Origin of the sequence: Streptomyces sp. NPDC051976, assembly GCF_040680795.1 — a bacterium.
GTDB lineage: Bacteria > Actinomycetota > Actinomycetes > Streptomycetales > Streptomycetaceae > Actinacidiphila.
Genome location: NZ_JBFAXL010000008.1, coordinates 57,672 through 173,014, shown reverse-complemented (window position 1 = coordinate 173,014; position 115,343 = coordinate 57,672). Strand labels below are relative to the sequence as shown.

The following is a 115,343-nucleotide window of genomic DNA, read 5'->3' as shown; positions in this document are numbered from 1 at the left end:
GCACCATCGTCACGGGCACCCGCGGCGGCGGCGTACAGGCGTGGGACGCGGCGCGCGGGACGCTCCGCTGGGAGCGGGGCGGGGCGCAGACGGAGTTCGAGTCGCCGGACTCGGGGCCGTGCGTCGTCGGCCGCACCGTCTACTACCAGGGCGGCGGGCGGCTCTACGCGGTCGACGCGATGTCCGGCGCCGAGATGTGGTCGTACCCGGTGGGTGAGTCCGCCGCGGCGGGCTCGGTGCCGACCCGGCCGGTCGTCGCGGACGGTGTCGTCCACCTCACCGCGGGCACCCGGGTGGTGGCGCTGGACGCCCGCACCGGCGCCGAGCGGTGGCGGTTCGACGCGCCCGCCGTGATGTTCTCGCCGCCCGCGCACGTGCCGGGGCCCGGTACGGCGGGGGGCGGCATCTACGTCGCCGACCACCTCGGCACCGTCTACGCCCTCGACCCGGCCAACGGCCGTGACCGGTGGCGGGTCGCCACGGAGCCGCGGCAGTCGCTCGAACCGGTGATCGTCGCCGGCGGCGCGCTGCATCTCGGGGCGGGGAGCGCGCTGTACACGCTGGACGCGATCACCGGGACGCCGCGGTGGCGGTTCGCGGCGCAGGGGGAGATTGTCGGGTCCCCCGCGGTGGCTGCGGGGCGGGTGCACTTCGGGTCGAAGGACCACTGTCTTTACACCGTGGACGCGGTGGGGGGGCAGTTGAGGTGGCGGTTGGAGACGGGCGGAGAGATTACCGGGTCTCCGGTGGCGGCGGAGGGGGTGGTGTACGCGTGTTCGAAGGATCGGTGCGTGTACGCGTTGGACGCGACCAAGGGGACCGGGGCGACGTCGCGTCGGGCGTAGGGCTTCTTCTCCCGCCCGCCCGCCCTTTTGTCCTCAAGCGCCGGACGGGCTGAAAAGACGTCCTCAAGCGCCGGACGGGCTGGGAAATGCTTCTGGCGGGGCGTCCGCTCGGGCTTCGTCCTCAAACGCCGGACGGGCTGGATGTTGCCTCTGGTGAGGGAGCTGAGTGGGTGCCCCCCGCGGGGGTGGGCGTCGGGCCCGGGGTTGGAAGGGGGTCCGGGGGACGGCCGCCGGGGGAGGGGCGGGAGGAGTGGCCCGGGGATGTTTGCGGAGCATCTGGGGCCGACTCGCTTCGCTCACTCAGCGCCCTCGTGGCCGACGCTACGCCCGGAGGGCCCCTCAGCGCACCCGGAAGGCGGCTCCGCGGGCGCGGTCGGTGAAGAGGGCGGTCTGGCGGTCGGGGGGAAGGTTGCCCAGGGCGATGAGGTGGGCGGCGGAGGCCATCGCGTGGGCGCGGGCCGCCTCGCGGGCGGACCAGACGGCGCGGACGGTGCCCTGGACGGCCTCGGTGGGGTAGGAGGCGAGGACGGCGGCCGAGCGGAGGGCCGCGTCGAGGAGGCCGGGGCCGGGGACGACCTCGGAGACGAGACCGGTCTCGTAGGCGCGGCGGGCGCCGACCCGTTCCGCGGTGCCCATCAGGGACATCCGCATGACCTCGCCGTACGGCATGCGCTGCGCCATGAGGACCGACTCGTACGCGCTGACCATGCCGTAGCTGGTGTGCGGGTCGAAGAAGGTGGCGTGCTCGGCGGCGACCAGGAACTCGGCCTCGCCCAGGAGGTAGAAGGCGCCGCCGCAGGCCATGCCGTTGACGGCGGCGACGACCGGCTTCCACAGGTCGTTGGACTTCGGCCCGGCGGTGAGCAGCGGATCGTCCGCGGAGTACGGCGAGGACGGCTGCGGTACGTCCACGGACCGGTCGATGCCGGTGCAGAACGCCCGCTCGCCCGCGCCGGTCAGCACCACCGCGCGGACGGCGTCGTCGAAGCGGAACTCCCGCCACAGCGCGCGCAGTTCGTCGACCGTGCCGAGGTCGAGGGCATTGTGCCGCTCGGGCCGGTCGAGGGTGACGAGCGCGACCCCGTCCGCCACCGCCTCGCGCCGTACGCTCACGGTCGCTCCAGCAGCCAGCGCACCACGGTGATCTCCTCCGAGACGGGATGGAAGGCGGCCTTGACCGCCGCCCCTATCCGCAGCCGGGCGGGGTCCACCGAGTCCAGCCGGGCGTCGGCGCGGGCGACGAGGTTGCCGACCAGCCGGATCCGGCCGCCCTCGGGGCCCGCCTCCTCGGCCAGTTCGACCACGATCACGTTGTACGGCGCCTGCTCGGCGTAGTCCGGCAGCAGCGGCGGGTGCGGGAAGACGTAGGACCAGATCCGGCCGCGTCCCGACATCTGCCGCCAACTGCTCCTGAAGGAACGGCAGTACGGGCAGCAGGGACGGGGCGGGAAGCGCAGGCGCCCGCAGTCGTCGCAGGACTGGACGCGGAGTTCGCCACGGCGGGCGTACTCCCAGAAGGGCGCGCCGTCGGTGTCGGTGACGGGCAGCAGCATCGTCGGGTCAACTCCTCAGGAGCAGGGCCGAGGTGGGCACGCCCTCGCCCGCCGTGACCAGGCAGGTGGCGGCGTCGGGGACCTGGGCGGTGGAGGTGCCGCGCAGTTGCTTGACGCCTTCGGTGATGAGGTTGAAGCCGTGCACGTACGCCTCGGACAGGCCGCCGCCACCGGTGTTGAGCGGGAGCCTGCCGCCGATCTCCAGCGCGCCGCCCTCGGTGAAGGCGGCGCCCTCGCCGCGGCCGCAGAAGCCGTAGCCCTCCAGGGAGAGCGGTATGAGCGGGGTGAACGCGTCGTAGATCTGGGCGACGTCGACGTCCTGGGGGGAGAAGTCGGCCTGCTTCCACAGGTGCCGGGCGGCGGTCCAGGCCGGGCCGGTGAGCGGGTCGTCGGTCCAGTAGTTGACCATGCCGTGGTGCTGGGCGGGCAGGCCCTGCGCGGCGGAGTGGACGTAGACCGGGGTGCGGCGGCAGTCGCGGGCGCGTTCGGCGGAGACCACGACGCAGGCCAGCGCGCCGTCGGTCTCCAGGCAGTTGTCGAAGAGGCAGAGCGGTTCGCTGATCCAGCGCGAGGTCATGTACATCTCGCGGGTCAGCGGGCGTTCGTACATCATCGCGGCCGGGTTCTGGTTGGCACGGTTGCGGCAGGCGAGCGCCACGTTGAACAGATGGTCGCGGGTGGCGCCGTACTCGTGCATGTAGCGGCGGGCGAGCAGCCCGATCTCGTCGGCGGGGCGCAGCAGGCCGAACGGCCGGGTCCACTGTCCTGGGGTGGGGAGCTGGACGGAGGTGTTGGTCCAGGGGCGGGCGCCGGAGCCGCGCTTGCGCGACCGCCAGGCGACGCCCACGGTGGCCTGGCCGGTGGCGACGGCCGCCGCGAGATGGGCCACGGTCGCGCACGAACCGCCGCCGCCGTAGCCGACCTTGGAGAAGAAGGTGACGTCTCCGGCGCCGATGGCCTTCGCCAACTCGACCTCGTCGGTCTCCTCCATGGTGTACGAGGCGAAGGCGTCCACCTCGCCCGGCTCGATCCCGGCGTCGTCGAGCGCGGCGAGCACCGCCCGGCAGGCGAGCGTCTTCTCCGGCTCGGGAAGGTTCTTGGCGAAGGGCGTCTGGCCGATCCCCACGATGGCCGTCGCGTCTTTCAGGGCAGCGCCGCCCATGGGCCCACCTCCTGAGTGCTCGCTCGATTCCGCCAGTGCTGACAGCTCGTCAGGCTACCGTTAATCTGACGGGTAGTCAGCTACGCGGAAACGTGAACCCCGCCGGCCGCCTCGGCGGCCGTCGGCCACGGGGACGCGCGGGGCAACTCCGGGAGGGAAACACCATGGTGGACAACGGCCCGGCCGGTGGGCTCGACGACCGCGACGACCCGCGCGCCGACCTCCTGTGGGGCAGCGTCCCGCGGCTGGTGCGCGACGCGGCGGCCCGGTTCGGCGACCGCGAGGCGGTGGTGGAGGGGCGTACGCGGATCTCCTACGCCGAACTCGGGGCCCGTGTCGAGCGATCCGCCGCCGCTGCCGCCGCCGGGGGGCTGCGGGCGGGCGACCGGGTGGCCATCTGGGCGCCCAACACCCTGCAGTGGATCGTCGCCGCCCTCGGCGCGGTGAGCGCGGGCGGCGTCCTGGTCCCGCTCAACACCCGCTTCAAGGGCGCCGAGGCCGCCTACGTCCTGCAACGCACCCGCGCCAGGCTGCTGTTCGTGACCGGCACCTTCCTGGGCACCTCGTACGTGGCTGCGCTGCGCCGGGCGGCGGGGGAGGGGCCGGGCAGCGGGCCGCTGCCCGGGCTGCCGGACCTGCGCGACGTGGTGGTGCTCGGCGACGACGCGCCCGAGGGCTTCCGCTCCTGGCAGCAGTACCTGGCGGCGGGCGCGGACGTCCCGGCCGCCGCGGTCCGCACCCGCGCGGACTCCCTGGCGCCGGACGACCCCTCCGACATCATCTTCACCTCCGGTACGACCGGGCACCCCAAGGGCGCCGTCATCACTCACGCCCAGACGCTGCGCGTGTACGGCGTCTGGAGCGCGCTGGCCGGGCTCGCGGAGGGCGACCGCTATCTGGTGGTCAACCCGTTCTTCCACACCTTCGGCTACAAGGCGGGCATCATCGCCTGCCTGATGCGCGGCGCCACGATCGTGCCGCAGCCGGTCTTCGACGTGGACACCGTCCTCGCCAACATCGCCGCCGAGCGCATCTCCGTACTGCCGGGCCCGCCCACCCTCCACCAGTCGCTGCTCGACCACCCGGCCCGCGACAGCCACGACCTGTCGGCGCTGCGGCTGGTGGTCACCGGCGCCGCCGTCATCCCGCGCCGGCTCGTGGAACGCCTGCGGTCCGAGCTGAAGATCGCCACCGTGCTCACCGCGTACGGCCTGACCGAGGCGTCCGGCACCGTGACCATGTGCCGGCGCGGCGACGCGGCGGCGACGATCGCCGACACCTCGGGGCGGGCCATCCCGGGCACGGAGGTACGGGTGGACGCGGCGCCGGGCACGCCGGGGGAGGTGCTGGTGCGCGGATACCACGTCATGTCCGGCTACTTCGAGGACCCCGAGGAGACCGCGCGGGCCGTGGACGGCGACGGCTGGCTGCACACCGGCGACATCGGCGTCCTCGACGACCGGGGGAACCTGCGGATCACCGACCGGCTCAAGGACATGTACATCGTCGGCGGCTTCAAGGCCTACCCGGCCGAGATCGAGCAACTGCTGCTGCGGCACCCGGACATCAGGGACGCCGCGGTGGTCGGCGTCCCGCACCCCCGGCTCGGCGAGGTCGGCCGCGCCTATGTGGTGCGCCGCCCCGGCTCCGCGCTCACAGCGGACGACCTGATCGCCTGGTCCCGCCGCGAGATGGCCAACTACAAGGTGCCCAGGGCCGTGGACTTCGTCACCGAACTCCCGCGCAACGCCAGCGGGAAGGTGCGCAAGGGCGAGCTGCGCGCCCGCTGACCCGTCGCCCGCGCCGCGTCCGATGACCCGGTACGCCGTGCCCGCCCCACTCCGGCGTCGTACGACCGCGTCCGGACAGCGGAAAGCGACTGACCGCGGCGCCCCCTCCGCGCCGCGGCCAGTCTGTTGTGCGCCCCCCGGGTGCCAGCTCGGATCCCCCCGGATCCCCCCGCGATGCCCGGTCCCCCTGGGCGCGTCCCCCTGTTTCCCCCGTGGTCCCCCGGTCCCCCCTTGTTTCCCCCTGTTTCCCTGATTCCCCCGTGTCCCGCGCGGACCCGTCCTCCCCCGAGGCGGGCCGCGCGGAAGCTACTTGACGGTGCCGTCCGAGTGGAAGTTGTCCGGCTTCACGATGCCCGGCGTGCCGAGCAGGCCCTCGATGGGCGCCTCGGGGGTACCGTCGCTGTGGAAGTTGTCCGGGTCGACAGTGCCGTCGTCGATCTTTGGCGCCTTCGGCTTCGGGGTGTTCGGCAGTTCGGTCATGGCGATCTCCTGTGTTCATGGGGACGTACTGGCGTTGAGCCCGCCCGGCCGCGACCCCCGTACACCGCCGAGCGGGCAGCTCGTGCAGTGATGGAATCCTGGCACCCGCCGATAATCAACTGATAAACGGGTGTGTTGAGCGATTCGACGCCTTACACGGCGAGCGGCGGAGCGGACTCCTCGCCCAGCAGAACACGCACCTGCGCGGCCTCCGGTGAGCCCAGTGCGGTGAAGACGGACAGTGCCTCGCGCCAGCAGGCGTGGGCGCGTACCGACTGGCCCATGCCGTCGAGGGCGCGGCCGAGTACGGTCAGCGCGTTGGCCGTTCGCCACTCGCCGCCGACCTCGCGGACGATCACCAGCGCCTGCTCCACATGGGCGGCGGCCTGCCGCCAGGCCTGCGCCTCCAAGTGGACCTGGGCGAGCCGGAAGAGCGTCATGCCCTCCCAGAACTGCTGGCGGGCGTCACGGAAGATGCCGAGTGCCTCGTCGAGGCAGCTGAGCGCGTCGTCCAGGCGGCCGGTGACGGTGAGTGTGATGCCCATCGCGTAGAGGCCGTTGCCGAGGCGGAAGCCCGCGCCGAGCTCGCGGTAGATCGCCACCACGCGCTCGGTGGCGGCGGTCGCGCCCTCGACATCGCCCAACTCGATCTGGGCGCGCGAGAGATTGCTGAGCGCGGCCGCCTCGCCGTGCTTGTTGCCGTCCGCGCGGAACGCCTCCAGCGCGGTGGTGTGGTACTCGGCGCACTCGGTGAAGCGGTGGGCGAGAAGGGCGATGGTGCCGCGCAGGTTGGGCGCGTAGCTGGAGGTGACCGGGTCGTCGGCGGACAGCCCGAGGATGAGGGCGCGCTTGGCCTCCTCCTCGGCCTCCTCGAACCGGCCGGACAGCCGCAGCAGTTGACCAAGCCACACCCGGCCGCGGCCCTCCGCCAGGGTGTCGCCGCAGTCGTGCGCGGTGGTGATCAGCGCACGGGTGGCCTGCTCGTACTGGCGCGCGTAGACCCCGGACTCCATCAGGTCCTGCGCGCACAGCAGCAGGTCCGCCGCGCGCCGCATCGGCCCCTCGCAGCCGCCCTCGGCGGCCTGGGTCACGGCGGCCAGCAGTCCCTGGGCCTCGGAGAACAGCCACTCCAGGGCCTCTTCGCGGTCGACGAAGGTCAGACCGGGGTGGACGGTCGGCGCGAGGTGGTCCAGGACGCGGTCGCCGGGGTTCTCCAGCTCGTAGGTGCACGCGGCGGAGGAGAGGTAGAAGTCCAGCAGCCGGGAGAGCGCGGCGCAGCGGGCCTCGGGCGTCTCGTCGCGCTCGGCGCACTCGCGGGCGTAGAGCCGCAGCAGGTCGTGGAAGCGGTAGCGGGCCGGGGCGGCGGACTCGATGAGGCTGATGTCGACCAGCGCCTCCAGCAGCTCCTCGGTCGCGTACAGGTCGAGGTCGAGCACGGCGGCCGCGGCGTGCAGCGAGATGTCCGGGCCCTCGGGCAGCGACAGCAGCCGGAAGGCGCGGGCCTGGGCGGCGGACAGATGCCCGTAGCCGAGGGCGAAGGTGGCCTTCACCGCCAGGTCGCCCGCCCGCAGTTCGTCCAGGCGGCGGCGCTGGTCGGCGAGCTTGCGGGCCAGTACGGAGACCGTCCAGGTGCGGCGGGCGGCCAGCCTGGCGGCGGCGATACGGATGGCCAGCGGCAGGAAGCCGCAGGCGGCCACCACGTCGAGTGCGGCCTGCCGCTCGCTGGTGACGCGCTCCTCGCCGACGACGCGGGTGAAGAGCTCCAGCGCCTCCTCGGGCGACATCACATCGAGGTCGACCAGATGCGCGCCGGCCAGGTCGACCATCCGCACCCGGCTGGTGACCAGCGCGGCGCAGCCCGGCGTGCCGGGCAGCAACTGGCGGATCTGGGCGGCGTCGTAGGCGTTGTCGAGCAGCGCCAGTACCCGGCGGCCGTCGAGCGTGGAGCGGTACAGCGCGGCCCGCTCGGCCAGCGAGTCGGGGATGGCGCCGTTGGGGACGCCCAGGGCGCGCAGGAACGCGCCGAGCACCGCCTCCGGTTCGGCCGGGCGCGGCTCGGTGCCCTGCAGGTCGACGTAGAGCTGCCCGTCGGGGAACGCGTCGCGGGCCTCGTGCGCCACATGGACGGCGAGGGTGGTCTTGCCGACGCCGCCGATGCCCGCGACGGCGGAGACCGCCATCACCCCGCTGCCCTCGGACGCCTCGGCCAGCTGCTCGCCCAGCTCCTTGACCACCGAGACGCGCCCGGTGAAGTCGGAGACGGTGGCGGGCAGTTGCGCGGGCCTGACGATCTCGGGCGCGCCGGGCGCCGCGGGGGCGGCCAGGCTCGCGTCGGCCTCCAGGATGCGCTGGTGCAGGTCGCTCAGCTCGGCCGAGGGGTCGATGCCCAGTTCCTCGGCGAGCAGGCGGCGGGTGTCGGCGTAGACGCCCAGCGCCTCGGCCTGCCGCCCGCTGCGGTAGAGGGCGAGCATCAGCAGGCCGCGCAGCCGCTCCTTGAGCGGGTGCTCCGCGGACAGCGCCGTCAGCTCGGAGACCGCCTCGGTGTGCGCGGCGAGCTCCAGGTCGAGTTCCAACCGGGTTTCGAGCAGGCCCAGATGCCACTCGGCGAGCCTGCTGCGCTGGGTCTCGGCGTGCGGTCCCGGCAGCCCGGCCAGCGGCTCGCCGTACCACAACGCCAGGGCGTTGATGAGGAGTTCGCGGGCCTGCGCCGGGTCGGTGGGGCGCAGCCGGTCCGCCTCGGCGGCCAGCCGCTCGACGACGTAGTAGTCCAGGGCGTCCTCGGCCAGCTTGAGCGAATAGCCGCCCGAGTCGGTGACCAGGGAGTCGGAGCCGAGCGCCTTGCGCAGCCGGAAGGCGTACGAACGCAGGGCGGCCAGGGCCGTGTTGGGCGGTGACTCGCCCCAGACGGCGTCAACGAGTTCGGAGGCGGTGGCGGTCCGGCCGCCGCGCAGCAGGAGCGCGGCCAGCAGAGCCCGTTGCTGCGGCGCGCCGGTGCCGATCAGCTTGCCGTCGCGCCAGGCGCGTACCGGGCCGAGGACCGCGAACCGCAGGCCGCCCGGTTCCGTCCTGCCTACCATCTGTGCCCCTTCACTGAACCGATCACTGTGGTGATCACTGAAACGATCATCGAACGGACCTGTACCGGCCGGTGCTCCGGCCGTCGCACCGATCACTGAACGCTACCGCCGGACGACTGTCTCCGGGCCGCTGTCGCAGGACCGTTATCAGTGTCCGCTGAGGAGTCAGGCCAACCCTGACCCGGCCCTTCGCGCGTATATCTATCGTTCATCGCCCCAGGGAACAGTTGTCCGCACGGTCGATCGGAGCCGAGGGTTCGGCACCGTCCGTGCCAGTTTGCCGTGTCGGGCCGCCGGGGTCACCCCGTGCAGGGGCCCGATCCGGCCGTGCGGCAAAAGTTGGGCTGAATTTGAGGTTCCGTCTGTGGATGCCTGGAGGTTGTGCTGTGTGGGACTGGTTCGTACCGGTGTGTGCGCTGCGACAGGACAGGTGACGGGGCCGCCATGTGTGCTGACTGCGCGTCCCGCGAGACGATTCCGGTGCCCCGCACGATTCTGCCGTTCCGGCCGATCGGTGCCGACGGCACGGCCGTTGGGCCGTACGGCTCCGGCCACGGCCCGGCGGCGGACTCCCGCTCCGGCTCCGTTCTCGTGCGGCCCCCGGCGCGTCCGGTCGGAACGGTCCACCCGGTACGCCAGGTGCCCGCGGTGCCGCCCCCGGCGTCCCCGATGAGCGGCGGCCAGGACCGCCCGGCGTGGGGTGGCGGTGGCTCCGGCGGCGGCCGCGGCACCGGCGCCAGGACCCGCGCCGGGGACGCCGGACGGCTCCCGGGCACGCTGCTGCGCCGCCGGGCGGGCCGTTCGCCGCACACCGTGCCCGCGCTGCCGTACCCGAGCGCGGCCGTGACCGGCACCGCGGGGTGCAGCTTCGCCGAACTCGACCGGCGGGCCCGCGCGGTGGCCGCCAGGCTCGGCACCCTGCTGGCGCCGGGCGCCCGGGTGCTGCTGGCCTACCCGCAGGGCCCCGACCTCGCGGGCGCCTTCTTCGGCTGCCTGTACGCGGGGATGGCCGCGGTGCCGCTGGTGCTGCCGAGCCCCGGCGCCACCGACGCGGTCGGCCGGGCGGTACGCCGCTGCGAGCCCGACCTGGTGCTGACCGGCTCCGACGGCTGGACGGCGCTCGCGGTGGACCGCGCCCGCACCCAGGTGATGGAGGCCGACGGGATACGGGTGGCGGGCGACCCCGTCTGGCGGCTGGCGCAGAACTGGCGTCCGGTCGGCGTGCTGCGCAGCGCGCCCGCGTACCACCGCTACTACGACGACGGGATGGCCGGCGGCCGGATGGAGCCCGCGATGGGGCACGCCGATCTGGCCGATGTGATGGGCGAGTTGGCGCAGGCCATCCGGCTGGGCACGGACGAGGAGAACGTCGGCTGGATCGCCGCGGTGCACGGCGTCGAGGACGCGATCTGGCGGATCCTGCTGCCGGTGCGCATCACGCTCTGACGGAGCGGATACGAGGACGCCGAATGACGATCCCTTAGCTGACGGATCGTCAGATCGGCGCTACCGTGGTGCCCATGGAGACCTTCCCGAAGATCATCTCGGTGGACGACCACACCGTCGAGCCCGCGACCGTCTGGCGGGACCGGCTCCCGTCGAAGTACGCCGACACCGCGCCGCGCGTCGTGCGCGCGCCCTGCACGGAAATGAGCTTCCTGGGCGGCCGGTTCGCCCCCAAGATGGGGGCGCCGGGCGACGAGGGGCCGCTCGCCGACTGGTGGGTCTACGAGGGCCTGCGCCGCCCGCTCACCCGGCTGGACACCGCCGTCGGCTACTCGCGCGACGAGATCAGGCTCGAGGCGATCACCTACGAGCAGATGCGGCCCGGCTCGTACTCCGTACCCGAGCGGCTGGCCGACATGGACGTCAACCATGTGCAGTCCGCGCTCTGCTTCCCCACCTTCCCGCGCTTTTGCGGCCAGACCTTCACCGAGGCCAAGGACCGCGACCTCGCGCTGCTGTGCGTGCGCGCCTACAACGACTGGATGGTCGAGGACTGGTGCGGCCCGCAGGCGCGGGGGCGGCTGATACCGCTGACCCTGATCCCGCTGTGGGACGCCGAACTCGCCGCCCAGGAGGTGCGCAGGAACGCCGCCCGCGGGGTGCGGGCGGTCTGCTTCAGCGAGATACCGCCGCACCTCGGACTGCCGTCGGTGCACTCCGGCTCCTGGGACCCGTTCTTCCGCGCCTGCGACGAGACCGGCACCGTCATCGCCATGCACATCGGCTCCTCCAGCCGGATGCCGTCCACCTCGGCGGACGCGCCGCCCGCCGTCGGGTCCACCATCACCTTCGCCAACTGCTGCTACTCGATGGTCGACTGGCTGATGTCCGGTGCCCTCGAACGCTTCACCGACCTCAAGATCATGTACGCCGAGGGCCAGATCGGCTGGATCCCGTACATCCTGGAGCGCGCCGACGTGGTGTGGGAGGAGAACCGCGGCTGGGGCGGCGTCGCCGAGAAGGTGCTGCGGCCGCCCTCCGAGGTCTTCGCCGAGCACATCTACGGCTGCTTCTTCGACGACGCCTTCGGCCTGCGCAACCTGGACGCGATCGGCGTCGGCAACGTCCTGTACGAGACCGACTACCCGCACTCCGACTCCACCTGGCCCAAGTCCCGCGAGGTCGGCGAGGCCCAGATGGGGCACCTCGCCCAGGACGTCGTCGAGCGGATCGTCCGCGGCAACGCGATCGAACTGCTCGGCCTCACCCCGGACGGCCTGTGGCCGGGCCCGGGAGCGTGACGCGGATGGCGACCATGCGCCGCGTCCTCCCCGAGGGGCGGCTCTCCTACGGCATGCAGCTCCCCGTCCAGTCGCAGAGCACGATGTACGCCGAGGGCTGGGAGGCGGGTGCGGGACCGGCGGAACTGGCCGAGATCGCCCGCACCGCCGACCGGCTCGGCTTCGCCTACGTGGCGGTCTGCGACCACGTCGCCATCCCGCGCAGGCTCGCCGGCGCGATGTCGACCACCTGGTACGACCCGGTGGCCACCCTCGGCTTCCTGGCCGGAGTCACCACCCGGGTCCGGCTGCTCAGCCATGTCGCCGTCGTCGGACTGCGGCACCCGCTGGTCACCGCCAAGCAGTACGCCACCCTGGACGCGCTCAGCGGCGGCCGCCTCGTGCTGGGCGTGGGCGCCGGGCACGTGGCCGAGGAGTTCGAGGCGGTCGGCGCGGACTTCGCCGGGCGCGGTGCGGTGCTCGACGAGACGATCGACGCGCTCAAGGCCGCGCTCGGCCCCGAGGAGTTCCCCGAACACCACGGCGAGCGCTACGACTTCGCCGGGCTCGGCCAGCGGCCCCGGCCGGTGCAGCGCCCCCGGCCGCCGCTGTGGGTGGGCGGTTCGTCGCCCGCGGCGGTGCGGCGGGCGGCGGTACGGGGCGACGGCTGGCTGCCGCAGGGCGATCCGCGTGAGCGGCTGCCCGCACAGATCGCCCGGCTCCGACGGCTGCGGGAGGAGGTGGGCGTCACCGACCCGATCGAGATCGGCGCGATCGCCGAACCCCTTTACGTCGGCGAGCCGTCCTGGCACGTGGGCCGCCGCACCCTGCACGGCAAGCCGGACGCCCTCGCGGAGAGCCTGCGCGCCTACCGGGCGATGGGCGTCGACCAGATCCAGGTGCGCTTCCGCAGCAGGGAGGCGGCCGAACTCACCGACCAGATGACGGCGTTCGCCACGGACGTCGCCCCGCTCCTCGACCAGTAGACCGGCAATCGTCTGCGCCGCGCAGCGGACCGGGGCGCAGCGACTTCCCGCGCCCCGCGCCCCCGCGCGCCGCGCAACGGACAACCCCCACACCCCGACTTCACGGGAGGCCCGGATGGGCAAGCTCGACGGCCGTACCGTCCTCATCACCGGCGCCGCCCGCGGCCAGGGCGAGCAGGAGGCCAGGCTGTTCGCGGCCGAGGGCGCCCGCGTGCTGCTGGCCGACGTCCTGGACGACCAGGGGCAGGCGCTCGCCAAGGAGATCGGCGACGCGGCCCGCTACCTGCGGCTGGACGTCGGCCGCGAGGACGACTGGGCGGCGGCCACCGCATACGCGCAGGAGCAGTTCGGCGGTCTCGACGGCCTGGTGAACAACGCGGGCATCCTGCGGTTCAACGAACTGGCGAGCACCCCGCTGGAGGAGTACCTCCAGGTCGTGCGGGTGAACCAGGTCGGTGCCTTCCTCGGCATGCGGGCCTGCGTGCCCGCGCTGACCGCCGCGGGCGGCGGCACCATCGTCAACACCGCCTCGTACACGGCGCTCACCGGTATGGCGCTGCTGACCTCGTACGCGGCCACCAAGGCGGCGATCGTGGCCATGACGCGGGTGGCCGCCCTGGAGCTGGCACCCCACGGCATCCGGGTCAACGCGATGTGCCCCGGCGCGGTGGACACCCCGATGGCCAACCCCGCGGTGCTCGACCCGGCCGCCGACCAGGAGGCGATGGCCGCCGCCACCGCCCGCTTCTACCGCAAGCTGGTGCCGCTGGGCCGGATGGGCCGCGCGGAGGAGATCGCCAAGCTCGCCCTCTTCCTGACCAGCGAGGACTCCTCGTACGTCACCGGGCAGCCGTTCGTCATCGACGGCGGCTGGCTGGCCGGGGTGGCCCTCTGACCCTCATCTGACGATCCGTCAGGTAGTGCCCGCGCAAGCCTTGACGCTCCACGACCGCGGTGGAAGAGTCGGATCAGATCTGACGGAGTGTCAGAAACCGGAGGATGGTGACCCCTTGGAATTCGGGCTCTTTGTACAGGGATACGTGCCCGCCGCGCGGGCCAAGGTCGACCCCGAGGCCGAGCACCACGCGCTGATCGAGGAGACCGAGTACGTCATCCAGGCGGACAAGTCCGGCTTCAAGTACGCCTGGGCCTCCGAGCACCACTTCCTGGAGGAGTACTCGCACCTGTCGGCCAACGACGTCTATCTCGGCTACCTCGCCCACGCCACCGAGCGCATCCACCTCGGCTCCGGCATCTTCAACCCGCTGGCGCCCGTCAACCACCCGGTCAAGGTGGCGGAGAAGGTCGCCATGCTCGACCACCTCTCCGAGGGGCGCTTCGAGTTCGGCTCGGGACGCGGCGCGGGCAGCCACGAGATCCTCGGGTTCATGCCGGGCATCACCGACATGAACCACACGAAGGAGATCTGGGAGGAGACGATCGCCGAGTTCCCCAAGATGTGGCTCCAGGACGAGTACCAGGGCTTCGAGGGCAAGCACTGGTCGCTGCCGCCGCGCAAGATCCTCCCGAAGCCGTACGGCCGCTCGCACCCGGCGATGTGGTACGCCGCCGGGTCGCCGCCGTCGTACGCGATGGCCGCGAAGAAGGGCCTGGGTGTCCTCGGCTTCAGCGTGCAGAAGGTCTCCGACATGGAGTGGGTCGTCGAGTCGTACAAGACGGCCATCGGGCAGGCCGAGCCGGTCGGCGGCTTCGTCAACGACAACGTCATGGTCACCTCCACCGCCATCTGCGCGGAGACCACGCAGGAGGCCCGGCGGATCGCGGCCAACGGCGGCCTCAACTACCTCCAGTCGCTGCTCTTCCGCTACCACGACACCTTCCCGCGGCCCGACGGCATCCCGGTCTGGCCCGAACTGCTGCCGGAGTACACCGAGGAGCTGATCGAGCTGCTCATCGCCGAGGAGCTGATGATCTGCGGCAACCCCGACGAGGTGCTCGCGCAGTGCAAGCGCTGGGAGCAGGCGGGCGCCGACCAGCTCTCCTTCGGGCTGCCGATCGGGATCAGCTACGAGGACACCATGAACACCATCCGGCTGATCGGTGAGCACGTGATCCCGGTGATCGACACCGATCCGGTGCACCGCACGACCAGGTTCCGGCAGGCCGCCGCGTAGGCGGTCCCGCCGAACGGGGGGCGGCGTCGGTCCCGGACCGCCGTCCCCGAGTTGCGGTCCGGACCCGGGTGGCAGCGGCCTGACGGCCGGGCCCGGACCGCGTCGAGAGGAGGAGCGGGTCCATGTTCGACCATGTCATCAAGGGCGCCACCGTGGTGGACGGCACGGGCGCGCCCTCCCGTACCGCCGATGTCGCGCTGCGCGCCGGGCTGATCGCGGCCGTCGCCGACCCCGGCACCCTGGGCGAGGGCGGCCGCTCCGAGGAGGACGCCACCGGCCTCGTCCTCACCCCCGGCTTCGTCGACCCGCACACCCACTACGACGCCCAGCTCTTCTGGGACCCCTTCGCCACCCCGTCGATGAGCCACGGCGTGACCACCGTCGTGGGCGGCAACTGCGGGTTCACGCTCGCCCCGCTGCACCCCGGCCGCCCCGAGGACGCCGACTACACGCGCCGGATGATGTCCAAGGTCGAGGGCATGTCCCTCAAGGCCCTCGAGGAGGGCGTCGACTGGAGCTGGTCGAGCTTCGGCGACTACCTGGACGCCCTGGAGGGGCGGATCGCGGTCAACGCCGGGTTCATGGTGGGGCACTGCGCGCTGCGCCGCCATGTGATGGGCGCCGACGCGGTCGGCGGCCGGCCGACCCGCGCCCAACTGGACGCGATGCTGCGGCTGTTCCACGAGTCCATGGAGGCGGGCGGCTGGGGCCTGTCCACCACCCAGTCCAGCACCCACTCCGACGGCGAAGGGCAGCCCGTCGCCTCCCGGCACGCGCTGCCCGACGAACTCCTCGCCCTGTCACGGGCGGTCGGCGAACACGAGGGCACCCAGATCGAGGCGATCGTGGCGGGCTGCCTCGACCAGTTCGCGGACGCCGAGATCGACCTCCTGGTCGACATGAGCGCGGCCGCCGGCCGCCCGCTGAACTGGAACGTCCTCACCATCGACGCCGCCGTCCCCGAACGGGTGCCGCGGCAGCTCCTCGCCTCCGAGCGGGCCCGCAAGGCGGGCGGCCGGATCGTGGCGCTCACCATGCCGATCCTCACCCCCATGAACATGTCGCTGGGCACCTTCTGCGCCCTCAACCTCATCCCCGGCTGGGGCGAGATCCTCGCCCTGCCGATCCCGCAGCGGATCGCCCGGCTGCGCGACCCCGCCGTACGCGCCGAGATGCTGCGCCGCGCCACCAGCCCCGAGGCCGGGGTCTTCCGCCGCCTCGCCAACTTCGGCCGCTACGTCATCGGTGACACCTACAGCGACGCCAACGCCGGGGTGTCCGGCCGGGTCGTCCGCGACATCGCCGCCGAGCGCGGGCAGGAGCCGTTCGAGACGCTCGTGGAGATCTGCGCAAACGACGGGATGCGTACGGTGCTGTGGCCGATGCCCACCGACAACGACCCCGGCTCCTGGGAGCTGCGCCGCCGGACCTGGGACCACGAGGACGTCATGCTCGGCGGCTCCGACGCGGGCGCCCACCTCGACCGGATGTGCGGCGCCCCGTACACCACCCGCTTCCTGGGCGACTGCCTGCGCGGCCGCCGGCTGCTCCCGCTGGAGCGCGCCGTCCGGATGCTCACCGCCGACCCCGCCCGGCTGTTCGGCCTGCGCGGCCGCGGGGTGATCGCCCCCGGCAACGCCGCCGACCTCGTCCTCTTCGACCCCGACCGGATCGACGCGGGCACCGCCACCCTCGTCCACGACCTGCCCGGCGACAGCCCGCGCCTCGACTCCCGCGCCACCGGCATCACCAGCGTGCGGGTCAACGGCGTCGAGACCGTCCGCGACGACGCCGTGACCGGCGCGATCCCCGGCACGGTCCTCAGGTCCGGCCGGGACACCGCGACGGTACGCACCGGTTGAGCCGCGCCGCAGGGGCTCACGTGACCCGCGCGGAAACTCACTCGGAGCGCGGGCCCGCGCTCCCTACACTCGACCGGTGGACAACATACGGTGCACGCACTGCGACGCGGCCGACCTGGAACCGGGGTTCATCGAGGACTCCGGCGAGGGCTCCCGCGGCTACGCCCGCTGGATCGCGGGCCCGCTCGAACGCGGTATCTTCGGCGGCGCCAAGAGGATGGGCCGCCAGCGCTGGCAGATCGAGGCGTTCCACTGCCGCACCTGCGGCCACCTCGAACTCTTCACCTGGAAGCCGGTCTGAGCCGGCGTCCCCGGGCGCGTACGGATACGGGCCGGGCCCGGCCTTGTGCGAGGCCGGGCCCGGTGGACCGGGTGGATACGGGGGACGTGCTACGGGGTCAACGGCGGCCCAGCCAGATCGGGTTGGTGAGTGCGGCGACCGGACCCTGCAGACCCGAGGGGTCGTTGGCGGGGGCCACCCGGCGCACCTCGGCGCGGACGTAGGCGGAGTAGGACGCGGTAGTCGTCCACTCGACCACACCCGAAGCGGACAGCGGCGCCGTGAACAGCGGGCCCTCGTCGGTGATGAGCCGGACCAGCGCGCTGCCCGCCGGGAGACCGCCGACCTCCAGCCGTACGGTGACATCCGCCTCGGGGGCGACCGGCAGCCGCTCGCCGATGCCCGCGTGCTCGCCGTGCGGCCCGGAGGCGGTCATCGAGAGCTGGATGTCGGCGGACTCGGCGATCCAGGAACGTCCGGCGCGGATGCCCGCCAGCAGGGAGGCGCGGTCCAGGCCGTCCGCGAGGACGACCGTCTGCGGCAGACCGACCACATTGGGGTCGCGGTGCGCGTCGGAGTTGCCCATCGCGGGAATCCAGTGCCCGTCGCCACGCGCGGCGCCGGTCAGCAGGTTGTCCCAGGTCAGCAGGGACGCCTCGTCGTCCAGCGTCCAGGTGCCGTTCCACACCTCGATCGCGTCGACGTCGTCGTAGCCGAACTTCCACTGACTGGCCAGGCTCATCCCGTACGGGTGCGCGGGCACCACGATGCCGTTCGCCCGCCGGATCTGCCGGGTGAAGCGCTCGAAGGCGTCGTCGCGGGAGCGGTAGCGCCAGTCCACCCAGGTGCCCGGGTCGGTGCCGATCGCCAGGAAGTGGCCGTTGCGGGTGGTGACCTCCTCGCCGGTCAGGACCAGCAGGTCGTCCCCGGCGAGCGGGCCCAGATAGCCGTGCGCGGAACTGGTGTTGTGGTCACTGGAGTTGATGAAGTCCAGCTTCGCCGCACGCGCCAGCGCCACCAGCTGCTCCAGGGTGCGCGCCCCGTCCGAGTGCACGGTGTGCAGATGGCAGTCGCCGCGGTACCAGTCGCGGCCCCGCCCCTTCGCGCTCTCCGGCGGATACGACGGCCGCAGCGTCGGGCCGCGGTCGCCGAAGCTCAGCGTGACGGTGACCGTGTAGTCCAGCCCCTGCGGCGCGACCGTGTACGGCCCCAGGATCACATGCCAGGTGCCCGCCTCGACGGGCCCGGCCAGATACCCCGGCGTCGCCTCCTGCGCGCTGATCGCGAACTCGGTGCGCGCACCGCCCGACCAGCCGCGGAACCCGCGCCCGCCCAGGTCGACGCCGTGCTGGTCGAAGATTCCGATGTCACACGCGTTGCCCACGGTCCCGGCGGGCACGGACGGCCGGTCGTAGCTGTACGACACGGCGATCCGCCGCACCCCGCGCGGCACCTCGACCGGCAGGTAGACGAAGTCGGCCGCCCCGTTGGGCAGGTGGCCGCTGACGGTCCGGGTCCGGTCGCCACCGCTGGTGGTTCCGGCGTCGTCTGCTTCGGCGAAGTTCACAGATCCCAGCGTAAGGACGCTGGTGGCCCCCGCGAGAGCGGAGAGCTTCAGTACGTCGCGTCGGTCCATCCCCCCACGGTCGCCCTCCCGGGCGACGGGGAAGTGACCCCGACGCGTCTTCGTACGGTGGATCGGGTGTACGGGCGCGCGGGATGCGACAGGATCGGTGTGCCAGTCGCTGACTGCCCATCAGGAGTGCCCAGCAGGGGCCGAGACCGGAGGTGCCGGGTGCGGATCGCCGTCACGATCTTCCTCACCGATCAGACGATCGAGCCGGTCCGGCTCGCGCAGGAGCTGGAGCAGCGCGGGTTCGCCGGGCTGTATCTGCCGGAGCACACGCACATCCCGGTGTCGCGGGCGACGCCGTACCCGGCGGGGGAGCCGCTGCCGCCGGAGTACGGCAGGACGCTGGACCCCTTCGTGGCGCTGTCGGCGGCCGCGGCCGTCACCAGGCGGCTGGAGCTGGGTACGGCGATCACGCTGGTCGCCCAGCACGACCCGATCTGTCTCGCCAAGCAGATCGCCACGCTCGACCACCTCTCCCGCGGGCGCTTCACCCTGGGTGTCGGATTCGGCTGGAACGTGGAGGAGGCGGCCGACCACGGGGTGGACTGGCCGCGGCGGCGGGACCTGGTGCGGGAGCGGATGGGGCTGATGCGCGCGCTGTGGGCGGCGGAACCCGTCGCCTATGCGGGGGAATACGCGTCGGTGCAGGCCAGCCACGCGTACCCGAAGCCCGCGGGCGGCAAGGTCCGCATCCTGGTGGGCGGCGCCGACGGCCCGAAACTCCTCGGCCAGGTGACGGACTACGCGGACGGCTGGATGCCGATCGGCGGCCGCGGCCTGGCCGAGGCGGTGCCGCGGCTGCGCGCGGCGTGGGAGAAGGCGGGCCGCGGCCCCGAGGGGCCGGTGGTGGTGCCGACCGCGGTGCGGCCGACCCCGGGCAAGCTGGCGCACTACCGCGATCTCGGCATCGACGAGGTGATCGCGCAACTGCCGCCGGGCGACGAGGGAGAGGTGCTGCGCGCCCTGGACGACTACGCGCAGTATTTGTAGCGCGCCTATTCCTGGGGAGGCCGGGAAACCGCGTGATATTGCCGACAAGGGATCGGGCCGGATGCCGACCTGCGGGCACTCCCATTGTCGGCGGGGGCACCTATCCTCGGGGAATGACCTTGTCACCGCCCACCGCCAATGCCATGCGCCGCGCCCTGCACCGCGTCGACGCGGGCGTCGCCCTGGACACCGCCGAGGCCGCCGTGCTGCTCCAGGCGCGCGGCGACGACCTGGCCCGGCTCGCGGGCAGCGCCGCCCGGGTGCGGGACGCGGGGCTGGAAGCGGCGGGCCGGCCCGGGGTCATCACGTATTCGCGGAAGGTCTTCATTCCGCTCACCCGGCTGTGCCGTGACAAGTGCCATTACTGCACATTCGTGACGGTGCCCGGCAAGCTGCGCCGGGAAGGCCAGGGCATTTTCCTCTCGCCCGACGAGGTGCTGGACATCGCCCGGCGCGGTGCGGAAATGGGCTGCAAGGAAGCGCTGTTCACCCTCGGCGACCGCCCCGAGGACCGCTGGCCCGAGGCCCGAGAGTGGCTCGACGCGCACGGATACGACGACACGCTCGCCTATGTGCGCGCCATGTCGATCCGGGTGCTGGAGGAGACCGGCCTGCTGCCGCACCTCAACCCGGGCGTGCTCAGCTGGACCGACCTGCAGCGGCTCAAGCCCGTGGCGCCGTCCATGGGCATGATGCTGGAGACCACCGCGACCCGGCTGTGGTCGGAGCCCGGCGCCCCGCACTACGGCTCACCCGACAAGGAGCCCGCGGTCCGGCTGCGTGTCCTGGAGGACGCGGGCCGCTCCAACGTGCCGTTCACCACCGGCATCCTCATCGGGATCGGGGAGACGTACGAGGAGCGCGCCGAGTCGCTGTTCGCGATCCGCCGGACGGCCCGCCGCTACCACGGCGTCCAGGAAGTCATCATCCAGAACTTCCGCGCCAAACCGGACACCGCGATGCGCGGCATGCCCGACGCCGAGCTGGAGGAGCTGGCCGCGGCCATCGCCGTGGCCCGGATCGTGCTGGGCCCGGCCGCCCGCATCCAGGCGCCGCCGAACCTGGTCGACGGCGAGTACGCCCGCTTCATCGAGGCGGGCATCGACGACTGGGGCGGCGTGTCGCCGCTCACCCCCGACCACGTCAACCCCGAGCGCCCCTGGCCGCAGATCGACGAGCTGGCGGACCGTACCGCGCGGGCGGGCTTCACCCTTCGGGAACGCCTCACCATCTACCCGGAGTTCATCCAGCGCGGCGAGCCCTGGCTGGACCCGCGCCTGGTGCCGCACGTCCGGGCGCTGGCCGACCCCGACACCGGCCTCGCCGTGGAGGACGCGCCGGTCACCGGCCGCCCCTGGCAGGAGCCGGAGGAGGGCTTCTCCGCCGCGTCCCCCGGCACCGGCCGCACCGACCTGCACCGCACCATCGACACCGAGGGCCGCACCGCCGACCGGCGCGACGACTTCGACGAGGTGTACGGCGACTGGGAGGCGCTGCGGGAGCAGGCCGCGCCCGGCATGGTCCCCGACCGGGTGGACGCCGACGTGATGGCCGCGCTCAAGGTCGCCGCCGACGACCCGACCCGGCTGACCGACGCCGAGGCGCTGGCCCTGCTGCACGCCGACGGCCCGGCGCTGGACGCGCTGTGCCGGATCGCCGACGACCTGCGCCGGGCGACGGTCGGCGACGAGGTGACGTACATCGTCACCCGCAACATCAACTTCACCAACGTCTGCTACACCGGCTGCCGCTTCTGCGCCTTCGCGCAGCGCCGCACCGACGCCGACGCGTACACGCTCTCCCTCGACCAGGTCGCCGACCGGGCCGAGCAGGCGTGGGAGGTCGGCGCCACCGAGGTCTGCATGCAGGGCGGTATCCACCCCGATCTGCCCGGCACCGCGTACTTCGACATCGCGAAGGCGGTCAAGGCGCGGGTGCCGGGAATGCACATGCACGCCTTCTCGCCGATGGAGGTGGTCAACGGCGCGACGCGCACGGGCATGTCGGTGCGCGACTGGCTGGCCGCCGCCAAGGAGGCGGGCCTGGACTCCATCCCCGGCACCGCAGCCGAGATCCTCGACGACGAGGTGCGCTGGGTCCTCACCAAGGGCAAGCTGCCCACCGCCACCTGGATCGAGGTCGTCAAGGCCGCGCACTCCCTGGGCATCCGCTCCTCGTCCACGATGATGTACGGCCATGTGGACCAGCCCCACCACTGGCTCGGCCATCTGCGGCTGCTGGCCCGGATCCAGCAGGAGACGGGCGGCTTCACCGAGTTCGTGACGCTGCCCTTCATCCACACCAACGCGCCGGTCTACCTGGCGGGCATCGCCCGCCCCGGGCCCACCGTCCGCGACAACCGCGCGGTCACCGCGATGGCCCGGCTGCTGCTGCACCCGCACATCACCAACATCCAGACGAGCTGGGTGAAGCTGGGGGCCGACGGCGCCGCGGAGATGCTGCGCTCGGGCGCCAACGACCTCGGCGGCACCCTGATGGAGGAGACCATCTCGCGTATGGCGGGCTCCAGTTACGGCTCGTACCGCTCCATCCGCGACCTGGTCGCGATCGCCGAGGCCGCGGGCCGCCCCTCCCGGCAGCGCACCACGCTCTACGGCGAGGTGCCCGCCGAGCGGATCGCGGCCGGTCTCGCCTCGGACGGCCATCTGCCGGAGCTGCTGCCCGTACTGGACTGACCCGTACTCGTCTGAGCCGTACTGGACTGACCAGTCATCAGCCGACCCGTCGTCAGCCGACCCGTGCTCGGCTGACACCCGGCTGACGCCCACCCGCCGCGGCGGTGAATTCTCCGCACCGTCAGGAGCGGGTGCGCGCACGTCACTTGGCGCGCGCCCGCTGAGGTGGTGAAGTCCGTTGTGACGGTGGTGAGTCACGGCGGCCAGTGGGGGAGATGTGACGCGGAGCGGCGAAGGTCGGGTGGAGGCCGGGACCCGGGCCCGGGTACGAACGGCGGCCGTGGCCGCGGGGTTACTGGGCGCCCTGGTGGGCGGCCTCGCGGCGGCGCCCGGCGCCGCGGCGGACGACGGCATCCCGTACGACCACGTGGAGCGGATCGCGCACGGCGTCGAGTACGGCGAGTTCTCGGTGACCGCGTCCGCGGGGACCGTACGCGGCCATGTGCTGGCCGTGGACCTGCGGGACCCGCGGGTACGGCTCGACCTGCTGACGCCCGGGGCGGTGGCCGCCCGGGAGGCGGTCTCCGGGCTCGTCACCGACCGGCACGCGGTCGGCGGCGTCAACGGCGACTTCTTCGACATCACCGAGGACCAGCATCCCGGCGTCCCGCCGACCGGCTCGGCCGACGGCCCCGAGATCGCCTCCGGCAGAGCGCTGAAGGCGGCGGTGCCGAACGCCCAGCGGTTCGGGCCCGCGATGCCGCCCGGGGTGACCACCGAGGACGTGCTCGGCCTCGGCGTGGACCACCGGGCCCGGCTGGACCGGCTCGCCCTGCGCGGCGCGCTCACCACCGCCGCCGGCAGTGACGACCTCGGCGGGTTCAACCAGTACGCGCTGCCGGTCGGCGGCATCGGCGCGTACACCGCGGCCTGGGGGACGGTCTCGCGGCAGCGCGCGGTCTGCGGCTCCGACACCTCGCGCGGTGCGGGGTGCAGCGCCGACACCTACGAGGTGGCCGTGCGCCACGGCCGGGTCGTCTCGGTCGCGCCCACCCCCGGCACGGGCCCGATCCCCGCGGGCACCACGGTGCTGCTCGGCCGGGACGCGGGCGCCGACACCCTGCGCGGCCTCGCCGTCGGCGACCGCGCCCAGGTCCGCGAGCGGCTCGCGCCCACCCTCTCCCCGATCCCGTACGTCTTCGCCGTCGGCGGCTTCCCCGTCCTGCGCGACGGCGAGCCGCTGGCCGGGCTCGACACGAAGACCGCGGCGACCCGTACCGCCGCGGGCTTCGGCGACCACGGCCGCACCTTCTACCTCCTCGCCCTGGACGGCTCCGCCGAGTCCCACGCCGGCCTCACCATCGCCGAACTCGCCGACGTCATGCACCGCCTGGGCGCCGACTCCGCCGTCAACCTCGACGGCGGCGGCTCCACCACGATGGTCACCCGCACCCCGGACGCCCCCACCGCCACGGTCCGCAACCACCCCACGGGCGGGGCGGAACGGCCGGTCCCCAACGCGATCGGGGTCTTCGCGGGGGTGTGAGGAGCGCGGCGGACGCTCCTTGTGTGCCTTTTGTGTGCGCCGGGAGAATCGGGTGCGGACGGCCTGTTCGCGGCCAATCGGGACAAGCTTCTTCTGAGGCCACGGCGGCCTTCCGCTCTGCGGGAGGTCGGCTATCGTGCTGGCCCGGAACGGTTTGAAAAGCCGGTGATCCAGTTCGGGGGCTGATCGGAGGGGACCGCTTTGACCGCTGTCTGGGGACGGGCGCAACAGCAGGACTTCCGCAGCCGCGTCCGGGGCTGTCTGCTCGGCGGTGCGATCGGCGACGCCCTCGGCGCGGGGGTGGAGTTCGAGTCGCTGCAGGCGATCCAGCAGAACCACGGCGCCGACGGGGTCACCGACTACGTGACGGCGTACGGCAGGCGCGGCGCGGTCACCGACGACACACAGATGACGCTGTTCACCGTGGAGGGCCTGATCCGCGCCCAGGTGCGCCGGGACACCGGCGCGTGGCACCCGCCCACCGACATCCACCGGGCGTACCGCCGCTGGTCGGTGACGCAGAGCGAGTGGGGCCCCGACGAGCGCCGCAAGGACACCGGCTGGCTGGCCCGCGAGGAGTGGCTCTACGCGCGGCGAGCGCCCGGCAACGCCTGCCTCAGCGGGCTGTCGGACGACCGGATGGGCACCCTGGAGGAGCCGAAGAACCCCGGCTCCAAGGGGTGCGGCACGGTGATGCGCTCGGCGCCGTTCGGGCTGCTGGTCGGCTGGGAGCCGCAACTCGTCTTCCAGCTCGCGGTGGAGTGCGCCGCGCAGACCCACGGCCACCCCACCGGCCAGCTCGCCGCCGGCGCCTTCGCCGTCATCGTGCACGGCCTGGCGCGCGGCGAGGCGCTCGACGGCTCCGTCCAGCACGCGCTGGCCCTGCTCGGCGCCCGGCCCGGCCACCAGGAGACCACCGACGCCCTGCAGAGCGCGCTGGGCGCCGTACGGCAGGGCATGCCGTCACCGCAGCGCGTCGAGGCGCTGGGGGAGGGCTGGACGGCCGAGGAGGCGCTGGCGATCGGGGTCTACTGCGCCCTGGTCGCGGAGGACGTCCGCCACGGCCTGCTGCTCGCCGTCAACCACTCCGGTGACAGCGACTCCACCGGTTCCATCTGCGGCAACCTCCTCGGTGTCCAGCACGGCGAGACGGCGCTGCCGCCGGCCTGGATCGCCGAACTCGAGGGGCGCAGCACCATCCTCCAGCTCGCCGACGACTTCGCCATGGAGATGACGCAGGCTCCCGCCCTCCACGGCCCCTCCGGCGCCAGCCCCGCCTGGCTCGACCGCTACCCCGCCGCCTAGCCCGGTGTATCCGGTCCACCCGACCCCCGGCCGGTTCTTCGGCTGCCCCGCCGTCGTGGTTGCTCGCGCAGTTCCCCGCGCCCCTTCGGGGCACGATCCCCTTCGCCGGGGTCAGCCGGTCTTTAGGGGCGCGGGGAACTGCGCGACAAGCCCCCACCGGCGGGCGGTCCGGGAGCGGCATGAGCCACCCCGGACCGTCCGTCGTGACGGTTACTCCACGGCGGAAGCCGTGGGCGCGGACTCGGCCGCGGGCTCGGGGATGAGGGCCTCGGCGCCGGCCGAACCGTCGTCGTCGGAGTTGATCTTCGCGAGCAGAGCGTCCCGCTCAGGCGTGTCCTCCGGCTTGATCCAGCCGATGACGATGTAGAGGACGAGGGAGACGGCGAGCGGGACGGAGATCTGGTACTGGAGTTTGACGCCACCGGAGATGGCGTCGTTGATGGGGTAGTTGAGCAGGTAGAAGGCGAAGAGGCCGAGCGCCCAGCTCGTGAGGGCCGCGGTGGGCCCGGACTTACGGAACCGCGGCAGCAGACCGAGCATGAAGGGGATCGCGATCGGCCCCATGAGCCCGGCGACCCACTTGATCACGACGGTGATGATGTCCTTGAAGGTGGGCGAGTTGACCTGGGTCGCGACGGCCATGGACAGGCCGAGGAAGGTGAGCGTGGTCAGCCGGGCCGCGATCAGCCCGACCCGCGCGGTCCACTCGCGCGCCGTCCTGGAGAAGGCGGGCGCGATGTCCCGGGTGACGACGGCGGCGATCGCGTTGGCGTCCGAGGAGCACATGGCCATGGTGTGCGAGAAGAAGCCGACCACGACCAGCCCCAACAGGCCGTGCGGCAGCAGCTGTTCGACCATCAGACCGTACGAGTCCGACCCGTCGGGCTTCTTGGCGTGCACCAGGAGTGGCGAGACCCACATCGGGAAGAACAGCACCGCGGGCCAGACCAGCCACAGCACGGCGGACAGCCGGGCCGAGCGGGTGGCCTCACGGGCGTTGCGGGTGGCCATGTAGCGCTGGGCCTGGTTCCACATGCCGCCGTTGTACTCGAAGGTCTTGATGAAGAGGTACGCCAGCAGGAAGACGGTGGTGTACGGACCGGCCACCGGGTCGGTGTGGTGCTTGAGGGCGGGCTCGTCCCACACGTTCCACAGGGTGCTGACCCCGTCGAGCTTGTTCAGGGTGGCGATCAGCATCGCCAGACCGGCGATCAACTGGATGACGAACTGGCCCAGTTCGGTGAGGGCGTCCGCCCACAGGCCGCCGACCGTGCAGTACACGGCGGTGATCGCACCGGTGATGATGATGCCCTGGGTGATGGTGACCCCGGTGAACACCGACAACAAGGTGGCGATGGCCGCCCACTTGGCGCCCACGTCCACGATCTTCAGCAGCACGCCCGACCAGGCGAGCGCCTGCTGCGTCGGCAGGTTGTAGCGGTTCTTGAGGTATTCCAGCGGCGAGGCGACATGCAGCCGGGAGCGCAGCCGGTTCAGCCGGGGCGCGAACAGCTTGGCGCCGATGCCGATACCGATCGCGATCGGCAGCGACCAGGTGACGTACGAGGTGACGCCGTAGGTGTAGGCGATGCCCGCGTACCCGGTGAACATCACCGCGCTGTAGCCCGACATGTGGTGCGAGATACCGGACAGCCACCAGGGCATCTTGCCGCCGGCGGTGAAGTAGTCGCCGACGTCGTCGACGCGCTTGTGGGACCAGAGGCCGATCGCGAGCATCACGCCGAAGTACGCGATGAGTACGACCCAGTCGAGACTGTTCATGTCCCCTCCAAGGGGGTCCGCCTTGTGAACGTGAGCGCACTTCGCTGTGACGCTCGCAGGGGCGGGTGGTCCCGTACGGGAGTGGGGACTTCGGGGATTGAACCCCTGTCTCGGGGGGTCGGTCAAGAGCCCACGCGTTCAAGAGTCTGAACCGCAATCAGAAAGCCGAACGATTTTACTGTCTCTTTACTCGTTTTGGCATTGTCGTGACCGTCCTGGCGAACCCACCATGAGCAGGCACTTCGCTGGACGTCCGCACGACGCCGTCGCCCGGGAAACGGGATCCCGCGCGGCAGGAGAGGAGGGGCCGATCGACGACCGCTACCGCATCAGTTCACCGGCGTTTACCAGCAGGGACTGCCCGGTGATCGCCCGCGCCCGGTCGGAGGCCAGGAACACCGCGGCCTCCGCCACATCACCGTCCGTCGCCAGCTCGGGCAGCGCCATCCGCCGCGCGAGCCGCTCCAGCACCCGCTCCTCGGGTACGCCCTCGGTCTGCGCGGTGAAGGCCACGAACGCCTGCACCGGCGGGCCCCACATCCAGCCGGGCAGCACCGTGTTGACCCTGATCCGGTACGGGCCCAACTCCCGGGCGAGCGAGTACATCGCCGAGGTGAGCGCCCCCTTGGACGCCGCGTACGCCGCCTGCCGCACCTCGCTGGGCGCCGCGACCGCCGACTGCGTACCGATGAACACCACGGACCCGCCACGCTCCTTGAGGGCGGGCAGGCACGCCTTGGCCATTCGCAGCGAGCCCAGCAGGTTCACGTCCAGCACCGACTGCCAGGTGGCGAAGTCGGCGTCCTCCAGGCCCCCGAAGTGGCTGTCGAACGCGGCCACCTGCACCACCGCGTCGATCGCGCCGAACCGGTCGAGGGCGAGCGCGGCCAGCGCCTCGCACTGCCCGCCGTCGGCGATGTCCGTGGGCAGCCAGGCGGTCGACCCGCCGTCCGGATCGACCTCGGCGGCCACCTTCGCCAGCCGGTCCGCGGTCCTGGCGCCCAGCACCGCGTTCCCGCCGTCGCGTACGACGGCGGCCGCCACCCGCTGCCCGAGCCCGGCGCCGACACCGGTCACCACCACGGTCTTCCCGCTGAGCAGCATGACGCGCCTCCAGGGCCTTTTCTGACGGGCCGTCAGAATAGGGCGACGGTCCCACGGAAGGAAGGCCCGCGCGTCAGCCGAATCCCGCCACGTCGGCAGAACCCGTCAGGTCAGCAGAACCCGTCACATCAGCCGAACGCCCGCGCCAGCCGTACCAGCCCCTCGGCGATCTCGTCCGGGGTGTGCGTGGTGAACGACATCCGCAGCGCCGCCGGTTCGGCGTCCGCCGCGAAGAAGGGCAGGCCGGGCACGTAGGCCACGTCATGGGAGACGGCGGTACGCAGCAGGGCGGTGGCGTCGTACCCGTCGGGCAGCCGCACCCAGACGAACATGCCGCCTTCCGGCCGGTTCCAGGAGCTGCCCGTGGGAAGGGCGGCGGGCAGCCCGGCGAGCAGCGCGTCCCGGCGGTCGCGGTAGGCGGTACGGACCCGCTCCAGGTGCGCGTCCAGGTCGTTGTCGGCCAGATAGCGGGCCGCGGCGGCCTGGTCGACGGTGGACGTGTGCAGGTCGGCCGCCTGCTTGGCGATCACACAGGCCCGCAGCAGCGCGGCGGGCGCCCGCAGCCAGCCGAGCCGCATCCCCGGCGCCATGATCTTGGAGAAGCTGCCCAGCAGGATCGCCCGGTCGGCGGCCGCGTCCAGCCCCGCGATCCACGGCTGCCGCTCGCCCTCGAACCGCAGGTCCCCGTACGGGTCGTCCTCGGCTATCCACAGACCGTGCCGCGCGGCGGCCTCGGCGACCGCCCGGCGGCGCGCGAGCGGGAGCGTGCGCCCGGTGGGGTTCTGGAAGTTCGGCACAAGGTAGAGCAGTTTCGGCCGTTCCCGGCGGGCGATCTCCTCCAGTGCCTCGGGGACGACACCGTCCGCGTCCGTCGGCACCGGCACCACCCGCGCCCCGGTGAAGCCGAAGCACTGCAGCGCCGCCAGATAGGTCGGATTCTCGACCAGCACCACGTCGCCCGGCTCCAGCAGCGCGGTGGCGATCAGCGCGAGCCCCTGCTGCGAGCCGCCGGTCACCAGCAGCCCGTCCGGCTCGGTGGGCAGCCCGCGGCCGCTCAGCCGGGCCGCCACCGCCCCGCGCAGCGCCGGATCGCCCTCGGTGGTGGAGTACTGCAGCACCTTGCGCGGCTGCTCGGCCAGTACGCGGGCGTACGCCTCCCCGATCCCGGCCGCGTCGAACAGCTCGGGGGCGGGCAGTCCGCCGGCGAAGGAGATCACCTCGGGCCGCGCGGTCAGCGCCAGGATCTCCCGTACCGGCGACGCCCCGACGGAGACGGCGCGTGCGGCGAGGGCGGGGACGGCGGCTCGGGTGACGGTCATGAGCGCAGCCTACGAAAAATCGTTGGTATGTCCAGGTACTTTCCACGATCCGGTCAGCGGCCCCCGCCACCCCTTCCCGGCGGCCCTTAGCTGACGTAGCGTCAGATGATGCGCGAAGGCGACGGAGGGAGCACACCGTGAGCGAGGAGTCGGCCGTCGGCGAGGACGCGGCGGTGTACGGGCGGCTGGCCGCCGTCGGGCCGTACGGCGTCGAGGTGGGGCACGCGCTGATCACCATGGTGGAGCCGCATCCGGGGCACGAGTGGGCGTACAACCGGTGGTACGAGGACGACCACTTCATCGCCGGCGCGATGGCGATGCCCTGGTTGTACGCCGGGCGCCGCTGGGTGGCCACCAGGGACCTGCAGACGCTGCGGTACCCGGAGAAGTCCGCGGTCGCGCAGCCGGTGACAGCGGGCTGCTACCTGTCGCTGTACTGGCTCACCGCCGGACGCTACGACGCCCACATGCGGTGGACGGTGGGCATCAACCAGCGGCTCAACCGCGACGCCCGGGTCTACCGCGACCGCACCCACGTCTTCACCGCCTTCCAGGACCACGCCGCCACCGTCTACCGCGACGGCGCCGCCGGCCCGCGTGACTTCCACGCCCTCGACCACCCCTACCGCGGTCTGGTCCTGGAAGTCCTGGACGCCGAATCCCCCGCGGGCCGCGACGAATTGCTGGAATGGCTGCGCTCCCGCCATCTGCCGAAGAAGCTCGCGGGATCACCGGCCGCGATGGTGGTGATCTTCGCTCCCACCCCGCTGCCGCTGGACCGGATGTCGTATGTGAAACAGGTCGAGGGCGTCGACACCCGGCTGACCCTGCTCTGGTTCCTGCAGCGCGATCCCCGCGAGGTGTGGGAGGAGCATTTCGCCTCAAGGACGGCGGAGATTGCCGCGGGCGGTCCCGCGGCGCGCGTCGAATTGGTCGCCCCGTTCATGCCGACGATTCCCGGAACCGACACCTATGTGGACCAACTGCGCTGATCCGTACCGTCAGTGACGGCATGTCGGCCAGGTGGGCTCATGGCGGACAGCAGTGAGCCCCCTCGGCTAGGACGGCGGCCAGACGAGAGGGCTCTTCTGCGGTGGTGCGTGGTGCGTGGTGCTTGGTGCTTGGTGCAGTAGTGCTGTGGTGCGGGGAACTACGTGCGGTGCACCCCTAGTTGATGGTGAACGCGCCGCTCTCCACGCCGTCGACGAACGCCGACCACGCCTCGGGGGAAAAGGTGAGCACGGGGCCCTGCGGGTCCTTGGAGTCACGCACGACCACCGATTCGACGGCCGGTGACTTCACTTCGACACAGGCGCCATTTCCGGTGGACCGCGAGGACTTCATCCACGCGGGAGTGCTGCCCAGCTTGATTGCCATCTCTGCTCCGGTCTGTGCTGATGGCGGCGGCGAGGTACGCCATTGCCTGACGATGCGTTCGACGCTACTCGCCAGCATCACGGACCCGTGAGCGCCTTCACCCAATGGATGGCATATTCCTGGTAACTCTTCCATTGTGGGCAAGCGGAGGTGTACCGTATCGCCTTCCACTTTCCCAGGCCGCTTCAGCGCGCCCTCGGGCACCGCCAACAACCCTCAGCCCGTGTAGCGTTCGGCCGCCTCGGTGATGAACTGCCGGGTCTGCTCGGCGCTCAGCGCCTGGGCCCGCAGATGCTCGTACATGACGCTGTACGCCTGTACGTCGGTGTCCTTCTCCAGGTACAGATCGCTGTTGACGCCTTCGAGGTAGACCACGGTGGCGTCGGTCGCGTCGGTGAACTCCAGCACCGCGAACTGCCCGCTCAGCCCGGGGTGCGCGCCCGCCTCGAACGGCAGCACCTGGACGGTGACATGGGGTAGGTGGCTCAACTCCACCAGATGCGTGAGCTGTTCGCGCATGATCTGGTGGTCGCCGACCTTCCGGCACAGCGCCGCCTCGTCGATGACCGCCCACATCCGCAGCGGCCCGTCCGGGTCGGTGATCCGCTCCTGGCGGCGCATCCGGACGTTCACCCGCTTGTCGACCTGCTCGGGCGTGGCCTCCGGCAGGTTCCCCGCGATCATCGCCGCCGCGTACTCCGGGGTCTGCAGCAGCCCCGGCACCACCTGGGGCTCGAAGACCCGCAGACTGGCCGCCTCGGTCTCCAGGCCGATGTAGACGCTGTACGGGATGTCGCCGAACGCGTGCCACCAGCCCTGCTGGCGGGACTCCTTCGCCATCTGCATCAGCGAGTCGACGATCCGCACGTCCTCGACGCCGTATACCCCGCACAGGTCGCGCACATCGCGCTGGCTGATGCTGCGGCGGCCGTTCTCCAGACGGCTGATCTTCGACTGGGACACCAGCAGCCGGGCCGCGACCTCCTCGGCCGTCATCCCCTTCTGCTCCCGGAGCTTGCGCAGCTCCGAACCCAGCCGGCGGCGCCTGACGGTGGGGTTGACGTTGGCGACCACAGGAAGTGCACCTCCACGCTGACACGTACTGATGGTCAGCAGCCTGCCACTACCGGTCATCACCGCGCTGGCGAATGGTCGTAACCGGACCCGGGTCGCCGCCGGAAGTGGTAGACGGCGACGCGCGGGGCGACGGGCCGGAACGAGTCCGGCGCTCCCGTCGCCCCGCGCGTGACAGCGGCTCCCGGAACGGGTCGCTGGGGGACGCCGCGATGACCGCGGATTGTGGTGTCCGGTCCCTGCCGGCGGACACCACAGCCGTCCCGATTTCGGGGTGTTGAGCGCTGCGTACTGACGTGAGGACACAATGTGACGTATGCTGATCACGTTCCGACGCGGGTTGTGCGCGTTACGTGTTCACGTACGCTAAGTGTGCACGTACGTGCGGCGCGTTGCCTCGTGCGCGTACGCATACGGGGTCGCGTACGCGATCGGTTCCGGTCAATGAGCACCGGCTCGGGCCATGGTGCCGTGCCCTGCCGCGCGCGGTGCCGGAGCGGCCTGCTGGGCCCGCTTCGGCTGCGCTGCCGCGCCGTTCTGCACGTCCATGACGGCGTGCGCGACGAGGCCGCCCATCGGGTCGTACCGGATCAGGTCACGCAGGCGCGATCGCGAGGACCGGCCTTCGTTACCCGGGTACAGGTGCTTGCCGAGTCCCACGGCGTGGGCGAGCGCGGCGAGCGCGGCGGTCCGCGGGTCCGGCGGTACGCCGGTGCGGATCGCACTGTCCAGCCGGGCTCTGATCTCCCGGCTGACCGCGCTGTCGGACGCCTGGTACCGCGTCGTCGGCAGCACCCCGCACATCTGGCCGGGCACGGCGTGCACCATGCCGCACCGCTCCAGGTGAGCGAGATACGTCTGGCGGAGCCCCAGCCGGGGCCCGCCGATCCAGTGGACGGCCCGCACCGGGCTGCCACGACGTCGCAGCAGTTCCAGGGCGGAGTCCAGGGTCGGATCTCCAGTCGGCCGTGGGTGCACCACGGCTATACGATCCCCGTCAGGGGCTATCCGTCCGGCCAGAGCCAGCTCGACGAGCTGTGCTCCGGCGAGGCCGAGGTCGAGCGATTGCGGCTGCGCCGTGGTCCCGGTTGTCGGGTCCAGTGCGAGCAGCAACAGCTCTTCCGGAATTGTTCTGCGGCTCTTGCCCATCCATGCCTCCCCGCGTGGATGAATGACAGGGTGACGCCTCTCACACCGGCCTGTCGAGAGCGCCTTCGCCATATCGGCGGGAACCGGGTGGTATGTCGTTCTCGTCTACGGGGTGGGTGGTGGTGTCGCAGACGGGCTGCGGGCCTGTCGCGGGACACTGCCAGTGTGAGCTTTTACTCGTAGGGGCGCCATTCAGTGGTGCCCCGCACGATGTGTGGAGGAGGTCTGCGTGGCGGGCGAGTCCCCCGGCAGGGAGCAGCAGCAGGAGACGTCGGGGGAGGGGGCTGGACGTATGACCGCGGATCCGAGACTTGCGGTGTTCCGGGCGCCCCTTGAGGTCTGTGAGGCGCGAGTGGTGGCGGACACCCGGGAGGAGCACGCGGGCGCTTCGGGGGGATCCGTCCCCTCCGCGCCCCCCGAAACGACGGACTCCGCCTCTCCCGAAGCGCGCTCCCACCCTGCTCCGGCGTCCGCGCCCGCCCGCACTCCGAATACGCCCGATGCGGTACGCCCCGTCGACACCCCGCCACCCCCGCCTACGCCACCCGCCCCACCCACCCCTCCCCACCCCACCGCCCCCCCTCAAAAACCGGAACCCAATCGTGACCTTTCGCCCTCCGGCGAGGCTACGAAAGAGGGCGCCGCCGCCGCGGCGGGACCGACCGAGGGCGCGGCTGACGCCGCCGATGCGGAGGGCGCTCGCGCTGAGCCCCACGACAGCGGTGCGGCTGACGCCGACGGTGCCGCTGACGCGGCGGGTGCGGATTCGGCTGACGCCGAGGGTGCGGGGGGTGCGGCGCCCGGGGCCGACGACGGCGATGTGGCTGACGCCGGCGGTGCCGCTAGCGCGGCGGGTGCCGCTGGCGCCGAGGGCGCTGAGTCTGGCGCGGCTGGCGACGCCGCCGATGGCGTTGGTGTTCACGGGTCCGGTGCGGCTGGTGCCGATGGCGCGGCGCGCTCGGGTAACTCTCAGGCTGCTGGGACGGCGCGTGCGGCCGATGCTGCGGGCACGGCTGCCTCCGACGAGGCCGGTGCCGCGGATGTGGTGGACGCTGGGTCGGCCGAAGGCGACGACGCTGCCGGTGCGGCGGGCTCGGCTGGCTCCGGCGCCGGTGCTGCCAGTGCGGCGCGTGCCTCTCGCGCGGCTGGATCCGGTGGTGCCGCGGGCGCTGACGATTCCGGCTCGCGGGGTGCCGACGCGGGGCAGGCCGCTGGTGAGCGTGTTGACACCGATACGGCTGTCTTCAGTCGACGGGCCGTAGCGCCGCAGCCGCGGGAAGCCGCTGACGGTGGCGGCGCGAAGTCGGGCGCGGGGAAGGCTGAAGTGGAGGACGCGGCGGCTGAGGACGCGCGTCCTGCGAAGCCGTCCGCTGAGGACGCGCGGCCCGCGAAGCCCGCTGTTGAGGACGCGCGCCCTGCGAAGCCCGCTGTTGAGGACGCCCGGCCCGCCGAGCCGTCCGTTGAGGACGCGGCGCCCGCGAAGCCCGTTGTCCCCGCCAAGCCCGCTGCCAAGCTCGACGCTGCCCCCGTGAAGCCCTCCGCCAAGCCCGGCGCAGCCGAGGGGGAGCCGGCGGTGCGGCCGTTGGTTTCGGATTTGGTGGGGGAGCGGGCGAAGGGGGCTGGGGCGGGGCGTGGTGGGGGCCTGGGGGCCTCCGGGGGCGGGGGAGGCGGCGGGGCACCCTTGACGGGGAGCGCGGCCCGTACGGGGGCCGTGGCGCCCGCAGGCAAGGCCGAGGAGGAGTTCGGGCCGGACGGGACGCGGGCGATGCCCGTGCCGCTGCCGCCCGAGGCCGCCCCGCTGAAGCTCCTGGCGGAGCTGACGAACACGCCGCCGCCCCGCCAGACCCTGGTCCGTACGATCGCGCGCCGGTTCAAGATCTGGACCCCGCTGGTGGTCGTGCTGGCGATCGTGTTCGTGATCGTGCAGGCGGTCCGCCCGCTGCCTTCGCCGTCGCTGAAGCTGACCGCGGCCTCGTCGTTCACCTTCGGCGGCACGCCGCTGCCGCAGTCGATGCCCTGGCCCGCGGAGGGCCAGTCCGTCGCCGAGGTCGAGGGCCTCGGCTCGCTCGGCGTGCACGGCGCGCAGACCCCGGTCCCGATCGCGAGCGTCACCAAGGTGATGACCGCGTACGTGATCCTGCGCGACCACCCGCTGACCGGGGACGAGACCGGCCCCACCCTCACCGTGGACGCGCAGGCCGCCGCCGAGGCGGGCAACTCCGACCAGTCGACCGCCCACGTCCAGCAGGGCCAGAAGTACACCGAGCGTCAGATGCTGACGCTGCTCCTGGTGCCGTCGGGCAACAACATCGCCCGCCTGCTGGCCCGTTGGGACGCCGGCACCCAGGAGGCGTTCGTCGCCAAGATGCGGCAGGCCGCGGCGAGCCTGGGCATGACCAGCACCACCTACACCGGCGCGAGCGGCATCGAGTCCACCACCAAGAGCACCGCCGTGGACCAGCTCAAGCTGGCCCGCGTCGTCATGGAGAACTCCGTCTTCCGCTCGGTCGTGGCGCAGCCGAACGTGACGCTGCCCAGCGTCGGCCGGATCTTCAACAACAACAACGACCTCACCAACCCGGGCGTCATCGGCATCAAGACCGGTTCCAGCACCCCCGCGGGCGGCGCCCTGATGTGGGCGGCGCGCAAGCGCGTCGCGGGCAAGCAGCAGCTCATCATCGGCGTCGTCCTGCAGCAGCGTGGCGGCGGCGGGACGCCCGACGCGATGCTCAAGGTCGCGCTGAAGCGGGCCCAGGACCTGATCAACTCCGTGCAGGGCGGCCTGACCTCGGCGACGATAGTGAAGAAGGGCGAGGTGGTCGGGCTGGTCGACGACGGCCTCGGCGGCAAGACGCCGGTCGTCGCGGGCAAGGACCTCTCCGCGGTCGGCTGGCCGGGTATGCGCACCGGCCTGACGCTGACGGTCGGCAACGGCGGGCTGCCGCACAACGCGAAGGCGGGCACCCAGGTCGGCACCCTCAGCTTCGGTACGGGCTCGGCCCGCACCACGGTGCCGGTGGTCCTGCAGACCGACCTGAAGGAGCCGTCCTTCGGGAAGAAGCTCATCCGGCTCGGCTGAACCCGCCTCTGAGCCTGCGGTACGCGGCGGCCGGGTCGATCCGACCCGGCCGTCCGCGTGTCAGCGGGTAGCAGGCGAAGCCCAGCAGCACCGCGCTGAAGTGCCCGACATCGGTGAAGGTGCGGCTGTCGACGAGCGCGATCCCGTAGAAGACCAGCAGGCAGGCGGCGTAGCCGTACCGCCAGGGCCGGGTGAGGGCGTAGGCGAGTACCGCCTCGACCGAGGCCAGGCCGTAACTGACGCCCACGTCCAGGGTGTTGACGGCGGAGTGCGGGGCGTGGCCGTGGTCGATCGCCCACAGCAGGACGTCCTCGCTGAGGTAGGTGGCGCCGACGTGCCCGACGAGGACGACGGTCAGCCAGCGCCCGGTACCGAGCCAGCGCTCGGCGGTGGCGTGGAAGATCGTGTAGAGGACGAGATACGGCAGCCATCCGCCGCCGTCGATCCACAGGGCGCTGCGGACCAGGGCCCGCACCGGGTCGGTGGACAGGTTGTGGATGTTGGTCGAGCGCAGCCGCAGGAAGTCGTCGGCCTGGTCGGGCGCCATCCGGCGCATGACGATGGTGGTGACGAAGAGGGCGGCAAGCCACAGGTAGGTGCCGGGCGCGCTGCGCACATACGCCCGCACGGCGCGCAGGGTGCGGCGGACACGGGCGCGGCGGACACGGGAGCGGGAGGGATGGTCCACGCTCCGAGATCCTGCCCGAAGTCGGCCGGAATCCGTCCGCCAAACGGGGTTTGCCGGGCCGCGCCGCGCCAAAGGTCACGCACCGAGGTCACGCCGAGAGTTCGCGCTCCAAAGGAGTACGGAAACGGGGAGTGACCGTCACCCCGGTGAGCCGCTCGGCGAGGCTGCCCGCCGCGGCCTCGACCGCGGCCGCCGCTTCCGTGCCGCGGTCCGAGAGCAGCCGCCAGGCGACGGTGCCGTCGGCGCGGTGCGCCCAGCCGCCGATCACCTCGCCGCCCCACCACACCGTGGGGCCGACGTTGCCGGAACGGTCGAAGAGGTCGGCCCGGTGGGAGCGCGGCAGGAACCAGTCGCGGTCCTGCCACCCCATCGGCGTCGGGTCGAGCGCGGGCAGCAGCAGCGCCGCGGGCGGCGGCGGTTCGGCCGCGGGACCGGCGTCACCCGGCGCGACGAACCCCGGCCCGCCGTCGAGCTGTACGGCCTCGGCGCCGACGGCCGCCAGCGCCTTCCTGGTGTCGGTGAGGGTCCAGCCGCTCCACCACTTGAGGTCGGCCTCCGTGCCGGGCCCGTACGCGGCGAGCCAGGCCCCCGCCAGATCGGCGCGGGCCTGCGCGGCGGGCACCTCGGGCAGCGGTTCCGAGGCCGCCCAGCGGAACTGGCTGCTCGTCCACGACCCCGCGGGCCGCTGCCGCGCGATCCGGCCCTCGGCCGCCAGCACCCGGATGATCCTGCTCGCCACGTTCTGCCGCGCCTCGTACGGCTTTCCGCGCGCCACCACGACCTGCTCGCGCAGCCGCGGCACCAGCCGGGACAACTCCGCGCCCGTGCAGTCGCCGTGCTCCGCCAGCGCGGCGACGACCTCCGCCTCGACCTCCGTGAGCCACCGCTCGTCCCACCCGCCGCCCTCGGCGAGAAACGCCAGCAGCCCCTTGCGCTCCTTCACCGCGATCGCCCGCCCGGCCGCCGCGTACACCCCGGGCGCGGCCTCCCGCGGCAGCACGAACATGGTCCGCCGCATGGCCAGCATCCGTACCAGCGTCCGGTCCTCGTAGAGCGCGGTCTCCAGCGCGGGCACCGCCCGCCCGGGCGCGCCGCCCAGGCGGGCCGCCACCGACAGGAAAACGGTGGCCGGATCGGTGGCGTGCAGCGCCACCAACCCCGCCACGACGTCCTCCACCCGCCCCGCGCCCCCACCCAACTGCCGCCCCGCGAGCCGCCCCCGCCGCTCCTCGGCACCGATCCGCCGCATCTCACGACCACCTGTCATCCAGCCATGCTCACACGCGCCACCGACAACCCCCCACCCACCGCGGCGGGCTACCGCGCCAGCGGCTGGAAACCGCGCAGGCGGAGGCTGTTGGCGACGACGAAGACGGAGGAGAAGGCCATGGCGGCGCCCGCGATCATGGGGTTGAGCAGGCCCGCGGCGGCCAGCGGGAGCGCGGCGACGTTGTAGCCGAAGGCCCAGAAGAGGTTGGACTTGATCGTGTTGAGGGTGCGGCGGGAGAGCCGGATCGCGTCCGCGGCCACTCGCAGGTCGCCGCGGACCAGGGTGAGGTCGGCCGCCTCGATCGCGGCGTCCGTGCCCGTACCCATGGCGAGTCCGAGGTCGGCCCGGGCCAGCGCCGCCGCGTCGTTGACGCCGTCGCCGACCATCGCGACGCTGCGGCCCTCGGCCTGGAGCCGCCGCACCACGGCGACCTTGTCCTCGGGCAGCACCTCGGCGTGGACGTCGGCCGCGTCGATGCCGACCTCCGCGGCGACCGCGGCGGCCACCGCCGCGTTGTCACCGGTGAGCAGTACCGGCCGCAGCCCGAGCCCGCGCAGCCGCCGTACCGCCTCCGCACTGGTCGGCTTCACCGCGTCGGCGACGACCAGCACCGCCCGCGCCTCGCCGTCCCAGCCGACCGCCACCGCCGTGCCGCCGACCCGCTCGGCCTCGGCCTTCGCCGCGGCCAGTGCGGGCGGCAGCGCCATCCCCCGCTCGCTCAGCAGCCGCTCGCGTCCGGCGAGCACCGCGTGGCCGTCCACCACACCGCGTACACCGAGCCCCGGCACGTTCGCGAAGTCCGTCACCGGGGGCAGCTCCCCGGCCCGGTCCGCCCCGCCGGCGGCGATCGCCCGCGCGATCGGGTGCTCCGAGGCGTGCTCCAGCGCGCCCGCCAGCCGCAGGACGTCCTTCTCCGCCGTACCGTCCGCGACATGGACCTCGGTGAGCGTCATCGCGCCGGTCGTGACGGTCCCCGTCTTGTCCAGCACGATGGTGTCGACCGCGCGGGTCGACTCCAGCACCTCCGGCCCTCTGATGAGGATGCCGAGCTGTGCGCCGCGCCCGGTGCCGACCATCAGCGCGGTCGGCGTGGCCAGCCCCAGCGCGCAGGGGCAGGCGATGATCAGTACGGCGACGGCCGCCGTGAACGCCGCGGTCGCGCCCTGCCCGGCCAGCAGCCAGCCGCCGAGCGTGGCGAGCGCCAGCACGATCACCGCGGGCACGAAGACCGAGGAGATCCGGTCCGCCAGCCGCTGCGCCGCCGCCTTGCCGTTCTGGGCCTCGGCCACCAGCCGCGCCATCCGGGCGAGTTGGGTGTCCGCGCCGATCCGGACGGCCTCGACGACGATCCGGCCGCCCGCGTTCACGGTGGCGCCGGTGACCCGGGAGCCGGGTCCGACCTCGACCGGCACCGACTCCCCGGTGAGCATCGAGGCGTCGACGGCCGAACCGCCCTCCACCACAAGACCGTCGGTGGCGATCTTCTCGCCCGGCCGTACGACGAAGCGGTCACCGACCGCCAACTCGCCGATGGGCACGCGGACCTCGCGTCCGTCGCGGAGCACCGAGGCGTCCCTGGCGCCCAGTTCCATCAGGGCGCGCAGCGCGGCGCCCGCCCGCCGCTTGGCGCGGGCCTCGAAGTACCGTCCTGCCAGCAGGAACGCGGTGACCCCCGCCGCCGCCTCCAGATAGATGTTGCTGCTGCCCTCGCCGCGCGAGACGGTCAGTTCGAAGGGGTGCCGCATGCCGGTCATGCCCGCGTCGCCGAAGAACAGCGCCCACAACGACCAGCCGTACGCGGCCAGTGTGCCGACCGACACCAGGGTGTCCATGGTGGCGGCGCCGTGCCGCAGATTCGTCCACGCGGCGCGGTGGAAGGGCCAGCCCGCGTAGACCACGACGGGGGAGGCGAGGGTCAGCGACAGCCACTGCCAGTTGTCGAACTGCAGCGCCGGGACCATCGCCATCGCGATCACCGGTACGGCGAGCACGACGGCGGTGGTCAACCGCTGCCGCAGCGAGACCAGTTCGGGGTCGGCGGCCGCCGCGTCCCGTGACGTGCCGGAGGGGGCGGGAGCGAGCGGGGGCGGCGGGAGCGCGGCGGTGTAGCCGGTGGCCTCGACGGTCGCGATGAGGTCGTCGACCGCGACGCCCTCGCCGTAGGCCACCTTCGCCTTCTCCGTCGCGTAGTTGACGCTGGCGGTGACGCCGTCCATCCGGTTGAGCTTCTTCTCGATCCGGGCGGCACAGGACGCGCAGGTCATACCGCCGATCTCCAGCTCGACCGCCTGGCCGCCCGTCGCCTCGCCGCCGTTCCTCGTTGCCGTGGTCATCGCCACTCCCGTTCCCCCTCCAGTGTCCGGCCCCGCGCCGTGTACCCCGGCGCGGGCGGTTCCGGCCGCGGCCGAGCGGGCCGCGGCCGGTCTCACGCGCGGCCGACGAGCTCGTAACCGGCCTCGTCGACGGCCGCGCGGACGGCGTCGTCGTCCACCGGGCGCTCGAAGCCGATGGTCAGCAGGCCCGTGGCGGCGACGGCCTTCACGGAGGTGACACCGGGGATCGCGGTGACCTCCTTGGTGACGGCGGACTCGCAGTGCCCGCAGCTCATACCGGACACGGAGTAGACGGCCTCGCTCATGGTGCTTCTCCTCATCGCGTGCGACTTCCGACTTCAGATGACCCCAGCCTATACCCCCTAGGGGTATTTCGACGAACACCCCCCAGGGGTATCTCCCCGGTGTCTCTCAGTCCTCCTGTGCGAGCCGGTCCATCAGCACGGCGGCCAGCCGCAGCACCTCGCGCTCGGTGTCGTTCAGCACCGTCTCCATCCGCTCCCGCAGCCACTCGTCCCGGTAGCCGACATCCCTGGCCATCGCGTCGAACCCGTTCTGCGTCAGCTGGATCACCGACTGCCGCCCGTCCGCCGTGTCGCGTACCCGCGTCACCAGCCCGTCCGTTTCCAGCGCCGCCAGCGTCCGGGTCAGCGACTGCGGCTGTACGAGCAGCGCGGCGGCCATCGCGCCGGGCGTGCTCGGGCCCGAGCGGTAGAGCAGCGCGAGCGCCGCCAACTTGCCGCTGGGCAGCGCGTCGGGCAGCCGCTGCGCACGCATACGGCGGCTGAGCCGGTTCATCGCGCGGCGGACGGTGGCGGCGGGATCGAGGGGCGGAGGAGGAAACATGGCGGCCATTTTCTAAGGAAGGCGTACTATCTGAGGCGGAGTCTGGGTGAGTGGTGTGGGTAATCGCGAGCTCGGGCGTCCACTCACGGCAGGAAGTCCTACGCTGAGCTTAGGAATCACGGTGGGGGAAGGATGAGGATGTCGATCTGGCTGCTCCGGCTGCGGCTGCTCGACCCGGGACGGGTCCAGCTCGGGTTCGCGCTCCGCACACTCGTCGCCGCCGTCGCCGCGCTGCTGATCGCCGGAGCGGTCAGCAGGGCCGGGGGGCTCCCCGGCGGCATCGTGGTGATCGCGACCGTCGTCGCGGTCCTCGTCTCGCGCAGTCTGCACGGCACCAGCCTTACGCATCGGCTCTCCGCGCTGGTCTACGTCCCCGTCATCGGTGTCGCCGCGGCCTTCGTGGGCCGCTTCATGGTGGGGCACGCGGTGCTCGGCGCGGCCGTCTTCGTGGCGGCGGTCGGCGCGTCGCGCTACCTGATGCGGTTCGGCGGCAAGGTGCGGAGTTTTGGGCGGCTCGCCCTCACCCCGCTGATCTCCGTGCTCGTCGTGCCCGTACCGCCGAGCGCCGCCAAGGCGACCGGGCCGTTCTGGGGAGGCCTGGCGGGGCTGATCGCCGTCGCCTGCGTCATCGCCGTCCAGACGCTGGTCCCCGCCCGGCCCACCCGGACCGCGGCCGCCGCCGCCCTCGATCTGCTCGCCGCGATCCGCTCCCCCCGGACCCGCCCGCACACCCTCCACCGCACCGCCCTCGCCGTCGACGACCGCCTGGACGCCGCCGTCCTGCCCGCCACCGCCCCCGACCGCGCCCCGCTGGACGCCCTGTCGGCCGCGGTGCTCACGGCGGAAGTGCTGGCCATGGAACGGGCGTCGGACACGGACAGGGCGCCCGGCGCCGTGGGCGACCCGGCTCTCGACTCGGCCCTCGACGCCGCGCTCGCCGACCTACGGGTGCGTGCCGCCGCCGTACGGGGGCTGGCGTCGCGGGCTCGGCCCACGCCTGAGGCGCCTCCGGTGAAGCGGCAGGGCGGCGGGTGGCGGAATGTGCAGCCGCACACGCGGCTGGCCGCGCAGCTGACCGCCGCGATGGCGGTGGCCTTCGCCGTCGGGCACGTGGTGTTCCCGCACCGGTGGATGTGGCCGGTGATCACGGCGTTCGTGGTGTGCAGCGGGGCGCGGGGGCGCGGCGACGTCGTCCACAAGAGCGGGCTGCGGGTGGCGGGCGCCTTCGCGGGCGCCGTGACCGGGACGCTGGCGGCGCACCTCGTCACGGGCTCGCCGGCGGCCGCGATCACCGTGATCTTCGGCTATCTGCTGGCCGGGCTGTGGCTGCGGGAGCGCAACTACGCGGTGTGGGCGTTCTGTGTGACGAGCGTGCTCTCGGTGCTCTACTCGCTCAACGGCGAGCAGGGCGGCGCCCTGCTCGTCCAGCGCCCCGAGGGCATCCTCGTGGGATCGGCCTGCGGGATCGCGGCGGCGTACTTCGTCCTGCCGCTGCACACCGAACGCGTCATGCGGGCCCGGGCCTCCAGCGCGCTGCGGGCACTGCAGGATCTGCTGGGCGCCGTCCGCGAACCCGAGCCGCGGCCCGCCGCGATCCGGCACCTGGCCCGGCAGTTCGACCGCGCCGCACAGGACCTGGCCCAGGTCGCCGCGCCCGCCCGGGCCCACCGCGCCCTCTTCCGCGTACACGGCACCGTCCTCTTCCGCCGCCGCCACGCCGAGCCCCCCGCGCCCGCCCGCGCCGTCTTCCGGCGCCGCCGCGCCGAAGCCGCCGCGCACGCCGCCGACTGGGCGGACTCGCTGGCCGCCTGCGCGCACGCGGCCCGTGTGCTGGCCGCGACGGAACCGGCCGCCCTCGTCGCGTCCCGCAGGCTGCTGGGCCTGACCGCGCTCAACGTCGGGCAGGCACGGCGCCGGCTCGGCCACCGCCCGGACGCGGAGCCGCCCCGCCCGGCCCCCGGCGGCCCGCCGCACCTGCTGCGCCTCAACACCGCACTCGCCGCGCTGTACCACCAACTGCCCACCCCCGCCCCCGACTCCGTCACCGCCCCCGCGGCGGCCGCCGCGTCCGGCTGAGATCTTCCGCACTCCCGCCGACCCGCCGATGACCGCCCGGCCGCGGCTCGCCTACCCTGGGACGCGTCGGCGCGTACCCCGACGGGGACGCGACCAGCTCATTCACCAGGAGGGCGGCACAGTGCTGCGCACCATGTTCAAGTCCAAGATCCACCGGGCCACCGTGACCCAGGCCGATCTGCACTACGTGGGCTCCGTGACCGTCGACGCCGACCTGATGGACGCCGCCGATCTGCTGCCCGGCGAACTCGTCCACATCGTCGACATCACCAACGGCGCCCGCCTGGAGACCTATGTCATCGAGGGCGAGCGCGGATCGGGTGTGATCGGCATCAACGGCGCCGCCGCCCATCTCGTGCACCCCGGCGACCTGGTGATCCTGATCAGCTACGCCCAGGTCGACGACGCCGAGGCCCGCGCGCTGGTCCCGGCCGTGGTCCACGTGGACGCCGCCAACCGCGTCACCACCCTGGGCTCCGACCCCTCGGAACCGGCCCCCGGCACCACCACCGTCCGCCCGCCGCACGCGGTGGCGAAGGTCTGAACGGTCCCACTGGTCCGACGGGTCTGAACGGTCTGACGGTACTGAACGGTCCGACTACGCGGCGGTGACGACCGCCGCGCCCCTCACCGGCCCCGGCACCGGGCGTATCGCCATCCGTGTGCCGCGGGCCGCGGCGGTCCAACTGGCGCGCAGCAGCGCGAGCTCAGCGAGCTCCTCGGCCGTCCACGGCCGGTCGCCGTGCTCCTGCACATAGGCGCGCAGTGCGGCGTTCGCTTGATCGAGACTTCCCCCGTACATGCGACCAACAGTAGACGGACCCACTGACAATGCCCCAATCCTTATCGCGACCCTGCGTGACGACCGGGGTGCGGAACGGAGGGTTCCGCGGGTGTTCGGAGCCGTGACCTGCCCACGTAGCCGCGTGTCAGGGGCTGATGCCATGCTGTGTGTGAGAGAACACACAGCGTTTGTATCCGGTGTATACCCGGGACTACGGCATCTGGAGGTTCGACCCCCATGCTCACCACTGACTTTGTGCCTGGCGCGCCCAACTGGATCGATCTGGGGAGCCGTGACACCACGGCCGCCGCCGCTTTCTACTCCTCCCTCTTCGGCTGGGAGTTCACGCCCGCGGGCCCCGAGGCGGGCGGTTACGGAACGTTCGAGCGGGACGGGAAGACGGTCGCCGCGATGGGTCCGCTCGTGGACGACGGAGCCTCGCCCGCGTGGACGATCTACTTCCACACCGCCGACGCCGACGCCACCTCGGACGCCGTGGAGGAGGCGGGCGGCCTTGTGCGCTTCCCCGCGATGAAGATGTTCGACCAGGGCCGTATCGCGGGTTACACGGACCCCAGCGGCGCCGAGTTCGCGGTCTGGGAGCCCAACGCGAACAAGGGCCTGGACCACGTCGGCCTCTGGGGCCTGTACTGGACGGAGCTGTTCACGGCGGACGCCGAGCGCGCCAAGGAGTTCTACGGCGCGGTCTTCTCCTGGGACCACCAGGACACCCCGCTCCCGGAGAACGCGCCCGCGGACAAGCGGTCCCTGCTCTCCCCGTCCGGCGGCGGCCAGGACGGCGCGCACGGCGACATCATGCAGCTCCCGCCGCAGATCCTGGTCCACGGCAGCTACTGGCAGCCGTACTTCCAGGTCGACGATGTGGACGTGATCGTGGCCAAGGCCACCGCGGGCGGCGCCACCGTGGTCATGCCGCCCACCGACATGCAGGGCATCGGCCGGCTGTCGCTGATGCGGGACCCCGAGGGCGCCGCCTTCACCGTGGTCACCCCGCAGGCGTCCTGACGGGCGGCGGCACGGGCCACTGAGCCAGCTCGCGCGGGCTCTCGAAGCGTCTCGGCCGTCCCGTCACCGGGTCGGTGAACTCGAGCGCCCGCGCGAGCAGTTGCAGCGGCCGGGAGAAGTCGTCCGGCGTCTCCGGCAGCACCCGCGGATAGACGGGGTCGTGCAGCAGCGGCAGCCCGAGGGCGTTCATGTGCACGCGCAGCTGATGGGTGCGGCCGGTGGCGGGCAGCAGCCGGTAGCGGCCCAGACCGCCGTGGTGGCCGAGCAGTTCGATCCGGCTCTCCGCGTTCGGCGCGCCCGGCTCCTCCCGGGCCGCGATCACCCCGCGGTCCTTGACGATCCGGCTCCGTACGGTCCGCGGCAGCTCCACGCCCGGGTCGTACGGGGCGACCGCCTCGTACTCCTTGCGCACCCGCCGGTCCCGGAAGAGGGTCTGGTAGGCGCCGCGGTAGCGGGGGTCGACGACGAAGAGCACGAGCCCCGCGGTCAGCCGGTCGAGCCGGTGCGCGGGGGAGAGCAGCGGCAGCCCCAGATCGCGGCGCAGCCGGGCGAGCGCCGTCTCCGTGACGTGCCGGCCGCGCGGGGTGGTGGCCAGGAAGTGCGGCTTGTCCGCGACCACGATCCGCTCGTCGCGGTGGACCACCCCGACGGCGAAGGGCACCGGCGTCTCGGGCGCGAGATCGCGGTGGAACCACACCCAGACGCCCGCCTCGTACGGTGTCGCGGCGGTGACCGGCCCCCGCTCGATCACGAACCGCCCCTCGTCCACCATCGCGGCCACCCGCGCGGCGCCGTAGCGCTCGCCGAGATAGCCGCCGACGGTCGTGTGCCCGCTCCCGGACGGCAGCCGCACGCGCACCGGATCGACGCCCGACCGCTGCCCCAGCGGTGCGAGCGGCGCCTTCCGCCCGCCTCTGTGTGCCATCCGGTTCCCTTTGTCGCTCTTTCCGCCAGTAAATCACCGGTCGGGAGACCGGTGGCCGCAGGTGTGACCGGTCCCTCGACCGCGGGGCTCAACCGGCGACGGGGTAGCCGATCCGCCGCAGCTCCGCCGTGACCGCCTCGAAGGGGGCGTCCGGGTTGAGCGCGCGTACGGTCTCGCGGGTCAGCGGCCGTAACGCGTACGCCTCCCGCACCGCGTCCTGCGGCGGGCCGGCGTCCGGCGCCTTCGGGTCGTGGCGGGCGCGGACGTACGCGGCCGGGTCCGGGTCGAGGAGCAACGCGAACAGCCGGGCGGCGCCGTCGGGTTCGTGGTGCGCGCCGGGGAAGGTGATCCCGTCGCCGGTCCGCCACCGTACGTCGTCGGCGGTCCGCCACGCGCAGGCGGTGACCAGCGGCACCTCGGCGGCCAGGAAGTCCGGCGGCTCCGCGAGATAGGGCGCGAACACCGCGGGGACCTGGTCGAGCACCCCTGGCCAGGGTCTCGGGGGAGTGTGCGCGTACGGGCTCATCGGGGAGCCGCGGTCGAAGCCCAGCGCGAGCGCGCCGTAGCAGGTGAAAACGATCAGGTATCCGTCGCCGTCGTCGGTGCGCAGGGTGGCCGCGCAGACCCGGGTACGCCACTCGGGCAGGAACATCCGCTCACGCCGGCCGTGCGGTGCCGGGTGCGGCGACCGCACGATGTCCAGGGCGGCCAGCGCCTGGCAGCGCTCCCGCAGCGTGCTGATCGACGGCAGCCGCTCGGCGATCTCATGGATCGTCACACGATCAGTCATACCTGCATATCTATCAAGGTCCACTGACAAAAGAGTGGTTCCCCGGGGTCCGCACCCCGGGGAAGGGGAACTCGGCCGGACTCAGCCGGAGACGCTGGCGGAACCCGTCTCCAGGTGGCCGGTGAAGCGCTGCGACCAGGCACTGTCGGAGCTGACGGTGACGGTGAAGTCGTACCAGCCGTCGTCGTACGCGACGGCGTTGAAGAAGTCGCTGGTGTTGGCGCCGGGCGCGACCTGGTAGGTCCAGGGGCCGTCCGAGCGGTAGTGGTTGGAGGTGATGGTGAAGGTCACGGAGGAGGTGCCGTTGTTGGTGAGCTTGAACCAGATGGCCAGCTTCCCGGTGCCGGACTCGACCGCGTAGTACGAGCTGACGGCCACGTCCTTGCCCGGCTTGGTGGCGTCGCCCTGGAAGCGGCGCAGGAAGCGGTTGGGTCCGGTGACGCTCAGGTCGTACTTGCCGTTGCCGAAGCCCGTCCCGCAGTTGAAGTAGTCGCTGGTGGTGCCGCCGTTGTCGACCGTGTACTGCCAGGGGCCGTCCGTACGGTAGGCGTTGGCGTACGCCGCGAAGTGCGCCGCACGCGTCGCCGCCGCGCCGGTGTTGTTCATGGTCAGCCAGACCTTCTGCACGCCCGCGGCGCCGAACTCCAGGTGGTCGAGGTAGGCGTTCGGCTGGTACGGCAGCGCGCGGGCGGGCCGGGTGCCGCTCTCCTGGCTGGGCAGCGCGTTGTTCACCGGCGCCGGGTTGGGCAGCGGGGCGCAGGCGGCCAGTCCGATCACCGGCGAGGTGTCGGGCAGCGAGGGCAGGCCGTACACCGGGCTGGTGAAGTCGAAGACGGAGGTCAGGTCACCGCAGACCTTGCGCCGCCAGTCGCTGATGCCGGCGCACCGGGCGGGCTTGCCCAGCGCGGTGGTCCACGTCTCCAGGAAGCGCAGCACCGAAGTGTGGTCGAAGACCTCGGAGTTGACCCAGCCGCCGCGGCTCCAGGGCGACACGGCGATCAGCGGGACCCGGAAGCCCAGGCCGATCGGCTTGCCGCCGTAGAACTCCGCCGCGGTGCCGGCCGCCGGGACGGGCGGTGGCACGTGGTCGAAGAAGCCGTCGTTCTCGTCGTAGTTGAGGAAGAGGATCGAGGAGTTGTAGACGTTCGGGTCGGCGTTCAGCGCGTCGACGATCATGTGCACGAAGTGCGCGCCGTCCGCGGGCGTGGCGTACGGGTGCTCGGAGGAGCCCTGGTCGGCGACCACCCAGGAGACCTGGGGGAGCGTGCCGTGCAGCACGTCCGCCTTGATCGCGGCCGCGATGTCGTCGGGAGTGCGGCCGGTGACCTTGGGCACCGACCCCATGCCCTTGACGGCCAGCGCACTGCCGGGCGCGGCACTGGTGAACTTGGTGAAGTACGCGAGGGCGTTGTCGCCGTAGTTGTCGCCGGCGTTCTGATAGACCTTCCAGCTCACCCCGGCCGCTTCCAGCGCCTCGGCGTAGGTCTGCCAGCCGAGCCCCGACTCGTCGCCGCCGTTGTACGCCGGTCCGCCCTGCTTGCCCGCCGGGTCGATCTGGCCGCTCCAGTGGTAGGTCCGGTTGGGACCGGTGGCGCTGAGCACCGAGCAGAAGTAGGCGTCGCAGATCGTGTAGTTGTCCGCCAGCGCGTAGTGGAACGGGATGTCCGCGCGGCCCAGGTAGCCGAGGGCGCGCACATTGCCCTTCGCCGACACCCAGGCGTCGATCTTCCCGTTGTTCCACGCGGCGTGCTGGTCGTTCCAGCTGTGCGACAGGTCGCCGCTGCACTGCGCCAGCCGCTCGGGGTCCGCGCCGCCCGCGGGCTTGGTGGCGCTGAACTGCCAGGGGTACTGCCGCCCGGTGCCGTTGGGCTGGTTGAACACCGAGTTGCCGCCCGCGATCTGGATCCCGCTGCGGTCGGCGAAGCCGCGTACCCCCTTCAGCATCCCGAAGTAGTGGTCGAAGCTGCGGTTCTCCTGCATCAGGATCACGACGTGCTTGGCGTCCGTGAGGGTGCCCGTGGCCGAGGCGGCGGCCGCGCTGGTGGCGGCCGCGACGGCGGAACCCCCCACCGCCGCGGCGGCGGCCGCACCGGCCGACATGGCCATGAACTTCCTACGACTGACGTCGGACATGGGGCGCATCCATTCTTCCGTTGGTGAGAGCGGTGCTTGACAGCGGAGCAAGCGCGTTCGGTCCAGACCCGTTACGTATCCGACGCCACAGCCCCGCCTTCACACAGGGGTGCACAACCATGCTCGACAGCGGCGACGCCACCACTCCCAACACCGGCAGTCCGCCCGCCATCGACACAATGAACGTTCGACGCGCCACCGTACTGGCCCCGCCGCCGCACCGAAAGAACCCCTCCACCCGGGCGGCGCCCCCGCTCCCCGGTTCAGCTCGCGGCCGCTGCGATGTCCAGGACGTAGGTGCGCTGGCCTGCCAGGTAGACGTGGCCGGACCGGTAGGTGAGGGCCAGGGGGAAGGGGCAGGGGAAGCCGCGGGCGGGCGCGGGCTTGTGGGCTTCGCAGGTGGCGGACCAGCCGGCTTTCGCGGTGGTGGAGGCGATGACGTCCACCTGGGCGCCGTGGACATGGATGACGAAGGAGTGCCCGCTGTCGGGCGGGGAGACGTCGGCGTAGACGCCGTCGGCCCCGTCACCGGTCAGGGACGACGTCGCGAGATCGGCGGTCGCCACGCCGAGGTCCGGCACTCGTGCCGGGAGCGCGAGCTTGTGCGGCGGCTGCCCGTTGCCGGGGACGACGGTCACGCCGCCGAGCGTGCCCGGGTACACGGGAGCGAGGAAGACGGTGCCGTCGGGGTCGGCTGCCGACTGCGTGGCCACGAAGGGCGACACGTACGTGGCCGCGTGCTTCACGGGAGCCTGCTCGTAGCGCCGCGTCAGCGTCCCGCCGCTCAGTGACCACACGACGTTGCCGTCCGCGATGACCACCGTGCCGTCCTTCCCGACGCCCAGCGGCGTGACCCCGGGGGCGAAACGGAAGCCCGCCGCGGCGGCGGTCCTCGGCACCGGAGCGGTCAGGGACCGGAACCGGCCCGCCGTGCCCGCCAGTTCCGTGATCCGGCCGTCGCCGGCGACGGCCACCACCTGTCCGTCCTCGCCGGTGAGCAGGCTCCCGTCGCCACGGGCCACCAGTCCGCTCAGGCCGCGGCCGGACGGCCCGGGGCGGCCGCCCTGCTGCCCCGAGGCGTCCGTGAACGTCCCGTCCGTGCCGAGCCGCACCAGGCGCTGCCCGGTGTTGACGTACAGTGCCCCGCCGGCATCGGCGGCCACGCCCCGCGTACCGTCGAACGGCCCGATGTCGCCGTCGGCCGTCTGCCCCAGCACCCGCGCCTGCCCCGGCGTCGGCGGCTGCGGCGGGCCCGAGTGCCCGCCGCACGCGGCCACGGTCAGCAGCCCCGCCAGAGCCATGGCGGCGTACCCGCCTTTGCGCGGAATGCGGCACCTCACCTAGAACCTCACCTAATTGCCGTCCTGCTGGCTGTGCGACCGACGCATCGTGGTGGAGTCGTTGTAGCCGTCCTTGCCGGCGTTGAAGAGAGCCTGCGTAAGGCTGTTGTCGGGGGCGTTCAACAGCCACCAGCTGTTGAAGGCGGCCGAGTCCGACTTCTCGATCGCCGCCTGGTCGAGTTGCCCGTCGTGGAACCAGGCGCTGTTCGGCGGCGGCGGTACCTTGCCCGAGGTGATGAGGCCCTGGGCGATGGGAATCCTCAACTCGCGCATCTCGAAGTCCTGTTCCGACTGCGCGGTGTCGGTCACCGCCGCGGCGTGGCCGCCCGGGAACTGGTAGGAGCCCCAGGCGGTGGTCCCGGCGATACCGGTCTGGATCAGGCCGACGAGCAGTTCGGAGCCGCCTTCGAGGCCGGGGACGGGGGCGGTGCCGAGGATTCCGCCGACGATCCAGGTGTTCATCGCCGCCTGCGTGTCCGCGGCGTCCTGTGCGGCCGCGGGCGTGTACTTCATGTCCTCCTTCACCGTCTGGACCTCGCCGTCGAGCATGGCGAGTTGACGCATCAGGTCCTTGGCCGTCCCCGGGTCCGCGCTCGCGTTCCGCGAGGTGCTGGCGATGTAGCCGTCGATGCTCCCCGAGAAGAGACCGGCCGCCCGGGGATCGGGCATGAACTGGTGCAGGAGCGTGTCGATGGCGTCCTGATCGGTGGTGATGAACGGCTTGCCGGTCTTCGGGTCGATCGCCGAGGCGAACCGCAGATCGTTCGCACCGGGTTTCGCCGGACCGTTGTTGTTCATGTTGTGGGCGAGGTCGGGCACGTAGATCGCCGCCACCTGGGCCAGGCCCTCGGCGAGCTGGTTCGGCAACTGCGGGTACTGCTCCTTGATGTTGTCGTTCCGGCCCTTCGCCGCGTTGGCGTTGTCCAGCGCGCCCTGGAAGACGTTGGACGCCGCCGTCGACGCCTTCGCCAGCTCGTCCCCCTTCAGGCCGTTCGGGCTGGTGCCGGCGAGGAGGACCTGGGCGGGGAACTTCGAGTCGTCGCTGATCCCCGGGGTCGCCCAGTTGTTGTTGACGAGCTGGTCGGCGGCCCACCTGCCGTCCCCGCCCGAGAGCAGGTCGCGGGACGCCTGCGAGTTCTCCCCGAGCTTGGACAGCACCGCGAGGCTGGGGTCGTTGTCGGCCACGCCCCGCGCGATGTCCTGCTGCTCCTGGATGTTCTTGGTGAAGTTGTCCTCGTGCAGGCCGAGTTCCTTGTACCAGGGGTCCTTGGACGGGTCGATCCAGCTGTCGACCGTGCCGATGCTCATGTCCCCCGGCGTGTAGCTCGGGCGCAGGTTGTCCTTCTGGTCGGCCCGCCAGTGCAGGGCGGCGTCGCCCATGTTCGTCAGGAACGTGTGGTCCCACTTGTCGCCCGAGGGGCCGTACTTGACCAGCATGCTGGCCGCCCACATGTCGTGGGGCTTGGTGAACGTCTGGGCGTTGAACTCCGGGAGGTTGCCGGCCGCGCTCATGGTGGTCGCGGCCGCCAGGTTGTCGCCGAACTGGCCGAGGATCTTCGTCGAGTCCGCGCTGAGGACGGTGCTGCCGTGGGTGCCGTCCATGGCGTGGAGTTCGAGGGCCAGGTTCGATTCGAGGTCGCCGCCCCCGTTGCCGTAGTAGCCCTTCATGAAGCCGTTGTCGTTCTTGCCCGCTTCGGCCTGGTCGGCGACGGACTGGATCGCGGGGCGGGTGGCGGGCCAGCTCGGGTTGGCGTTCTCGGCCAGCCGCAGCAGCGAGGCGGCCTGGTTGCCGGTCTGCTGCGGGGTGGCGCCCGCGGGCGCGCCGAACGTGGTGAAGGTGGTGGTGATGAAGTCCTGGTAGTCGCTCTGCTTCGCGTGGCTGCTGTTGAGCGCGCTCATCGCGGCGGTGGCGAAGGTGGTCTCGTCACCGGTGTGCAGGATCGGCGCGTAGTACGAGCCGTAGGGTCCCTGTGTCGAGCGGTCGCCAGAACCCGCCTTGAGGGTGGCCTGGAAGGCGTCGGTCAGATCGGGGTCGTGCGCGGTGTTGGCGTAGTCGGCCAGGGACTTGAGGTTGCCGGCCAGGTTGGTCTTGCCCGGGTCCTGGCCCATGCCGGCCAGCGCCTGCTGGGTGGCGGCCTCGTTCGGCGACAGCGCCTTGAGGTCGAGGGCCACCACATTCTGCGACAGACCGAGCGCCTGGGCGGTGAACGAGTCGCCGCGGAGCTCCCGGTTCGGGTCCTTGGCGAACTGGTCGAGCCCGGAGGCCCGGGCGGTCTTGGCCAGGAAGTCCGTGGGGAAGTTGCCGTACTGGAGCATCGCCGCCCGGTCCCAGGCCACGGTGCCGGCGCCCTCGGGCAGCGGCGACGTGAAGTACGAGACGACCTTGTCGAAGCCCGGCGCCGGATACCCCGCCTCGGTCGCGGTGCCGAGCGCGTGGCTGTAGACCATCAGGTCGGTCCCCGCGGTCTTGCTGCCGGTCGAGGCCAGCAGCGTAGGCAGCGCGGTGGCCTCCGACGGCGTGAGGTTGGCGTAGAACGCCGAGCAGAAGTCCGGGTCGTCCTGGTGCGCCAGCAACTCCTGGGCGAGCGCGTGGTACTGGTCACCGGCCTTGTCGTCGCCGCTGTTGTTGGCGTTGAACTGCTGGGCCAGCTTCTTGCCGTCCGCCTGCGCCTGCGCGGACGTCTCGGAGACCGGCTCCGGGATCTGCACCATGTGCGAGCCGGAGTTGTCCGGGGCGTCCATCGCGGCGGCCAGATTCTGACGGCGCTGCAGCATCGGCGTCTGGTCGTCGAGCCAACTGCAGATGCCGATCAACTCGGTGAGCGGCGATGTGTCCAGACCCAGGTTCGCGAACTGTGACTTGATGGACGACGCGCTGGAACGGAGATAGTCCTTGTCCCCGCCGAACGACGCGATCATCTGCTTGAGTGCGATCGGGTCAATACCCGAAAAATCCCCCATGATGTACCCCCGTTGTACGAGCTGACCATCCGAAACCCTATCGCGATAGCAATTGGTTCAGGCAGAGGGGCGTTGTTCGAGAGAGGGAGAAAACATGGTGATACGCAGGCGTGTTGTTTCTCCGGTGGGCGACGCTCAGGCCGGTTGCGGGGGAGGGGAAGGCGGGACGGCCGCGCCGTCCACGGCGATACGCTGGGGGTTCCTTGCCCAGTAGCGGACGGGAACGGTCCAGCCGGCTTCGGGGAGGGCCGCGACGGGGAACACCGCGGTGGTCCAGCCCTCGAACTCCTCGCCCTCGGTCGACCGGACGGTGAGCGTCACGTCCACCTTGGCGTTCGTACCGTTGGCGACGATTGCCCGGGAGTCGATCGCGCTGATCACCGCATCTGCCCTTATGCCGTGGGCGAGCAACTGCTTCCTTCTCGTCGCGATCACGATCCGCCCGATCACGTACAGCGCGATCGCCGCCCCCACGCAGGCGAAGATGACGTAGGGGAGCGTGTTGTCGACCGGTGTGCCGGTGCAGTTGCCCGAGGAGCACGAGGGCGCCGGCCGATCCCACCTCATCGTGACCCCATCCCCTCGAATTGGCCTGGGCAATAAATAAACCCCGGGTCGTTGACCCGGGGCTGCCAACGGGGCGCCCGTCGGGTTACTGCCCGCACCCGAGGGTGCTCGGTGTGTGTGCCCCAGGCAGGATTCGAACCTGCGACACCAGCTTTAGGAGAGCTGTGCTCTATCCCCTGAGCTACTGGGGCGGGGACAGGACGACAGTGTAGCGGGTCGGGCAGGGGTGGTTCCTGAGGAGTTCGGCGGGGTTGCGGGCGCGGTTGCGGGCCGGGTTCCGGGTGGGTGGGAATACGGACGGGGGAGGGGGATGTTCGGGAGGTTGAAAGCTCAACCAGACGGGTTGGGTGTGACAGGACGGTGGGTTCGATGCAGTTCGGGATCTTCACAGTCGGCGACGTCACGACGGATCCGACCAGCGGGCGGGCGCCGAGCGAGCACGAGCGGATCAAGGCGATGGTGGCCATCGCGGAGAAGGCCGAGGAGGTCGGGCTGGACGTCTTCGCGACCGGCGAGCACCACAACCCGCCGTTCGTGCCGTCGTCGCCCACCACGATGCTCGGCTACCTCGCGGCGCGCACCGAGAAGCTGATCCTCTCCACCTCCACCACGCTGATCACCACGAACGACCCGGTGAAGATCGCCGAGGACTACGCGATGCTCCAGCACCTGGCCGACGGCCGCGTCGACCTGATGATGGGCCGCGGCAACACCGGCCCGGTCTACCCGTGGTTCGGCAAGGACATCAGGGACGGCATACCGCTGGCCGTCGAGAACTACGCGCTGCTGCACAAGCTGTGGCGCGAGGAGAGCGTGGACTGGGCGGGCAAGTACCGTACGCCGCTGCAGTCGTTCACCTCGACGCCGCGCCCGCTGGACGGCGTGCCGCCGTTCGTCTGGCACGGCTCGATCCGCAGCCCGGAGATCGCCGAGCAGGCCGCGTACTACGGCGACGGCTTCTTCCACAACAACATCTTCTGGCCGATGGAGCACACCCGGAAGATGGTGCGGCTCTACCGGCAGCGGTACGCGCACTACGGCCACGGCATGCCGGAGCAGGCCATCGTGGGGCTCGGCGGCCAGGTGTTCATGCGGAAGAACTCGCAGGACGCGGTACGGGAGTTCCGCCCGTACTTCGACAACGCGCCGGTCTACGGGCACGGCCCCTCGATGGAGGAGTTCACCGAGCAGACACCGCTCACCGTCGGGTCGCCGCAGGAGGTCATCGAGCGGACGCTGTCCTTCCGTGACGCCGTCGGCGACTACCAGCGCCAGCTCTTCCTGATGGACCACGCAGGACTGCCGCTCAAGACGGTGCTGGAGCAGCTGGACCTGCTCGGCGAGGAGGTCGTGCCAGTGCTGCGCGAGGAGTTCGCCAAGGGGCGCCCCGCCGAGGTGCCCGACGCGCCCACGCACGCCTCGCTCCTCGCCCGCCGCGACGCGGACCTCGCGGAGGTGACCGCATGAGCGCGGTGACCGAGGGCACGGGGTCGACGGGCGCGCTGTCGGCGGGCGCGCTGGCGGCGGGCGCGGCGAGGCGGATCGTCGTGGTGACGGCCGGGCTCAGCCAGCCGTCCTCGACGCGGCTGCTCGCCGACCGGCTGGCGGCGGCCGTACGGGCCAGGGCCGACGTCGAGGTGCGGGTGGTCGAGCTGCGCGACCTCGCCAACGAGATCGCGCACAACATGGTGACCGGTTTCCCCGGGCCGCGGCTGCGCGAGGCGATCGACGCGGTCACGGCGGCGGACGGCCTGATCGCCGTCACACCGGTCTTCACCGGCTCCTACAGCGGCCTGTTCAAGTCGTTCTTCGACGTCATCGACAAGGACGCGCTGGCGGGCACCCCGGTGCTCGCCGCCGCGACGGGCGGCACCGCCCGGCACTCGCTGGTCCTCGACCACGCGCTGCGCCCGCTCTTCGCCTACCTGCGCGCTGTCGTCGTCCCGACCGCCGTCTACGCCGCCTCCGAGGACTGGGGCGCGGCCGGCAACGGCACCTCCGGCGGCGCCCTGGCGGCCCGCATGGACCGCGCGGCGGCCGAGCTCGTGGCCCTGCTCCCCGCGGCCGCCCCGCGGGCGGCGGATCCGGAAACCGCCCTCCCGGCACCAGCGGGTCCGGTGCCGCCCCCGGCCGCCGAACCGGCGCCCGCCACCCAGCTCACGCCCATCGCGGGCGGCGCCCCCGCGTCCACCGACCCCTTCGAGGACGTGGTGCCCTTCGCGGAACAGCTGGCGGCACTGACGCGCGGGTGAGCGGGGGCCGCGGTCCGTCCGGCGGGACGGCGTAGCCCAGGGGACTACACCGGCGTCGCCCCGGGTTCGGGCTTCGCCGGGCCGTCCGGGCGCTCGGGCCGGTCCTGGGCGGGGCCGTGTCCCGGGCGCTCGTCGAGGAACTCGATCACCGCGAGTCCGAACACCACGACCAGCGCGATCCAGAAGATCACCATGCCGGTCGGGTACGACCACAGGGCCAGGACGATGGCGGCGACCGCGATCACGCCCCACCGCAGCCAGGTCTGGTAGCGGTGCACCCAGGGGCCGACGGGGCCGGTGGAGGTGATGCCGGACGCGCCGCGGGTCGCCGCGATGCCCGACTCCCAGATCTCGCGGACGCGCAGCGCCCAGCGTCCGTGGCCGCTCAGCCAGGCGCCGAGGGCCACGACGACGCCCAGCGTCACCACGGTCCGCACGCTGGCCCGCAGGAAGCGGACGACCTGGTCGTAGACAGCCTCGGCGGCGGGGTCGTACACCGTCGGGGGCAGATGGTCGATGTAGAAGGTGCGGAAGAGCGCCAGGATGATGTCGAGGACGATCGCGCCCGCCGCGATGCCGAGTGCCGCCGCGACCAGGGCGCGGCGGCGCCGTCTGGCCAGCCACACCCCGATGCCCGCGAGGATCACCGCGATGATCGGCAGCCACGCCCCGACGAGCTGCAGCGCGCGGAACCCGGTCTTGGCCTTCCCGATCTGGTCAGACTTCACCAGGACGAAGTCGGTGTGCACCTCGGGGATCTTCGAGGCCAGCGTCAGCCCCTGGTCCACCAGCCGCTGCTTCACCTGGTCCACGACCGGCGCGAGGTCGATCGTGACCGTGTTGTTCTTGAGCTGCACGGCCGAGTCGTTGCTGCCGGTGAGGGCGTCCACCATGGTGGCGTGCGCCCTGCGGTTCGCCTCCTTCCAGATCTTCGCGAAGGCGTCGCTGGACACGAAGGCGCTGACCGTGGAGTGCACGAGGTCCTTCAGGGCGCTGTTGATCGGGCCCTTGAGCGCGCCGAGCGCCTTGTCGATCTGGGGCCGGTCGGCCGGGGTCACCTGGGCGAGCAGCTTGTCCAGGTCGACGCGTTCGACGACGGCGTTGGTCACCCGGTTGGCGATGGCGGTGCGCACATTGGGGTCGCGGGCCAGCGGCGCCATCGTGGCCACGTAGCGGTCGGTGTTGCCGACGAGATCGGCGACCCACACCGCCACCGCGCTCAGCGGCGCCAGCACCGCGGCCAGGGTGATCAGCACCGCGGACCAGAACGACCGCCAGCGGTGCCGCGGCCGGGCGCCGGCCCGAAGGCGCTGCAGCTCGGCGCGCTCACTGGCGTCGAGTGGTGCCGGGTCGTTCCCGGGCTCCTCCATCTGCGCTCCGCTCCCTCGACCTACGGGTCGGTCCCTCTCAGGGAACGCCGGGCGGCGCGGCGGCGCCCGTGGGCTTGGTCCGTCGGGGGGAGGCCATGCGACCAGCAGTGGTACGGGGGCCGGCGGAGCGGTACGGCGCGGCCCCGGCCGTACCGCAGCGGGCGCGGGCGCGCTCACCGGGTCGTGCCATACGGGTGACGATGCGTTAGTCGTATCGGAGGGGCGGTTAATGATCGTTGTGTCGGTGCCGACCACTCCGTGACCGTCATCGCCACCCGGGACGGTCGTCCGATGGCGGTCGCGGTTTCCCGGGGCGAGGACCCAGGGACGTCACCGACGCCTTTGACGGAGGGGCTGCCGCCGTGTCCGGTACGGGGACCGGGCGGCGGCGGCCCCTCGGCCCTCCCTCTCGGCCTTCCTTCGCGGCCCTCCCTCTCGCCCCCCCTCCTCCGCCACACGGGTGATTCCGCCGCGGATTCGCCCGCGTGGCGGAGCCGCTGGAGTGCGCTTAGCGTGGGACCGAGGGAGAGGGGGGCGCGCAGTCGCGCAAGGGAGACCCAGGTCATGGCACGGAGCACCGAGGACACGTCCACTGCTGCCGAATTGGGCGGCGACCGCGGGAAACCAGGCCGTAAGAGCGTCATCGGCACCCCGGCCCACCGCTGGTGGGTGCTGTGCGTGATCGGTCTCGCGCAGCTCATGGTGGTGCTCGACGCGACGATCGTGAACATCGCGCTGCCGTCCGCGCAGCGTGATCTCGGCTTCTCCGACGGCAACCGCCAGTGGATCGTCACCGCGTACGCGCTGGCCTTCGGCTCGCTGCTGCTGTTCGGCGGCCGGCTGGCCGACCTCGTCGGCCGCAAGAAGACCTTCCTCGTCGGCCTGATCGGCTTCGCGGTGGCGTCGGCGATCGGCGGCGCCGCGCCGAGCTTCGAGGTGCTGGTCACCGCGCGCGCCCTGCAGGGCGCCTTCGGCGCGGTCCTCGCGCCCGCCGCCCTGTCCCTGCTGACCACCACCTTCACCGACCCCAAGGAGCGGGCGAAGGCGTTCGGCATCTACGGCGCGATCGCGGGCGCCGGAGCGGCGGTCGGGCTGCTGCTCGGCGGCATCCTCACCGAGTACCTGGACTGGCGCTGGTGCCTGTACGTCAACCTGATCTTCGCGCTGGTCGCGTTCATCGGCGGCCTCCGGCTGCTGAAGGCGGGCGCCCCGGCCGACCGGCCCGATCTGGACGTCCCCGGCACGGTCATCGTGTCGGCGGGCCTGTTCTGCATCGTCTACGGCTTCGCGAACGCCCAGCAGCACCCGTGGAGCGCCCCCGGCACCTGGGGCTTCCTGCTGGTGGGGGTCATCCTCCTGGTCACCTTCGTGTGGTGGCAGCAGCGCGCCAAGCACCCCCTGCTGCCGCTGCGGGTGGTGTCCGACCGCGACCGCGGGGCGTCGTTCCTGGCGATGTTCATCTCCGGCGCCGGGATGTTCGGCGTGTTCCTCTTCCTGACCTATTACCTGCAGCGCAACCTGGGCTACTCGCCGGTACTCACCGGTATCGCCTTCCTGCCGCTGGTCGGCGTGCTGGTGGTGACGTCGGTGACCACCACCAATGTGCTGGTGCCGAAGTTCGGGGCCCGGCCGATCGTGCCCACCGGCATGCTGATCTCCGGCGGCGCGATGGCCTGGATGACCGCGCTGAACGGCAGCAGCACCTACGCGGCGCACGTTCTGCCGCCGTTGCTCCTGCTGGGCCTCGGGCTCGGCCTGGTCTTCGCCACCTCGATGAACATCGCCACGGCGGGCGTGGGAGCGCACGACGCCGGTGTGGCCTCGGCGATGGTCAACACCAGCCAGCAGGTGGGCGGTTCCATCGGCACCGCGCTGCTCAACACCCTGGCCACCACCGCCGCCGCGAACTACCTGGTGGGCAAGAAGCCCACCGCCGCGGTGACCGCCCAGGCGCAGCTGCACAGCTACGAGACCGCGTACTGGTGGTCGGCGGCCTTCTTCACCGTCGGCTTCGTGATCACCTTCCTGCTCTTCCGCCCCGGTGCCCCGCGGATCGCTCCCTCGCCGCAGGACGGCACCGAGGGGGAGGAGAGCCCGTCGCCCGCCGTGATGTGAGGCGCCCCGGGGCACGGCAGCACGGCCCACATCGCGGAACACCCGGCGGGAAGATGGTGGATACAGCTACCGTTCCCGCATGACCGCCGACGCAGACGCAGACGTAGTCGCCGCGCTCGACGCCGCGGGCGTCCACCGCTACACCACCGGCCAGGTGATCCTGGACGACGTGCACTGGACCGTGCGGTCCGGTGAGCACTGGGCGCTGCTCGGTGCGAACGGCGCGGGCAAGACGAGCGTGCTCCGGCTGATCGGCGCGCTGGCGCACCTCACCACGGGCACCGTCGAGGTGCTGGGCCACCGGCTCGGCCGGGTCGACATGCGCGAGCTGCGGGCGCGTATCGGCTTCGTGTCGTCCGCGCAGAAGGTGCCGCTCGACGCCACCGCCCACACCGTCGTGCTCACCGGCCACACCGGCACCGTCCAGCCGCTGTGGCGGAAGTACGACGCCCAGGTGCGCGAGCGGGCGCGGGAGCTGCTGGCGGAGCTGGAGATCAAGGAGCTGGAGACGCGGCCGTACGGGGTGTGCTCCGGCGGTCAGCGGGCCCGTGTCCTGGTGGCGCGGGCGCTGATGGCCGAGCCGTCGCTGCTGCTGCTCGACGAGCCCTTCAACGCGCTGGACCTGCCCTCCCGCGAGGACCTGATCGACGCGATGCACCGGCTGGCGCTCACCAGGAAGAGCCTGGCGACGGTGACCGTCACCCACCACCTGGAGGAGCTGTCGCCCGCCATCGGGCACGTACTGCTGCTCAAGGAAGGGCGGGTGCTGACCTCGGGGGCGGCCGAGGAGGTGCTCACCGGGGAGTGGATGACGACGTGCTTCGGGCGGCCGATCGAGGTCAGCAGGCACGAGGGCCGCTGGCTGGCCCGCTCGGGCCGCCGCTGAGGGCGTCCTTCGAAGCCGTTCGGCCTCAGCGCAGCCAGGGCAGGTCCGCGCCCTCCGGCTGGTGCAGGCCCTCGGCGATGATCCGGGAGATCTCGCCGAGCCGCCGCGTCTGCTCGGGGGTGAGCCGGTCGAAGAGCGCGGCCCGCACGGCGGCGACATGCCCGGGAGCGGTCCGCACCACCTCCTCGTATCCGGCGTCGGTGAGGACGGCGACCTGGCCGCGGCGGTCGGACGGGCAGTTCTCGCGGCGCAGCCAGCCGTTGCGTTCCAGGCGGGCGACGGCGTGCGAGAGCCGGGAGCGGGTGATCTTGGTGCACTCGGCCAGCTCGGTCATCCGCATCCTGCGGCCCGGCGTCTCGGAGAGCGTGCTGAGCAGCGCGTAGTACATGTGCGGCATGGCTGCGTCGCGCTGCAGCTGCCGGTCGAGGTGGTCCTCCAGCAGCGTGGTCGCGTGGAGGAACGCCCGCCAGGTCGCCTGCTCGTCTTCGGTCAGCCATTTCATGCTGTTCATGGTACGTGCACTTCTTGAAGCTTCAAATAAATCGCACGGGTCATACGCGGGTTCCGGACGCTCGCCACATGTGTGACGTAGGTCACAAGCGTGACAGAAATATCCGGGGATCGAGTCCCCGTTTAGCTCTATGACAGCGAAACGGGGAGTTCCTTTCCGTTTCACCTCACGCCGGTCCTACGGGATCGGCCCACGAACCGGAGGGAGTCCGCCGTGACGCTCGATGTCGCCACTGAGAACCGGCCGCGCGCCGTGCGCCTGCGTGCGGACGCCTCGCGCAACCGCGAGCGTATCGTCGCGGCCGCCCGCGAGGCGATCGTCGAATTCGGGCCAGACGTGGCCTTCGACGAGGTTGCCCGCCGGGCGGGAGTCGGGAACGCCACGCTCTACCGGCACTTCGCCGACCGTACGGAACTCATTCGTGAGGTGACCCTCGCCGTGATGGGCGCGACCGCCCAGAGCGCTGAGGACGCACTCGCCGAGGAACCGGACGCCTTCTCCGCGCTCCGCCGCTTCGCCTTCGAGGCCGCTGAGGAGCGGATCGGGGCGTTGTGCCCGCTGCTCTCCGATGTCTTCGACCGCCAGGACCCCGCGGTCGCCAGTCAGGTCGAGCGGGTCGAACGGTCGATCAACGCCATCATCGACCGGGCCCAGTGCGCCGGTCTGCTCCGTACCGACATCGCGGTCGGGGACCTGATGGTGGCACTGACGCAGCTCACCCGGCCGCTGCCGGGCGCGGGCTGTGTCGGCTTCGACCAGTTCGTCCACCGCCACCTGCAGCTCTTCCTCGACGGACTACGTGCCCCCGCGGGCTCGGTCCTGGTGGGGACCGCCGCGACTCTGGAGGATCTGAAAGGCCCAGCAATAAACCGTTCGCAACGCTCACCAACCGGGCTATAGCGTGAGCAGCTTGACGAGAACCGCCTGACCTCCCGTTCGCCGCAACCGGATCCCAGACCTCGATCCGCGCCGGGAGCAGCCCGCTGACACACGTCCCCACGTCCTGTCACTCCGCATCCTTTAGTGAGACCAGTCATGCCTGAAACACTCCAGCCGGATCCGAAGCGCTGGACAGCGCTCATATTCATCGCGCTCGCCCAGCTCATGGTCGTGCTCGACGCGACCATCGTGAACATCGCCCTGCCGTCCGCGCAGGCGGACCTGGGCATCTCGGACGCCAACAAGCAGTGGGTCATCACGGCCTACACCCTGGCGTTCGGTGGACTTCTGCTCTTCGGCGGCCGCGTGGCCGACCTGTGGGGACGCAAGAACGCCTTCATCATCGGCCTGGTCGGCTTCGCGGGCGCCTCCGCCCTCGGTGGCGCGGCCGTGAACACCGGCATGCTGCTGGGCGCCCGCGCCCTCCAGGGTGCCTTCGGCGCCCTGCTCGCGCCCGCCGCGCTGTCGCTGCTCGCGGTGATGTTCACCGACGCCAAGGAGCGCGCCAAGGCGTTCGGCGTCTACGGCGCGATCGCCGGTGCCGGTGCCGCCGTCGGCCTGATCCTGGGCGGCGTCCTCACCGAGTACCTGAACTGGCGCTGGGCGCTCTTCGTCAACATCTTCTTCGCGGCCATCGCCGCCGCCGGTGCCTTCGCCTTCATCCACGAGCCCGCCGAGGGCCGCAACCGCAACCGCCTGGACATCCCCGGCGTGGTGCTGGCCACCACCGGTCTGGTCGCGCTGGTCTACGGCTTCACCCGCGCCGCCGAGAAGAGCTGGACCGACCCGAGCACCCTCGGCCTGTTCATCGCCTCGGCGGTCCTGCTGGCCGGCTTCGTGGTCGTCGAGTCCCGCGTGAAGGCCCCGCTGCTCCCGCTGCGCGTCGTCACCGACCGCAACCGCGGTGGCGTCTACCTGTCGCTGGGCCTGGCCATCATCGGCATGTTCGGCCTGTTCCTCTTCCTGACGTACTACCTGCAGGGCGTCCTGCACTACTCGCCGATGAAGTCCGGCTTCGCGTTCCTGCCCATGGTGGCGGGCATGATCGTCGGCTCCACGCAGATCGGCGCCCGGCTCATGCTGCGCGTCGCGCCCCGCAAGCTGATGGCTCCCGGCTTCGCCGTGGCCGCCGTCGGTATGGCGATCATGACCCAGATCAAGGTCGACGGTAACTACGCCGGCGTCCTGCTCCCCGGCCTGGTCCTGATGGGCCTGGGCATGGGTACGGCCTTCATGCCCGCCATGAGCCTGGCCACGCACGGGGTGCGGCCGGAGGACGCGGGTGTCGCGTCCGCCATGGTCAACACCTCGCAGCAGGTCGGCGGCTCCATCGGTACCGCGCTGCTCAACACCATCGCGGCCAGCGCCACCACCTCGTGGTTCACCTCGCACAAGGCGGTCGGCGCCAACCCGAAGCTGCACGCCCTCGAGGGCCAGGTGCACGGCTACTCGATCGCCATCACCGTGGCGCTCGGCATCCTGGTGCTCGCCGCGATCATCGCGGCCGTGCTGATCAACGTCGGCGTCCAGAGCGGCCCGCAGGTGGTCGACGCGGACGGCGAGGCCGTCGAGGACTTCGCGGTGCCGGTGATCGCACACTGATCCACCCGGTCGTCCACACCGAGACGTGGACGCCGAACGGCAGGTCCCCGCGGCTCCGAGATGTTCGGAGCCGCGGGGACCTGCCGTTTCTGGTGCTTTGAGGTTTCCGGCGCCTAGAGGCCCTGGGGCCAGTTGTACGAGGCGGGGACGGTCACCTTGTTCGCGGGCGAGCCGTAGACGACGGCGATCTCCTCGTGCGCGCCCAGCTTGATCGCGGCGGGGTCGCCGCTGACCTCCTTGCCGTTCACGAAGAGGTGCAGCTCCTTGCCGCCGCCGGTCTTGAGCGGGCCGAGCGCGTCCTTGGAGATCGGGACGTTCCACTCGGTCATGAACTGGCCCAGCGTGAAGTCCGCCTTCACCGGCGACTCGATGTGCACGACGCCACTGGTGTCGTGGGTGTGCAGCGGGCTGATCTGCTGCCGGTTGAGGTCGATGCCGATCTCCGCGGGGACGGTGACGGCCTTGCCGTCCACGAAGACGTCCAGGTGGCTGTGGATGTGCAGCACCTGGCCCTCGGCCCCGAGCATCGGCAGACCGGCCGCCTTCGTCTGCGCGGAGGCATCGGCGGGCGCGGGCCAGGAGAGCGCGCTGGCGGCCGGCTTGTTGTCGGCGCTCGTGGCCGGCGTGTCGCTCTTCGAGTCCTTCTTGTCGGAGCCGCAGGCGGCCAGGGCCAGGGCCCCGGTCAGGACGGCCGCGCCGATCACGATGCGTCGATTCTGCATGAGGTGAGGATTCTTCCTGTTCAGCCGAACTGGACGGAGCGTTTGGCGAGCCCCATCCAGAAACCGTCGATAATGCTCTGCTGGTTCCCGAGTTCTGACTCGGCGGCGCCGAGCGTAACGAAGAGCGGCGCGAAGTGCTCGGTACGAGGGTGCGCGAGCTGCCCCGCGGGGGCGGCGTGGGCGAAGTCGAGCAGGGCGTCGACGTCCTGGGCCTCCAGCGCCCGGTGTCCCCAGTCGTCGAACTCCACCGACCAGCTCGGCGGCTGCGGGCCCGCGTGCCGCAGCCCGGCCAGATTGTGGGTGAAGAAGCCGCTGCCGACGATCAGCACGCCCTCGTCGCGCAGTGGTGCCAGCCTACGGCCGATCTCGAAGAGCCGGGCGGGGTCGAGCGTCGGCATCGACACCTGGAGCACGGGGATGTCGGCCGCCGGGAACATCTCGACCAGCGGCACATAGGCGCCGTGGTCGAGCCCGCGGTCGGGCATGTCCTGGACGGAATCGCCTGCGCCGCGCAGCAGTTTCCGCACGGACTCGGCGAGCGCGGGAGCGCCGGGTGCCGCGTACCGCACCTGGTAGTAGTGCTCGGGGAAGCCCCAGAAGTCGTAGACCAGCGGGACGGTGGTGGTCGCGCCGATCGCCAGCGGGGCCTCCTCCCAGTGCGCCGAGACCATGAGGATCGCCTTGGGCCGGGGCAGCCCGGCCGCCCAGGCGGCCAGCTCGCCCGGCCACACGGGGTCGTCGGCCAGCGGCGGGGCACCGTGCGAGAGGTAGAGCGCGGGCATGCGCTCCGGGGCTGCTGTGGTCATCGAGCACCCTCCTTGAATCTTCAAGCGTACGGGACGACGGTAACCCACATGCTTGAAGTTTCAAACAAGCCCTCCTGTGCCCGCTCCTGGCGCCACCGGGGCGGCGACGGACAGGGCGCGGGTCGGCGCGTCAGTCGAGCCGCTTCTCGAACCAGGCCACGTCGTGGAAGGCGCCGAACTTGCGGCCGACCTCCTCGTACACCCCGACCGGCAGGAAGCCGAACCGCTGGTGCAGCCGTACGGACGCCTCGTTCGGCAGCGTGACGCCCGCGTAGGCGCGGTGCAGGTCCTCGCCCGCCAGGGCCTCGAAGAGGGCCTTGTAGAGCAGCGTGCCGATGCCGCGCCCGCCCGCGCCGGGAGCGAGGTAGATCGTCGTCTCGACCGATGTGGAGTACGCGGCCTTCGGGCGGAAGGCGCTGCTTGTCGCGTATCCGAGAATTCCCCCGAACGGGGTGTCGGAGTGAGCAACCATGAGGCGGTGCGGGCCGTCTTCGGGGTGGGAGAGCAACCACGGGCGGCGCTGCTCGGGGGTGAAGGGGGACACGTCGAATGTGATCGGCGTCTCACGGATGTAGTGGTTGTAGATGTCGGTCAGCGCCGGCAGATCGGCCTCGCTACCCGCCCTGACCTGCACTTCACTACGTTCTGCCGTCATGTCGCCTCCCTGTGTGGCCGCACAGGGTACTGCATGATCACAAAAATCAGGAGACGAGATGGGAATTGTGTCCGGATTCCAATCGTTATCCCGATCAGGATGGGGCAGCCGCAAGGCATGAGCCGCAGTCCACAGGACGCGGCCTCCGAGCGAACACCCGATCCGACCGAGACCCGACCGCACCTTCGTAAGGGAGCACGCATGGCAACCCGTGCCGTCGCCCGTCGTCACGCAGGCGGGACCAGTAGCGTTCGCGCCGCAGGCGGGGAAGTCGCCGACCGCGACCTCGTCGGCATGTACCTGGACGAGATCGCGCGTACCCCGCTGCTCGACGCCGCCAGGGAAGTGGAACTGTCCCGTGAGATCGAAGCGGGCGTCTATGCCGAACGCATACTCGCGGCGGAAGCCGACTCCGGTCTGCCCGACGGGGCGGGCGGTGACGCCCGGCGCGAGGAGCTGGAGGCGATCGTCGCCGCCGGCGAGCGTGCCAAGGACGTCTTCATCCGCTCCAACCTCCGCCTTGTCGTGGCCGTGGCCCGGCGCTACCCGCGCAGTGGTCTGCCGCTCCTCGACCTGATCCAGGAGGGGAACGCGGGCCTGGTGCGCGCCGTCGAGAAGTTCGACTACGCCAAGGGCTTCAAGTTCTCCACCTACGCCACCTGGTGGATCCGACAGGCCATCACCCGCTCCATAGCCGACCAGTCCCGCACCATCCGGCTCCCGGTCCACCTCGTCGAGGAACTGGGCCGAATCCGCCGTGTGCAGCGGGAGTTCAACCGCGAGCACGGCCGCGACGCCGAACCGGCGGAGATCGCCGAGGAGTTGGCCTCCACCCCGGAGCGCGTCACCGACGTGCTGGACTGGGCACGCGACCCGGTCTCGCTGAACATGTCGGTCGACGCCGAGGGAGAGACCGAATTCGGTGATCTGGTGGAGGACGGCGCGGCCCCGTCACCCGAGGATTCGGTGCTCGTCATGCTCCGCCGGGAGGAGCTGGACGGCCTCATCGACCGCCTCGATGACAGAACTGCCTCGATCATCCGGTCCCGTTACGGGATTGTGGACGGCCGAGAGCGTACGCTGACAGAGGTAGGCAAGCAGCACGGCCTGACGCGAGAGCGTATTCGCCAGATCGAAAAGCATGCCCTGGCGGATCTGAAGCGGATGGCACGTGCCACTGGCCTGGACGAATACGAAGCCGCCTGAGGCCGGGCGCGCTTCCACAAGGCCCTTCGGGGCCCCATAGACCCGGACCCCGGTGCAACCCCCCCCGCACCGGGGTTCGGCTTGTCCGCGACCGGTCCCGGATTCGGGTGCGCCGCCTGAACCGGCCCGGGCGCCGCGGATGAGACGCTTCGGCGTATGGGTGAGAACGACGGCAGCGACGCCGGGTCCGGCGCGGCGCGGCCGCACGAGGACGAACCGCACCACGAAGGGCTCGGGACCCGGCTGAACTGGCTGCGGGCCGGAGTGCTCGGTGCCAACGACGGCATCGTGTCCACGGCGGGCCTGGTCGTGGGTGTCGCCGGGGCCACCGACTCGCGGTCCGCGCTGCTGACCGCGGGCCTCGCCGGACTGATGGCCGGATCGCTGTCGATGGCGGCGGGCGAGTATGTCTCCGTCAGCACCCAGCGCGACTCCGAGCAGGCCGCGCTCGCCCTCGAACGCGAGGAGCTGGCCGCGACCCCGCAGGCCGAACTCGACGAGCTGACCGGTCTGCTGGAGGACCGCGGGATCAGCCACGACCTGGCCCGCGAGGTCGCCGAGCAGCTCACCGAACGCGACGCGCTGGGCGCGCACGCCCGGGTGGAGCTGGGCATCGACCCCGACGAACTCGCCAATCCGTGGCACGCCGCCGGGGCGAGCTTCGTGGCCTTCACCGTGGGCGCGCTGCTGCCGCTGCTGGCGATCGTGCTGCCGCCGCAGTCCTGGCGGCTGGGAGTCACCGTCGTCTCGGTGCTGCTGGCGCTCGTCGGCTGCGGCTGGATGAGCGCCCGGCTGGGCAGCGCGCCGGTCCGCCCCGCCGTGGTCCGCAACGCGGCGGGCGGGGCGATCGCGATGGCGGTGACCTACGCGGTCGGCGCGCTGCTGGGTGCGGCCGGCGCCTGAGCGATCGGCCACTGCGCCGCGCCCATGTCGACGGCCTCGGTCTCCGGGTCCGCGCCGGCCGCCGCAGCCGCTTCCGCCGCCAGCCGCCGGGCCTCGCCCTTCCTGCCGGTGCGGATCGTGTACGTCACCAGCAGCGCCGTCACCACCAGCGGCAGGGTGTTGGACACGCCGACCATGGTGTCGGTGGAGAGCTGGTAGACCAGCACGGCCTTCACCGACGCCTCCAGGACGAAGGCCACACCCCAGATCACCGTCAGCCTGCGCTGCACGGCACGGAAGCCCGGGTACTGGTCCCACAGGCCGTTCCACCGGGCGACGCCCTCGGCGCTGCCGTCGGTGGCGAACTTCCGGCCGAAGTAGAACATCAGCGGCCGCTCCAGCACGAGGCTGACCAGGAAGGCCAGGCCGATCAGACCGGTCAGCGCCGAGTCCTTGAGGAAGATCATCCGGCTGCTGTTGTACGCGAGCGCCCCGAGCGCGCCCAGCAGCAGCGTCAGCAGGATGAGCATGCCGAACTCGTCCACCCTGCGGTGCAGCGCGAAGTACAGCCCGATCTCCAGCGCGGGCCACGCCGAGATGATCAGCAGCGCGGGCACCTCGTGCACACCCCGGCCGGTGAGCTGGTTGTACGTGATCCACGGCAGCAGCATGCTGAACAGGACCGTCGGTCCCCAGCTCTGAAGCACCTTCAGCGTGCGGGCATGCGAATGGGCAGCGTTCATGGCCCCGTCCTACTTTCCCCGTAGATCCCCGTGGCGAAGCCCCCCAGGCGTTCGCACGGGTGATCGTAGAGTCATTGGGGCCTGCGCGTCTGTAGGGAAACGCCGATCGCGACAGTGATCGCGCACACCAAGCCCGTCCACAGCACGGCGTGCGAGCCCGAGAACGTACACAGCAGAACCGCCAACGCCGAGACAGGCAAGGTGAGTTGCTGCGCCAGCCCGCGTTTGTTGTGGCGTGCGTGCAGGGCCCAGACGGTGAACAGGAAGATCGCCGTGGGCAGGGTGACGGACGCCGTGGCGGTCCGGGTGGAGATCTCCGAGGTGCCGACCGCCTGCTCCACCGCGATCTCCAGCCCGGCGCCGATCGCCGCCGCCGAGCTGAAGACCGCGTAGTGGCCGTAACCCCACAGGAACGCCTGGCGGTTGGAGGCCAGATGGTCGTGGATGGGGACGGCGAAGTAGATCCACCACGCGGCGAACACGATCAGCAGTCCGCCCACTGCGATGGGCAGCAGATCGGCCAGCGCCCGGTTCTCGTCGACGGCGGACTGCACGGCGACGGTCGCGGCGGACACCGACTCGCCCAGGACGATGATGGTGAACAGCCCGTAGCGTTCGGCGATGTGCTCCGGATGCCAGGTCGTGGGGGAGGACAGCTCCGCCAGCGGAGGCACCGACATCTCGGCGACCGCCATCACCAGGAACGCCCACACCGGCGGTGCGCCCAGTGGGAGCAGCAGGATCAGCCAGCCCGCCTGGCACAGCGCCACCCCGGCCGCGTACCGCAGCGCCGTGGCCCGCGCCGGGCCGCTCTCCGAGCGCGCCGCCCGCAGCCACTGCGTCACCAGCGCCAGCCGCATCACGGTGTACCCGCACACCGTCAGCCGGAAGTCGCCGTCGTCGAACGCCCGCGGCACCCCGGCCGCCAGCATCAGCACACCCACGATCTGCACCAGCGTGGTGATCCGGTACGGCACGTCGTCCGTGTCGTACGCCGACGCGAACCAGGAGAAGTTGACCCAGGCCCACCAGATCGCGAAGAAGACCAGCAGATAGCCGGTCAGCCCGTGCCCGGTGTGGCCGCCCGCCACCGCGTGCACCAGGCGGGCGCCCGCCTGCGCCACCGCGACCACGAAGCAGAGGTCGAAGAACAGCTCCAGCGGGGTGGAGGCGCGGTGCTCCTCGGTACGGCTGCGCGCCGCCATCCGGCGCAGCGCGGGACCGGCCGCGCCGTGCCCGGGCCTCGGCCTGCGGCTCGCGCCTCCGGGGGCCGCGCCCGGTGTCGTCGGTTCACTCATGCAGGACACCTTGCGGGACCGCGCGCGGCGCGCGCACGCCAACGCGCAGTCCGGCAGGGCACCAGGGCCGTACCAGGGCCGTGCCGGAGCGGTGGAGGACGCCGGCCCGGGCGCCCTCCACGACCCCGCGCGGGTCAGAGGTGCGAGGCTCCCCTGCGGCGGCGCAGGCCGACCACGGTCAGCAGCCCGCCCGCGAGGACCAGCGCGCCGGCGGCCAGCCCGATGGTGCGGGTCCGGTCGTTGGCACCGGTGTGCGCGAGCGTGCCGGTGGGCGTCGTGGTCGCGGCCGACGGGGCGGCCGTCCCGTCGGTGGCCGTCGGCGACGGCGTGGCCGTCGGGGTGCTTCCCGCCGGCGCGGAGGAACTCGGCGTCGGCGTCGGGGTCGGCGTCCCGTCTCCGCTGTAGCCGAGCAGTTCGAGCGAGCCCTCGGCCTCGGCGACCGGCGAGGGGTTACCCGTCGCGAGGCTGACCTGCGACATGAGTTGGCCGATGGTGAGGCTCACCGCCCGCTTCTGGTCGGAGCTGAAGCGCAGGTCGTACCGGTGCTTCTGGCCCTTCGCGAAGCCCGCCGGGATCTCCGGCAGCCACCACTCGTTGCTGGTCTTGTCGATCCGCCGCAGCCGCACCCACGCGCCGTCGACCTTCACGTCGACGTTGACCGTCCGCATCGACTCGTCGCCCGGGGCGTGCCCGCCCGACAGGTCCAGGAGGGTGCGCAGCTTCGAGCTGAACGCGCCGCCGCTGTTGTTGTCCACCTCCAGCCAACTGGTGCCCGGCGTGGCGTAGCCGACCTTCGCGGCCGGGCCGAACTTCTCGGTCACCTTGCCCACGGTGATCTCCGGGGTGGCCTTGAACGCGGCGATCTCGGTGAGGCTGGCGAGGTTGACCCCCGCGTCGTTCGCCGGGAAGCGGGACGTCAGGCCGACGGTGAACTTCCAGGTCAGGTGGGAGTGCGCGGGCACCGCGAAGGCCGCCCCCGGCTTGGTGCCGTGCGGCATGAACGTCACCAGCGCGGCGGCGTCCTCGGCCGACACCAGGCTGTCCGTGGCCGGAGCCGACACCGGGGTGACGGTGATCTTCACATCGCCGCTGTTGACCGGGCTCGGCCCATCCGGGATGCCGAAGACGGTGCCTTCGTACTCCGCGGGCTTGCCCGAGTCGTTGGACACGGTCAGCACCGTCGACGCGGTGGCCCCGCCCCGGGTGAGCGGCGCGGACGGAGTGACCGCGCTCCACTTGACGCTGATGTCGCCGGAGTCGGCATGCGCGGCCGCGGGGAGCGCCAGGGAACCGGCGATCGAGGCGGCGGCCACGGCCGTGGCGGCGATGAGGCGTGGACGGCGGGCTGCGACGCGGTGGGTGTTGGCGGACATGGGATTCCCCCCCAAGGGAACGGTGGCCACCTCGCTGTGGCCGCTGTGTGCGATGTGGCCATTCTCATGACCGCAGTTCACCGCCCAGTGGGTGAATCGTCACCTCCGGGTAACAGCCGCACAGCCCCACTCACCTGCGGCGATGCGGAACCTACCGCTCCAGTGTCCCGCCGGTGAGGAACCGTTCGATCCGCTCCACATAGGGGCCGATCCCGATGCCCTGCGCGGCCAGCCAGCCGTCCGCGTAGTACTTCTCCAGATACCGCTCGCCCGGGTCGCACAGCAGGCCCACCACGCTGCCGCTCTCGCCGCGCTCACGCATCTCGGAGATGATCCGGAACGCCGCCCACAGCCCGGTGCCGGTCGAGGCGCCCGCCCGCCGGCCCAGGAGGCGCTCCAGGACGCGGACGGAGGCGATGGAGGCGGCGTCCGGGACGCGCATCATGCGGTCGATCGCCCCCGGGATGAAGCTCGGCTCCACCCGCTGGCGGCCGATCCCCTCGATACGGGAGCCGGTGTCCGTGGTGAACTCCGGGTCGTGGTCGCGCCAGCCGGGGAAGAAGGCGGAGTTCTCCGGGTCGGCCACGCAGATCCCGGTGGTCGCCTGGATGTAGCGCACGTACCTCGCCAGCGTCGCCGAGGTGCCCCCGGTGCCCGCCGTGGCCACGATCCAGGCCGGGACCGGGAACCGCTCGGCGGACATCTGCCGGAAGATCGATTCGGCGATGTTGTTGTTGCCGCGCCAGTCGGTGGCCCGCTCCGCGTACGTGAACTGGTCCATGTAGTGGCCGCCGGTCTCCCGCGCCAGCCGCGCGGCCGTCTCGTACACCTCGCAGGGGTCGTCGACGAGATGACATCGGCCGCCGTGGAACTCGATCAGCTCGATCTTCGCCTGCACGGTGCTGCGGGCCATCACCGCGACGAACGGCACCCCGATCAGCCGGGCGAAGTACGCCTCCGAGACCGCCGTCGAGCCGCTGGACGCCTCGATCACCGGGCGGCCGGGCCGTACCCATCCGTTGCAGAGGGCGTAGAGGAACAGCGACCGGGCCAGCCGGTGCTTGAGCGAGCCCGTCGGGTGGGTGGACTCGTCCTTGAGGTAGAGGTCGACGCCCCAGTCCGGCGGCAGCGGCACCGACAGCAGGTGGGTGTCGGCGGAGCGGTTCGCGTCGGCCTGGACGCGCCGGACGGCCTCGCTCAGCCAGGTCCGGTACGCCGGGTCCGACCGGTCGATGTCGAGTTCGTCTGAGGGTGATGGCTGCATGCGGCCAGGTATATCCGCCACGTTGGCTCAAACGGACACTTGGGGTATCTCCCCGCACCCGCTTGAGCAGGCGCGACGGCCGGGCCGGAGCCCATTCGCCGTACCCTGGAGCCATGAGCACCACGCCCGGCCCCACCCCGGAAGAGACGCCCGCCGACGCCCACGGCGAGGCGCCCGTCGACTCCTCCGCCGCCACCTCCGGCGGGAGCGCCGGCACCGCGCCCAAGGGGAACCCCGCAGCGCTGGTCTTCGACGATCCGCTGGACCGGCCGTCGTCCGACGACACCGACCGCGGCTGGGGCGAGCGGTCCGGCGGCTCGGGGGACGACGACTTCACGCGCTTCCTCAACGAGAAGCCGCCGCACCACCTCTGAGCGGACCGGATCAGGAGCCGCCACCGCTGCGCGGGGCGACCAGCGCGTCCCGGATGTCCCGCAGCAGGGTGATCTCCTCGATCTCGGTCACCTTCTCCTCGACCTCGGTGTGCTTGCGCTTGGCCGCCTGCCGGGCCAGGTACCGGGACATCGGCACGACCATCAGGAAGTACACCACCGCGGCCGTGATCAGGAAGGTCAGCAGCGCGCCGAGCACCGATCCCCACAGGATGTGGATACCGCTGATGGCCTGGCCCTTCGCGTCCACCTTGCACGGGCCCTTCAGGCAGGACGAGTAGTTGTCGAGGGCCTTGGTGCCGAACGCGCCGACCAGCGGGTTGATGACCCCGTTGACCACGGAGTTCACCACGCTGGTGAACGCGGCACCGATGACCACCGCGACCGCGAGGTCGATCACGTTCCCGCGCGTGATGAATTCCTTGAAGCCCGCGAGGAGGCTCGGCTTGCTGTTGTCGGTCACAGCGGTCCCTCTGTTTCCCTGGCGCCGATGAGGCGGAATGGTGGATTCCGCCATCGAAGGCAGTCGGGTGTCCGCGTGTCCAATCGCCGTTCACGAAAGGGTGATTCAGCACAGCGCCACCGCCAGCGGGGACGCGAGGGCGGCCCCGGAGAGCGCGGCGGCGGTGCGGCGTGGCACGGACAGCAGGACCAGCGCGGCACCGGGCGGGCCCGGGACCGCGACGACCGGCACCCCCGAGGCGACGACGCGTGCCCCCGCCAGCACGTCGACCCGGTCGCCGGGGCGCAGCAGCGCGACGGCCGCGGCGTCCGCGATCCGGACCGGCGCCCTGACCTGCTCGCCGCCCGCGTCACGCGGCACTCGCACCGGGCCGTGGGCGTCGGAGGCGTCGTGCGTCGCGGGTGGACCCGGTGGGCGCCGACGCCCCACCACCGCGCCACCGAGGGGGCCCGGCGGTAGCTGTGCCCGCGCCGCCGGCCCACGCGCCGCCGCCACCGGCCGTGGCGCGGCCCCGTAGGCCGCTGAACCGGCGAGCGCGGCCGCGGTGACGGCCAGCCCGGCCGCGAGCGTGCGCCGCCCCACGGCCCCGCCCAGCAGTGGGCGCCGCCCACCGGCTCTGATCGGCGGGAAGTCCGGCACCGCGCGGCCCGGCGGGGCGTACTGCTCGGGTGTGCGCGGCCCGACCGGCGAGTTGGGGGAGGGGTACGAGGACATGGGGGACCACCGCCTGGCGTGAGAGGGAAGCGGACCGGGAGATCCGGTCGACGCATCCACCTTCGCGCACTCCGCTGACATGCCCCGAAGTCCTGTGGACAACCAGCCAGTTGTGGATAACCCGGCCACCCGTGAGAGTGAGCGGCCGGTCCACCCACGCCGCGACAGCCCGATGGGCCCGCGCCCACAGGCCAACGGCCCCGCGCCGGCGGGCCAGCGGCGCCCCGTCGACGAGCTCACGGCCCACCCGTGGCTACGCCCACGGGCCCCACCCGCGGCTACGGCAGGATGATCCCCGTGTCCTGGCCGCCCAGCGCGTCCACGCACAGGCAGGAGCGCTCGTCGCTGTCCGGCAGCGCGCCGATCACGTCGAAGAGCACGTCCCGCATCCGGCCCACGTTGGCCGCGAAGACCTCGAGCACCTCCTCGTGGGAGACGCCCTCGCCGGTGTCGGCGCCCGCGTCCAGGTCGGTGACGAGGGTCAACGACGTGTAGCAGAGGCCGAGTTCACGGGCGAGCACGGCCTCGGGGTGGCCGGTCATGCCGACCACGGACCAGCCCTGCGCGGCGTGCCAGAGCGACTCCGCGCGGGTCGAGAAGCGCGGGCCCTCGACGACCACGAGTGTGCCGCCGTCGACCGCCTCCCAGCCGCTCGCCCGCGCGGTGTCCACGGCGGCCCTGCGGCCGACGGGGCAGTAGGGGTCGGCGAAGGTCACGTGCACCACGTTCGGCACCTGGCCGTCGGCCCGCGTCTCACCGTCGAAGTACGACTGGGCGCGGGACTTGGTGCGGTCCACGAGCTGGTCGGGCACCAGCAGGGTGCCGGGGCCGTACTGCGCGCGCAGCCCGCCCACGGCGCACGGCCCGAGGACCTGGCGCGCGCCGACGGACCGCAGGGCCCACAGATTGGCCCGGTAGTTGATCTTGTGCGGCGGCAGGGTGTGCTTGCGGCCGTGCCGCGGCAGGAACGCCACCCGGCGTCCGCCGACCTCACCGAGGAAGAGCGAGTCGCTCGGCGGGCCATAGGGAGTGTCGACGGTGATTTCCGTCACATCGTCGAGGAACGAGTAGAAACCGGACCCGCCGATGACGCCGATCTCGGCCCGCGCTTGCGTCGCACTGCTGCTCTCCACCATGGAGATCACCCTAATCCGGCGCCTTGGGCGCGACGAACCCCCGCCGCGAAGACGACGGGGGTTCGTAAGGTCTGCGGTGCCCGTACCCGGCTACCGGGCCGCGGGCGCGTCCGGGCCTAGGCCGCGGACGTGCTGCTGGTGGACGAGGAGCCCTTGCTCGCGCTCGACGAGGAGCTGGTCGACGAGCCCGCGGGCTTGCTGTCGGCCTTGCTGCCGGAGCCGCTGTCCGAGCCGCCGCTCTTGGTGGCGGGCGCGCTGCTCGACGAGGAGCCGCGGCTGTCGGTCCGGTAGAAACCGGAGCCCTTGAAGACCACGCCCACGGCGGAGAAGACCTTGCGCAGGCGTCCGCTGCAGTTGGGGCACACCGTGAGCGCGTCATCGGTGAACTTCTGCACCGCCTCGAGGCCCTCGCCGCACTCGGTGCACTGGTACTGGTACGTCGGCACTTGCTCCTCCTGGCACTCTCACTCGTTGAGTGCTAACGACGTTCAATAGTGCAGTATTTCCCGGCGTCAGTCCACCTTGACCGGCGGACGGTGACCGATCACACCCGCGGCGACCACTCCACGGGAGTGCGGCACCAGGCGTCCGCGCAGCCCCATGAGCACCGCCAGGGCCAGCGCCGTACCGGCCAGCGGCACGGTGAAACCGGCGTGCGGGCCCACATGGTCGGCGAGCAGACCGGCCGCGGTGACGGCCACGGCCTGGCCGAGGGCGACCGAGCCGGTCAGCCAGGTGAAGGCCTCGGTGCGGGTCGCGCTCGGCACCAGCGCGTCCACCAGGGTGTAGCCGGTGATCAGCGCGGGCGCGATGCACAGGCCGACCAGCAGCCCGAGCGCGGCGAGCAGCGGTACGGCGTGTGCGGCCCACAGCGGGGCCGTGGCCAGCGTCAGGGCCGCGTACGCCGCCAGCAGGCGGCTGCGCGGGCTGCGCCGCCAGGAGATGGCGCCGTAGACCACACCGGCCAGCATGTTCCCGGCCGCGAAGGTGCCGTAGAGCACACCGCTCAGGCCAGGGCGGCCGATGTCCTGGGTGACGGCGGTCAGTGACACCTGCATGCCGCCGAAGACCGCGCCGATGCCCAGGAAGGCGACGGCGAGCGCCCGCACGCCGGGGACGGACAGCGCCGAGGGGTGCTTCACGCGCGCCCCGGCGGCCGGGCGGTGCGGGACGGGGGCGGTGCTTCGCTGCGCGGCGAAGAGGATTCCGCCCACCAGGGTCAGCGCGGCCTCGGTGAGCAGCCCGGCGGCCGGGTGCACCGCAGTGCACAGCGCGGTGGCCAGCACCGGGCCGATCACGAAGGTGAACTCGTCCGTCACCGACTCGAAGGCCGCCGCGGTCGTCATCAGGGGCGAGGCGGACGAGGACGGCGTCCCCGTGCTGTGCAGCGCCACGGCCCAGCGGGCCCGCACCATGGGGCCGACCTGGGGGACGGTGGCACCCGAGGGCACGGCGGCGGCGAAGAGCGCCCAGACGGGCGCGTGGGCCAGCGCCAGGGCCACCAGAGCGACGACGGCGGCGGAGTGCAGGACGACACCGGGCAGCAGCACCGCGCGCTGCCCCAGCCGGTCGGCGAGCCGGCCGGCGCGCGGCGCGCACAGGGCCATCGAGACACCGGTGACGGCCGCGACGGAGCCAGCGGTCCCGTAGGAGCCGGTGGTGTGCTCCACGAGCAGCACGATGCCGATGGTGAGCATCGCGAAGGGCTGCCGTGCGGCGAAGCCGGGGAGGAGGAAGGCCCAGGCGCCCGGAGTGCGCAGAAGCTGCCGGTAACCCGGCTTCACGGGTGCGGGCGGCGCCTTGTGCGGCGCGGTGGGCGTGCCGGCCGTGCTGGACGGCGAGGTGCTGGACGACGAGGGAGTGGACACCGTGGATGCCACGGCCTGGTCTTTCTGCTGCCTGGTAGCGCGGGTCGCGGGGGTGCCCGCGTGTCGCGCCGAGAGCCGTCCGCTAGCGCGGGATACCGCGCCGGCTCTGCGTCAGACAGAGGTTGAACTCGACAAGTACCTCATCATGATACGCGGCCCCCGCCGCGGCCCGCTGCCCGCTTCCCGCCGCAGGCCGCTCAGCGGTGCCCCAGCCAGCCGGCGAGCTTGCCGCCCCGGCCGACCGCGCGCAGCCGGTCCTCGGCGGCGTCCCGTACCGGGTCGGTGGTCACCACCAGCAGCTCGTCGCCGCGCCGCAGCACCGTCGAGGGCAGCGGCACGAAGCTGGTGCCCTCGCGCACCACCAGCGTGACTGCGGCGCCCGCGGGCAGCCGCAGCTCGTTGACCTCGACGCCGTGCATGCGGGAGCCGTCCGGGATGGCGACGGAGAGCAGATGGCCGCGGAGCCGCTCGAGGGGCGCGGACTCGATGCCGAGGTCGGCGCCGCCGCTGTCACCGGCCAGCCGCAGGCGCCGGGCGAGCCAGGGCAGGGTCGGGCCCTGCACCAGGGTGTAGAAGATCACCAGGACGAAGACGATGTTGAAGATCCGCTTGCTGTCCGCGACCCCGGCCACCATGGGGATGGTGGCGAGCACGATCGGCACCGCGCCGCGCAGCCCCGCCCAGGACATCAGGGCCTGCTCGCGCCAGGGGATGCGGAACGGCACCAGGCTGGCCACCACGGAGGCGGGGCGGGCCACAGCGGTCAGGATCAGGCCGATCACCAGGGCGGGCACGATGTCGTCGCCCAGCTCGTGCGGGGTGACCAGCAGGCCCAGCAGGACGAACAGGCCGATCTGGGCGATCCAGCCGAGCCCCTCGGCGAAACCGCGGGTGGCCGGCCCGTGCGGCAGTTTCGCGTTGCCCAGGATCAGCGAGGCGACGTAGACGGCCAGGAAGCCCGAGCCGTGCGCGATGGCGCCGGCCGCGTAGGCGCCGACCGCGATGGCCATCACCGCGATCGGGTACAGACCGGAGGCGGGCAGTGCCAGGTGCTTGATCGCGTAGGCGCCCAACCAGCCGACCGCCAGCCCTATGGCGGCGCCGATGACCAGCTCCAGCGCGATCTCGCCCAGCAGTTGGTACCAGTGCTCGACCGGTCCCGCGGCGGAGAAGGCCACCACCAGGATGACCACGGGGGCGTCGTTGAAGCCCGACTCCGCCTCCAGGACACCGGTCACCCTCTTGGGCAGCGGGACGTTGCGCAGCACGGAGAAGACCGCCGCCGCGTCGGTCGACGACACCACCGCGCCGATGATCAGTGCCTGCCGCCAGTCCAGGTCGACCAGATAGTGCGCGGCGCTCGCGGTGATCAGCACGCTCAGCAGCAGCCCGAAGGTGGAGAGCACCGCGGCCGCGGGCAGCACCGGCTTGATCGCCTGCCACTTCGTGCCGAGTCCACCTTCGGCCAGAATCACCACAAGTGCGGCATAGCCCAGCACTTGGGTCAATTGCACATTGTCGAAGGTGAAGCCGAAAAGGCCGTCCTGGCCGATGACGACGCCGATGCCGAGGTAGATGAGCAGGGTCGGCAGACCGCTGCGTGAGGCGAGGCGGACGGCGACGACGGCGACCAGCAGGACCGAGGCGCCGACGAGCAGGATCTCGTTGAGGTGGTGGACAGTCAGGGTGGCGGTCCTTTCAACTTCGTTGCCTTGCCTAACATTTTACCCGCTCTTGACGTTCCATGGTCACATCAAGGTCACCTCCGCGCCCGTGGCGGGGTCCGGGAAGACTCCGCGTCCAGCCGCCACAGGGCGTGCGCCTATGGTTGCCCTTGCACCAAGAGCACCCTGATCACCGGTCCGCCCTGCCCCCTCGAAGGACAGCGATGCCCGCTCGGAAGAAGTCCCGCCGCCTACGCCTGATCGTGATCGCGTTCGTGCTGCTGCTCGTGACGGGCATGGGATACGGGTCCTACTGGGGCGTGAGCACCGTGCGTGCGTCGTTCCCGCAGACCTCGGGCTCGCTCAAGCTCAAGGGCCTGTCGGGACCGGTCGATGTGATGCGCGACGGCAACGGCATCCCGCAGATCTACGCCGACACCCCGGCCGATCTCTTCCGCGCCCAGGGCTTCGTGCAGGCGCAGGACCGCTTCTACGAGATGGACGTGCGCCGCCACCTCACCTCGGGGCGGCTGTCGGAGATGTTCGGCAAGGGGCAGGTGGAGACCGACGCCTTCCTGCGCACCCTCAACTGGCACGGCATCGCGCAGCAGGAGTACGACACCAAGCTCAGCGCCACCACCAAGCAGTACCTGCAGGCGTACACCGACGGCGTCAACGCGTACCTGAAGGACCACAGCGGTGCCGGGCTCTCGGTGGAGTACGCGGCCCTGGGCTTCGTCAACAACTACAAGCCGCAGCCCTGGACGCCGGTCGACTCGGTCGCCTGGCTCAAGGCGATGGCGTGGGACCTGCGCGACAACATGCAGGACGAGATCGACCGCGCCCTGAGCACCAGCCGCCTCAGCCAGGCGCAGATCGCGCAGCTCTACCCCGCCTACCCTTATGCGCGAAACCGCCCGATCGTGGACGCCGGCAGCGTCGACAAGACCACCGGCACGTACCAGCCCGCGTCGACCGGCGGCCCGCAGGGGCTCAGCAACGCCGTCAACTCGCAGCTCTCCGGCATCTCGCAGATCATCGACCAGATGCCCGCGCTGCTCGGCCCCGCGGGCGACGGCATCGGCTCCAACTCGTGGGTGGTGTCGGGCAAATACACGACCACGGGCGAGCCGCTGCTCGCCAACGACCCGCACCTGGCGCCGCAACTGCCCTCGCTCTGGTACCAGATGGGGCTGCACTGCCGCACCGTGAGCGCCGCGTGCCCGTACGACGTGGCCGGATACACCTTCTCCGGCATGCCCGGCGTGATCATCGGCCACAACCAGGACATCGCCTGGGGCATGACCAACCTGGGCGCCGACGTGACCGACCTGTACCTGGAGAAGGTCACGGCGAACACGTACCTGTACGACGGCAAGCAGCTGCCCTTCAAGACGCACCAGGAGACGATCAAGGTCGCGGGCGGCAAGGACCGCACCATCACGGTGCGCGAGACCAACAACGGCCCGGTGATCTCCGACCGCAGCGACGAGATCCGCACCCTCGGCCAGAACGCGTCGGTGGCGAACCCGCCGGGCGGGGTCAACGGCGGCTACGCGGTCGCCCTGAGATGGACGGCACTCACCCCTTCGAAGTCGATGGACGCGGTCTTCGAGCTCGACCGGGCCACCGACTTCAAGGGATTCCGCGCCGCCGCCGCCGACTTCGCGGTGCCCTCGCAGAACCTGATCTACGCCGACACCAAGGGCAACATCGGCTACCAGGCGCCCGGCCAGGTGCCGATCCGCCAGGCGGGCGTCGACGGCAGGTACCCGGCCCCCGGCTGGGACTCGCACTACGCATGGACGGGCAAGTACATCCCGTTCAAGTCGATGCCGTACGAGTACAACCCGTCACGCGGCTACATCGTCACCGCGAACCAGGCCGTCATCGACCAGAGCAAGTACCCGTACCTGCTCACCGAGGACTGGGGATACGGCACCAGGAGTCAGCGGATCAACGACCTCATCGCGTCCAAGATCAAGGACGGCGGCAAGGTCTCCATGGACGACATGCAGTCCATGCAGGGCGACAGCAGCAGTGAGATCGCCAAGCTGCTGGTGCCCTACCTGCTGAAGGTCGACATCACCAACGACAAGCACGACTACGTGCGGGGCGCGCAGAAGCTGCTGGAGGGCTGGGACTACAACCAGGACGCGGACTCCGCGGCGGCGGCGTACTTCAACGCGGTCTGGCGCAACGTGCTCAAGCTGGCGTTCGGCAACAAGCTGCCCAAGGAACTGCGCCCCGAGGGCCAGTGCCTGCGGGTGCTGCCTGCCGGGCAGACGGGACCGGTCGACAACCTCAACGGCGAGAGCCCCACCATCAGGGAGTGCGGCGAGCGCGACCCCGCCGACGCGCAGCCGGACGGCGGCGACCGCTGGTTCGAGGTGGTGCGCAACCTCCTGCCCAACCAGAACAGCCCCTGGTGGACGATGTCCACCACCGCGTTCTTCACCGGCGACACCAACAAGGCGCACCGTACCGACCGCGACCAGCTCCTCGAACAGGCCATGAGGGACGCCCGCTACGAGCTGACCGCCAAGCTCGGCAAGGACATGGACACCTGGAGCTGGGGCCGGCTGCACAAGCTGGAGCTCAAGAACCAGACCCTGGGCACCGACGGCCCCTCGGTCGTCAAGTGGCTGCTCAACCGCGGCCCCTACCAGCTCGGCGGCGGTGAGGCGGCCGTGGACGCGACCGGCTGGAACGCGGCGGGCGGCTACGACGTGGTGTGGGTGCCGTCGATGCGGATGGTCGTCAACCTCCAGGACTTCGACAAGTCCCGGTGGATCAACCTCACCGGCGCCTCAGGGCACGTCTACAGCGCCCATTACACCGACCAGACCGGCATGTGGGCCAACGGCGAACTGCTGCCCTGGGCGTTCACCGCTCCCCAGGTGGAGAAGGCGACCAAGCAGAAGATGGCGCTCACGCCGTAGTGCCGCGGCCCACGCCCCAGCCCTGCCGTGAACCCGTGCCGAACCCGTCCTGAACGCGTTCAGGACGGGAAGCGGTGCACCCCTTCCGGTGTGACCGCCAGATGCACCGGGTGGTCGTGCGGTTCCCTCGGGACGTGCGCGACCACCTCGTGCGGATAGAGCAGCACCAGGAGCAGCGGTTCCGCCCCGGCCGCCTGGAGCCGCGCGAGCACCCGGTCGTACGATCCGCCTCCGCGCCCCAGCCGTACCCCGGTCGCGTCCACCGCGAGACCCGGCAGCAGCACGGCGCTCACCTCGGTGACCGCCTCCCGCCCCAGCCGCTCGCCGGTCGGCTCCCACAGGCCGCGCCTGGTGCGCTCCAGCGCCCGCGGCCCCCGGTACACCGCCCAGTCCAGGTCGTTGTCGGGCAGGAGCACCGGCAGCAGCACCCGCGTCCCGGCGTCCCGCAGCGCGTCGATCAGCTCCCTGGTGCCGGGTTCCGCGCCCATGGAGACATATGCGGCGACGGTGCCGCCTGCCGCCAGCTCGGGCAGCTCCCGTACCCTCGTGGCCAGTGCCGCGCCCGCCGCCTCGCGTGCCGCCGCGGTCAAGCCGCGCCGGGCCCGCAGGAGTTCCGCCCGCAGCTCGGCCTTCTCATCAGGGGCTTCCCTCATACCACGCACAACCGCCGCCTATCAGCCACAATCAACCAGATCTTCATCTACAGCACATTCAGGCCCGCTAATGTGCCCCCATGACGCACTCACGTACCCGGCTCAGCAAGGCTGTCATTCCGGCGGCCGGTCTCGGCACCCGGTTCCTCCCGGCGACCAAGGCGACGCCGAAGGAAATGCTGCCCGTGGTGGACAAGCCCGCCATCCAGTACGTGGTCGAGGAGGCGGTCTCCGCGAACCTCTCCGATGTGCTCATGATCACCGGCCGCAACAAGCGTGCCCTGGAGGACCACTTCGACCGCAATTACGAGCTCGAAGAGGCACTCACCCGCAAGGGCGACGAGTCACGGCTCGCCCGGGTCCGCGAGTCCAGCGACCTCGCCACCATGCACTATGTACGCCAGGGTGACCCGCGCGGCCTGGGCCACGCCGTGCTCTGCGCCGAGCCGCACGTCGGCGACCAGCCGTTCGCCGTCCTCCTCGGCGACGACTTGATAGACCCGCGCGACCCGCTGCTGTCCCGCATGATCGACGTCCAGGAGCGGCACGGCGGCAGTGTGATCGCCCTCATGGAGGTCGACCCCTCCCAGATCCACCTGTACGGATCCGCCGCCATAGTGCCCACCGACGACGACGACGTCGTGCGCGTCACGGACCTGGTCGAGAAGCCGCACCCCGAGCAGGCGCCGTCCAACTACGCGATCATCGGCCGCTATGTGCTCGACCCGGCCGTCTTCGAGGCGATCAAGAAGACCGAGCCCGGCCGCGGCGGCGAGATCCAGCTGACCGACGCGCTGCGGGAGCTGTCGCACCGCGACGACAGCGGCGGCCCGGTGCACGGCGTGGTCTTCCACGGCCGCCGCTACGACACCGGCGACCGCGGGGACTATCTGCGTGCGATTGTCCGACTGGCATGCGAACGTGATGACCTGGGGCCCGATTTCCGGACCTGGCTGCGTTCGTACGTCACCGAGGAGATGCAAGAGTGAGTCATGACGCCGACCGAGTGTGGTCCGTCTCCGAACATCTCGACAGCATCCTGGGGCAACTCGCCCCGCTGGAGCCGATCGAGCTGCAACTCCTGGACGCGCAGGGCTGCGTACTGGTCGAGGACGTCACCGTGCCGGGCGCGCTGCCACCCTTCGAGAACAGCTCCATGGACGGGTACGCCGTCCGTACCGCCGACATCAAGGCGGCGACCGAGGAGCACCCCGCCGTCCTCGACGTGATCGGCGACGTGGCGGCGGGCAGCGGGGAGCTGCCCACCGTCGGACCCGGCCAGGCCGCGCGGATCATGACCGGCGCCCCGCTGCCGCCCGGCGCCGAGGCCGTCGTCCCCGTCGAGTGGACCGACGGCGGCACCGGCGGCGGACCCGCCACCGCGATGACCGCCGCCAGCAGCGACCCGGCGGGCGCGGCCGGCGAGGTCCGGGTGCACCGGCCCGCGGAACACGGCCAGTTCGTCCGCGCCCGCGGCAGCGACGTCGCCGCCGGAGAGCTGGCGCTCGCCGCCGGTACGATCCTCGGCCCGCCGCAGATCGGCCTGCTGGCCGCCGTCGGCCGCGCCACCGTACGGGTCAGGCCGCGCCCCCGGGTCGTGGTGATCTCCACCGGCAGCGAGCTGGTGCAGCCCGGCGAGGCGCTCGGCCCCGGCCAGATCCACGACTCCAACAGCTTCGCGCTGACCGCCGCCGCGCGCGCCGCCGGGGCCATCGCCTACCGGGTGGGCGCCGTCGCCGACGAGGTCGAGACGCTGCGCGCCACCATCGAGGACCAGCTGATCCGCGCCGACATCATCGTCACCAGCGGCGGCGTCAGTGTCGGCGCGTACGACGTGGTCAAGGAGGCGCTGTCCTCGATCGCCGACAGCCCCGACGCGGCGGACGGCGAGGGCACCGGCCATGTCGACTTCCGCAAGCTCGCCATGCAGCCCGGCAAGCCCCAGGGCTTCGGCCGGATCGGCCCCGACCGCACCCCGCTGCTGGCGCTGCCCGGCAACCCGGTCAGCTCGTACGTCTCCTTCGAGCTGTTCGTCCGCCCGGCCATCCGCACCCTGATGGGCGCGGGCGCGGTGCACCGCGAGGTCGCACGGGCCTTCTGCACCACCGCGATCGAGTCGTCGCCCCAGGGGCGCCGGCAGTTCCTGCGCGGCAGTCACGACCGGGCCGCCGGCACCGTCACCCCGGTCGGCGGCGCGGGATCGCACCTGGTCAAGGCGTTGGCGCACGCCGACTGCCTGATCGTCGTACCGGAGGAGAGCACCTCGGTCGCGGCGGGCGAGGACGTGGAAGTGATCCTGCTGGACGACTGAGCCGGGGTGACCCGCGGCGGGTGTCACGGACCCGCGGCCCGGGTGTCGGATCCTGCCGGTACGGTGTCTGCCCAAGAGACCGCACGGGGAGAACCATGAGCAGCGCGCCGCACCACCTCACCCACCTCGACGAGGCAGGCGCCGCCCGCATGGTCGACGTCTCCGCCAAGGACGTCACCGCGCGTACGGCCCGCGCCACCGGCCGGGTCCTCGTCGCACCCCGCGTCGTGGAGCTGCTGCGCGGCGAGGGCGTCCCCAAGGGCGACGCCCTGGCCACCGCGCGGATCGCGGGCATCATGGGGGCCAAGCGCACTCCCGACCTGATCCCGCTGTGCCACCCGCTCGCCGTCTCCGGCGTCAAGGTCGACCTCGCGGTCACCGACGAGGCGGTGGAGATCACCGCCACGGTGAAGACCACGGACCGCACCGGCGTGGAGATGGAGGCGCTGACCGCCGTCACCGTCGCCGCTCTCACCGTGATCGACATGGTCAAGGCCGTCGACAAGGCGGCGGTCATCACCGACGTCCGCGTCGAGGAGAAGACCGGCGGCAAGTCCGGCGACTGGCACCGCTCATGAGCGGGTCCGAGGCTGTGAGCGGCTCCGGGGCCGAGAGCGGGTCCGAGACCATCAGAGGCTCCGGGGCTGTGAGCGGCTCCGCGCGGAACTCGCCGCCGCGTGCGCTCGCCGTCACCGCCTCCAACCGCGCCGCCGCCGGGGTGTACGAGGACCGCGGCGGCCCGCTGATCGTCGCCGGTCTCGAAGCGCTCGGGTTCGCGGTCGACGGGCCGCGGGTCGTGCCCGACGGCGACCCGGTCGGCGCCGTGCTGCGCGAGGCCGCCGCCGCCGGGTACGACGTGGTGGTCACCACCGGCGGCACCGGAATCTCGCCCACCGACCGCACCCCCGAGGTCACCCGGGCCGTACTGGACTACGAGATCCCCGGCATCGCGGAGGCGATCCGCGCCGCGGGCCGGGAGAAGGTGCCCACCGCCGTGCTGTCCCGTGGCGTCGCGGGGGTCAGTGGCCGCACCCTGGTGGTGAACCTCCCCGGTTCGACCGGCGGGGTCAAGGACGGCCTGGCCGTACTCGCCCCGCTGCTCGTCCACGCCGTCGACCAGATCCACGGCGGCGACCACCCGGCGCCGTCGTCCGCGAACCCGCCGTCCTCCGCGCACGCACCGTCCTCCGCAGCCGCGGAGACGCCCGCCGACGCGGACACCTCCGTCCCGAGGAGACCGAGCTGAACGGGTCCTGGCCCGCCGAACTGGTGGACGGTGACATCACCCTCCGCCCGATCCGGATGCGCGACCAGCGGGCGTGGCGCGAGGTCAACCGCCGCAACCGCGACTGGCTGCGCCCGTGGGAGGCCACCGTGCCGCCCGCCCCGCCCGGCCATGTCGCCCAGCGCCCCACGTACCGTCAGATGGTGCGCCACCTACGGGCCGAGGCGAGCGCCGGGCGGATGCTGCCGTTCGTGATCGAGTACCAGGGGCGGCTCGCGGGCCAGCTCACCGTCGCGGGCATCACCTGGGGCTCGATGTGCTCCGCGCACATCGGGTACTGGGTCGACGAGGCGGTCGCCGGGCGCGGCGTCATGCCCACCTCCGTCGCGCTCGCCGTCGACCACTGCTTCCGTCGCGTGGGCCTGCACCGGGTCGAGGTCTGCATCCGCCCGGAGAACGGTCCCAGCCGCAGGGTGGCCGAAAAGCTGGGCTTCCGTGAAGAGGGACTACGTCCGCGCTATCTGCATATCGACGGTGGATGGCGGGACCATCTGGTGTACGCGCTGACGGCGGAGGAAGTCCCCGAGGGGCTGCTGAACCGCTGGCGGCAGGCCAGGCCCGGCACCCCCCGAAAATAAAACAATTGTTCGAAAATGAAGCCAATCGCAAAAAAATCTCGGCATATCAGCCAGATCGTGCGACACACCGGGCCAAATTGCGTATGGCGTGTCTCGATCACCCCTACCGTGTAACGCGTGAGCAGTAGTGGCCTCATCTACGCAGTCATCGTCGGGGCCTGGGCTGCCTACTTGGTGCCGATGTGGCTCCGTAGGCAGGACGAGCTCAACGAAGCGCGTCCGACGGAACGCTTCAGCACCGCCATCCGGCTGCTGTCCGGGCGGGCGGCGATGGAGCGGCGCGTCGCGAAGGCGCGAGGTGAGTCCGCCGAGCCCGCCCTTGGCACGCCCGACGATGCACCCGAGGACGATCTCGCCGACGCGGTGGACGTCCGGGACCTCGCCGTGCCCGCGACCGAGGTACGGCCCGCGGCCCGCGCCGCGCACCACGCCCACCCGGCGCACTCCGGGCACGCGGCGGCTCACCCCGGTGTGCCCAATCCGCGGGCCAAGGTGCTCGCCCGCCGCCGGCGCACCACCACGCTGCTCTTCCTCGTCTTCACCGTCGGCGCCGTCGCTGCCGCCGTCGGCGGCCTCGCCCTGCTCTGGGCGCCCGCCGTACCGGCCGTGCTGCTGACGCTCTACATCGGCCAGATGCGCCGCCAGGAGCGCCGCCGCTTCGAGGTCCGTATCGACCAGCGGCACGCCGCCGAGGCGGCCCGTCGGCTGCGCGCCCGCCCGGCGCCCGCCGCCGAGGAGCCGCCCGCGCCCGCCGCGCCGGTCGCCGAGGAGCCCGCGCCCTCGCCGCGCACTGCCGACCGCCGCGCCCTCGTCGAGCAGACCGACCACGCCGAGTGGGTCGACCAGCAGCGTGCCCAGCAGTCCGGCGACGACGGCTGGGACCCGGTCCCGGTGCCGCTGCCGACCTATGTGACGGCCCCGGTCGCCCCCCGTACCCCGGGCGGCATCGACCTGAACGCCCCCGACACCTGGAGCTCCGCCCGCTCCGGCACCACACCGGCGGACCCGGCCCCGGCGCCCCCCGCCACCCCGCCGACCCGCCGCCCGCGCACCCGCACCCCGCGCACCCCGCTCTTCGACCAGTACGCCGACCCCGACCGCCGCCGCGCCGCCAACGAGTAGCCCGCTCCGGTCTGCGCCGCCCCGGCGGCGCGGACCAGCGCGAATCCCGTTCACGACCACCACTCCCGGGATGCTAGAGTTTTCCTCGTTGCAAGGGCCTGTGGCGCAGTCCGGTAGCGCACCTCGTTCGCATCGAGGGGGTCAGGGGTTCGAATCCCCTCAGGTCCACGTAGCAAGGAAAAGCCTCCGGCGGAGAAATCCGCCGGAGGCTTTTTTCATGCCCTCAGGGCTCGCGGCGGCGGCGGGGGTGAGGAGGCCGCGGTTGAAGGCTTCGGCTACGGCGGCGGCGCGGTCGCTGACGCCGAGGGGTCTCCCCCCGCTCCACGGCGAACGACACGTCCTCGACCGCCTTCCGCGGCCTCCGGCCGGTGCACCGTACGGCTGGGCCCCCTCAACCGATCGGCTGAGGGGGCCCGTTCGCGGTACGGCCGCGGCGGGCGGCGCTTCAGCCCAGGAGGTAGGCGATCAGGGAGAGGGAGAGCATCGAGAGGAGGGTGGTGAGGAGGACGGTGTCGCGGGGGAGTTCGGTGTCGAGGCGGTATTCGGAGGCGAAGATGAAGGCGTTCTGGGCGGTGGGGAGGCCGGAGCAGAGGACGACGGCGAAGAGGGCGTGGCCGTGGAGGGAGAAGGCGTAGCGGGCCAGGAGGTAGGCGAGCAGGGGCTGGGCGGCGATCTTGAGGGCGACCAGGAGGCGGCGTTCGGTGCGGGCGGCGGGGGAGGGGCGGGTGCGGGTGTTGAGGGAGATGCCGAGGGCGAAGAGGGCCGAGGGGACGGCGGCGCCGCCCAGGAGCTGGAGCGGGGAGGTCGCCTCGGCGGGGAGGTGCCAGCCGGCGGCGGCGACCGCCAGGCTCGCCGCGGAGGCGGCGATGACCGGGTTCCGGAAGGGGAGTTGGAGCATGCGCCCCCAGCGGGCGCCCGGGCCGCGGTGGGTGTCGAGGTCTATCAGCACCAGGATCAGCGGCGTGATGAAGAGCATCTGGAAGAGCGCCGCGGAGATGATGAAGGTCGTGTCGTGCAGGACGTGGACGGCGACCGGGATGCCGAGGTTGGCGGAGTTGACGTAGGAGCCGCACATCGCCGCGATCGACTGGTCGGCCTGGCGGTGCCGGAAGACCCAGCGGGCCAGGGCGAGTCCGGCGGCGAAGACCGCGACCAGGCTGAGGGCGAAGACGCCGACGCCCGCGGTGGCGAGTGCGCCGATGTGCGACCGGGACATCGTCAGGAAGAGCAGTGACGGCATGGCGAAGGTGAAGGCGAAGCGGCCGAGCACGGTCTGCGCCTCGTCGCCGAGTACGCGGTACCTGCCGGCGATCCAGCCGAGCGCGGTGACCACCCAGATGGGCAGGAAGCCGGTGATGACGGAGTGCACGTGCGGCTATCCCCGTCCCCCGAGGCCGCGTCCCCCGTGGCCGCGTCCGGCGTGGCCCCGTCCCCCGCGCCGCCCCCCGCCGGTCCCACCCGCATCCCTCACCCCGTCAGCATGCCGGACCCCGCGCCGCGGTCAGCGGGCGGGGTCCGAGGTGGTCCAGGGGGAGGGAGGGGGCTACGCGCCGATCGCGTCCGCCAGTTCCTCGCGGCCGCGGCCCAGCAGGTGGTGGGCGGTGAAGAAGGCGGCGGCCAGCGCCGTGCAGGACAGCAGGAGCAGGGCGAGGGCGAAGGCGCTGGTCTCGCCGGAGCCGAAGCCCAGCACCAGGGGCGGGAGGGAGCCGCCGAGGCCGCCCGCGGCGCCGGTCAGACCGGTGACCGTGCCGAGCCGGTCCCGGCCGGTGACGGTGACGGTCAGGGCGAGCACCGCGCCGCAGCCCAGGCCGATGCCCGCGGCGAGCACCAGGAAGGCCAGGGTTGCCCAAGGGGCGAGCGCCGGGGTGAAGGTCTGCCCGACGGCCGCCGCGCCGCACGCGGCGAAGGAGGCGACGAGCACCCGGGCCGGGCCCGTGTGGTCGCACAGCGCGCCGCCGAGCGGACGGAAGAGGACGGCGACCAGCAGGAAGAGCGCGGTACGGGTGGCCGCGTCGTTCTGCGAGAGGTCGTAGGCGTCCTTGAAGTACGTCGTCAGATAGGCGCCCATCGCGACGAAGGCGCCGACGCAGACCGTGGAGAGCATGGCGAGCCTGACGGTGGCGGTCTGCCGTGCGGCCGCGGCCAGCCGCCGGCCGAAGGTGCCGGACGGGACCGGGCGGCCGGGGGCGTCCCTGGTGAGGACGGCGGCGGCCGTGCCGTACAGCAGCAGCGCGGCGGCGACGACGTAGAACATGGCGTTGGCGTCGTCGAACCAGCGCAGGAAGTGCGGGGTGAGGAAGATCGCGAGGGCGGTGCCGCCGGTGCCCAGGCCGAGGACGCCGGTGGCCAGGCCGCGGCGCTCGGGCGGGAACCAGGCGGTGGCGTACGGCACGGCCGCGGCGAGGAAGCTGCCGCCGATGCCGAGCAGCAGGCCGACCAGGACCAGCGGCCAGTAGGAGTGGACGAGGCAGAGGGCCAGCACCGGCACGGCGGTGGCGAAGCTGATCAGCGGGAGGGTCAGCCGGGCGCCGTAGCGGTCGGTGAGGGCGCCCGCCGGGATCCGGCCGAGCGAGCCGACCAGTAGCGGGGCGGCGACCAGCAGGGACTTCTGGGCCGCGCTGAGGCCCAGTTCCTGCCGGTAGATGGGCCCGAGCGGGCTGATCAGCCCCCAGGCCCAGAAAGCGATCGCCAGCCCCACGGTGGCCAGGGCAAGATGGGTGCGGGCCTCGGTCGTCACCGGGGCGCCCGGGGTGCCGGTCGCGGTCCCGGTCGCGCGGTCCGGGGCGCCTGCCCGGGTCTTGGTCGCATTGCGGATGTCGGCGTCAGTCAGCATGTCCGCTGTCCGTTTCGTCGGTCGTTCCGGTTCTGCTGCTCACCCCGTGTTGTTAACCGGCCGCTGACGGTGCATCACCTGGCCCGTGGTGAGGTTGGGCCGAATGTGTGACCTGGGTCACAGCCATTGGTGGGCGTCGGCGGAAATATTCCCGCCCTCGGAAGAGCTTGATATTTCAAGATCTTACGAGGGAGTGTCCATGTCGGTTGACGAAGTCGATGCAGCGGTAGCGGTCGTGCTTGACGCAGCGGGGCAGGCCCACGGAGAGGCCGCAGTGGCCGGGGAGGGCCCGCTGCCGGTCGCGGGAGTCCGGACGAAGGTGCGGGTGCCGCTGCGCTTCGCCGACGGGTGGGGGACGACGGCCGACGTCTTCACGTTCACCGGTCTCGCGGACGGCAAGGAACATCTGGCGCTCGGCCTGGGTGACTACGAGAACGCGGCGGTGCCGCTGGTCAGACCGCACTCCGAGTGCCTGACCGGCGATGTCTTCGGCTCCGAGCGCTGCGACTGCGGGCCGCAGCTCAGGGAGGCCGTGGAGCGGATCGCCGAGCGCGGCGGCTATCTGCTGTACCTGCGCCAGGAGGGCCGGGGGATCGGGCTCTACGCCAAGCTCGACGCGTACGCGCTGCAGGACGACGGCCTCGACACGTACGAGGCCAACCGTGCGCTGGGCCGCGCCGACGACGAGCGCGACTACACCGCGGCGGCCCAGATGCTGGCCGCCCTCGGTGTCGACGCCATCCGGCTGCTCAGCAACAACCCGGACAAGGCGCGGCAGCTCACCGCGCTGGGCACCGAGGTGGTGGAGCGCATCCCCACCGGCGTGCACATGTCCGACGCCAATGTCCGCTACCTGCGGGCGAAGGTCGAGCACACCGGCCACACCCTGGCGCTGCCCGCGTAGCGCCCGCCTGCCGGGAATTGACCCAGACGTGACACGGCCCACGATCGAAACGGTAGCGTTTCGATCGTGGGCCGTCTATTGTCGAGGTGTACGGCAGCGTTTCGCACGATCGGAGGACAGGACATGACGCCGCAGGAGGCAGCAGCCACGCGTCGTACCCGCCTGACCCCCGAGCGCGAGGGGGAGCTCTACGCGGCCGTCGTCGAACTCCTGCGGGAGGTCGGCTACGAGGCGCTGACGATGGACGCGGTCGCGGCCCGTACCCGCTCCAGCAAGGCCACCCTCTACCGCCAGTGGAAGGGCAAGCCGGAGCTGGTCGCCACCGCGCTGCGGCACTCCAAGGGAGTGTCGCCCGCGGACATCGACACGGGCTCCCTCGCGACGGACCTGCACGAACTGGTCCGCCGGCACGACGAGGCGGAGACCAAGCGGGACCAGGAACTCATGCGCGGGCTGGCCCATGCCGCGTTCCAGAACGAGGACCTGTTCCGCGCCCTGCGGGAGTTGCTGATCGAGCCGGAGCTGGAGAGCTTCCGCGTCCTGGTGCAGCGCGCCGTGGACCGCGGCGAGCTGGCCGCGGACAACCCGGCACGCGACTTCATCCCGCACATGCTCTTCGGGGGCGCACTGGCGCGTCCCATCATCGAGGGCATCGACCCCGATCCCGAGTACTCCCACAGATACATCGACGCCGTGGTCGTCCCCGCCCTGCGTCTGCGCTGAACCCCAACCCCCTTTCTCAGCACCACCGCTCCACCTGACACGCCGCTCTCGTCGTCGGGCTGGTTCCTCACGCCCTGAATTCCGCCCTTCCTGACGGGAGCCCCAGCCTCCATGGCCACATTCCTCTACAAACTGGGCCGGTTCGCCTTCCGGCGACGCCGGTACGTCCTCCTCATATGGGTGGCGCTGCTCGCGCTCGCGGGTGTCGGCGCCGCGACCGCGCCGTCCGCGCCGACCGACAACTTCACCGTGCCGGGCACGGAGGCGCAGCACGCCTTCGACCTGCTGCACGAGCGCTTCCCCGGCTCCAACGCCGACGGCGCCACCGCGCGCATGGTCTTCAAGGCGCCGGGCGGCCAGAAGATCACCGCGGGTCCGAACAAGGCGGCCGTCGAACGCGTCGTCGAGGAGCTGAAGCACACCCCGCAGAAGGCCACCGTGGCCGACCCGTTCTCGGGCGGCGGGGACGCGGTCAGCAAGGACGGCACCACCGCGTACGCGTCGGTCAGCTACACGGCCAAGTCCACCGAGATCACCGACGCCACCCACACGGCGATCGAGAAGGCGGCGAAGGACGGCCGGGCCGCGGGGCTGACCGTGGAGACCGGCGGCACCGCGCTCCAGGCGACACCGGAGACCGGCAACAGCGAGGTCATCGGTATCGGTATCGCCGCCGTGGTGCTGATGATCACCTTCAGCTCGCTGGTCGCCGCCGGGTTGCCACTGCTCACCGCGATCATGGGCGTGGGCATCGGCATCGCGTCCATCACCGCGCTGGCCAGCACCCTCGGGCTGTCAGCCACCTCCTCCACGCTGGCCTCGATGATCGGCCTCGCGGTCGGTATCGACTACGCCCTCTTCATCGTCTCCCGCCACCGGCACGAACTCATGGAGGGCCGGGACGGCGAGGACGCGGCGGGCCGCGCGGTGGGTACGGCGGGCTCCGCCGTGGTCTTCGCCGGTCTCACCGTGCTGATCGCGCTCGCGGGCCTGGCCGTGGTCAACATCCCGATGCTGACCAAGATGGGCCTGGCGGCCGCGGCCACCGTCGCGATCGCCGTCCTCATCGCGCTCACCCTCATCCCCGCGCTGCTCGGCTTCGCCGGGCCCAAGGTGCTCACCCGCAAGGTCCGCAAGGGCAGGGCGGCCGCCACGGACAAGCCCAACATGGGCACCCGCTGGGCGCGGATGGTCGTACGGCGCCGGGTGCCGTTCCTGCTCGCCGGTGTGGTGGCGCTGGGGCTGGCCGCGATCCCGATGAGCAAGATGGAACTGGGCCTGCCCGACGACGGCTCGCAGCCGGTGAGCACCACGCAGCGCCGCGCCTACGACATGTTGTCCGACGGCTTCGGGCCCGGCTTCAACGGGCCGCTGATGATCGTGGTCGACGCCGCGCACAGCGACCACCCGAAGGCGGCGGCGGACAAGGTGAAGTCCACCATCGCCTCCTTCCCCGACGTGAAGACGGTGCACGAGCCGGCGTTCAACAAGGCGGGCGACACCGCCACCCTCACCGTGGTGCCCGCGTCCAAGCCGAGCAGCACCACCACCGAGGACCTGGTCCATGTGATCCGCGGCCACTCCGCGGACTTCACCAGCGCCACCGGGGCGAAGGTGCTGGTCACCGGCACCACCGCGATGAACATCGACGTCTCGCAGACGCTCAACGACGCGCTGCTGCCCTATCTGGCGCTCGTCGTCGGCCTCGCCTTCCTGCTGCTGATGATCGTCTTCCGCTCGGTGCTGGTGCCGCTCAAGGCGGCGCTAGGGTTCCTGCTGTCCGTACTCGCCGCGCTCGGCGCGGTGGTGGCGGTCTTCCAGTGGGGCTGGCTGTCCGGGCTGCTGGGCGTGGAGCAGACCGGGCCGATCATGAGCATGATGCCGATCTTCATGATCGGTGTGGTGTTCGGGCTGGCCATGGACTACGAGGTGTTCCTGGTGACCCGGATGCGGGAGGCGTACGTCCACGGCGAGACGCCGGGCCAGGCCGTCGTCACCGGCTTCACCCACGGCGCCCGGGTGGTGTCGGCCGCCGCGGTCATCATGATCAGCGTCTTCGCGGGCTTCATCGGCTCCTCCGAGGCGATGATCAAGATGATGGGCTTCGGCCTGGCCATCGCCGTGGCCTTCGACGCCTTCATCGTGCGGATGACGATCGTGCCCGCCGTCCTCGCCCTGCTCGGCCGCTCCGCCTGGTGGCTGCCGCGCTGGCTCGACCGCGCGCTGCCCAACGTCGACGTGGAGGGCGAGCAGCTGCGCAAGAACCTGGCGGCCTCCGCGGAGCACGACGACGCGGACGCCGACGCCCCGGAGCCCGTACGGGTCTGACCTGAGCGATGTACGGAACGGACGCCCGGCCGGTGGGGACCAACCACCGGCCGGGCGTCCCCCGTTCACCTCCGGGTCGATGGACGGACGCATTCCCGTCGCGCACGGCTGCTTACTATCCGGTGACATCCAGGATCATGTGCACCGGGGGAACCTATGGCACCGCTGCAAATTCCTCCGGGCGCCGTCAGCAGGCTGCGGGCGTCGCTCTTCGCGGCATGCGTCTCGGCGTTCGCCTTCTGCGTCGGTGACGCGATCGCGGGCAGCTACCCCTTCGGCGGACGCACCCGCGACGTGAACGACCTGGGCAACCAGTTCGTCCCGTACCACGCCCATCTGTGGGACCTGCTGCACGGCACGGCCGACGGCGGGCTGCTGCTCAACTGGCAGTCCGGATACGGCAGCAGTTTCCTGCCGGACCTCGGCACCTATGTCTCCAGCCCGTTCGCACTGCTCGTCGCGCTCTTCCCGCGGGACGAGATCGATCTGGCGGTCTATGTCGTCAGCGTGCTGAAGATCTCGGCGGCCGCCGCCGCGATGGCCTTCGTGCTGCTGACGCTGCGGCCGGGCCGCTGGTGGGCGGCGGGAGTGCTCGGCGCCTCGTACGCGCTGTGCGGGTGGACCGTGATGCTCGCGTCGTACAACCCGATGTGGCTCGACGGGCTGATCGCCTTCCCGCTGCTGTGCCTGGTGGGGGAGTGGGCCAGGGCCGGGCGGCGGCCCGTGGTGTCCGTCGTGGTGGTCGCGCTGTGCTGGACCGCCAACTTCTACACCGCGTACATGGCGACCATCGGCGCCGGGCTTGTGCTGATCGTGCGGCTGCTCACCGAACCGGACGAGGAGGACGGCCCGGCGGCCGCGGCGGGACCGCGCGGCGCGCGCCGGTGGTTCGGGGTGCTCGGCCGGGCGGCGCTCAGCACCGGACTCGGCATCGGCCTCACCGCACCGCTGCTCATGACGATCATGAAGGGCACCAAGCTCGCCTACCCGGGCCTGGTGAAGGAGTTCCAGCCCTCGCCGTGGGCCGATCTGCTGGGCCGGATGCTGCCGGGCACCTACGGTTTCGCCACCCCCTCCACGTATCTCGACACCTTCGCGCTGCTGCTGGCCTTCGCGCTGCCCTTCCACCCGGCGGTGCCGCGCCGCACCCGGACGGTGTGGACCTCGCTGGTCGTCGCCGTCGGGCTCTCCCTGCAGTGGAAGCCGACGCATCTGCTGTGGCACGCCTTCACCACGCCCAACGGCAGCGCGTACCGCGAGACGTTCGTCTTCAGCGGCATGCTGGTGATGGCCGCCTGGCTGGCGCTCGCCCACGGGCTGCCCGGATGGCGGCAGATCGGCGCCGCGTCCGGGATCATCGGCGTGATCGTGCTGGTCACGCTGGTCGGCGCCGACGACGGGGTGACCGGCCTGGGCACCTACCCGATGGCGGGAGTCGGGCTGGCCGCCGTGCTGGGCGCGCTGTACCTGCTGCACCGGGCGGACCGGCTGCGGCACCGCAGGCTGGCGATGGCCGGTGTCGCGCTGCTGCTCCTCACCCAGGTCGGGGAGTCCGCGCTCACCAACGCCTGGACCGACCGGTCGCGGCTGGCCGCCATGGACGACTACCCGCAGTGGGGGCAGCGGCAGACCTGGCAGCGGCAGACGGTCGCGGGCGCCGAGGACTGGCCGGACCAGCGCACCGACCCGGGACGTGCACAGACCGTCGGCAACGACCCGTTGATGGTCGGCGGCCAGGGCGCCCAGTACTACAGCAGCCTCACCGCCGATGTGTGGACCCGGACGCTGACCGCGCTCGGCGGCGGCTGGACCTCGCGCGGCCGCTCCCTGCAGAGCCTCGACAACCCCGTCACCGACGTGCTGTTCTCGGTCGGCGCCCGGCTGCACTCGCCGACCGACCCGCACCAGCACGGCAACCCGCCGCAGACCGCGCCGCCGACCGTCACCCGGCAGGCCGTCCCGCCGCTTGTGACGGTACGGCCCAACGCGCCGGCGTCCGGCTACGGCACCTCGCCCTACCTCAACCAGGAAATGCTGCTGGGCTCCACCGTCTACACCCCGGCCACCTTCCAACTGCGCACCAGCAAGGGCGCGTTGGTGCAGCCGGGGCCCGACGGATTCCGGGTCACCGGGACCAGGGCCAAGCGGCAGGCGAGCACCTACGGGCTGACCGCGTCCTGCCCCGCGGGTACCGACATCTACTTCTGGGCGCCGAACTTCAACGGCAACGTGAACCTGCCGAGCCAGACCAAGATCGGCTTCGTCGGCCGGATGCCCACCCACAGCGCCGCCGTCGAGCGGATCGGCGCCACCCCGGCGGGCGGCCGGTTCACCCTGTGGGTACGGGCGATGGAGCGCGGCACGGTGCCGCCCCAGGCCATCGGCTGCCTGGACCGCGGGCGGCTGGCCGCGGCGGAGCAGCGGCTCGCCACCGGGGGCGCCACCCACGTACAGGTCACCGACGACGGGATCAGCGCCCAACTGCCCGCGGGCTCCCTCGGGTTCGCGGTGGTCGCCGCGCCCGCCATCACCGGCTGGAGCTGCTCGGCGGGGGGCGGCTCCGCGCACCCGGCCACGTCCTACCTCGGCCTGGTCGCGGTCCCGCTGACCGGCGGCGCCACCTCGATCTCCTGCTCCTTCACCCCGCCCGGTCTGCACCTCGGCGAGGCGGCGGGCGGTGCCTCGCTGCTGGGAGTGGCACTGCTCGCCGGGTACGGCTGGTGGCGCCGGCGCCGTCCGGGCGCCCCCGACTCCGACCCGTCGGAACTGCCCGCCTCGGTGCCGGCGGGCGTCTGAACCACTCTCTGAGCCCACCCCTGAACCACCCTGCCGGGAGCGGCGCCTGACGTCACATCAGCGTCGGCTGCTGGGCGCCGCTCTCGAAGGACAGCAGCCAGCGCTTGCGCGGGATGCCGCCGCCGTAGCCGGTCATGCTGCCGTTGGCACCGATCACCCGGTGGCACGGCACGATGATGCCGATCGGGTTCTTGCCGTTGGCCAGCCCGACCGCCCGGGAGGCGCCCGGCTGCCCGAGCACCTCGGCGAGTTCACCGTACGAGACGGTCTCGCCGTACGGGATGTCGCGCAGCGCCGCCCAGACGCGCCGCTGGAACGGGGTGCCGGACATGGCGAGCGGCAGGTCGTCGAAGTCGGTGCGGGTGCCGGCGAAGTACGCCGCCAACTGCTCTTCCGCGGCGGCGAAGACGGGGCTGTCCCCGGGCTCGCCGCAGGTCTCCTGGGCGGGGCGGTGCCGCTGGTCGACCATGTAGAGGCCGACGAGGGCGTCCTCGCGGGCCACCAGGGTCAGCGGGCCGCAGGGGCTGTCCACGACGGTGTGGACGGTGGCCGGGGCGGCGGCTTCCGCCGTCTGCGTGCCGGTGGTGCTGGTCATCGGGAAGTGCCTTCCGTCGGGAGGACGTTGATGGGGTGGTCGCCGGTCGCCCACAGGTACTGGGTGGCGTAGGCGCGCCACGGCGACCACGCGGCGGAGTGCTTGACCAGGGCGGCGGGCGTGGCGGGCATGCCCAGTTCGCGGGCCGCGTTGCGGACGCCGAGGTCGGTCGGCAGGAAGGCGTCCGGGTCGCCGAGCGCCCGCATCGCGATGGACTCGACCGTCCACGGCCCGAAGCCGGGCAGTGCGTTCAGCCGGGCCCGCGCCTGCTGCCAGTCGCTGCCCACGTCGAGGTCCAACTCCCCGCTGCCCAGGGCCTGGACGAGCGCCGCCAGGGTGTCTCGCCGGGTCTGCGGCATGGCCAGCGCGGCCGGGTCGAGCCCGGCCAGTGCCTCCGGCTCGGGGAAGAGATGGGTCAGCCCGCCGCCGGGGTCGGCCACCGGCTCGCCGTACGCCGTCACCAGCCGTCCGGCGTGGGTACGGGCCGCCGCCGTCGAGATCTGCTGCCCGAGGACCGCGCGTACCGCGAACTCGGGCCCGTCGGTGACCCGCGGCACCCGTCGCCCCGGCGCCTTGGCCACCAGCGGCGCGAGCACCGGGTCGGCGGACAGCAGCGCGTCCACCGCCAGCGGGTCCGCGTCCAGGTCGAGCAGCCGCCGGCAGCGGCTGATCGCCTGGCTGAGGTCACGCCAGTCGGTGAGCCACAACTGGCAGGCGATGTGGTCGGGTTCGGGCCGCAGCGCCACGATGCCGGTGCCGTGCGGCAGCCGCAGGGTGCGGCGGTACGCGCCCGCCCGCCACTCCTCCACACCGGGGACGGCGGTCGCCGCCAGGTGCCCGAACAGGTTGTCCGGGGTGAGCGGCTTGCGGAAGGGCAGCCGCAGCGAGAGCGTCCCGGTCGCGGCGGCCGGGCGGCCCTTCGCCACCCGGGCACGCAGGTCGCCGGGCGAGAGCGCGAAGACCTGCCGCACGGTGTCGTTGAAGGTGCGGACGCTGGCGAATCCGGCGGCGAAGGCGATGTCGGCCATCGGCAGCGCGGTGGTCTCGATCAGCAGCCGCGCGGTCTGCGCGCGCTGGGCGCGGGCCAGGGCCAGCGGCCCCGCGCCCAGCTCGGCCAGCAGTTGCCGCTGGATCTGCCGGGAGCTGTAGCCGAGCCGGGTGGCCAGACCCGGCACACCCTCCCGGTCCACCACACCGTCGCTGATCAGCCGCATCGCGCGGGCCACCAGATCGGCCCGCTCGTTCCACTGCGGTGAGCCGGGACTGGCGTCGGGACGGCAGCGCTTGCAGGCGCGGAAACCGGCCTGCTGCGCGGCGGCGGCGCTCGGGTAGAAGGTCATGTTCTGCACCTTCGGGGGCACCACCGGGCAGCTCGGACGGCAGTAGATGCGGGTCGTCAGCACCGCCGTGAAGAACCACCCGTCAAAGCGGGCGTCCTTCGACTGGACGGCGCGGACGCAGGCGTCGAAGTCCGTTTCCGTATGCACCCCACCAGCATCGCCCGTCGTCACGATCCTGGTCTGGCGAGAAAACGACATCAAGGTCGGGGGCGGTGTTCCCGGTGGTCAGCGGTGCCGGACCCGGCTCCCGTACGGCGGCGCGCGACCCGGGTCAGCCGCGCCGGCCGTCCCGGTCGCGGTCCCCGCAGGCGCCCGCGTGGTCGCAGTACGGCTGGTGGGCGCTGGCCCCGCAGCCGCACAGGACCGCGCGGGTCTCCTGCCGCGGGCCGGCTTCGGTGTGCAGCAGCAGGTCACCGCGGACGACGAGGCGGCCGTCGGGGGCGCGGGAGATCTCGGTGGGGTGGCTGGGGCGCTCGTCCCGCTCGGCGTCGAGCCGGTACTGCAGCGCGCCCGACGGGCAGCGCCGTACCACCTGCGCGACCGCCTCGGCGGCTGTCTCGCCGTCGCCCGCCGCGTCCGGCCGGATCCATGGCCGCCGCGCCGGGTCGAACACCTCGGGCATTCCCTGGACGCACTCCGCCGCGTGCAGACAGCGCTCGGCGTCGAACGTGACGGTGATCAGGCGGCCGGTGTACGCCTTCGCGTTCCCGGGCAGCGGGACCTCGGTGTTCATACGGCGCCTTTCGTGAGTGCGGCCGGGCCGGCCCGCCGGGTCAGTCCGAGACGGAGCTCCTCGGCTCGTACTGCAGATCCGCGTACTCGGGGTGCTTGCCGATCCAGCCCTCGAAGAACGGGCAGATCGCCAGGACGTGCAAGCCCTCGGCGCGGGCGGCGTCCAGGGCGGTACGCGCCAGGGCGGAGCCGACACCGCGGCCCTCGTAGGCGTCCTTCACCTCGGTGTGGAGAAAGGCGATCATGTCACCTGTGCGCAGGTACACCGCCACTCCGGCGACGTCGTCGCCGATCCGCGCCTCGTACCGCTTGTCCTGCGGGGCGTCGGTGACCGTCACGTCCCCCGCTCCGGTGGCGGCGGTCATGAACGGTAGTTCTCTACGGTGGAGGACGGGCGGACCTGGGCCTCGCCGGGATCCTCACCGACCTCGGCCAGCGCGCGGCGCTGCCGCAGCAGGTCCCAGCACTGGTCGAGCGCGCGTTCCAGGGCTTCCAGGCGCTCGCGTTCCGTCTCACCGTCGATGCTGCCGTCGGCGAGCAGCGCGCGCAGCGCCTTCTCGTCGGCGACCATCGCACTGATCCGGCCGAGTATCGCCTGTTCCGCTCCGGCGTCTTGGGGCTGTTGCACGGGATACCTCCCGAGTGGGTCCGGACTACGGCTCCTACTCTTGCAGGTCGCGCCGCGTCGCGCGCGCGAAGGGGCGGCGGGAGCCGCCACGCCGGGTGTTCACCGCCCGGAAGGGCCGGATTCCTCCGCGGTGTCCGGCGACCGCGGAGGGTCGACCGCCCGCGCCGATTCCTCCGCCCGCGCCGGGTCCTCCGCCGCGTCCGCCGTGCCCGCGGGTCGCGCCGCGTCCGTCCGCTCGGCCTGCTCGCGCAGCCAGAGGTCGATCTCCACCCGTACCCGGCGCTCCATGGCCAGCGACATCTCGGCGTCCACGATGTTCTTGGCCAGCGGGCGCAGCCGCTGGAGGGACTCGGCGAGGCGGTGCGCCTCGCCGGGCGGCAGCTCGCCCATCGGGCAGAGCACATGGGTGCGGATGACCTGCGTGAAGAGGTCGGCCAGGGCGTCCACGTGGGCGCGTACCTCGCGGCCCGCGGCGAGGACGGCGGACAGCGGCACGCCTTCGTTGACCAGGGCGGTGGAGGCGTCGAGCAGACGGCGGCTGACGTGGGTGACCTCCTCGCCGTCGACCGAGATGTAGCCGATGTCGAGGGCGGCGGTCAGATTCTCGGCGGTGACGTCCTCGCCGAAGTGGTCGGCCAGCTCCTCGGGGGCCAGCCGGACGGGGGTCTCGTCGGACCAGGGCCCGGCCAAGGCGCCCTCCAGCCCGAGCAGTTCGGCCACGCCGTCCAGGGTGCGGCCGTTCTCCCAGGCGGCGATCAGCTCGGTGATGCCGCCGAGGGTGTGCCCGCGGTCCAGCAGCGCCGCGATGGTCCGCAGCCGGCTGAGGTGCGCCTCGGAGTACCAGGCGATCCGGCCGTCCCTGCGCGGCGGGGGCAGCAGCCGCCGCTCCCGGTAGAACCGCAGGGTCCGCACGGGTATACCGGCCGCCTTGGCCAACTCCTCCACGCGGTACTCGCGCTCCGCGCTCCCGGTATCGTCCACCTGCCCAGCCTATCCACCCGCCCGGCGCCGTCCCCCTCGTGCGCCTGGTGCGTATCCGCCGCAAGGCCGCCACCCGGCCGCCGCCCCGCGGTCCCCGCGGCCGTGAAAAGTGGCACCACCCCCTACCGGAGGTAACCGATGTGGCCTACAGTCCGGACTGTGCCAGTGATTGCTGGCGCGATCAGGAGCGGGTTGCGGTGCGGAAGGGTGGTGCCATGGACGAGCTCGAACACGTACGGGTGGCGGTGATCGGCTCAGGGTTCGGTGGGCTGGGAGCCGCCGTACGGCTGCGGCGTGAGGGGATCACCGACTTCGTCGTCCTGGAGCGCGCCGACGCGGTCGGTGGCACCTGGCGCGACAACAGCTACCCGGGCTGCGCCTGCGACGTACCGTCGCACCTGTACTCGTTCTCCTTCGCACCCAACCCCGACTGGCCGCGGGCGTTCTCCGGGCAGGAGCACATCCGCGCGTATCTGGAGCGGGTCACCGACACCTTCGGGCTCCGCCCGCATCTGCGCTTCGGCGCCGAGGTGCGGCAGGCCCGCTGGGACGGCGAGCGCAACCGCTGGCACCTCACCACCGCCGCGGGCGAGCTGACCGCCGACGTCGTGGTCTCCGCCACCGGGCCGCTCTCCGACCCGAAGATCCCCGACATCCCCGGGATCGACGGCTTCCCCGGCCGGGTCTTCCACTCCTCCCGCTGGGACCACGACTTCGACCTGGCCGGCAAGCGGGTGGCGATGGTCGGCACCGGCGCCTCCGCGATCCAGATCGTGCCGTCCATCCAGCCCGAGGTCGGCAGCCTCACCGTGATCCAGCGCACCCCGCCGTGGGTGATGCCGCGGGTGGACCGCGGTGTCAGCGCCGCCGAGCGCTGGCTGCACGGCAGGGTGCCCAGCACCGCCAAGGCCCGCCGCGGACTGCTCTGGCTGATCAGGGAGTTCCAGGTCGGCGCCTTCGTCCGGCACCCCAAGCTGCTCAAGGCCGCCGAGCGGATCGCCGCCAACCACCTGCGGCGCTCGGTGAAGGACCCGGAGCTGCGGGCCCGTCTCACCCCCGACTACACCATCGGCTGCAAGCGCATCCTGCTGTCCAACACGTACTACCCGGCGCTGTCGCAGCCCAACACCGAGGTCGTCACCTCCGCCCTCGCCGAGGTGCGCGGCTCCACGATCGTCACCGCGGACGGCACCGAGCGCGAGGTCGACGCGATCATCTTCGGCACCGGCTTCCACGTCACCGACATGCCGATCGGCGACCGCGTCATCGGCGCGGACGGCCGCACGCTGGCCGAGCACTGGAAGGACGGCATGGCGGCGCTGCGCGGCTGCGCGGTCGACGGCTTCCCCAACCTGCTGTTCATCATCGGCCCCAACACCGGCCTCGGGAACAGCTCGATGATCCTGATGATCGAGTCGTCGCTGAACTACATGGCCGACTACCTGCGCACCCTCGCCGCCACCGGCGCCGCCGCGCTGGACGCCAAGGCCGGCGCGGTGACCGCGTGGAACGACGAGATGCAGCGCCGCGCGGCCCGTACCGTCTGGAACACCGGCGGCTGCAAGAGCTGGTACCTGGACGCCAACGGCCGCAACACCACGGCCTGGCCCGGCACCACCGCCGAATTCCGGCGCGCCACCCGGCAGTTGAAGCTCGCCGAGTACGAGGTGCTGGTGGCCGCCGAGACCCCAGCCGCCCCTCTGAAGACCGCCGCGGAGGTGGCGTCATGACGATCCCCTACGAAGCCGTGAGGGCCCGCCGCGAGCTGGCGGCCGTGTCCGCCGACGGCACCCGGCTGCACATCGAGGAGTACGGCCGGGCGGACGCCCCCACCGTGGTCCTCTCGCACGGCTGGACCTGCTCCACGCTGTTCTGGGCCCCGGTGGTCCGCGGTCTCGCCGCCGACTTCCGGGTGATCGCGTACGACCAGCGCGGCCACGGCCGCAGCGCGGTGCCCGTCGACCGCCGCGCCTACAGCACCGGGGTGCTCGCCGACGACCTGGAGGCCGTGCTGTCCGCGGCGCTGCCCGACGGTGAACGCGCCCTGCTCGCCGGGCACTCCATGGGCGGGATGACGATCATGGCGGCGTCCGGCCGGGCCGCCGTCCGGGACCGTACGGCGGCGGTGCTGCTGGCCAGCACCGGCAGCGGGCGGCTGCCCGGTACCAGCAAGGTGCTGCCGCCGGGCGTCCCCGGCACGTGGCTGCGGCGGGCCTTCCACCGGCAGCTGCTCACCTCCCGGCTGCCGCTCGGGCCGTCCAACGGGCTGAGCCGCGCCGCGCTCAAGTACGGCGTGATGGCGAGCGGTTCGACACCCGAGCAGGTCGAGTTCACCGCCCGTATCGTGCACGCCTGCCGGGCGGGGCAGCGGGCCGCGTGGGGCCGGGTGCTGTCCGTGCTCGACCTCGACGCCGAACTGGCCGCGCTCACCGCGCCGACCGCGGTCCTGGTCGGCACCGCGGACAAGCTCACGCCCGGCGTGCACGCGCACGGCATGGTGCGCGCCCTCCCGCACTGCACCGGCCTGACCGAACTGCCCGGGCTCGGGCACATGACCCCCATCGAGGACGCACAGGCGGTCGAGGCCGCGATCCGCGAACTCGCGGCGCGCTTCCTGACGGAAGCCCCCGCCTCCGCGGAAGCCCCGGCCGAAGTCCCCGCCCCGGCGGAAGCCGACGCGTCGGCCGAACCCGCCGCCGTCTCCGAGACCACCAAGGAGAGCGCATGAGCGCCAGCACCGCATCGATGAACGGCCAGGTCGTGGTGATCACCGGCGCGGCCCGCGGCGTCGGCGCGCTGCTGGCCCGCAAGCTCGCCGCGCGCGGCGCCCAGCTCGCGCTCGTCGGCCTGGAGCCCGACGAGTTGAAGCGGGTCGCCGCGGAGATCGGCGGCGGCGCGGCGTACTGGACCGCCGACGTCACCGACCGGGAGGCGATGGCCAGGACCGCCGCGGAGGTGGCGGAGCGCTTCGGCCGGATCGACGTGGTGGTCGCCAACGCCGGTGTGGCCACCGGTGGTCCCTTCCTCGACTCCGACCCCGACGCCTTCGACCGCGTCATCCAGGTCAACCTGCTGGGCAGCGTCGCCACCGCCCGCGCGTTCCTGCCCGCGCTGGTCGCCTCGCGCGGCTATCTGCTGCAGATCGCCTCGCTGGCCGCGCTGACCCCGGCGCCGATGATGGCCGCGTACTGCGCGAGCAAGTCGGGCGTCGAGGCGTTCGCGCACAGCCTGCGCGCGGAGGTCGGGCACAAGGGCGTCAAGGTCGGCGTCGGCTACCTCAGCTGGACCGACACCGACATGGTGCGCGGCGCCGACGAGGACGACGTGCTGCGCGCGCTGCGCGCCCGGCTGCCCTGGCCGACCAACCGCACCTACCCGCTGGAACCGGCCGTCGACCGTATCGCCGCCGGGATCGTCCGCCGCTCCCCGCACGTCTACGCCCAGTGGTGGCTGCGCGGCATGCAGTCGGTACGGGGCGCCCTGCCGTCCGTCATCGGCGGTGCGATGGGCAGGCGCGAGATGCGGAAGGCCGAACCGGCGCTCGCCAGGAACGGCGGTGCCCCACGCGGTCTCGTCGGCCGCGGCGGGGCCGCCGACGAGACCGCGCGATCGTCACGCTCCGTGAGCTGAAAACCCTTCCTGAGCTGGGGTTTTCACCGCGCGACACGCCCGAGATGCGCCCTTTGTCCGCCCATGTAAGTCTTGTCGAGGCCCCAACCCCACAGACTCCAGGAGGAGTGATCATGGGCGGTATGGAAGAGTTCAAGGACAAGGCCGGCGACCTCGCCAACAAGGCGAAGGGTGCCCGCGGACAGGGCGCCAAGGGCGAGCGCGCGGCACGTCCGCGGGAGCGTGAGGGCATGGACCCGATGGAGTCCATGGAGCCCATGGAGGACGGCTCGCAGCAGCAGCGTCGTCCGGGCATGGCCGACCGCGACCGGAACCGCGCCCAGCAGCAGGAGATGGACCCGCAGGACGACAGCGCCAGCGACTGGAGCTGACGTCACGCGGATGTGTGACTGAAGAAGGGGCATCCCCGCGAGGGGGTGCCCCTTCGTCGTGTGCCGTGGGCTGTGTGCCGCGGGCGTGCGCCCGTGCTGCGCATTTCGTCGTCCGGCGCCGCGGCGCCGCGAATTCCGTTGTTCCGGAAGTGGCTTGAGGATGGCCTTGCGCGAGCTCGATGTCATGGACATGCTTCTCATGTGCGAGGTCTACCCGCATAGATCTGGCTCCTGTCCCGGCTCCCCCACGCCTTCCGGAGGCTCCTGTGCACCTCACCCCCGTGCGCCGCGCCGCGATCACCCTCGCGCTGTGCGCCGCGTCCGCAACCGCGTTCCAGGGACTGTTACCGGTCGCGGCGAGCGCCGCCACGCCGCCCGCCGACCACCTGGCCACCCACCGAACCGCCGTGCGCCACTCGGCCGTCGGTGGCATCGAGGACACCACCGCCCGTACCCTCGCCGTCTCGCTCGCCGATCCCACCTGGCGCGCCCAGGTACGGTCCGCGGCCCTCGCCGCGCCGCAGGTCGACCTCGGCGCCCTCACCGGTCACGCCACCGCCCCGGCGGGCCGGGCCCTCAACTCCGCCGTCACCGGCGCCGACCGGCGCATCGCCGCCGCCAAGGGCCTGTCCGCAGGGACCGGTTCACTGCTCCGGCTGCGCCTGGGCGCCACCACCATGCGCGACGCGCTCGCCGACGGCGCGGACGCGCTGGTGGCAGCCGCCGCCGTCGACGACAGCGCCACCACCGTCACCGCCTACGACAGCCGGGGCCACGCGCACACCCTCAGCACCCGGCGGACCCCCGACCGGCCGGTCTACGTCGTCGACATCGACGTCACCAAGGCCATGAGCGCCGGACTCGCCCTGGTCGACCGGCAGTTCGTCAAGGACGGCCTGAGCACCCCCGCCGCCACGACCCCCGCCGCCACGACCCCCGCGGCCCGCGCATCCGGGGTCTCCCGGACCGCCACGCCCGCCACCGGCGGCTACTGGACCACCAAGGTCGACTCGGTCTGGCTCAACGACGACGAGGAACCCTGGATCCTCGGCGACGCCGAGATCTTCTCGATCGTCAGCGGCTTCGGCTTCGACGGCAAGGTCCGCGTCGACACCGTCGACATGCCGTATCTCGACAACGACCACACCACGTACTACCCGAACCAGATCCTGGTGAACTGGTCGAACTACAAGTACGACCTGGCCGACGTCGTGATGATGGAGGACGACGGCGACACCAACTACTCCGCCCTCGCCAAGGCCCTCGCCGACGCCCTGCTCACCATCACCGACCAGGGCGCGTACATCCCGCTCGTCGACGCGGTCCTGGCCGCCATCCCCACCTCCTGGTGGACCAACGACCCCGACTACGTCGACTCCTGGTACACCCTCGCCCAGAACTCCACCGGCCGCCTCAACGGCGCCCGCGGCAACGGCTGGATGACGGTGAGCCCGTACTGGGTTTCGCAGTTCTGACGCGCTCGCCCCACCGGGCGCGACACGGGGGCGGCCGGGCCACCGGCTGCCCCTCGCGCCCGCGGCGGCGGATATCGTGCCCGCCATGACATCGATGCCGACGTACCCGCCGTCGTCCCCGGAAGAGGCCGAACGCCTCCAGGAACGGCTGCGGGAGCGGGCCGTACTCGACGTGGCGGGGCCGGAGTTCGGCGAGGTGCGGTGGATCGCCGGCGTGGACGTCTCGTACGGCAAGGACAGCGACCGGCTGGTGGCCGCGGCGGTCGTGCTCGACACGCGGACCCTGGAGCTGGCCGAAGTGGCCGTCGTCGAGGGGACCAGCCGCTTCCCGTACATCCCGGGGCTGCTGGCCTTCCGCGAACTGCCGTCCGTGCTCACGGCGTTGGAGAAGCTGAGCCGCACCCCCGAGGTCGTGGTGTGCGACGGCTACGGCATCGCCCACCCGCGCCGCGCCGGGCTCGCGGTGCACCTCGGCGTGGAGACCGGACTGCCCTGTTTCGGCGTGGCCAAGACGCCGTTCGCCTTCGACCACGAGGCGCCGGGGCCGCTGCGGGGGAGCCGGACGCCGCTGACGGACGGCGGCGAGGTGGTGGGCGCGGCGCTCCGCACCCAGCAGGGCGTCAAGCCGGTCTTCGTCTCCGTCGGCAGCGGCATCGGCCTCGACAACGCCTGCGACCACACCCTGCGCCTCACCACGCGCTACCGGCTGCCGGAGACGACCAGGAACGCCGACCGGCTGAGCCGTGCGCGCCTGCGCGAACTGGGCTGAGCCGTACGGTCGTTGCCCTCCGCGGTGCCTGCCGTGCCTGCCGTAACTGCCGTGTCAGCGCGGCGGCAGCGGCGGGCGGGCGCGGTTGGGGCGGGCGGAGAGGTCGGGCGGGGTGGCCGCCGGGTGCTCCTCCAGCAGGGCGAGCGCCGTCCTGACCGCGACCCCCATCTGACCGTGACGGCCCTCCGCCCAGTCCAGCGGCGTCCGCAGCGAGTCGATGTCGGGGTCCACACCGTGGTTCTCCACCGACCAGCCGTAGGCGTCGAACCAGGCCGCGTTCATCGGCACCGTGATCACCGTGCCGTCGCCCAGCCGGTGGCGGCCGGTCATCCCGACCACCCCGCCCCAGGTGCGCGAGCCCACCACCGGTCCCAGGCCCAGGAGTTTGAAGGCCGCGGTGATCATGTCGCCGTCCGACGAGGTCGCCTCGTCGGCGATGGCGACCACCGGACCGCGCGGCGCGCTGCCCGCGTACGACACCGGCTGCGCGTTACGGGTCAGGTCCCAGCCGAGGATCGTCCGGGTCAGCTTCTCCACCACCAACTCGCTGATGTGGCCGCCCGCGTTGCCGCGCACGTCCACCAGCAGCGCGTCGTACGCCATCTCCATCCGCAGATCGCGGTTGAACTGCGCCCAGCCCGAGCCGCCCATGTCGGGGATGTGCAGATAGCCGCACCGCCCGCCGCTCAAGTGCCGTACGACGGAACGCCGTTTGGCCACCCAGTGCTGGTAGCGCAGCGGCCGCTCGTCGACCAGCGGGACGACGGCGACCCGGCGGGGCGCGCCGCGCCGGCCCGGCGGGGTGAAGGTCAGCTCCACCGTGGTGCCGCCGGCGCCCGCGAGCAGCGGATACGGTCCCGCGTCCGGGTCGACCGGCCGCCCGTCGACATGGGTCAGGACGAAGCCCTCGCGGATCCCCGTACCGGCCAGCGGGGAGCGGGCCTTGGAGTCGGACGACTCGCCCGGCAGGATGCGCAGCACCGACCATGTGCCGTCCTTGCCGTGCTGGAAGTCGGCGCCGAGCAGGCCGATCGGCCGCTGGTAGTGCGGCGGTCCCTCGTTGCGGCGGGCGGGCGCCACATAGGCGTGCGAGGTGCCGAGTTCGCCCAGCACCTCGCGCAGCAGGTCGGCGAACTCGTCGGGGGTGGCGACGCGTTCGACCAGCGGCCGGTACTGGTCGAGGATCGCGGGCCAGTCGACCCCGCACATGTCCGGCGCCCAGAAGTAGTCCCGGATCAGCCGGCCCGCCTCCGCGTACGACTGCCGCCACTCGGCGGTCGGGTCCACCTCGTGCAGGATGCGGCGCATGTCGACGTAGACCGTCGAGTCGTCGTCGCCCCGCTCGGTGGCCGGGAGGACGGCCAGTTCGCCCTCGTCGAAGACGGCGACCCGGCGGCCGTCGCCGCTGACCGCGTACCAGTCCATGTGGTGCACCAGTTCGGTGCGCTTGCACTTGCCCAGGCTGTAGAACTCCAGCGTCGGCCGCGCCGAGGGGTCGGTGGGGTTGGTGAAGGTCTCGCCGAGCGCGCCGGAGATCGGCCAGCGCAGCCAGACCAGACCGCCCTGCACGGGCGCCAGCGCCGAGTACTTCGACGCCGGTACGGGGAAGGGCGTGACCCGGCTGGCAAGGCCCTCGGCCTCCACCACCACGGGACCGTCGCCGCTGCCGCTCTCCCCGGGGTCGAGCCCGCCGGTGATCGGGCGGCCGTCCACCGGCAGCGCGAACGGCGACGGCGTCGCCGAGTTCAGCGGCACCAGGTACGGGCGGCAGCCCAGCGGGAACGACAGATCGCCGGTGTGCACGTCGTACACCGGGTCGAAGCCGCGCCAGGACAGGAACGCCAGATAGCGGCCGTCGCGGGTGAAGACCGGCTGCTCGTCCTCGAACCGGCCGTTGGTCACGTCGATGATGGTGTGGTCGGCGAGCCGGGCGATCTTCACCGAGCGCAGGCTGCGGCCGATTCCCGGGTGCGACCAGGTGAGCCAGGCCGAGTCGGGGGAGAAGGACAGGTCGCGGACCGGGCCGTTGGTGGAGCGGATCAGCTCGTCGACGGCGCCGGGGGCGGTGGGGTTCTCCTCCGTGTCCACTGCTCCGGGGCCGGGACCGAGGGCGTCCAGCAGCTCCTCGGCGTCGTCCAGGTCGTGGATCTCCTGGAGTTCCTGGAGGTCCTCCCGGTCGGCGGTGTCGTAGCCGTCCGACGGGTGGGACTCGTCGGAGACGTCCCGCTCGCCCGTCGTGACCAGCAGCAGGCGGCCGTCGTGGGTGGCCACCGCCAGCGTGCTCCCGTCGGGCGAGGAGATCATCTCCAATACCCGTCCCACCTTGCCCACGGCGAGGCGTTGCGGGGCATCCGGGCCCGGGACGGTGGCCGGGGGAGACGGGGCGTGGCCGTTGACGCTGCTGGTGCCGCCGCTCGCGTGGGGCGCGGCGTCGGTGCCCGCCGCGCCGGACACCTGCCCGTTCGTACGGCCGTCCGCGGGCTCTTCGGCGGTCTCCTCGGCGGGCTCGTCCGGCGGCCCGCTCCTGGTGGGGCCCTCCGCGACCGGCACCGGCACCTGGTCCGGCCGGTCGGCGGCGACGCCGTCCCCCTGCCCGCCCGGGCCCCCTTCCTCGGAGCCGTCGTCCTCCTCCTCCGCACCGGCCATCGCGCGGGAGGCCCGGCCCGGGAGCTGCGCCAGCTCGATGCCGTCCTCGCCCTCCGCGTCCGTCACGAACGCGATCAGCCCGGTGTCGCCCAGCATCTCCGGCAGCCGCACCCGGGCCCCCGGCTCGTCGGCGAGGGTACGGGCGGGGCCGTCGCGGTGGGTCAGCCAGTAGAGGCTGCCGCGTACGCACACCGCGCTGGCCCGGCCGGTGGCGTCCATGGCCAGGCCGTCCAGATGCGAGGCGGCGGGCACCTGGTACGGGCGGCGGCCGCTCCGCGCGCCGCCGAGCCGTATCTCCAGGCGGCGCGGCCGGGCGTCCGGCGTGATCAGGTCCTCCACCAGCCACAGCTCGCCCGCGCACTGGTACACCACCCGCTCGCCGTCGGTGGCGGCGCTGCGGGCGTAGAAGTCGTCGTGGTCGGTGTGGCGGCGCAGATCCGTACCGTCGTGGCGGCACGAGTAGAGGTTGCCGACGCCTTCGTGGTCGGAGAGGAAGGCGATCCGGCCCGAGACGAACATCGGCGCGGCCAGATGCCCGTCCACCTCCGGGACCAGCCGCTCGCCGTGCAGCCACAGCCGTCCCGTCGCACCGCCGCGGTACCGCTTCCAGGCGTGCGGCTCGTGCGGCGGTGTCCCGGTCAGCAGCAGTGTGCGGCGCTCCCCGCTGTCGTCGCACACCGCGATGTCGGACACCGGCCCCCACGGCAGCCGGCCACCCGGCCCGCACTGCGTCGACACGCTGTGCGCCCAGGTGTGGTACGCGAACGGCTGCGCGTGGGAGGACACCGCCAGCACATGCCCGTCCGGCGTCCACGAGCACACCCGGGTGTCCGTACTGCCCCAGTACGTCACCCGGCGTGACGTCCCGCCGTCCACCGGCACCAGATGGACCTCGGGGTCCAGGCTCCGCCACGACGTGAACGCGATGGTCTCGCCGTCCGGCGACAGCCGGGGCGGCCCGACCCGGGTGCGGTCCGCCGTCACCCGCCAGGCACGCCCCGGCACCCCGCCCGCGGCCCCCAGCGGGGCCACCCAGATGTCGTCCTCCGCGGCGAAGCAGAGCAGATCGCCGTGCAGGTGCGGAAACCGGAGGTACGCGCCGTCGCTCACCCCTCCCATGGTTCGGGCCCCTGCTCGGCGCAGCAACTTTTCGCGCCCCCTCGCCGTGATGCGCCCCCTGGCCGCCCCCTCGGGCGGGGCTCAGCAGAAGGAGGGCAGCACTCCCGACGGCTGGTCGTTCGCGCCACCGGCGAAGTACACCTCGGGCACATAGCCCCACACGCCGTTGTCCGCCTGGGTGTACGCCCACCAGCTGTTCCAGTAGCCGTTCACGTACACCTCGGAGGGCCGGTTGTCGTCCCCGTACGCCTGGCACTGCCCGGTGAACCAGTTGGCCCGGCCGCCCACGTTCAGGTACCCCACGATGGCGTTGTTCGTGCCGGTCCAGTCGTATACGGGCACGTTCCCCTTCCACAGCCCGCACACGTACTCCGGCCCGTGCGCGCTGGTCCGCCCGTTCGCCGCGCACGATCCCGTGTCACTGGCCGACGCCGAACCCGCCCCGACCCCCACCAGCGCCCCGGCCGCCACCACCGCGGCGCCCAGCGCCATCGCGACCCCGCGCCTGCTCTTCGAGAACATCCTCACCCTCTCCTCCCGGAAGCCCTGTCTGCCCGGCACCGTAGCCACGCGGTTCCGCCCCGCGGTCCTGACGGATGTCAGGGGCCATGCCTGTCCGGGTGACCCGGCGGGCGCGTCGGGGGCCGGGGGGAGGGGGCGTGGGCGAGGCTGCGGAGGTGGCAGCTGAGGCGGATGGCGGGGGGAAGGCCGGGGCCGCGAACGTCGTGCTTCTGACGCTGGCGGCCGGGCAGTTCCTGATGGCGCTGGACAGTTCGGTGATGAACGTGTCGATCGCGACGGTGGCCTCGGACGTGGGGACCACGGTCAGCGGGCTGCAGGGCGCGATCACGGCGTACACGCTGGTGATGGCGATGCTGATGATCACCGGGGGCAAGGTCGGCGCGCTGCTCGGCCGCAAGCGGGTCTTCATGATCGGCTGCGTGATCTACGGATGCGGGTCGCTGACCACCTCGCTGGCGCCGAACCTGACGGTGCTGCTGATCGGCTGGTCGTTCCTGGAAGGCGTCGGAGCCGCGCTCATCATGCCGGCGATCGTGGCACTGGTCGCGGGAAACTTCCCCGCCCGGCGGCGCCCCGCCGCCTACGGCCTGGTCGCGGCGGCCGCGGCGGTGGCCGTCGCGCTCGGGCCGCTCATCGGGGGCGTGGCGACCACGTACTTCTCCTGGCGCTGGGTCTTCGCCGGGGAGGTCGTGGTGGTGCTGGCCATCCTGGTGCTGGCCCGCCGTGCCGCCGACGCCCCGCCCGAACGCCGGCCGCGCATCGACGTCGTGGGCGCGGTGCTGTCCGCGGCGGGGATCGGGGTGTTCGTCTTCGCCGTGCTGCGCACCAGCGAGTGGGGCTGGTTCAGGCCCAAGTCCGGCGCACCCTCGTGGTTCGCGCTGTCCCCGGTGGTCTGGCTGATGCTCGGCGGGATCCTGCTGGTCTGGCTCTTCTTCCGCTGGGAGGAACGGCTCGTGCGGCGGGGGGAGGAGCCGCTGGTCGCCCCCGCGCTGCTGCGCAACCGGCAGCTCAGCGGCGGTCTGACGATGTTCTTCTTCCAGTACCTGGTGCAGATGGGCGTGTTCTTCGTCGTACCCCTCTACCTGTCCGTCGCGCTCGGCCTGTCCGCGCTCAAGACGGGCGTGTGGCTCCTGCCGCTGTCCGTGACGCTGCTCGCCGCGGCGGTCGGCATCCCCAGACTGCTGCCGCGTGTGTCGCCGCGACGGGTGGTGCGGTGGGGAATCCTGTCCATGCTCACCGGCGCCGTGGTCCTGATGGCCACCCTCGACAGGGAGTCCGACGCGGGCGTCGTGACGATTCCGCTGCTGCTGGTGGGGCTCGGCATGGGGGCGCTCGCCTCCCAGCTCGGCGCGGTCACCGTGTCCGCGGTCCCCGACGAGCAGAGCGCCGAGGTGGGCGGTGTCCAGAACACCGTCACCAACCTCGGCGCGTCGATCGGCACCGCGCTCGCCGGGTCGATCCTCCTGGCCGTCCTGACCTCGTCGTTCCTCGCCACCATCGAGCAGAGCCCGGCGATCCCGGCCGACGTGAAGAGCCGCACCCAGGTCGAGCTCGCCGGCGGCGCCCCCTTCCTCTCGGACGCCCAGCTCACCTCCGCCCTCAACGACGCGGGGGTCGACCCGGCGATCACCGAGGCCGCCCTGGACGCCAACACCACCAGCCGCATCGCCGGCCTCCGCGCCGCCCTCGCCGTCCTCGCCCTGGCCGCCCTCACCGCCCTGTTCTTCACCTCCCGGATCCCCCAGACGCAGGCCGGAGCGGCCGAGCCCGCGGTGGGCTCGGGCCCGGATCCGACAGCGGGCCCGGATCCGGCCTAGGCGTACGCGGGCCCACCGCGCTCCCGCGTCCGGAGCGCCCGGGTGTGCGCCCCTCAGATCTTCGCCAGGCGGCTGACGAATCCGGCGGCGATCAGGGCCTGGTACGCCGCGCGTACGTCCGCGGGGACATGCTGCTTGACGGCGAATCCGAGTCCCGGGTACTCGATCACCCGCTGCAGGTCCCCCACGATCATGTCGACGACCAGCTTCTCGTCACCGATGCTCTTCAGATAATCGTCGAACTCCAGCCGCTCCGATGCACAGACGACCTCCACCTCGGGCCACAGCTTGCGGGCCGTGGCGTACGAACGGCGTTCCATGTACGGCTTGCACACCAGCAGCACCCTGTTCGGCACCACTCCGGCCCTGGCCAGCACCTCGCGCGAGAACATGATGTTCTGTCCGGTGTTCCCCGCGTGCGGCTCAACGAGGATCGCGTCCTCCGGCACGCCCAACTCGCGTGCGTGCTCCCGGTAGTGGACCGCCTCCCCCCGCGGAAACCGCGCCACCGTCGTGGGGCTGTTCCCGCCACTGAACACCACGACGGGAAACAACCCGGTGCCGTACAGCTCCGCCGTCCGCGTCGCCACCCCCAGATCATGGCTGCCCAGCCCGATCGCCGCGTCGCACCGCACGGGTTCGTGCCCCATCAGGTGGAAGTCCCAGATCAGCTTGGCATCGCCCCACTGCTCATCGCTGATGGCATGCGGCTCGCGGTCCGGCACATGTGCTCCCAGATTCGTCACTGACGGCCGACCGGCGGCGGACCGGCAGGCGTGCCGTCCACCGATCGTCGAATACCCTCGATGCTCCGTAGCTGGTGACCCAGGCCGTGGTGCCTGGCCAACTGTGCTGCCTCATCGAGTATGGACAGGCCACTGCCCCGGGTGCGCGGGTCCGACAGCAGAATGTGCCCATGCGCGGCGCTCAACCGCACGCGCTGCAAAGGGGAGACGCTGCTTCCGCCGGAGCGGGCGATATCGATGTGCCGCAGCGCCTCCGTGAGACTGCCCTTCCCACGATGGGCGAGAGCGATCTTCTGCTGGGCCACCGACCAGTCCCCGGGCTCCGCGAGGTCTTCGAATTCACGGGCCGCCCCGGTCATGACCCGCACGGCGTAGTCGTTGTCGCCCCTCTTGCTGGCCGACCTGCCCAGCCACAACCGGGACCGCGCGCGGTCGCGCCCGCTGAGCCGTCCGTCGGCGGTGAGCCGTTCGTACTGTCGGCCCGCCTCCTCAAGGCTGCCCGACATCTCGTCCACCAACGCGAGCAACAGGCCGGTCTGCGCGAGACGCCGCGGGACGTCGAGTCGGGAGTACAGGCGGCCCGCGATGTTGTACGAGTGGCGAGCCGACAGTGGCCCCTGCAGCTCTCCCTGGTCGCGTTGGAGATCACCGAGCAGGGTGGTGGACCGGGCGAGGAGGTACAACCCTCGATCGTTCAGCTCGCCTGGGACGAAGCGGTCCAGCCAGCGCCGGAGCAAGGTCTTCGCCATGGCGAAGTCCTGATGGGACAGAGCGATGACAGTCCGGTCGAGGTCGTCGGCCCATGACTCGTACTCCCACTCCCGCGGACAGCCTGTGGGCGTACGGAGCTGCGGTGGTGTCGCCGATCGCCGCGCCTCCGACAGATTCCTCTCGAACCGTGCATGCGCGTCCGTGCTTGCTCGGGCGAGGGCGGTGTCGAGAATCGCCTGGGTGTCCGGGCGCGGTTCCGTGTCAGCTAGCAGCTTCTCCCATTTGGAGACCGTACG

At 72.1% G+C, this 115,343-nt stretch carries 97 protein-coding genes and 2 tRNA genes (2 of these 99 cut by a window edge); 46 read left to right on the top strand and 53 right to left on the bottom strand.

Annotated features, from left to right (window positions below; all coding sequences use genetic code 11):
- Positions 1-845, top strand: the 3' end of a protein-coding gene (locus AB0M29_RS12055; RefSeq protein ID WP_365382093.1) for a PQQ-binding-like beta-propeller repeat protein. It extends 1,588 nt beyond the left edge of the window; only the last 845 of its 2,433 coding nucleotides appear in the window; its start codon lies beyond the left edge, outside the window; its stop codon occupies positions 843-845.
- A gap of 339 nt (positions 846-1,184) precedes the next feature.
- On the opposite strand, the gene AB0M29_RS12050 is transcribed toward AB0M29_RS12055, so the two are convergent.
- Genes AB0M29_RS12050 through AB0M29_RS12040 form a run of 3 tightly spaced genes read right to left on the bottom strand, consistent with a single transcriptional unit; the run spans position 1,185 to position 3,560 of the window.
- Positions 1,185-1,958: an enoyl-CoA hydratase/isomerase family protein gene (locus AB0M29_RS12050; protein WP_365382092.1), complete on the bottom strand. Its 774-nt coding sequence runs from the start codon at positions 1,956-1,958 to the stop codon at positions 1,185-1,187.
- Entirely contained in the window at positions 1,955-2,398 is a 444-nt protein-coding gene (locus tag AB0M29_RS12045; RefSeq protein ID WP_365382091.1) for an OB-fold domain-containing protein, read from the bottom strand. Before AB0M29_RS12045 ends, AB0M29_RS12050 begins: the two co-directional genes overlap by 4 nt.
- Positions 2,399-2,405: 7 nt before the next feature.
- Positions 2,406-3,560, bottom strand: a complete 1,155-nt coding sequence (locus AB0M29_RS12040) for a lipid-transfer protein (RefSeq protein WP_365382090.1) — start codon at positions 3,558-3,560, stop codon at positions 2,406-2,408.
- 164 nt (positions 3,561-3,724) lie between these two features.
- Here AB0M29_RS12040 and AB0M29_RS12035 point away from each other — a divergent pair, with 164 nt between their 5' ends.
- The gene (locus AB0M29_RS12035) at positions 3,725-5,350 is read left to right on the top strand and encodes a FadD3 family acyl-CoA ligase (protein WP_365382089.1); all 1,626 of its coding nucleotides are present in this window, start codon (positions 3,725-3,727) and stop codon (positions 5,348-5,350) included.
- Between the two features lie 306 nt (positions 5,351-5,656).
- Here AB0M29_RS12035 and AB0M29_RS12030 read toward each other — a convergent pair whose 3' ends face one another.
- Positions 5,657-5,830, bottom strand: coding sequence for a hypothetical protein (locus AB0M29_RS12030; protein WP_365382088.1), 174 nt, complete (start codon positions 5,828-5,830; stop codon positions 5,657-5,659).
- Positions 5,831-5,982: 152 nt separating this feature from the next.
- Positions 5,983-8,907: a BTAD domain-containing putative transcriptional regulator gene (locus AB0M29_RS12025; RefSeq protein WP_365382087.1), complete on the bottom strand. Its 2,925-nt coding sequence runs from the start codon at positions 8,905-8,907 to the stop codon at positions 5,983-5,985.
- 480 nt (positions 8,908-9,387) lie between these two features.
- On the opposite strand from AB0M29_RS12025, the gene AB0M29_RS12020 reads away from it, so the two are divergent.
- The 7 genes from AB0M29_RS12020 to AB0M29_RS11990 all read left to right on the top strand — a co-directional run bounded on the left by AB0M29_RS12020 (position 9,388) and on the right by AB0M29_RS11990 (position 16,917).
- Positions 9,388-10,353 carry an AMP-binding protein gene (locus AB0M29_RS12020; protein ID WP_365382086.1) on the top strand — a complete coding sequence of 322 codons (966 nt, stop codon included), beginning with the start codon at positions 9,388-9,390 and terminating at the stop codon, positions 10,351-10,353.
- A 74-nt stretch (positions 10,354-10,427) separates the two neighbouring features.
- On the top strand, positions 10,428-11,654 hold the full coding sequence (locus tag AB0M29_RS12015) for an amidohydrolase family protein (RefSeq protein WP_365382085.1): 1,227 nt from the start codon (positions 10,428-10,430) through the stop codon (positions 11,652-11,654).
- A 5-nt stretch (positions 11,655-11,659) separates the two neighbouring features.
- Positions 11,660-12,619 carry a TIGR03619 family F420-dependent LLM class oxidoreductase gene (locus AB0M29_RS12010; RefSeq protein ID WP_365382084.1) on the top strand — a complete coding sequence of 320 codons (960 nt, stop codon included), beginning with the start codon at positions 11,660-11,662 and terminating at the stop codon, positions 12,617-12,619.
- 115 nt (positions 12,620-12,734) lie between these two features.
- Complete coding sequence (locus AB0M29_RS12005; RefSeq protein WP_365382083.1) at positions 12,735-13,514, top strand: glucose 1-dehydrogenase; 780 nt, start codon at positions 12,735-12,737, stop codon at positions 13,512-13,514.
- Between the two features lie 115 nt (positions 13,515-13,629).
- Positions 13,630-14,754, top strand: a complete 1,125-nt coding sequence (locus AB0M29_RS12000) for an LLM class flavin-dependent oxidoreductase (RefSeq protein WP_365382082.1) — start codon at positions 13,630-13,632, stop codon at positions 14,752-14,754.
- Positions 14,755-14,876: 122 nt separating this feature from the next.
- Entirely contained in the window at positions 14,877-16,616 is a 1,740-nt protein-coding gene (locus AB0M29_RS11995) for a D-aminoacylase (RefSeq protein ID WP_365382081.1), read from the top strand.
- Positions 16,617-16,692: 76 nt separating this feature from the next.
- Positions 16,693-16,917, top strand: a complete 225-nt coding sequence (locus AB0M29_RS11990; RefSeq protein WP_365382080.1) for a hypothetical protein — start codon at positions 16,693-16,695, stop codon at positions 16,915-16,917.
- A gap of 97 nt (positions 16,918-17,014) precedes the next feature.
- On the opposite strand, the gene AB0M29_RS11985 is transcribed toward AB0M29_RS11990, so the two are convergent.
- Positions 17,015-18,532 carry a CehA/McbA family metallohydrolase gene (locus AB0M29_RS11985; protein ID WP_365382079.1) on the bottom strand — a complete coding sequence of 506 codons (1,518 nt, stop codon included), beginning with the start codon at positions 18,530-18,532 and terminating at the stop codon, positions 17,015-17,017.
- A gap of 159 nt (positions 18,533-18,691) precedes the next feature.
- On the opposite strand from AB0M29_RS11985, the gene AB0M29_RS11980 reads away from it, so the two are divergent.
- The 4 genes from AB0M29_RS11980 (at position 18,692) to AB0M29_RS11965 (ending at position 25,006) form a co-directional block, all read left to right on the top strand.
- Positions 18,692-19,519, top strand: coding sequence for an LLM class F420-dependent oxidoreductase (locus AB0M29_RS11980; protein WP_365382078.1), 828 nt, complete (start codon positions 18,692-18,694; stop codon positions 19,517-19,519).
- 113 nt (positions 19,520-19,632) lie between these two features.
- A complete protein-coding gene (locus tag AB0M29_RS11975; RefSeq protein ID WP_365382077.1) occupies positions 19,633-22,215 on the top strand; it encodes a bifunctional FO biosynthesis protein CofGH in 2,583 nt (860 codons plus the stop codon).
- Between the two features lie 280 nt (positions 22,216-22,495).
- Positions 22,496-23,701 carry a phosphodiester glycosidase family protein gene (locus AB0M29_RS11970; RefSeq protein ID WP_365382076.1) on the top strand — a complete coding sequence of 402 codons (1,206 nt, stop codon included), beginning with the start codon at positions 22,496-22,498 and terminating at the stop codon, positions 23,699-23,701.
- 201 nt (positions 23,702-23,902) lie between these two features.
- A complete protein-coding gene (locus tag AB0M29_RS11965) occupies positions 23,903-25,006 on the top strand; it encodes an ADP-ribosylglycohydrolase family protein (RefSeq protein WP_365382075.1) in 1,104 nt (367 codons plus the stop codon).
- Between the two features lie 210 nt (positions 25,007-25,216).
- Here the strand turns inward: AB0M29_RS11965 and AB0M29_RS11960 are convergent, their stop codons facing one another.
- The 3 genes from AB0M29_RS11960 to AB0M29_RS11950 form a co-directional block, all read right to left on the bottom strand.
- Positions 25,217-26,788 (bottom strand): sodium:solute symporter family protein, encoded by a 1,572-nt coding sequence (locus tag AB0M29_RS11960; protein ID WP_365382074.1) that lies wholly within the window; start codon positions 26,786-26,788, stop codon positions 25,217-25,219.
- A 321-nt stretch (positions 26,789-27,109) separates the two neighbouring features.
- Entirely contained in the window at positions 27,110-27,892 is a 783-nt protein-coding gene (locus AB0M29_RS11955; protein ID WP_365382073.1) for an SDR family oxidoreductase, read from the bottom strand.
- Between the two features lie 128 nt (positions 27,893-28,020).
- Positions 28,021-29,211 carry a PLP-dependent aminotransferase family protein gene (locus AB0M29_RS11950; RefSeq protein ID WP_365382072.1) on the bottom strand — a complete coding sequence of 397 codons (1,191 nt, stop codon included), beginning with the start codon at positions 29,209-29,211 and terminating at the stop codon, positions 28,021-28,023.
- A 137-nt stretch (positions 29,212-29,348) separates the two neighbouring features.
- Between AB0M29_RS11950 and AB0M29_RS11945 the strand changes: the two genes are divergently transcribed.
- On the top strand, positions 29,349-30,203 hold the full coding sequence (locus tag AB0M29_RS11945; protein WP_365382071.1) for a hypothetical protein: 855 nt from the start codon (positions 29,349-29,351) through the stop codon (positions 30,201-30,203).
- 175 nt (positions 30,204-30,378) lie between these two features.
- On the opposite strand, the gene AB0M29_RS11940 is transcribed toward AB0M29_RS11945, so the two are convergent.
- From AB0M29_RS11940 to AB0M29_RS11930, 3 genes are all read right to left on the bottom strand, one after another.
- A complete protein-coding gene (locus AB0M29_RS11940) occupies positions 30,379-30,588 on the bottom strand; it encodes a DUF397 domain-containing protein (RefSeq protein WP_365382070.1) in 210 nt (69 codons plus the stop codon).
- 216 nt (positions 30,589-30,804) lie between these two features.
- The gene (locus AB0M29_RS11935; protein WP_365382069.1) at positions 30,805-31,662 is read right to left on the bottom strand and encodes a helix-turn-helix transcriptional regulator; all 858 of its coding nucleotides are present in this window, start codon (positions 31,660-31,662) and stop codon (positions 30,805-30,807) included.
- Positions 31,663-32,103: 441 nt separating this feature from the next.
- On the bottom strand, positions 32,104-32,811 hold the full coding sequence (locus tag AB0M29_RS11930; RefSeq protein ID WP_365382068.1) for a GPP34 family phosphoprotein: 708 nt from the start codon (positions 32,809-32,811) through the stop codon (positions 32,104-32,106).
- A 1,681-nt stretch (positions 32,812-34,492) separates the two neighbouring features.
- On the opposite strand from AB0M29_RS11930, the gene AB0M29_RS11925 reads away from it, so the two are divergent.
- The gene (locus tag AB0M29_RS11925; RefSeq protein WP_365382067.1) at positions 34,493-35,890 is read left to right on the top strand and encodes a hypothetical protein; all 1,398 of its coding nucleotides are present in this window, start codon (positions 34,493-34,495) and stop codon (positions 35,888-35,890) included.
- On the opposite strand, the gene AB0M29_RS11920 is transcribed toward AB0M29_RS11925, so the two are convergent.
- The 5 genes from AB0M29_RS11920 to AB0M29_RS11900 form a co-directional block, all read right to left on the bottom strand.
- Entirely contained in the window at positions 35,874-36,578 is a 705-nt protein-coding gene (locus AB0M29_RS11920) for a rhomboid-like protein (protein WP_365382066.1), read from the bottom strand. The two genes, AB0M29_RS11925 and AB0M29_RS11920, sit on opposite strands and share 17 nt — an antisense overlap.
- Before the next feature lie 88 nt (positions 36,579-36,666).
- Positions 36,667-37,845, bottom strand: a complete 1,179-nt coding sequence (locus AB0M29_RS11915) for a winged helix DNA-binding domain-containing protein (protein WP_365382065.1) — start codon at positions 37,843-37,845, stop codon at positions 36,667-36,669.
- A gap of 50 nt (positions 37,846-37,895) precedes the next feature.
- Complete coding sequence (locus tag AB0M29_RS11910; RefSeq protein WP_365382064.1) at positions 37,896-40,181, bottom strand: heavy metal translocating P-type ATPase; 2,286 nt, start codon at positions 40,179-40,181, stop codon at positions 37,896-37,898.
- A gap of 92 nt (positions 40,182-40,273) precedes the next feature.
- Positions 40,274-40,501 carry a heavy-metal-associated domain-containing protein gene (locus AB0M29_RS11905; protein ID WP_365382063.1) on the bottom strand — a complete coding sequence of 76 codons (228 nt, stop codon included), beginning with the start codon at positions 40,499-40,501 and terminating at the stop codon, positions 40,274-40,276.
- A gap of 91 nt (positions 40,502-40,592) precedes the next feature.
- Positions 40,593-41,027 carry a MarR family transcriptional regulator gene (locus tag AB0M29_RS11900; protein WP_365382062.1) on the bottom strand — a complete coding sequence of 145 codons (435 nt, stop codon included), beginning with the start codon at positions 41,025-41,027 and terminating at the stop codon, positions 40,593-40,595.
- 138 nt (positions 41,028-41,165) lie between these two features.
- Here AB0M29_RS11900 and AB0M29_RS11895 point away from each other — a divergent pair, with 138 nt between their 5' ends.
- Together AB0M29_RS11895 and panD are read left to right on the top strand one after the other, a co-directional pair.
- Complete coding sequence (locus AB0M29_RS11895; protein WP_365382061.1) at positions 41,166-43,103, top strand: FUSC family protein; 1,938 nt, start codon at positions 41,166-41,168, stop codon at positions 43,101-43,103.
- Between the two features lie 121 nt (positions 43,104-43,224).
- The gene (panD, locus tag AB0M29_RS11890) at positions 43,225-43,647 is read left to right on the top strand and encodes an aspartate 1-decarboxylase (RefSeq protein WP_365382060.1); all 423 of its coding nucleotides are present in this window, start codon (positions 43,225-43,227) and stop codon (positions 43,645-43,647) included.
- Positions 43,648-43,701: 54 nt separating this feature from the next.
- On the opposite strand, the gene AB0M29_RS11885 is transcribed toward panD, so the two are convergent.
- Complete coding sequence (locus tag AB0M29_RS11885; RefSeq protein ID WP_365382059.1) at positions 43,702-43,905, bottom strand: hypothetical protein; 204 nt, start codon at positions 43,903-43,905, stop codon at positions 43,702-43,704.
- A gap of 219 nt (positions 43,906-44,124) precedes the next feature.
- Between AB0M29_RS11885 and AB0M29_RS11880 the strand changes: the two genes are divergently transcribed.
- Entirely contained in the window at positions 44,125-44,913 is a 789-nt protein-coding gene (locus tag AB0M29_RS11880; protein ID WP_365382058.1) for a VOC family protein, read from the top strand.
- On the opposite strand, the gene AB0M29_RS11875 is transcribed toward AB0M29_RS11880, so the two are convergent.
- From AB0M29_RS11875 to AB0M29_RS11845, 7 genes are all read right to left on the bottom strand, one after another.
- Complete coding sequence (locus AB0M29_RS11875; RefSeq protein WP_365382057.1) at positions 44,894-45,838, bottom strand: RluA family pseudouridine synthase; 945 nt, start codon at positions 45,836-45,838, stop codon at positions 44,894-44,896. The genes AB0M29_RS11880 and AB0M29_RS11875 overlap by 20 nt on opposite strands.
- A gap of 88 nt (positions 45,839-45,926) precedes the next feature.
- The gene (locus tag AB0M29_RS11870) at positions 45,927-46,616 is read right to left on the bottom strand and encodes a hypothetical protein (protein WP_365382056.1); all 690 of its coding nucleotides are present in this window, start codon (positions 46,614-46,616) and stop codon (positions 45,927-45,929) included.
- Between the two features lie 93 nt (positions 46,617-46,709).
- Positions 46,710-48,761, bottom strand: coding sequence for a phosphocholine-specific phospholipase C (locus tag AB0M29_RS11865; protein WP_365382055.1), 2,052 nt, complete (start codon positions 48,759-48,761; stop codon positions 46,710-46,712).
- 263 nt (positions 48,762-49,024) lie between these two features.
- A complete protein-coding gene (locus AB0M29_RS11860) occupies positions 49,025-50,062 on the bottom strand; it encodes a hypothetical protein (protein ID WP_365382054.1) in 1,038 nt (345 codons plus the stop codon).
- Between the two features lie 51 nt (positions 50,063-50,113).
- Positions 50,114-53,062 (bottom strand): hypothetical protein, encoded by a 2,949-nt coding sequence (locus AB0M29_RS11855; protein ID WP_365382053.1) that lies wholly within the window; start codon positions 53,060-53,062, stop codon positions 50,114-50,116.
- A gap of 135 nt (positions 53,063-53,197) precedes the next feature.
- Positions 53,198-53,629, bottom strand: coding sequence for a DUF3592 domain-containing protein (locus AB0M29_RS11850; RefSeq protein ID WP_365382052.1), 432 nt, complete (start codon positions 53,627-53,629; stop codon positions 53,198-53,200).
- 118 nt (positions 53,630-53,747) lie between these two features.
- A tRNA-Arg gene (locus AB0M29_RS11845) sits at positions 53,748-53,820 on the bottom strand.
- A gap of 178 nt (positions 53,821-53,998) precedes the next feature.
- Here AB0M29_RS11845 and AB0M29_RS11840 point away from each other — a divergent pair.
- Together AB0M29_RS11840 and AB0M29_RS11835 are read left to right on the top strand one after the other, a co-directional pair.
- On the top strand, positions 53,999-55,096 hold the full coding sequence (locus tag AB0M29_RS11840) for an LLM class flavin-dependent oxidoreductase (RefSeq protein WP_365382051.1): 1,098 nt from the start codon (positions 53,999-54,001) through the stop codon (positions 55,094-55,096).
- Positions 55,093-55,881: a CE1759 family FMN reductase gene (locus AB0M29_RS11835; protein WP_365382050.1), complete on the top strand. Its 789-nt coding sequence runs from the start codon at positions 55,093-55,095 to the stop codon at positions 55,879-55,881. Before AB0M29_RS11840 ends, AB0M29_RS11835 begins: the two co-directional genes overlap by 4 nt.
- Before the next feature lie 44 nt (positions 55,882-55,925).
- Here AB0M29_RS11835 and AB0M29_RS11830 read toward each other — a convergent pair whose 3' ends face one another.
- A complete protein-coding gene (locus AB0M29_RS11830; RefSeq protein WP_365382049.1) occupies positions 55,926-57,251 on the bottom strand; it encodes a hypothetical protein in 1,326 nt (441 codons plus the stop codon).
- Between the two features lie 564 nt (positions 57,252-57,815).
- Between AB0M29_RS11830 and AB0M29_RS11825 the strand changes: the two genes are divergently transcribed.
- Positions 57,816-59,366, top strand: coding sequence for an MFS transporter (locus AB0M29_RS11825; protein ID WP_365382048.1), 1,551 nt, complete (start codon positions 57,816-57,818; stop codon positions 59,364-59,366).
- A 79-nt stretch (positions 59,367-59,445) separates the two neighbouring features.
- Complete coding sequence (locus AB0M29_RS11820) at positions 59,446-60,252, top strand: ATP-binding cassette domain-containing protein (RefSeq protein WP_365382047.1); 807 nt, start codon at positions 59,446-59,448, stop codon at positions 60,250-60,252.
- Between the two features lie 25 nt (positions 60,253-60,277).
- On the opposite strand, the gene AB0M29_RS11815 is transcribed toward AB0M29_RS11820, so the two are convergent.
- On the bottom strand, positions 60,278-60,763 hold the full coding sequence (locus tag AB0M29_RS11815) for a MarR family transcriptional regulator (protein WP_365382046.1): 486 nt from the start codon (positions 60,761-60,763) through the stop codon (positions 60,278-60,280).
- Between the two features lie 213 nt (positions 60,764-60,976).
- On the opposite strand from AB0M29_RS11815, the gene AB0M29_RS11810 reads away from it, so the two are divergent.
- Positions 60,977-61,663 (top strand): TetR/AcrR family transcriptional regulator, encoded by a 687-nt coding sequence (locus AB0M29_RS11810; protein ID WP_365382045.1) that lies wholly within the window; start codon positions 60,977-60,979, stop codon positions 61,661-61,663.
- Between the two features lie 135 nt (positions 61,664-61,798).
- A complete protein-coding gene (locus tag AB0M29_RS11805; protein ID WP_365382044.1) occupies positions 61,799-63,304 on the top strand; it encodes an MFS transporter in 1,506 nt (501 codons plus the stop codon).
- Between the two features lie 113 nt (positions 63,305-63,417).
- On the opposite strand, the gene AB0M29_RS11800 is transcribed toward AB0M29_RS11805, so the two are convergent.
- From AB0M29_RS11800 to AB0M29_RS11790, 3 genes are all read right to left on the bottom strand, one after another.
- A complete protein-coding gene (locus tag AB0M29_RS11800) occupies positions 63,418-64,026 on the bottom strand; it encodes a hypothetical protein (RefSeq protein WP_365382043.1) in 609 nt (202 codons plus the stop codon).
- A 20-nt stretch (positions 64,027-64,046) separates the two neighbouring features.
- Positions 64,047-64,832, bottom strand: a complete 786-nt coding sequence (locus AB0M29_RS11795) for a class III extradiol ring-cleavage dioxygenase (RefSeq protein ID WP_365382042.1) — start codon at positions 64,830-64,832, stop codon at positions 64,047-64,049.
- Between the two features lie 130 nt (positions 64,833-64,962).
- Positions 64,963-65,487 carry an N-acetyltransferase family protein gene (locus AB0M29_RS11790; protein ID WP_365382041.1) on the bottom strand — a complete coding sequence of 175 codons (525 nt, stop codon included), beginning with the start codon at positions 65,485-65,487 and terminating at the stop codon, positions 64,963-64,965.
- A gap of 201 nt (positions 65,488-65,688) precedes the next feature.
- Between AB0M29_RS11790 and AB0M29_RS11785 the strand changes: the two genes are divergently transcribed.
- Together AB0M29_RS11785 and AB0M29_RS11780 are read left to right on the top strand one after the other, a co-directional pair.
- Positions 65,689-66,693: a sigma-70 family RNA polymerase sigma factor gene (locus AB0M29_RS11785; RefSeq protein ID WP_365382167.1), complete on the top strand. Its 1,005-nt coding sequence runs from the start codon at positions 65,689-65,691 to the stop codon at positions 66,691-66,693.
- A gap of 156 nt (positions 66,694-66,849) precedes the next feature.
- Positions 66,850-67,596 (top strand): VIT family protein, encoded by a 747-nt coding sequence (locus tag AB0M29_RS11780; protein ID WP_365382040.1) that lies wholly within the window; start codon positions 66,850-66,852, stop codon positions 67,594-67,596.
- Here AB0M29_RS11780 and AB0M29_RS11775 read toward each other — a convergent pair.
- From AB0M29_RS11775 to AB0M29_RS11760, 4 genes are all read right to left on the bottom strand, one after another.
- Positions 67,557-68,318, bottom strand: a complete 762-nt coding sequence (locus AB0M29_RS11775; RefSeq protein ID WP_365382039.1) for a VC0807 family protein — start codon at positions 68,316-68,318, stop codon at positions 67,557-67,559. The genes AB0M29_RS11780 and AB0M29_RS11775 overlap by 40 nt on opposite strands.
- Before the next feature lie 71 nt (positions 68,319-68,389).
- Positions 68,390-69,523: a low temperature requirement protein A gene (locus AB0M29_RS11770; RefSeq protein ID WP_365382166.1), complete on the bottom strand. Its 1,134-nt coding sequence runs from the start codon at positions 69,521-69,523 to the stop codon at positions 68,390-68,392.
- A gap of 227 nt (positions 69,524-69,750) precedes the next feature.
- Positions 69,751-70,989, bottom strand: a complete 1,239-nt coding sequence (locus AB0M29_RS11765) for a hypothetical protein (protein WP_365382038.1) — start codon at positions 70,987-70,989, stop codon at positions 69,751-69,753.
- 151 nt (positions 70,990-71,140) lie between these two features.
- Positions 71,141-72,253 carry a PLP-dependent cysteine synthase family protein gene (locus AB0M29_RS11760; protein WP_365382037.1) on the bottom strand — a complete coding sequence of 371 codons (1,113 nt, stop codon included), beginning with the start codon at positions 72,251-72,253 and terminating at the stop codon, positions 71,141-71,143.
- A 113-nt stretch (positions 72,254-72,366) separates the two neighbouring features.
- On the opposite strand from AB0M29_RS11760, the gene AB0M29_RS11755 reads away from it, so the two are divergent.
- The gene (locus AB0M29_RS11755; RefSeq protein ID WP_365382036.1) at positions 72,367-72,627 is read left to right on the top strand and encodes a hypothetical protein; all 261 of its coding nucleotides are present in this window, start codon (positions 72,367-72,369) and stop codon (positions 72,625-72,627) included.
- Between the two features lie 10 nt (positions 72,628-72,637).
- Here AB0M29_RS11755 and AB0M29_RS11750 read toward each other — a convergent pair whose 3' ends face one another.
- The 6 genes from AB0M29_RS11750 to AB0M29_RS11725 form a co-directional block, all read right to left on the bottom strand.
- Positions 72,638-73,108 carry an MscL family protein gene (locus tag AB0M29_RS11750; RefSeq protein ID WP_365382035.1) on the bottom strand — a complete coding sequence of 157 codons (471 nt, stop codon included), beginning with the start codon at positions 73,106-73,108 and terminating at the stop codon, positions 72,638-72,640.
- Positions 73,109-73,213: 105 nt separating this feature from the next.
- Complete coding sequence (locus AB0M29_RS11745) at positions 73,214-73,822, bottom strand: hypothetical protein (RefSeq protein ID WP_365382034.1); 609 nt, start codon at positions 73,820-73,822, stop codon at positions 73,214-73,216.
- A gap of 278 nt (positions 73,823-74,100) precedes the next feature.
- A complete protein-coding gene (locus tag AB0M29_RS11740) occupies positions 74,101-74,958 on the bottom strand; it encodes an S-methyl-5'-thioadenosine phosphorylase (protein WP_365382033.1) in 858 nt (285 codons plus the stop codon).
- Positions 74,959-75,074: 116 nt separating this feature from the next.
- Positions 75,075-75,404: an FmdB family zinc ribbon protein gene (locus AB0M29_RS11735; protein ID WP_365382032.1), complete on the bottom strand. Its 330-nt coding sequence runs from the start codon at positions 75,402-75,404 to the stop codon at positions 75,075-75,077.
- Between the two features lie 66 nt (positions 75,405-75,470).
- Positions 75,471-76,742 carry an MFS transporter gene (locus AB0M29_RS11730; protein ID WP_365382165.1) on the bottom strand — a complete coding sequence of 424 codons (1,272 nt, stop codon included), beginning with the start codon at positions 76,740-76,742 and terminating at the stop codon, positions 75,471-75,473.
- A gap of 281 nt (positions 76,743-77,023) precedes the next feature.
- Positions 77,024-78,511, bottom strand: a complete 1,488-nt coding sequence (locus AB0M29_RS11725; protein ID WP_365382164.1) for a potassium/proton antiporter — start codon at positions 78,509-78,511, stop codon at positions 77,024-77,026.
- 203 nt (positions 78,512-78,714) lie between these two features.
- Here AB0M29_RS11725 and AB0M29_RS11720 point away from each other — a divergent pair, with 203 nt between their 5' ends.
- Entirely contained in the window at positions 78,715-81,432 is a 2,718-nt protein-coding gene (locus AB0M29_RS11720; RefSeq protein WP_365382031.1) for a penicillin acylase family protein, read from the top strand.
- 59 nt (positions 81,433-81,491) lie between these two features.
- Here the strand turns inward: AB0M29_RS11720 and AB0M29_RS11715 are convergent, their stop codons facing one another.
- Positions 81,492-82,085: a 5-formyltetrahydrofolate cyclo-ligase gene (locus AB0M29_RS11715; protein ID WP_365382030.1), complete on the bottom strand. Its 594-nt coding sequence runs from the start codon at positions 82,083-82,085 to the stop codon at positions 81,492-81,494.
- An 80-nt stretch (positions 82,086-82,165) separates the two neighbouring features.
- On the opposite strand from AB0M29_RS11715, the gene galU reads away from it, so the two are divergent.
- The 7 genes from galU (at position 82,166) to AB0M29_RS11680 (ending at position 87,549) form a co-directional block, all read left to right on the top strand.
- On the top strand, positions 82,166-83,074 hold the full coding sequence (gene galU, locus AB0M29_RS11710; RefSeq protein ID WP_365382029.1) for a UTP--glucose-1-phosphate uridylyltransferase GalU: 909 nt from the start codon (positions 82,166-82,168) through the stop codon (positions 83,072-83,074).
- Complete coding sequence (gene glp, locus AB0M29_RS11705; RefSeq protein WP_365382028.1) at positions 83,071-84,396, top strand: gephyrin-like molybdotransferase Glp; 1,326 nt, start codon at positions 83,071-83,073, stop codon at positions 84,394-84,396. The genes galU and glp overlap by 4 nt, the downstream gene beginning before the upstream one ends.
- Positions 84,397-84,491: 95 nt before the next feature.
- Complete coding sequence (gene moaC / locus AB0M29_RS11700; protein WP_365382027.1) at positions 84,492-84,974, top strand: cyclic pyranopterin monophosphate synthase MoaC; 483 nt, start codon at positions 84,492-84,494, stop codon at positions 84,972-84,974.
- A gap of 68 nt (positions 84,975-85,042) precedes the next feature.
- Entirely contained in the window at positions 85,043-85,642 is a 600-nt protein-coding gene (locus AB0M29_RS11695) for a MogA/MoaB family molybdenum cofactor biosynthesis protein (protein WP_365382026.1), read from the top strand.
- Complete coding sequence (locus AB0M29_RS11690; RefSeq protein ID WP_365382163.1) at positions 85,639-86,259, top strand: GNAT family protein; 621 nt, start codon at positions 85,639-85,641, stop codon at positions 86,257-86,259. Before AB0M29_RS11695 ends, AB0M29_RS11690 begins: the two co-directional genes overlap by 4 nt.
- A 117-nt stretch (positions 86,260-86,376) precedes the next feature.
- Positions 86,377-87,381, top strand: a complete 1,005-nt coding sequence (locus AB0M29_RS11685) for a hypothetical protein (RefSeq protein ID WP_365382025.1) — start codon at positions 86,377-86,379, stop codon at positions 87,379-87,381.
- A 94-nt stretch (positions 87,382-87,475) separates the two neighbouring features.
- Positions 87,476-87,549 (top strand) — tRNA-Ala (locus AB0M29_RS11680).
- A 277-nt stretch (positions 87,550-87,826) separates the two neighbouring features.
- Here the strand turns inward: AB0M29_RS11680 and AB0M29_RS11675 are convergent.
- Together AB0M29_RS11675 and AB0M29_RS11670 are read right to left on the bottom strand one after the other, a co-directional pair.
- Positions 87,827-88,750 carry an AEC family transporter gene (locus AB0M29_RS11675; RefSeq protein ID WP_365382024.1) on the bottom strand — a complete coding sequence of 308 codons (924 nt, stop codon included), beginning with the start codon at positions 88,748-88,750 and terminating at the stop codon, positions 87,827-87,829.
- A gap of 174 nt (positions 88,751-88,924) precedes the next feature.
- Entirely contained in the window at positions 88,925-90,214 is a 1,290-nt protein-coding gene (locus AB0M29_RS11670) for an MFS transporter (protein WP_365382023.1), read from the bottom strand.
- 199 nt (positions 90,215-90,413) lie between these two features.
- On the opposite strand from AB0M29_RS11670, the gene ribA reads away from it, so the two are divergent.
- The 4 genes from ribA to AB0M29_RS11650 all read left to right on the top strand — a co-directional run bounded on the left by ribA (position 90,414) and on the right by AB0M29_RS11650 (position 96,965).
- Positions 90,414-91,118, top strand: a complete 705-nt coding sequence (gene ribA, locus AB0M29_RS11665; RefSeq protein ID WP_365382022.1) for a GTP cyclohydrolase II — start codon at positions 90,414-90,416, stop codon at positions 91,116-91,118.
- A 123-nt stretch (positions 91,119-91,241) separates the two neighbouring features.
- On the top strand, positions 91,242-91,841 hold the full coding sequence (locus tag AB0M29_RS11660; protein ID WP_365382021.1) for a TetR/AcrR family transcriptional regulator: 600 nt from the start codon (positions 91,242-91,244) through the stop codon (positions 91,839-91,841).
- A 111-nt stretch (positions 91,842-91,952) separates the two neighbouring features.
- Positions 91,953-94,169: an MMPL family transporter gene (locus tag AB0M29_RS11655; RefSeq protein ID WP_365382020.1), complete on the top strand. Its 2,217-nt coding sequence runs from the start codon at positions 91,953-91,955 to the stop codon at positions 94,167-94,169.
- A 156-nt stretch (positions 94,170-94,325) separates the two neighbouring features.
- Positions 94,326-96,965, top strand: coding sequence for a YfhO family protein (locus tag AB0M29_RS11650; protein WP_365382019.1), 2,640 nt, complete (start codon positions 94,326-94,328; stop codon positions 96,963-96,965).
- A gap of 52 nt (positions 96,966-97,017) precedes the next feature.
- Here AB0M29_RS11650 and AB0M29_RS11645 read toward each other — a convergent pair whose 3' ends face one another.
- The 6 genes from AB0M29_RS11645 to AB0M29_RS11620 form a co-directional block, all read right to left on the bottom strand.
- The gene (locus AB0M29_RS11645) at positions 97,018-97,560 is read right to left on the bottom strand and encodes a methylated-DNA--[protein]-cysteine S-methyltransferase (RefSeq protein WP_365382018.1); all 543 of its coding nucleotides are present in this window, start codon (positions 97,558-97,560) and stop codon (positions 97,018-97,020) included.
- Positions 97,557-99,047 carry an AlkA N-terminal domain-containing protein gene (locus tag AB0M29_RS11640; protein ID WP_365382017.1) on the bottom strand — a complete coding sequence of 497 codons (1,491 nt, stop codon included), beginning with the start codon at positions 99,045-99,047 and terminating at the stop codon, positions 97,557-97,559. Before AB0M29_RS11640 ends, AB0M29_RS11645 begins: the two co-directional genes overlap by 4 nt.
- A gap of 124 nt (positions 99,048-99,171) precedes the next feature.
- Entirely contained in the window at positions 99,172-99,633 is a 462-nt protein-coding gene (locus AB0M29_RS11635; protein WP_365382016.1) for a (4Fe-4S)-binding protein, read from the bottom strand.
- Between the two features lie 40 nt (positions 99,634-99,673).
- Positions 99,674-99,997 carry a GNAT family N-acetyltransferase gene (locus AB0M29_RS11630; RefSeq protein ID WP_365382015.1) on the bottom strand — a complete coding sequence of 108 codons (324 nt, stop codon included), beginning with the start codon at positions 99,995-99,997 and terminating at the stop codon, positions 99,674-99,676.
- On the bottom strand, positions 99,994-100,260 hold the full coding sequence (locus tag AB0M29_RS11625; protein WP_365382014.1) for a DUF2630 family protein: 267 nt from the start codon (positions 100,258-100,260) through the stop codon (positions 99,994-99,996). Before AB0M29_RS11625 ends, AB0M29_RS11630 begins: the two co-directional genes overlap by 4 nt.
- A 99-nt stretch (positions 100,261-100,359) precedes the next feature.
- A complete protein-coding gene (locus tag AB0M29_RS11620) occupies positions 100,360-101,241 on the bottom strand; it encodes a MerR family transcriptional regulator (protein ID WP_365382013.1) in 882 nt (293 codons plus the stop codon).
- A gap of 215 nt (positions 101,242-101,456) precedes the next feature.
- Here AB0M29_RS11620 and AB0M29_RS11615 point away from each other — a divergent pair, with 215 nt between their 5' ends.
- From AB0M29_RS11615 to AB0M29_RS11590, 6 genes are all read left to right on the top strand, one after another.
- Entirely contained in the window at positions 101,457-102,971 is a 1,515-nt protein-coding gene (locus AB0M29_RS11615) for an NAD(P)/FAD-dependent oxidoreductase (protein WP_365382012.1), read from the top strand.
- Complete coding sequence (locus tag AB0M29_RS11610; RefSeq protein ID WP_365382011.1) at positions 102,968-103,969, top strand: alpha/beta hydrolase; 1,002 nt, start codon at positions 102,968-102,970, stop codon at positions 103,967-103,969. Before AB0M29_RS11615 ends, AB0M29_RS11610 begins: the two co-directional genes overlap by 4 nt.
- Positions 103,966-104,871 carry an SDR family oxidoreductase gene (locus AB0M29_RS11605; RefSeq protein ID WP_365382010.1) on the top strand — a complete coding sequence of 302 codons (906 nt, stop codon included), beginning with the start codon at positions 103,966-103,968 and terminating at the stop codon, positions 104,869-104,871. Before AB0M29_RS11610 ends, AB0M29_RS11605 begins: the two co-directional genes overlap by 4 nt.
- A gap of 113 nt (positions 104,872-104,984) precedes the next feature.
- Entirely contained in the window at positions 104,985-105,242 is a 258-nt protein-coding gene (locus AB0M29_RS11600; RefSeq protein ID WP_365382009.1) for a hypothetical protein, read from the top strand.
- A 266-nt stretch (positions 105,243-105,508) separates the two neighbouring features.
- Positions 105,509-106,717, top strand: a complete 1,209-nt coding sequence (locus tag AB0M29_RS11595) for a DUF3103 family protein (protein ID WP_365382008.1) — start codon at positions 105,509-105,511, stop codon at positions 106,715-106,717.
- An 85-nt stretch (positions 106,718-106,802) separates the two neighbouring features.
- Positions 106,803-107,486 carry an endonuclease V gene (locus AB0M29_RS11590; RefSeq protein WP_365382007.1) on the top strand — a complete coding sequence of 228 codons (684 nt, stop codon included), beginning with the start codon at positions 106,803-106,805 and terminating at the stop codon, positions 107,484-107,486.
- A 54-nt stretch (positions 107,487-107,540) separates the two neighbouring features.
- Here the strand turns inward: AB0M29_RS11590 and AB0M29_RS11585 are convergent, their stop codons facing one another.
- Positions 107,541-111,251 (bottom strand): S41 family peptidase, encoded by a 3,711-nt coding sequence (locus tag AB0M29_RS11585; protein ID WP_365382006.1) that lies wholly within the window; start codon positions 111,249-111,251, stop codon positions 107,541-107,543.
- Between the two features lie 81 nt (positions 111,252-111,332).
- Positions 111,333-111,773 carry a hypothetical protein gene (locus AB0M29_RS11580; RefSeq protein WP_365382005.1) on the bottom strand — a complete coding sequence of 147 codons (441 nt, stop codon included), beginning with the start codon at positions 111,771-111,773 and terminating at the stop codon, positions 111,333-111,335.
- Positions 111,774-111,928: 155 nt separating this feature from the next.
- On the opposite strand from AB0M29_RS11580, the gene AB0M29_RS11575 reads away from it, so the two are divergent.
- Positions 111,929-113,590 (top strand): MFS transporter, encoded by a 1,662-nt coding sequence (locus AB0M29_RS11575; protein WP_365382162.1) that lies wholly within the window; start codon positions 111,929-111,931, stop codon positions 113,588-113,590.
- Positions 113,591-113,643: 53 nt separating this feature from the next.
- Here AB0M29_RS11575 and AB0M29_RS11570 read toward each other — a convergent pair whose 3' ends face one another.
- Positions 113,644-114,315, bottom strand: coding sequence for a YdcF family protein (locus AB0M29_RS11570; protein WP_365382004.1), 672 nt, complete (start codon positions 114,313-114,315; stop codon positions 113,644-113,646).
- Positions 114,316-114,332: 17 nt separating this feature from the next.
- Positions 114,333-115,343, bottom strand: the 3' portion of a protein-coding gene (locus AB0M29_RS11565; protein WP_365382003.1) for a hypothetical protein. 102 nt of this gene lie beyond the right edge of the window; the window shows 1,011 of its 1,113 coding nt (coding positions 103-1,113); its start codon lies off the right edge, out of view — the gene reads right to left on this strand; its stop codon occupies positions 114,333-114,335.

Coding starts and splice junctions, on each gene's coding strand:
- AB0M29_RS12045 (WP_365382091.1), bottom strand. CDS start 2,398: ATGCTGCTGCCCGTCACCGACACCGACGGCGCGCCCTTCTGGGAGTAC.
- AB0M29_RS12040 (WP_365382090.1), bottom strand. CDS start 3,560: ATGGGCGGCGCTGCCCTGAAAGACGCGACGGCCATCGTGGGGATCGGC.
- AB0M29_RS12035 (WP_365382089.1), top strand. CDS start 3,725: ATGGTGGACAACGGCCCGGCCGGTGGGCTCGACGACCGCGACGACCCG.
- AB0M29_RS12030 (WP_365382088.1), bottom strand. CDS start 5,830: ATGACCGAACTGCCGAACACCCCGAAGCCGAAGGCGCCAAAGATCGAC.
- AB0M29_RS12025 (WP_365382087.1), bottom strand. CDS start 8,907: ATGGTAGGCAGGACGGAACCGGGCGGCCTGCGGTTCGCGGTCCTCGGC.
- AB0M29_RS12015 (WP_365382085.1), top strand. CDS start 10,428: ATGGAGACCTTCCCGAAGATCATCTCGGTGGACGACCACACCGTCGAG.
- AB0M29_RS12010 (WP_365382084.1), top strand. CDS start 11,660: ATGGCGACCATGCGCCGCGTCCTCCCCGAGGGGCGGCTCTCCTACGGC.
- AB0M29_RS12005 (WP_365382083.1), top strand. CDS start 12,735: ATGGGCAAGCTCGACGGCCGTACCGTCCTCATCACCGGCGCCGCCCGC.
- AB0M29_RS11995 (WP_365382081.1), top strand. CDS start 14,877: ATGTTCGACCATGTCATCAAGGGCGCCACCGTGGTGGACGGCACGGGC.
- AB0M29_RS11985 (WP_365382079.1), bottom strand. CDS start 18,532: ATGGACCGACGCGACGTACTGAAGCTCTCCGCTCTCGCGGGGGCCACC.
- AB0M29_RS11975 (WP_365382077.1), top strand. CDS start 19,633: ATGACCTTGTCACCGCCCACCGCCAATGCCATGCGCCGCGCCCTGCAC.
- AB0M29_RS11960 (WP_365382074.1), bottom strand. CDS start 26,788: ATGAACAGTCTCGACTGGGTCGTACTCATCGCGTACTTCGGCGTGATG.
- AB0M29_RS11955 (WP_365382073.1), bottom strand. CDS start 27,892: ATGCTGCTCAGCGGGAAGACCGTGGTGGTGACCGGTGTCGGCGCCGGG.
- AB0M29_RS11950 (WP_365382072.1), bottom strand. CDS start 29,211: ATGACCGTCACCCGAGCCGCCGTCCCCGCCCTCGCCGCACGCGCCGTC.
- AB0M29_RS11940 (WP_365382070.1), bottom strand. CDS start 30,588: ATGGCAATCAAGCTGGGCAGCACTCCCGCGTGGATGAAGTCCTCGCGG.
- AB0M29_RS11930 (WP_365382068.1), bottom strand. CDS start 32,811: ATGGGCAAGAGCCGCAGAACAATTCCGGAAGAGCTGTTGCTGCTCGCA.
- AB0M29_RS11915 (WP_365382065.1), bottom strand. CDS start 37,845: ATGACAGGTGGTCGTGAGATGCGGCGGATCGGTGCCGAGGAGCGGCGG.
- AB0M29_RS11910 (WP_365382064.1), bottom strand. CDS start 40,181: ATGACCACGGCAACGAGGAACGGCGGCGAGGCGACGGGCGGCCAGGCG.
- AB0M29_RS11905 (WP_365382063.1), bottom strand. CDS start 40,501: ATGAGGAGAAGCACCATGAGCGAGGCCGTCTACTCCGTGTCCGGTATG.
- AB0M29_RS11900 (WP_365382062.1), bottom strand. CDS start 41,027: ATGTTTCCTCCTCCGCCCCTCGATCCCGCCGCCACCGTCCGCCGCGCG.
- AB0M29_RS11895 (WP_365382061.1), top strand. CDS start 41,166: ATGTCGATCTGGCTGCTCCGGCTGCGGCTGCTCGACCCGGGACGGGTC.
- AB0M29_RS11885 (WP_365382059.1), bottom strand. CDS start 43,905: ATGTACGGGGGAAGTCTCGATCAAGCGAACGCCGCACTGCGCGCCTAT.
- AB0M29_RS11880 (WP_365382058.1), top strand. CDS start 44,125: ATGCTCACCACTGACTTTGTGCCTGGCGCGCCCAACTGGATCGATCTG.
- AB0M29_RS11875 (WP_365382057.1), bottom strand. CDS start 45,838: ATGGCACACAGAGGCGGGCGGAAGGCGCCGCTCGCACCGCTGGGGCAG.
- AB0M29_RS11865 (WP_365382055.1), bottom strand. CDS start 48,761: ATGTCCGACGTCAGTCGTAGGAAGTTCATGGCCATGTCGGCCGGTGCG.
- AB0M29_RS11860 (WP_365382054.1), bottom strand. CDS start 50,062: ATGGCTCTGGCGGGGCTGCTGACCGTGGCCGCGTGCGGCGGGCACTCG.
- AB0M29_RS11855 (WP_365382053.1), bottom strand. CDS start 53,062: ATGGGGGATTTTTCGGGTATTGACCCGATCGCACTCAAGCAGATGATC.
- AB0M29_RS11850 (WP_365382052.1), bottom strand. CDS start 53,629: ATGAGGTGGGATCGGCCGGCGCCCTCGTGCTCCTCGGGCAACTGCACC.
- AB0M29_RS11840 (WP_365382051.1), top strand. CDS start 53,999: ATGCAGTTCGGGATCTTCACAGTCGGCGACGTCACGACGGATCCGACC.
- AB0M29_RS11835 (WP_365382050.1), top strand. CDS start 55,093: ATGAGCGCGGTGACCGAGGGCACGGGGTCGACGGGCGCGCTGTCGGCG.
- AB0M29_RS11830 (WP_365382049.1), bottom strand. CDS start 57,251: ATGGAGGAGCCCGGGAACGACCCGGCACCACTCGACGCCAGTGAGCGC.
- AB0M29_RS11825 (WP_365382048.1), top strand. CDS start 57,816: ATGGCACGGAGCACCGAGGACACGTCCACTGCTGCCGAATTGGGCGGC.
- AB0M29_RS11820 (WP_365382047.1), top strand. CDS start 59,446: ATGACCGCCGACGCAGACGCAGACGTAGTCGCCGCGCTCGACGCCGCG.
- AB0M29_RS11815 (WP_365382046.1), bottom strand. CDS start 60,763: ATGAACAGCATGAAATGGCTGACCGAAGACGAGCAGGCGACCTGGCGG.
- AB0M29_RS11805 (WP_365382044.1), top strand. CDS start 61,799: ATGCCTGAAACACTCCAGCCGGATCCGAAGCGCTGGACAGCGCTCATA.
- AB0M29_RS11800 (WP_365382043.1), bottom strand. CDS start 64,026: ATGCAGAATCGACGCATCGTGATCGGCGCGGCCGTCCTGACCGGGGCC.
- AB0M29_RS11795 (WP_365382042.1), bottom strand. CDS start 64,832: ATGACCACAGCAGCCCCGGAGCGCATGCCCGCGCTCTACCTCTCGCAC.
- AB0M29_RS11790 (WP_365382041.1), bottom strand. CDS start 65,487: ATGACGGCAGAACGTAGTGAAGTGCAGGTCAGGGCGGGTAGCGAGGCC.
- AB0M29_RS11785 (WP_365382167.1), top strand. CDS start 65,689: ATGGCAACCCGTGCCGTCGCCCGTCGTCACGCAGGCGGGACCAGTAGC.
- AB0M29_RS11780 (WP_365382040.1), top strand. CDS start 66,850: ATGGGTGAGAACGACGGCAGCGACGCCGGGTCCGGCGCGGCGCGGCCG.
- AB0M29_RS11775 (WP_365382039.1), bottom strand. CDS start 68,318: ATGAACGCTGCCCATTCGCATGCCCGCACGCTGAAGGTGCTTCAGAGC.
- AB0M29_RS11770 (WP_365382166.1), bottom strand. CDS start 69,523: ATGGCGGCGCGCAGCCGTACCGAGGAGCACCGCGCCTCCACCCCGCTG.
- AB0M29_RS11765 (WP_365382038.1), bottom strand. CDS start 70,989: ATGTCCGCCAACACCCACCGCGTCGCAGCCCGCCGTCCACGCCTCATC.
- AB0M29_RS11760 (WP_365382037.1), bottom strand. CDS start 72,253: ATGCAGCCATCACCCTCAGACGAACTCGACATCGACCGGTCGGACCCG.
- AB0M29_RS11755 (WP_365382036.1), top strand. CDS start 72,367: ATGAGCACCACGCCCGGCCCCACCCCGGAAGAGACGCCCGCCGACGCC.
- AB0M29_RS11745 (WP_365382034.1), bottom strand. CDS start 73,822: ATGTCCTCGTACCCCTCCCCCAACTCGCCGGTCGGGCCGCGCACACCC.
- AB0M29_RS11740 (WP_365382033.1), bottom strand. CDS start 74,958: ATGGTGGAGAGCAGCAGTGCGACGCAAGCGCGGGCCGAGATCGGCGTC.
- AB0M29_RS11720 (WP_365382031.1), top strand. CDS start 78,715: ATGCCCGCTCGGAAGAAGTCCCGCCGCCTACGCCTGATCGTGATCGCG.
- AB0M29_RS11715 (WP_365382030.1), bottom strand. CDS start 82,085: ATGAGGGAAGCCCCTGATGAGAAGGCCGAGCTGCGGGCGGAACTCCTG.
- galU (WP_365382029.1), top strand. CDS start 82,166: ATGACGCACTCACGTACCCGGCTCAGCAAGGCTGTCATTCCGGCGGCC.
- moaC (WP_365382027.1), top strand. CDS start 84,492: ATGAGCAGCGCGCCGCACCACCTCACCCACCTCGACGAGGCAGGCGCC.
- AB0M29_RS11670 (WP_365382023.1), bottom strand. CDS start 90,214: ATGCTGACTGACGCCGACATCCGCAATGCGACCAAGACCCGGGCAGGC.
- ribA (WP_365382022.1), top strand. CDS start 90,414: ATGTCGGTTGACGAAGTCGATGCAGCGGTAGCGGTCGTGCTTGACGCA.
- AB0M29_RS11660 (WP_365382021.1), top strand. CDS start 91,242: ATGACGCCGCAGGAGGCAGCAGCCACGCGTCGTACCCGCCTGACCCCC.
- AB0M29_RS11655 (WP_365382020.1), top strand. CDS start 91,953: ATGGCCACATTCCTCTACAAACTGGGCCGGTTCGCCTTCCGGCGACGC.
- AB0M29_RS11650 (WP_365382019.1), top strand. CDS start 94,326: ATGGCACCGCTGCAAATTCCTCCGGGCGCCGTCAGCAGGCTGCGGGCG.
- AB0M29_RS11645 (WP_365382018.1), bottom strand. CDS start 97,560: ATGACCAGCACCACCGGCACGCAGACGGCGGAAGCCGCCGCCCCGGCC.
- AB0M29_RS11635 (WP_365382016.1), bottom strand. CDS start 99,633: ATGAACACCGAGGTCCCGCTGCCCGGGAACGCGAAGGCGTACACCGGC.
- AB0M29_RS11630 (WP_365382015.1), bottom strand. CDS start 99,997: ATGACCGCCGCCACCGGAGCGGGGGACGTGACGGTCACCGACGCCCCG.
- AB0M29_RS11615 (WP_365382012.1), top strand. CDS start 101,457: ATGGACGAGCTCGAACACGTACGGGTGGCGGTGATCGGCTCAGGGTTC.
- AB0M29_RS11610 (WP_365382011.1), top strand. CDS start 102,968: ATGACGATCCCCTACGAAGCCGTGAGGGCCCGCCGCGAGCTGGCGGCC.
- AB0M29_RS11605 (WP_365382010.1), top strand. CDS start 103,966: ATGAGCGCCAGCACCGCATCGATGAACGGCCAGGTCGTGGTGATCACC.
- AB0M29_RS11600 (WP_365382009.1), top strand. CDS start 104,985: ATGGGCGGTATGGAAGAGTTCAAGGACAAGGCCGGCGACCTCGCCAAC.
- AB0M29_RS11590 (WP_365382007.1), top strand. CDS start 106,803: ATGACATCGATGCCGACGTACCCGCCGTCGTCCCCGGAAGAGGCCGAA.
- AB0M29_RS11585 (WP_365382006.1), bottom strand. CDS start 111,251: ATGGGAGGGGTGAGCGACGGCGCGTACCTCCGGTTTCCGCACCTGCAC.
- AB0M29_RS11580 (WP_365382005.1), bottom strand. CDS start 111,773: ATGTTCTCGAAGAGCAGGCGCGGGGTCGCGATGGCGCTGGGCGCCGCG.